The sequence below is a fragment of the Pseudomonas sp. DCB_BI genome (genome assembly GCF_026240995.1).
Lineage (GTDB): Bacteria > Pseudomonadota > Gammaproteobacteria > Pseudomonadales > Pseudomonadaceae > Aquipseudomonas.
In genome coordinates this window covers 55,449-158,552 of the sequence record NZ_JAPFCG010000018.1, presented here as the reverse complement: position 1 = coordinate 158,552, position 103,104 = coordinate 55,449, and the positions used below count along the sequence as shown (strand labels likewise).

Below are 103,104 nucleotides of genomic sequence, written 5' to 3'. Positions count from 1 at the left end.
CGGGGCCCCCCGGTGGGGGGCGACGTGGGGGGGCCCCGGGGGGGGGGGGACCCTGGTGAGCGGGTGGGGGGGGTGGTACTCCCGATTGTTCACTTGTACCCTTTGTTTTTGGGGCGGCCGCCCTTTTGGTTGGTGGGTTTTGGTCGACGGGGCGCGGGGGGGGGGGCGCTGGATCTCACAGACGCCACAAACCTCAAGGCAGGCGCGTGCTAGCCCTGACCGCATTGACCTGCCTTACGCCACAATCCACCCATGCTCGACCATCGACAACGGCTCCCCGTCGCCGATGATGATGTGGTCCAGCACCCGCACGTCAATCAACGCCAGCCCCCGCTTCAGCGACAAGGTCAAATGCACATCGTCCTGGCTCGGCTCGTTGTTGCCTGAAGGGTGGTTGTGGCACAGGATCAACGCCGCCGCGTTGTGCAGCAGTGCCCGCCGCACGACCTCCCGCGGGTAGACACTGGCCCGGTCTATCGTGCCCCTGAACAGGATCTCAAACGCCAATGGGCGGTGCTTGGTATCCAGAAACAGGCAACCGAATACCTCACTGATCTCATGACGCAACATAGCCTTGAGATAGCGCCGCACCGCCGCAGGGCCCTCGAGCGCCGATGCGCGCTCGAGGTTCTCATCCAGATAACGCCGGCCAATCTCCAACAGCGCCTGTAACTGTGCGTATTTTACGGTGCCAATGCCCGGCTCACGCAGCACCGCTTCGCGTTCGGCCTCAAGAAACTGCCTGAGCCCGCCAAAACGCACCAGCAGCCCTCGCGCAAGGTCCAGCACATTGCGCCCGGCAACCCCGGAGCCCAGCAGTACGGCAAGCAACTCTGCATCCGACAGCGCAGCAGCCCCTCGCTGCAACAACTTCTCCCTCGGCCGTTCTTCAGCCGGCCACTCCCTGATATTCATCCCTGCCCCTTGCTGCGGCCCATTTCGGCCCTGTGGTAATCTATTTCGCCTCGTACATGCGACGTTCTGCCGCAGGCATTTTCAAACGTCGCCGCCCGCTCTCACTGGAAAAAGGCAAGCCTATGCAGCGGCTGTATCGCAAGCGCATCGTTCTCGGCGTAGGTGGTGGCATTGCCGCCTACAAAAGCGCCGAGCTGATTCGCCGACTCCTGGAGCACGGCGCGCAGGTGCGCGTCGTCATGACCCGTGGTGGTGCCGAATTCATCACCCCGCTGACCCTGCAGGCGCTGTCGGGCCATCCGGTGCACATGGACCTGCTCGACCCGGCTGCCGAAGCGGCCATGGGCCATATCGAACTGGCCAAGTGGGCCGACCTGGTGCTGATCGCCCCAGCCACCGCCGACCTGATGGCGCGCATGGCCCAAGGGATGGCCGACGACCTGCTGACCACCCTGGTACTGGCCACCGATGCCACCGTTGCCGTGGCGCCTGCGATGAACCAGGCCATGTGGCGCGACCCGGCCACCCAGTCCAACCTCGAACTGCTCAAGAGCCGTGGCATCCAGGTGTTCGGCCCGGCCTCCGGCAGCCAGGCCTGTGGCGACGTCGGCCTGGGGCGCATGCTTGAAGCCACCGACCTGGCCTGGTGTGCCGCAGAAAGCTTCAAGCGCCAGGCACTGACCGGCAAGCACGTGCTGATCACCGCCGGGCCGACCCAGGAAAACATCGACCCGGTGCGTTACATCACCAATCATAGCTCCGGCAAGATGGGCTTCGCGCTGGCCGAAGCGGCCGCTGAAGCCGGGGCTCGGGTAACCCTCGTCACCGGTCCGGTGCACCTGCCAACCCCAGACCGTGTCAGCCGCATCGACGTGGTCAGCGCGCGGGACATGCTCTCGGCCTGTGAAGCGGCCATGCCGTGCGACCTGTTCATTGCCTCGGCAGCGGTTGCGGACTACCGCCCCGAAGTGGTTGCCACACAAAAACTGAAGAAAGATCCTACGACCGGCGACGGCATGCTGCTGCAGATGGTGCGCAATCCCGATATCCTTGCCACCATTGCTGGCCGCGCCGATCGCCCGTTCAGCGTCGGCTTTGCCGCCGAAACCGAGCACCTGCTCGATTACGCCACGCGCAAGCTCAAGGACAAGAACCTCGACCTGATCGTCGCCAATGATGTGGCCAACCCCAGCATCGGCTTCAACAGCGAAGAAAACGCCTTGACCGTGATCGACCGCCAGCAGCACCAGACTCTCTTCGCGCAGACCAGCAAGGGCAAGATTGCCCGGCAACTGGTCGCCTTCATCGCCGAACGGCTCAATCAGGTTCAATAAGTTACATGCACGCTCTTCAAGCCAAGATCCTCGACCCACGCCTGGGCAGCGAATTCCCGCTGCCGACCTACGCCACCCCCGGCTCCGCCGGCCTCGACCTGCGCGCCCTGCTGAAGGAGGACACGGTCCTCGAGCCTGGCCAGACCCTGCTGATCCCTACCGGCCTGTCGATCTATATCGGCGACCCAGGCCTGGCTGCGGTCATCCTGCCGCGCTCGGGCCTGGGCCATAAGCACGGCGTCGTGCTGGGCAACCTGGTCGGGCTGATCGACTCGGACTACCAGGGCGAACTGATGGTGTCGTGCTGGAACCGAGGCAACACCCCGTTCACCATCGCGGTTGGCGAACGTATCGCCCAGTTGGTGCTGGTACCGGTGGTACAGGCCCACTTCGACATCGTCGAGGCATTCGATGAAAGCCAGCGGGGCGCTGGCGGCTTCGGTCACTCCGGCAGCCACTGAGCCGGCAAATGACCGTTCGGGCCAAGGATGGCGAACTCTCTGGCGAAACCACCGTCCAAGCGTTCAGTTTGCGCCTGCCCAGAAAGCCTTTGACTAATGGAGCTTCCAGAGATGAACGACATGGCCCGCCTGGTCCCCGCCGCATTGCCAGACAGCATTTTCCGCGCTTATGACATCCGCGGCGTGGTCGGCAAAACCCTCCACGCCGAAACCGCCTACTGGATCGGCCGCGCCATCGGCGCACAGAGCCTGGCCCAAGGCGAACCGCAGGTTTCGGTAGGTCGTGATGGCCGCCTGTCCGGGCCGATGCTGGTCGAACAGCTGATCAAGGGCCTGGTTGACGCCGGCTGCCAGGTCAGCGACGTCGGCCTGGTTCCTACCCCGGCGCTGTACTACGCAGCCAACGTACTGGCCGGCAAGTCTGGCGTGATGCTGACTGGCAGCCACAACCCGTCGGACTACAACGGTTTCAAGATCGTCATCGCCGGCGACACCTTGGCCAATGAACAGATCCAGGCCCTGCTGACCCGCCTGAAAACCAACGACCTGACCCTGGCCGAAGGCCGCGTGGAAAAGGTCAAGATTCTTGACCGCTACTTCAAGCAGATTGTCGGCGACGTGAAGCTGGCGAAAAAGCTCAAGGTAGTGGTGGACTGCGGCAACGGTGCCGCCGGCGTGATTGCGCCACAACTGATCGAAGCCCTGGGCTGCGAGGTGATCCCGCTGTTCTGCGAGGTCGATGGCAACTTCCCCAACCACCACCCGGACCCGGGCAAGCCGGAAAACCTCGAAGACCTGATCGCCAAGGTCAAGGAAACCGGTGCCGACATCGGCCTGGCCTTCGACGGTGACGGCGACCGGGTCGGCGTGGTGACCAACACCGGCAGCATCGTCTACCCAGACCGCCTTCTGATGCTGTTTGCCCAGGACGTACTGGGGCGCAACCCGGGCGCCGAGATCATCTTCGACGTCAAATGCACCCGTCGCCTGACCCCGCTGATCGAACAGCACGGCGGCCGCGCACTGATGTGGAAAACCGGCCACTCGCTGATCAAGAAGAAGATGAAACAGACCGGTTCGCTGCTGGCTGGCGAGATGAGCGGTCACATCTTCATCAAGGAACGCTGGTACGGTTTTGACGACGGTATCTACAGCGCCGCACGCCTGTTGGAGATCCTCAGCAAGACCAAGCAGAGCGCCGAAAACCTGTTTGCCGCCTTCCCGAATGATATTTCCACGCCGGAAATCAATATTGATGTGACCGACGAGGGTAAATTCAGCATCATTGATGCACTGCAACGCGACGCCGACTGGGGCGAAGCCAACCTGACCACCATCGACGGTGTGCGGGTCGACTACGACCACGGCTGGGGCCTGGTTCGCGCCTCCAACACCACGCCGGTGCTGGTGCTGCGCTTCGAGGCCGACAGTGACGCCGAGTTGCAACGTATCAAGGATGTTTTCCGTACCCAGTTGCTGCGGGTTGAGCCTGAGCTGCAACTGCCGTTCTGACCGACTATCTGTTCCTTACAGGAGCCCTGCATGACCCTCGATCGCGATGCCGCTTCCCATGTAGCCGAGGTTTTGTCCGAAGCACTGCCTTACATCCGCCGCTTTGTCGGCAAGACCCTGGTGATCAAGTACGGCGGCAACGCGATGGAGAGCGAGGAGCTCAAGACCGGCTTCGCCCGTGACATCGTGCTGATGAAGGCTGTGGGCATCAACCCGGTGGTGGTCCACGGTGGTGGCCCGCAGATCGGCGACCTGCTCAAGCGCCTGTCGATCGAAAGCCACTTCATCGACGGCATGCGCGTCACCGACTCGGCGACCATGGACGTGGTGGAGATGGTGCTGGGTGGCCAGGTCAACAAGGACATCGTCAACCTGATCAACCGCCACGGCGGTAGCGCCATCGGCCTGACCGGCAAGGACGCGGAGCTGATCCGCGCACGCAAGCTGACCGTCAGCCGCCAGACGCCAGAGATGACCACCCCGGAAATCATCGACATCGGTCACGTCGGTGAAGTGGTGAGCGTGAACACCGACCTGTTGAACATGCTGGTGAAGGGCGACTTCATCCCGGTCATCGCGCCAATCGGCGTGGGTGCCAACGGTGAGTCGTACAACATCAACGCCGACCTGGTGGCGGGCAAGGTGGCCGAGGCGCTGAAGGCCGAGAAGCTGATGCTGCTGACCAACATCGCCGGCCTGATGGACAAGCAGGGCCAGGTCCTGACCGGCCTGACCACCGAGCAGGTCAACGAACTGATCGCTGACGGCACCATCTACGGCGGCATGCTGCCGAAGATCAAATGTGCGCTGGATGCGGTGCAGGGCGGCGTGAACAGCTCGCACATCATCGACGGTCGAGTGCCGAATGCAGTGCTGCTGGAGATCTTCACCGACAGCGGCGTGGGTACCCTGATTACCAATCGCAAGCCACGCTGAGTGATTGGCTAGCCTGCATCGGCCTCTTCGCGGGTAAACCCGCTCCCACAGGGGATAGCACCGCCTTTGAGGGCTGTGGAGATCCGGTGGGAGCGGGTTAACCCGCGAAAGGGTCTGAACAGGTGACACAAAAAAGGCGACCTTCATGTGAAGGTCGCCTTTTTCATTTCCAGGCCAGGATCAGATCCCGTACTGCGCCCGGTAGGCCTCGACAGCCGGCAGGTGCTGCTTCAGCTGCGGATCGTCAGCCAGGAACTCCAGCACCTGGGTCAGCGAAACAATGCTGACCACCGGGATTCCGAAGTCGCGCTCCACTTCCTGAATCGCCGACAACTCGCCATTGCCACGCTCTTCGCGGTTCAGCGCGATCAGCACGCCGGCGGCCTTGGCCTGCTGGGCGTTGATGATCTGCATGACCTCACGGATGGCGGTACCGGCAGTGATCACGTCGTCGATGATCAGCACTTCGCCGGCCAGTGGTGCGCCGACCAGGCTACCGCCTTCGCCGTGGTCCTTGGCTTCCTTGCGGTTGAAGCACCATGGCACGTCGAGCTGATGCTGGTCAGCCAGCGCTACGGCGGTGGTCGCCGCCAGCGGGATACCCTTGTAGGCCGGGCCGAACAGCACATCGAAGGGGATCTTGCTGTCGACGATGGCGGCGGCGTAGCAACGGCCCAGTTCGGCCAGGGCGGAACCGGTGTTGAACAGGCCGGCATTGAAGAAATACGGGCTGGTACGCCCCGATTTCAGGGTGAATTCACCGAAACGCAGTACCCCGCGATCGATGGCAAAACGGATAAAGTCGCGCTGATACGGCTGCATGAATAGTCCCGGACACCACGGATTTAGCTAAATGGGTTGAGCTCGGGTATCATACACGCACGAGATTTATGGGGCCATTTATGCGGATCATCAGTGTGAACGTAAATGGCATTCAGGCTGCAGCCGAGCGTGGTTTGCTCAGCTGGCTGCAAGCCCAGAATGCCGACGTCATCTGCCTTCAGGATACCCGCGCCTCGGCCTTTGAACTCGATGACCCAGCTTTCCAGCTCGATGGCTATTTCCTTTATGCCTGCGACGCGGAGGTGCCAGCCCAAGGTGGTGTGGCCCTTTACTCGCGCATGCAGCCCAAGGCAGTCATCACCGGCCTGGGCTTCGAGACAGCCGACCGCTACGGGCGTTACCTGCAAGCAGATTTCGACAAAGTCAGTATTGCCAGCCTGCTACTGCCTTCGGGCATGAACGGCGACGAAGACTTGAACCAGAAGTTCAAGTTGATGGACGACTTCGCCAAGTACCTGGACAAGCAGCGCCGCAAGCGTCGCGAGTACATCTACTGCGGCTCGTTCTATGTGGCGCAGCAGAAGCTCGACATCAAGAACTGGCGTGACAGCCAGCAGTCGCCGGGTTTCCTGGCGCCTGAACGGGCCTGGATGGATGCGATAACTGGCGAAATGGGCTACGTCGATGCCCTGCGCGAAGTCAGCCGTGAAGGCGACCAGTACAGCTGGTGGCCGGACAACGAACAGGCCGAGATGCTCAACCTGGGCTACCGGTTCGACTACCAGATCCTCACGCCGGGCCTGCGCCGCTTCGTGCGCAATGCCCGCCTGCCGCGTCAGCCGCGCTTCTCCCAGCATGCGCCGCTGATTGTCGACTATGACTGGACGTTGACCATCTGAGTGCTAGGGCTGCTGCGCAGCCCGTTCGCGGGACAAGCCCGCTCCCACAGGATTCATGTATGGCTGAAAAGCTGTACAAATCTTGGACTGCCCCCAAGAAGCTGGACACCAATCCAACCCTTGGGGGCAGTCCATCTTGTGGGAGCGGGCTTGTCCCGCGAAGGGGCCGCGCAGCGGCCCCAAACAGTCAGTCAGCCAGAGCCGCCTGCTGCAGCTCGAAGATATCGTTCATGCCCTTCTGCGCCAGCGCCAGCATGGCGTTGAAGTCTTCCGGCTGGAACGGCGCGCCTTCGGCGGTACCCTGTACCTCGATGAAACCACCGGCACTGGTCATGACCACGTTCAGGTCGGTTTCGGCGGCGGAATCTTCCAGGTAGTCCAGATCGAGCACCGCTTCGCCCTGGTACATGCCGACAGATACGGCTGCGATCATGTGCTTGAGCGGGTTGCCGCCCTTGAGGCCGCCGCGCTTCTTGATCACTGCCAGGGCGTCGCACAGGGCGACCATGGCACCGGTAATGGACGCGGTGCGGGTACCGCCATCGGCCTGGATCACATCGCAGTCGACGTACAGGGTGATGTCACCGAGCTTGCTCATGTCCAGCGCAGCACGCAGCGAGCGGCCAATCAGGCGCTGGATTTCCAGGGTGCGGCCACCCTGCTTGCCACGGCTGGCTTCGCGCTGGTTACGCTCGCCGGTAGAGCGCGGCAGCATGCCATATTCGGCGGTCAGCCAACCTTGGCCCTGGCCTTTGAGGAAGCGCGGTACACCGTTCTCCACGCTGACCGTGCAGATGACCTTGGTGTCACCGAACTCGACCAGTACCGACCCTTCGGCGTGCTTGGTGTAGTTGCGGGTGATGCGGATCGAGCGGAGCTGATCGGCGGCGCGACCACTTGGACGTTTCATCTGGGATACCTGTACTGGGACTTTGAATCTGCCGAGCATTATAGAGCCCGCAGCCCGGCGAGGACATGCCTATTGTCGTACGCGGGGCTGCCCGTCGCCTTTTCCTACCACTGCAGCCACCCCTCGGTAACATAGGCGGATTGGGCGCCACGGCCCCACTGCGCTACAATCCTGCGCCTTGCAGCCGAGAGGCTCCCACCGTTCATTCAACTACGCGAGGTACTCCCCATGGTGCACAGCATGACCGCTTTTGCTCGTGTCGAGCGCGCCGGCAGCCAAGGCACCCTGGTCTGGGAGCTGCGTTCGGTCAACCACCGTTACCTGGAACCGCACCTGCGCCTGCCCGAGGCCCTGCGCGACCTTGAAGGCGGCGTGCGTGAAGGCCTGCGCCAAGGCCTGTCGCGGGGCAAGGTGGAATGCACCTTGCGCCTGAACGAAGACAGCAATGGCAAACCCCTGAAGGTAGACCGCGAGCGTGCCGCGCAACTGGTGGCCGCCGCCGAAGAAGTGGCCGGCCTGATCAAACAGCCGGCCCCGCTGAATCCGCTGGAAGTGCTGTCGTGGCCGGGCGTGCTGGTGGCCGACACCAGCGACCCGCAGGCGCTGAACGCCGAAGCCATGGCGCTGTTCGACGAAGCCTTGGCCGAACTCAAGGCCGGGCGCCAGCGCGAAGGCCAGGAACTGGCCCGGTTGATCAACGAGCGCCTGGACAACATGGCCGGCGAAGTCACCACTCTGCGCGCACTGGTGCCGCAGATGCTGGCGGCGCAGCGGCAGAAGATCCTCGACCGCTTCGGCGACATGCAGGCCGAACTCGACCCGCAGCGCCTGGAGCAGGAGATGGTACTGCTGGCACAGAAAAGCGACGTGGCCGAGGAACTCGACCGCCTCAGCACCCACGTTACCGAAGTACGCCGGGTGCTCAAAGGAGGTGGCGCCGCCGGCCGGCGCCTGGACTTCCTGATGCAGGAACTCAACCGCGAGGCCAATACCCTCGGCTCCAAGGCCTTCGACCCACGCAGCACGCAAGCGGCGGTCAACCTGAAGGTATTGATCGAACAGATGCGTGAACAAGTACAGAACATCGAGTAAGGCCACCCCGACCATGAACCACAGCAGCGGCACCCTCTACATCGTTTCGGCCCCTTCCGGCGCCGGCAAGACCAGCCTGGTCACCGCCCTGACCAAGGACGACCAGCAGATTCGCGTCTCGGTCTCGCACACTACCCGCGCCATGCGTCCGGGCGAGCAGCACGGGGTGAACTACCACTTCGTCGTCCACGAGGAATTCAAGGCACTGATCGCGCAAGGTGACTTCCTGGAACATGCCGAAGTGTTCGGTAACTTCTATGGCACTTCGCGCAGCGCATTGCAGCACACCCTGGACCAGGGCTATGACCTGATCCTGGAAATCGACTGGCAAGGCGCCCAGCAGGTGCGCAAGCTGATGCCGCAGGCACTGTCGGTGTTCATCCTGCCGCCAAGCCAGGAAGCGCTGCGCCAGCGTCTGGACGGCCGCGGGCAGGACAGCGAAGAGATCATTGCCGGGCGCATGAAGGAAGCGGTCAGCGAGATGGTGCACTACGACGAATATGACTACGTGATCATCAACGATGATTTCGACGTGGCGCTGGCAGACTTGAAAGCAGTGTTCCGTTCGAATCGCCTGCTGCTGAAGAAGCAGCAACAGCGCCACGGCGCATTGCTGAAACAGTTGGTTGGCTGAAAACGAAGGGGCCGCTTTGCGGCCCATTCGCGGGGCAAGCCCGCTCACACAAATGCTGCGCCGGCATTGAAGGCAGCGGTTGTCCTGTGGGAGCGGGCTTGGCCCGCGAATGGGCTGCAGAGCAGCCCCTTCCAATTATTCCTGCAGGGGCAAGGTAGCCTGCTGACGCAGGGTAGCCCCCAGGAAGTACGCCGGCGCGCGCATGCGCGACAGCATCATCAAGCCAATGCCAAGCGCCGAGATGATCGCGGCGATGACGAACACCAGCCCCAGCCCACCTACATGCGAGCCGCTGCCGAAATCCGGCGAAGCACTGTCGATGGCGGTACGCGCAAAGATCACCGACAGGATCACCCCTCCCACGAGCGGGCAAAGGCCGCGCATGACGAAGTGGCGCACGCTGTCGAACAGGCTGTCACGGAAATACCAGACGCAGGCAAACGCGGTCAGCGAATAGTAGAAGCAGATCATCATGCCAAGCGCGGTGATGGTATCTGCCAGCACGTTCTCGCTCAGGGTCCGCATCGTCACGTAGAACAGGCCTGCCGCCAGGCCGGCGCAGATGGTGGCATAGCGTGGTGTCTGCGAACGTGGGCAGACGCTGGCGAACTTCGGTGGTACCGCGCCGTAGTAACCCATGGCCAACAGCGTGCGCGCCGGCGCCACGAAGGTTGACTGCAGCGACGCTGCCGTACTGGCCAGCACGGCAATGGACATCAGGATCGCCAACGGCCCCATGACCGGGCCTGCCAGATGGGCGAACACGTTCTCCTGGATGCGTGGGTTGTTCAGCCCCAGGCCGGTTTCGCTGATACCGGCAAACTGCAGCGTGGCGATGGCGGTGAACAGGTACAGGCCGAGGATCAACATCACGGTCCAGGTGGCGGCCTTGCCCGGCACCTCTTCACTGCCTACCGACTCTTCGCTCACGGTCAGGCACGTGTCCCAACCCCAGAAGATGAAGATCGACAGCGACAGGCCGGCGGCAAAGGCCGAGAAGGATTCGACGCCGAACGGGTTGAACCAGGCGAAATCGAATTCCAGCGGTGCCGGCGCGGTGGTGCCACCGAAGGCGGCGAAGGCAAAGCCGATCAACACCAGCAACTGCAAGGCCACCAGGCCGTACTGCACGGTCATGGTGGTGGCAATGCCGCGACAGCAGATCCACACCGCCAGGGCGATGAACACGCAACAGGTCGTGATGTTGATCAACAGATTGTCGGCCAACGCAGCCAGCTCATGCTTGCCGGTGATCTGGCCGAGGAACAGGTAGAAGAAGTCGACCGCCACCCCGGCCAGATTGGACAGCACGATAGTGGTGGCAACGACCAGCCCCCAGCCGCCGATCCAACCGATCATCGGCCCGAAGGCACGCGCCGACCAGGTAAACGACGTGCCGCTGTCCGGCTCTGCCGAATTCAGCTCGCGGTAGCCCAGGGCCACCAGCAGCATCGGCAGGAAGCCGACGATGAACACGGCCGGCAGGTGGGCCCCCACCTCGCGCACGGTCGGGCCAAGGGCGCCGGTCAAGGTGTAAACCGGGGCGATGGTGGAAATGCCCAGCACCACGCTGGCCAGCAAGCCCAGGCGGCCTTGGGCCAGGCCCTTGCTGCGCTGAGTGTTTCCCGCGTCGGCCACTACATCGGGTGGGCGGCCGGCTTCTGTGTAATTGCTCATGAGTATTTGCCGTAAATTTTGGAATTGTTTTCACAGGCCTTGCGTACAAGGCCCGCTTTCACTCATTGAAAGCTTGCTGTCGGGAACCAGTCATCCGAGACCTTCGGCTGACGCCAGAATCACTCCTGCCGTGCACCCTCCCGTGCTGCATAAGCAATGCAGGCCTCGCGAAACGCCTGAAACAGACGCAGCGAAACCGGGTTTTCATTGAAGCGCCACTCCGGGTGCCACTGCACACCAAGCACAAAGCCAGGGGCATCGGGCATGGACACTGCTTCGATCAGGCCATCCGGGGCCCGTGCCTCGACGCGCAGCCCGGGGGCCAAGCGATCGATGCCCTGGCTGTGCAGCGAGTTGACCTCGAACTGCGCTGCCAGGCCCAGGCGCTCGAACAACCCGCCAGGCTCGAGGGCGACGGGGTGACGAGGGCCATATTGCACCTCCAGGGGTGCGTCCTCAGGTTCGCGGTGATCAAGGTAACCGGGCAGTTCCTGCACACGCTGATGCAGGCTGCCGCCAAGGGCCACGTTCAGTTCCTGATACCCACGGCAGATGCAGAACACCGGCACGCCGGCAGCGATGGCCGCCTGCAGCAGCGGCAGGGTCAGGCGATCACGCGCCAGGTCATGACGGGTACCGGCCGCACTGGGGGCGCCATTGTAATGATGCGGTTCGATATTTGAAGGCGAGCCGGTAAAAACAATGCCGTGCAGCCGGGCCAGCAAAGCGTGCGTGTCGCTGCCGCCGTCACGGGCCGGCAAGATCAGCGGCAGGCCGGCAAAGCCGGCCGCCTCGACATACTTGTCGCCTACCGTGTGCGACGAGTTCTTCCCCACCTGCTGGCGGCAGGCGCTGACACCGATCAAGGGGACCGCAATTGCGCTCATGGGCTTACACCGTGTGCAGGTACCAGTTGTACTCAAGGTCGGAAATCGACACCTCGAACTCGGCCAGTTCGCTTTCCTTGCAGGCCACGAAGATATCGATGTAGTCCGGGCTGATGTATTGGTTGAGGACTTCGCTGTCGTCCAGCGCACGCAGGGCGTCGCGCAGGTTGTTCGGCAGGCTCTGCTCCAGCTGTTCGTAAGAGTTGCCTTCGATCGGCGCCTCGGGCTCGACCTTGTTGGTCAGACCGTGATGCACACCGGCCAGGATTGCCGCCAGCATCAGGTACGGGTTGGCGTCGGCGCCCGCCACGCGGTGCTCAAGGCGCACGTTGTCGCTGCTGTCGGTCGGTACGCGTACGGCGACGGTGCGGTTGTCCAGGCCCCAGCTTGGCGCATTGGGCACGTAGAACTGCGCACCGAAGCGGCGGTAGGAGTTGATGTTCGGGCAGAGGAAGGCCATCGACGCCGGCATGGTTTCCAGCACGCCGCCGATCGCGTGGCGCAGCGTGTCGCTTTGCAACGGGTCGTCGCTGGCGAAGATGTTCTTGCCGGTCTTCTTGTCCAGCAGCGAGATGTGCACGTGCAGCCCATTGCCGGCCTGGCCCGGGTAGGGTTTGGCCATGAAGGTGGTGTCCATTTCATGGTCGTAGGCAACGTTCTTGATAAGGCGCTTGAGCAGAATCGCGTAGTCGCAGGCCTTCAGCGGGTCGGCCACGTGGTGCAGGTTCACTTCGAACTGCGCCGGGGCGCTCTCCTTGACGATGGCATCGGCTGGCAGCCCCTGCTCCTTGGCCGCTTCGAGCATGTCTTGCAGGCAGTCGGCATACTCGTCGAGGTCGTCGATCAGGTATACCTGGGTCGACTGCGGGCGCTTGCCGGAGATGGGCGAACGCGGCGGTTGCGGGCGGCCGTTGAGGTTGTCCTGGTCGATCAGGTAGAACTCCAGCTCGAACGCGGCGCAGATATCCAGGCCCAGGTCATCGAACTTGCTCACGATCTGGCGCAGCACTTCACGCGGGTCGGCAAAGAACGGCTGGCCATCCAGCTCGTGCATGGTCATCAGCAGCTGGGCGGTCGGGCGCTTCTGCCACGGCTCGTCCGACAGCGTGCCGGGGATCGGGAAACAGATACGGTCGGCATCGCCGATGTCCAGGCCAAGGCCGGTGCTTTCAACGGTAGAGCCGTTGATGTCCAGGGCGAACAGCGATGCCGGCAGGTTGATACCCTTTTCGTACACCTTGTGCAGGCTGGCCCGCTCGATGCGCTTGCCACGCACCACGCCGTTCATGTCGGAGATCAGCAGATCGACGTACTGCGTGTCCGGATGGGCCTGGAGGAAGTCATTCATCTCGCTGGAAGAACTGGCGCACGGGGTTACCGACGTCATGGCTGTACATCCTTTGATTTGCTGCGGCGATGTGGGGATACGGCTGGCGCCTCACGGGCGACGATGGTTGCAGCTGTTGTTCTTTTCACTTTCCCATCGTGGGGACTGGTTACCCGACCGGACGCATTGATTCCGGGGGGCCGTTTCACTATAAAATGGCCCTGACGCAACAGACATTGGCAATTCGGCAAGCAGAGCGTGCACCAATGCAATATCAGATTACCCACGCCGACCTCTCCCTGGTCCTGGCACTGGAGCGCGGCCGCTCGCTGGCCAAGGCCGCCGAGCTGCTGAAAGTCGATGTTTCGACCGTGTTCCGCTCAATCCGCAGGCTGGAATCGGCACTGGGCACCGCGCTGTTCGTAAAAAGCCGCAAAGGCTACCTGCCGACCGACACTGCCCAGGCCCTGGCTGAGCAGGCCGAACGCGCCGAACAGGCGCTGGAAGCCGCACGCATCGCCATGACCAGCGGCGAGCAGGTGGTTAGCGGTACAGTGCGCCTGACCTGCACCGAGGCGGTGATGCACAGCCTGTTGTTGCCGGCGCTGGCCGAGTTCATGCCCAACTACCCGGCCTTGTCGCTGGAGATGGGCACCTCCAATACGTTCGCCAACCTCAGCCGGCGCGATGCCGACATTGCCCTGCGCCTGACCAACACGCCCCCGGAGCATCTGGTGGGCCGCAACCTGGGTTCTACGTCCTATGTGGTTTGCGGCCAGCCGCAGTGGCGCGAGCGCCTGGCCGAATCGCCCGCCGGCACGCCGTGGATCGCTCCTGACGACTCGATGCAGGACCACCCCACCGTGGTCTGGCGCAACCAGCAATACCCAGGGCTGAGCCCGCGCTACCAGTGCAGCAGCATGTCCACCATCGCCCAGCTGGTGACCGCCGGGCTAGGCGTGGCGGCGCTGCCGGACTATATGGTGCATGCGCTGCCGGGTGTGGATGCGCTGAGCGGACCGTTGGCCGGCTGCGACACCCAGCTGTGGCTGCTGACCCGGCCGGATTGCCGGGCACTGCGCTCGGTGCAGACCTTGTTCGAAGAACTGACCCCCCGGTTGCGCGGCGCGATGCTCTGAGGTTATCGTCAGGCTCATCCATTGACGGCGTCTGTTCCGGCCGTTTCGCGGCGAAAGCCGCTCTCACTGGGTGCGGTCCTGGGCCTGAGGTTAACGTGGCCCGACAAAACAGCGCTTCCCTATTGGCTGGTGAATTTTTATACTATCGAGTCCGCCTGCCCATTATCGGGCTGCACGCCCACCGCATTTGCTACTGAGGAAGACCATGGCCCGCGTAACTGTTGAAGACTGCCTGGAACACGTGGATAACCGCTTCGAGCTGGTCATGCTCTCGACCAAGCGCGCTCGCCAGCTGGCGACCGGCGGCAAAGAGCCACGCGTTGCGTGGGAAAACGACAAGCCGACCGTTGTTGCCCTGCGTGAAATCGCCGAAGGCATCGTCACCAACGAGTTCATCGCCGCTGAAGAGATCGTCACCGAGGATCCGGTGTTCGCCGCGTTCGAGGACGAGAACAACGAGGCTGTCTGATTGATGCCAGGTCGACGTCGCACGGCGCAAGGCCCTCTTCCTCGGCAGGAGGTAAACCCATGCCGGGTATAGAAGCCTTGGCCGAACGGCTGTCGACCTATCTTGGCCCCGAACAGGTCAACTTGGTCCGGCGTGCCTATTTCTACGCCGAACAGGCTCACGATGGGCAGCGCCGCCGCAGCGGCGAGCCCTACGTGACCCACCCGCTGGCCGTGGCCAGCATCCTCGCTGACATGCACATGGACCATCAAAGCCTGATGGCGGCCATGCTGCACGACGTGATCGAAGACACCGGTATCGCCAAGGAAGCCCTCAGCCAACAGTTTGGCGAGACCGTGGCCGAGCTGGTCGATGGGGTCAGCAAGCTGACCCAGATGAACTTCGAGACCAAGGCCGAGGCACAGGCCGAAAACTTCCAGAAAATGGCCATGGCCATGGCCCGCGATATCCGCGTGATCCTGGTCAAGCTGGCCGACCGCCTGCACAACATGCGCACCCTGGAAGTGCTGTCCGGCGAAAAACGCCGGCGCATCGCCAAGGAAACCCTCGAAATCTACGCCCCCATCGCCAATCGCCTGGGCATGCACAACGTGCGCGTGGAGTTCGAGGACCTCGGCTTCAAAGCCATGCACCCAATGCGCTCCTCACTGATTCACCGGGCAGTGAAAAGCGCACGCGGCAACCGTAAAGAAATTGTCGCCAAGATCGAGCACTCGCTGGCCAACTGCCTGGCTGCCGATGGCATCGAAGGCGAGGTAAGCGGCCGACAGAAGCACCTCTATGGCATCTACAAGAAGATGCGCGGCAAGCGCCGTGCCTTCAACGAGATCATGGACGTGTATGCGTTCCGCATCATCGTCGACAAGGTAGACACTTGCTACCGTGTGCTCGGCGCCGTACACAACCTGTACAAGCCACTGCCCGGTCGCTTCAAGGATTACATCGCGATCCCCAAGGCCAACGGCTACCAGTCGTTGCACACCACCTTGTTCGGCATGCACGGCGTGCCCATCGAAATCCAGATTCGCACCCGCGAAATGGAAGAGATGGCCAACAACGGCATCGCCGCGCACTGGTTGTACAAATCCAACGACGACGAGCAGCCCAAGGGTAACCACGCCCGCGCCCGCCAATGGGTCAAGGGCATCCTCGAACTGCAGCAACGGGCCGGTAACTCGCTGGAATTCATCGAGAGCGTGAAGATCGACCTGTTCCCGGACGAGGTCTACGTATTCACGCCCAAAGGCCGGATCATGGAGCTGCCCAAAGGCTCCACGGCTGTCGACTTCGCCTATGCAGTGCATACCGACGTTGGCAACAGCTGCATCGCCTGCCGCATCAACCGCCGCCTGGCGCCGCTTTCCGAACCGCTGCAAAGTGGCTCGACGGTGGAAATCGTCAGCGCCCCGGGCGCCCGGCCAAACCCGGCCTGGCTCAACTTCGTGGTTACCGGCAAAGCGCGCACGCACATACGCCACGCGCTCAAGCAGCAGCGCCGCTCCGAGTCCATCAGCCTGGGCGAACGCCTGCTGAACAAGGTACTCACCGGCTTCGACAGCAGCCTGGAGCAAATCCCCCAGGAACGCACCCAGGCAATTCTCGCCGAATACCGCCTGGAGCTCATCGAAGACCTGCTCGAAGACATCGGTCTGGGCAACCGCATGGCCTACGTGGTCGCGCGCCGCCTGCTGTCGGCCGATGGCGAGCAGCTGCCGGCACCGGAAGGCCCGCTGGCGATCCGCGGAACCGAAGGCCTGGTGCTGAGCTACGCCAAGTGCTGTACGCCGATCCCGGGCGACCCGATCGTCGGCCACCTGTCGGCGGGCAAAGGCATGGTCGTGCACCTGGAAAACTGTCGCAACATCAGTGAAATCCGCCACAACCCGGAAAAGTGCGTGCAACTCTCCTGGGCCAAAGACATCGCCGGTGAATTCAATGTCGAACTGCGCGTCGAACTGGAACACCAGCGCGGCCTGATCGCCCTGCTGGCCAGCAGCGTCAACGCCGCCGACGGCAACATCGAGAAGATCAGCATGGACGAACGCGACGGCCGTATCAGCGTGGTCCAACTGGTGGTCAGCGTGCACGACCGCGTGCACCTGGCGCGTGTGATCAAGAAGCTTCGTACCCTGACCGGTGTGGTCCGCATCACCCGCATGCGTACGTAGTCCGCCAACCGCAAGGAGTCATCATGAGCAAGACCGTCATCAACAGCGACAAAGCCCCAGCTGCTATCGGTACCTACTCGCAGGCGATCAAGGCCGGCAACACCGTGTACATGTCCGGCCAGATTCCGCTGGACCCTAAAACCATGGAGCTGGTCGAAGGCTTCGAAGCCCAGACCGTGCAGGTTTTCGAGAACCTCAAGGCCGTTGCTGAAGCTGCTGGCGGCTCGTTCAAGGACATCGTCAAGCTGAACATCTTCCTCACCGACCTGAGCCACTTCGCCAAGGTCAACGAGGTGATGGGCCGCTACTTTGAGCAGCCCTACCCGGCCCGCGCCGCGATCGGCGTTGCCGCACTGCCAAAAGGCGCTCAAGTCGAAATGGACGCCATCCTGGTCATCGAATGATGCCCTTGGTGACGGGCGCCTCGCCCGTCACCTCCCCTTCCCTGCAAGGTTATCCCGTCATGCGTCAAGCACTGTCCCTCGCGCTGGCAGCCCTGCTACTGGGCGGCTGCGCCAGCCACAAACCTGAAGATTTCAACGGTACCTGGATCAACCAGGACGCCATCACTGCTGCGGTCAAGGGCGGCAGCCTGCGCCAGGCGCTTAACGAGCACGGCCCGGTGTTCGAATGGAAGCTCGACGTTGCCAACCAACAGGCTAGCTACAGCAATGGTTTCGAGGCCGCTGACGGCCAGCTGAGCGCCAAAGACAAGCAATGGCAGGCCAGCTTCGAGGGCGGCCAGACCGAGCAGCTGTCACTCGATGGTGACGAGCTGCAAGCCGTCGACCAGCGCGGCACCAAGCAGACCTTCGTCCGCGCCAAGGCACCGGCTACTGCCAATGTGCCGCTGGGCAGCAGCTTCGAGAAAGCGCTGTACCAGGCCTACCTGGGCGGCAATTGGAAGGTGGTCGAAGGCGAAGGAAAAGGTGCCAGCGTGCGCTTCAGCGACACCGGGAACGTCACCGGCCTGCCGGGGCCGGACCGTTTTGCCCTGTGCCTGGCAGGTGACTGCGCGACCATGGGCGGTAGCAATGACAGCTTGTGGCTGGAGCGTAACCAGCGCGGCGCACCGTTCATCATCAAGCGTGATGGCGACAAGCTGGAGATTTTCCAGGCAGTGAACCGTGCCCAGCCAGATGAAATGCCGGAGCTGGCCGCAGGCAAGCGTCAGTGGGTGCTGGAGCGCAGCTGAGTCCTGCTGCATTTGCACTGAATGCACAGGCCTCTTCGCGGGTAAACCCGCTCCCACAGGATCTTCACTGCCCTTCAGCGCTGTGCAGTACCAGTGGGAGCGGGTTGACCCGCGAAGAGGCCAGCAGACTCAGCGCCCTCCTTTCAGGATGGCTGCATACCCTTCCTTGTAACTCGGGTACACCGGCGCCCAGCCCAGCGCCCGGGCCCGGGCATTGCTGCAGCGCTTGCTGCCCGTACGCCGCACCCGCTGCTCATCGGACCATTCGGTAACCCCCATGTACGCGCGTAGCCAGGCCACTACATCGGCCAGCGGCGCCGGGTCATCGTCCACGCCAATGTAGCAGTCGTCCAGCACCTTGCCATCCGCATCGGCCTGCAGCAGAAACGCCAACAGGCTGGCGGCATCCTCGGCATGAATGCGGTTGCCATACAGGGGCGGGTCCTGGGCCACACGGTAACCCTGGCGCACCTGGCTCAATAGCCATTCGCGGCCCGGGCCATAGATGCCGGTCAGGCGCACCACGCTCGCCGGAACACCACTGGCCAGCGCCAGTCGTTCAGCCTCCAGCATAACCCGCCCGGAATAACCTTCAGGCTCGGTGGCCGCCCCCTCCTCGACCCACTCGCCATTCTTTTGTGCATACACGCTGCTGCTGGAGACGAACAACAGGCGACGCGGGCGCTGACCACGCTCGGCCAGCCACGCCAACACATGGCGCAAGCCATCAACATAGGCCGCCTGGTAACCCGCTTCGTCGTGCTGGCTGGCCGCCACGCAGTACACCAGGTAATCCAGCGGCCCCTGTGGCCAGGCTGGCGGGATTGACGGATCGGCCAAGTCCGCGGCAACTGGCTGGACGCCCGCAGGCAGCTGCCCGACAGAGCGGCGCAGGCCGCTCACCTGCCAGCCTTTGGCAATCATTTGCTGGGCCAGACGCCCACCCACATCACCACAACCCACCACCATCACGGAAAGGTCTGACATCTCTAAACTCCCTAGACCAATTGATCAGCCCGGCCACGCTACACGATGGGTGGCTAGACCATAGGCGAAAAAAGCAACAAGATTACTTTTGTTAACAAGAATTACTTGCAATAATGGCCGCCAATTTGTTCTCGGCCTACCTCGAGGCCTTGGAGAACGCTCACTCAATTTCTTCATCAGGTCCGGCCAGCATGACACGTATTCAACCTTCCGCTTCGCCAACCCCGTCGCGCGCCTGGCGCGCCATCGCCGCGCTGATGCTCAGCCTGGTGCTGGCCCCGGTGGCCATGGCCGATGAGCCGACCACCAACGCCGCCGCGCCTGCCGCAGCCACTGCCCCGGCCGCACCTGCTGCAGCCCCGGCTGCCGATGCGCAGGCGCCTGCTGCCAACGCTACTGCTGCCACCCCGGCCGATGCACAGACCCCAGCAGAGCCGAGCGCTCAAGCCCTGGTGGAGGACACCTCGTTGGGCATGGCCCACGACCTGTCCCCATGGGGCATGTACAAGAACGCCGACATCGTGGTGAAGATCGTCATGATCGGCCTGGCCATCGCCTCCATCATCACCTGGACCATCTGGATTGCCAAAGGCTTCGAGCTGATGGGCGCCAAGCGTCGCCTGCGTGGTGAGATCGCCCAGCTGAAGAAGTCCACCACCCTGAAAGAAGCCAGTGAAGCCACCAACAAGGAAGGCACACTGGCTCACACCCTGGTCCACGACGCCCTCGAAGAAATGCGCCTGTCGGCCAACGCCCGCGAGAAAGAGGGCATCAAGGAGCGCGTCAGCTTCCGCCTGGAGCGCCTGGTGCACGCCAGCGGCCGCACCATGAGCAGCGGTACCGGCGTACTCGCCACCATCGGTTCTACCGCCCCGTTCGTCGGCCTGTTCGGTACCGTGTGGGGCATCATGAACAGCTTCATCGGCATCGCCAAGACGCAGACCACCAACCTGGCTGTGGTTGCCCCAGGTATCGCCGAGGCGCTGCTGGCCACGGCCCTGGGCCTGGTCGCGGCAATCCCGGCAGTGGTCATCTACAACGTCTTCGCCCGCTCCATCGCTGGCTACAAGGCCCAAGTGTCCGACGCCTCCGCCCAGGTACTGCTGCTGGTCAGCCGTGACCTGGACCACCAGGGCAGCGAGCGCGCCGCCCCGCACATGGTGAAAGTGGGGTAATCCATGGGCCTGCATCTCAACGAAGGTGGCGATGACCTCGCCGAAAACCACGAAATCAACGTTACGCCGTTCATCGACGTGATGCTGGTGCTGCTGATCATCTTCATGGTCGCAGCTCCTCTGGCCACGGTCGACATCAAGGTCGACCTGCCGGCCTCGACCGCCAAGCCGGCGCCGAGGCCCGAGAAGCCGGTGTTCGTCAGCGTCAAGGCCGACCAGAAGCTGTACGTCGGCGACGATCAGGTTGCAGCACCCGACCAGCTTGGCCCGATGCTCGACGCCAAGACCAAGGGTGACAAGGAAACCACCATCTTCTTCCAGGCCGACAAAGGCGTGGATTACGGTGACCTGATGGAAGTGATGAACAACATGCGCGCGGCCGGCTACCTGAAAGTCGGTCTGGTAGGTCTCGAGACGGCAGCCAAGAAATGACAAAACCGCGCTCTAACATGGCGCGCTACGGTGGCAGCCTGGCGATCGTGCTGGGCGTGCACGTGGTCGCCGTGCTGCTGACGCTCAACTGGTCGGTGCCACAGGCCATCGAGCTGCCGCCGGCAGCGATGATGGTCGAACTGGCGCCGTTGCCAGAGCCTGCGCCACCACCACCTCCAAAGGCGGCGCCGCAGCCACCGGCACCGGTCGAGGAACCGCCGCTGCCGAAGCTGGTGGAAGCGCCCAAGCCGAAGATTGCCATCCCCAAGCCGCCCAAGCCGAAGGCCAAGCCACAGCCGCCGAAGCCCGAGAAAAAGCCTGAGCCGCCGAAGGAAACACCGCCAACCGAGCAGACGGTAGACGCACCGCCGAGCAACACGCCACCGCAAAAGTCTGCGGCACCGGCACCGAGCATTGCGTCCAACAGCAACGCCCTGCCCACCTGGCAGAGTGATCTGCTGCGCCATCTGGCCAAGTACAAGCGCTACCCGGAAGACGCGCGCCGTCGCGGCCTGCAGGGCATCAACCGCCTGCGCTTCGTGGTCGACGCCGAAGGCAAGGTGGTGTCGTACTCCATGGCGGGTGGTTCGGGCAGTGCAGCACTGGACCGAGCGACCCTGGAAATGATCCGTCGAGCCGGCACGGTACCCAAGCCGCCACCCGAGTTGCTGAACAATGGCACGATCGAAGTCGTGGCGCCGTTCGTCTACTCTCTGGACCGCCGCTGAGACTTTTGTTTCTGTCACAAATCGGTAAGTCTGATAACGTGCGTCTATCGATTGCAGCCGCTATGCTGGGCCCGCAACTTCATGGACGCACGTTATGACCCTCACAGAACTACGCTACATCGTCACACTCGCCCAGGAACAGCACTTCGGCCATGCCGCCGAGCGTTGCCACGTGAGCCAGCCGACCCTGTCGGTCGGTGTGAAGAAGCTTGAGGATGAGCTTGGCGTTCTGATCTTTGAGCGCAGCAAAAGCGCAGTACGCCTGACCCCCGTCGGCGAAAGCATCGTCGCCCAGGCACAGAAGGTACTGGAGCAGGCCCAGGGCATTCGCGAACTGGCCCAGGCCGGCAAGAACCAACTGACTGCCCCGCTCAAGGTGGGCGCCATCTACACCGTGGGCCCCTACCTGTTCCCGCACCTGATCCCGCAGTTGCACCGCGTTGCCCCGCAGATGCCGCTGTACATCGAAGAAAACTTCACCCACGTACTGCGCGAAAAGCTGCGTAACGGCGAACTGGACGCGGTGATCATCGCCCTGCCGTTCAACGAAGCCGATGTGCTGACCTTGCCGCTGTACGACGAACCGTTCTGCGCCCTGATGCCTGCCGACCATCCGTGGACGGCGAAGAAAACCATCGACACCGCCATGCTCAACGACAAGAGCCTGCTGCTGCTCGGTGAGGGCCATTGCTTCCGCGACCAGGTACTCGAAGCCTGTCCGACCCTGAACAAGGGTGGTGACGGCGCCCGGCACACAACGGTCGAATCCAGCTCGCTGGAAACCATTCGCCACATGGTGGCCTCAGGCCTCGGCGTGTCGATCCTGCCGCTGTCGGCAGTGCACAGCCATCATTACGCTCCCGGCGTGATAGAGGTGCGCCCGCTGACTGCACCGGCACCGTTCCGCACCGTGGCCATCGCCTGGCGCGCCAGCTTCCCTCGGCCCAAGGCCATCGAGATCCTCGCCGACTCGATCCGCCTGTGCTCGGTCGCCAAAGCCACTGCGGAACAACCGGCCTGAGTCATGAGTGAGCTGTCGAACGTCCCGGTCACCGTCCTCAAGGGTGTTGGCGAGGCCATGGCGGAAAAACTCGCCAAGGTCGGCCTGGAAAATCTGCAGGACGTCCTGTTTCACTTGCCCCTGCGCTACCAGGACCGCACCCGTGTAGTGCCAATCGGCCAGCTGCGCCCCGGCCAGGACGCGGTGATCGAGGGCGTGGTCAGCGGTACTGACGTGACCATGGGCAAGCGACGCAGCCTCGTGGTGCGCCTGGGCGATGGTAGCGGCGTGCTGACGCTGCGCTTCTACCACTTCAGCAACGCGCAAAAGGAAGGCCTCAAGCGGGGCACCCATCTACGCTGCTATGGCGAAGCCCGCCCCGGTGCTTCGGGCCTGGAAATCTACCATCCAGAATACCGTGCACTGAACGGCGACGAGCCGCCACCACCGGTCGAGCAGACGCTGACGCCGATCTATCCGTCCACTGAAGGCCTTACCCAGCAACGCTTGCGCCTGCTGTGCCAGCAAAGCCTTGGCATGCTCGGCCCCCGCAGCCTGCCCGACTGGCTGCCTGACGAACTGGCCCGCGATTACCAGCTGGCGCCGTTGGACGATGCCATCCGCTACCTGCACAACCCACCAGCCGACGCAGACCTCGAAGAGCTAGCCTTGGGCCACCACTGGGCGCAGCACCGCCTGGCCTTCGAAGAGTTGCTGACCCACCAGCTGTCACAGCAGCGCCTGCGCGAAAGCCTGCGCAGCCTGCGCGCGCCAGTGCTGCCCAAGCCAACCCGCCTGCAGGCGCAATACCTGGCCAACCTGGGGTTCCAGCCGACCGGCGCGCAGCAGCGGGTCGCCAACGAGATTGCCTACGACCTCAGCCAGCACGAGCCGATGATGCGCCTGGTGCAAGGCGACGTTGGCGCCGGCAAGACCGTGGTCGCGGCGCTGGCCGCACTGCAGGCACTGGAGGCCGGTTATCAGGTGGCGCTGATGGCGCCGACCGAAATCCTCGCCGAACAGCATTACATCACCTTCAAACGCTGGCTGGAGCCGTTGGGCATCGAAGTGGCCTGGCTGGCCGGCAAACTCAAGGGCAAGGCCCGGGCTGCGTCTCTGGAGCAGATCGCCAACGGCGCGCCGATGGTAGTCGGCACCCATGCGCTGTTCCAGGAAGAGGTGAAATTCAAGCACCTGGCGCTGGCGATCATCGACGAACAGCACCGTTTTGGCGTGCAGCAGCGCTTGGCCCTGCGCAAAAAGGGCGTGGCTGGCGAACTGTGCCCGCATCAGCTGATCATGACTGCCACACCAATACCGCGCACCCTGGCGATGAGCGCCTATGCCGACCTGGACACCTCGGTGCTCGACGAACTGCCGCCCGGTCGTACCCCGGTGAACACCGTGCTGGTGGCCGACAGCCGCCGCTTCGAAGTGGTCGAGCGGGTACGCGCCGCCTGCGCCGAAGGGCGCCAGGCCTATTGGGTATGCACCCTGATCGAAGAGTCCGAAGAGCTGACCTGCCAGGCCGCCGAAAGCACCTACGAGGAGCTTGGCAGCGCCTTGGGCGAGCTACGGGTGGGGCTGATCCACGGCCGCATGAAGCCAGCGGAAAAAGCCGAAATCATGGCGCAGTTCAAGGCCGGCGAGCTGCAGCTGCTGGTCGCCACCACGGTGATCGAGGTAGGCGTGGACGTCCCCAATGCCAGCCTGATGATCATCGAGAACCCCGAGCGCCTGGGCCTGGCCCAGTTGCACCAGTTGCGCGGCCGGGTGGGCCGGGGCAGCGCCGTCAGCCATTGCGTGCTGTTGTATCACCCGCCGCTGTCGCAGATCGGCCGCGAACGGCTGGGGATCATGCGCGAAACCAATGACGGCTTCATCATCGCCGAAAAGGACCTGGAGCTACGCGGCCCTGGTGAGATGCTCGGCACCCGCCAGACCGGCCTGTTGCAGTTCAAGGTCGCCGACCTGATGCGCGACGCCGATCTGCTCCCGGCTGTGCGCGACGCCGCCCAAGCCCTGATCGCTCGCTGGCCGGATCACGTCAGCCCGTTGCTGGATCGCTGGCTACGTCATGGCCAGCAATATGGCCAAGTGTGACGTCAGTCCCATCATGGATCCAGATTTGGCCCGAGGGTGGTTATACTTCGCATTTAAAAGAATCAGTGGATACGGACCATGACTGAAGTTGCCCTGGACACCGCAACCCCACACGCACCCCCCGTCATCAAGCAACTGCTCGACAAGCTCGGCGTGGCCTACAGCGAGGTGGTAGAACACCCGCACCTGCCGCCAGCCTCGCGAGTGCAGGCCGTGCTGCTCGACGACGAGGTCGGCGCCCTGATGGTGCTGTTCCCGCAGAGCCAGTTGCTGGACCTGAACCGCCTGGCCGAACTGACTGGGCGCAAACTCACGGCCGTGTCGGTGCCGCGCCTGAAGCATATGCTCGATAAGCACCAGCTCAAGGCACTGCCGGGCATCCCGGCGCTGACCAGCTCGCCGTGCCAGTACGAAAAGAGCCTGCTCGACGTCGACACCGTGTTTATCGAGTCAGGCGAAGCCGGCCTGCTGCTGGAAATCGAACGCGCACACTTCAAGCGCATGCTGGCCAAGGCCAGCGCCAGCAGTTTCGGCCAGCAAGTCGAGGCGATCACCCCCAACCTCGACCGCCCCGATGACGACACCCGGGAAATCACCAATGCCGTGCAGGCTTTCACTGCCCGACGCATCCAGAAGCGCCTTGAAGAAACCATCGAAATCCCGCCGCTGGCCGATACCGCGCAAAAAATCATCAAGCTGCGGGTAGACCCCAACGCCAGCATCGATGACATCACCGGCGTGGTCGAAACCGATCCGGCACTGGCCGCGCAGGTGGTGAGCTGGGCCGCGTCGCCCTACTATGCCTCGCCGGGCAAGATCCGTTCGGTGGAAGATGCCATCGTGCGCGTGCTGGGCTTCGACCTGGTAATCAACCTGGCCTTGGGCCTGGCGCTTGGCAAGACCTTGAGCCTGCCCAAAGATCAGCCACAACAGGCTACGCCTTACTGGCAACAATCCATCTACACCGCCGCCATCATCGAAGGCCTGACCCGTGCCATGCCGCGTGCCGAACGCCCGGAGGCGGGCCTGACCTACCTGGCCGGGTTGCTGCACAACTTTGGCTACCTGTTGCTGGCGCACGTGTTCCCACCGCACTTCTCACTGATATGCCGCCACCTGGAGGTTAACCCGCACCTGAACCACACCTACGTGGAGCAGCACCTGCTGGGCATCAGCCGCGAGCAGATTGGCGCGTGGCTGATGAAGCTGTGGGACATGCCGGAAGAGCTGTCGACAGCGCTGCGCTTCCAGCACGACCCGGCCTACGACGGCGAGTTATCGGTATTCCCCAACCTGGTCTGCCTGGCGACTCGCCTGCTGCGCTCGCGGGGAATTGGCTCGGGGCCGTCGGAAGAGATTCCTGACGAACTGCTGGAGCGTCTGGGGGTTACCCGGGACAAGGCCGAGGATGTGGTGAGCAAGGTGCTGGAGGCCGAGAGCCTGTTGCGGGAACTAGCTTCGCAGTTTCACGCACCGCATTGAGCACGTGACCTGTGGGTGCGGGCGTGGCCGCGCCCACAGGTACAGCTGTCAGCAACCCTATTGGCTTCAGCCTTTCTTCTTCGGCTTCAGGTACTTCATCAAGCCCTGGAACCACATCACCAACGCCGGATTGCCCTTGATCTGGATGTTCTTGTCTTGAATCCCCTGCATGAACGCCAACTGCTTGTTGCCCGCCTGCATCGTGGCAAAGCCGTAAGCCGCGTCCTTGAAAGCGATGGCGAAGGCCGGCTGTGGGTGCGCGCCGCCCTTGCTGGTGATGCGCTCGTTGTTGACGGTGAAGTGCCGAGCGACCTTGCCATCCAGGGTTTGCATCTGGAACACCAAGTCTTTGCCCTTGAGCTGCTGCTGGAACGCTGGGTTGTTGCGGCTGGCCCTGGCCATCAACAGCCCCATGGCCCAGAGAAGAAAGCGGAACTTCATCAACGCGCCTCGAATAAAAAGTGACTGAGGCGCGCAGTCTATCCTTTTCCAGAACTTTTTATGCAGGCTCGAAACATTTTGCCTGCAGAAAGCACAACGGGCGCCCTGAGGCGCCCGCTTGGCTGTTACCGCGGTTGTCAGGAAGCGATCACTTGCCTTTCTTGGCCGGTTTTGCCGGCGCATTGACGCTGTCGCGCAGGTTCTTGCCTGGCTTGAAGGCCACGGTATTGCTGGCCTTGATCTTGACCGGCTCGCCGGTTTGCGGGTTCTTGCCGGTACGCGCGCCGCGATGACGTTTTTCGAAAGTGCCGAAACCGACCAGGGTCACGGTGTCCTTGTCCAGGGCACCGGTAATGCTGTCGAGAATCGCGTTCAAAACCTGATTGGCCTTTTCCTTGGTCAGGTCAGCCTTATCGGCGATGACGGCGGCGAGTTCTGGTTTGCGCATAGTGAAGCCTCTTTGACGGAATTCTTGTTGTTATGCCGTGCTGCCTCTGGGAGCAGCGCTCAAGGCACCGCAGGCTCTAATCTGCGGCAGACGGGAGTGAGAATGGCACGAGCTCAGGGGCCGCGCCAGTATCTGGGCGGCCATTGTGCAGTCAACAACAGGATAAATCCGACAGAACGCGCGCTATTTACGCCATTACCGGTGGTAACTGGCGATTAAGTGCCAGCTTTTCCATGACAGCTGCCCCGGTCAGGGCGTAGCCCAGCAATTCGCCGTCGGCGCCGTAGCAGAGCACTTTGAGGTCACTGCCCTGCCCCTCTACCTGCCAAGTACCTTCTTGGCCCGGCGGCGGCGGCGAGACCACCAGCGGACAAGCCGGGGTCTTGACGGTAATCGGCATCGGCCCGTAGGCCACCGCCGTCGGTTTGCCGGCCAGGGTTTGCGCCAACGCCCGGGCGCAGCTCATCAGCGGCATCACATACAGCAGGTTGATACCCTCGACCTCGGCACAGTCGCCGAGGGCGAAGATGTTGGCGTGGGATGTACGCAGCTCGCGGTCTACGCTGACGCCACGATGGGTCTGCAAGCCGGCCGCGGCGGCCAGGTCGATGCGCGGGCGCAGGCCGATGGCCGACACCACCAGGTCGCAGGCAATCACGCGGCCATCCGACAGGTGCGCCTCCAGCCCTTGGGCCACCTGCTGCAGGCGGGTCAGCACAGGCCCCAGGTGGAAGCGTACACCCAGGCCTTCGAGACCGCCCTGCACCGCCACCGCAGCGGCCGGGTGCAGCAGGGTCGGCATGATCTGTTCGCAGGGCGCCACCACGTCTACCTGGAAGCCGCCCAGGCTCATGTCGTTGGCGAATTCGCAGCCGATCAGGCCGGCACCGAGAATGAGCACGCGTTGTTTGCCGACAGCGGCGGCGCGAAAGCGAGCGTAGTCCTCCAGATCGTTGATCGGGAACACCAGATGGCTGCCATCGCCCTCGATTGGCACCTGTACGGTCTGCGCCCCCCAGGCCAACACCAGGTCGCGGTACTCCACAGCCTCTTCGCCGATCCATAGGCGCTTATGGCCTGGGTCGATGCCGCTTATGCGGGTATGGGTGCGGATCTCGGCGTTCAGTTGCTCGGCCATGACGCCCGGCTCGGCTATGCACAGGCCATCGGCGTCCTTCTGCTTGGCATAGCCCATCGAAAGCATGGGCTTGGAATAGGACCGCCCGTCGTCAGCGGTGATCAGCAGCAGCGGCGTTTGTGCATCGAGCTTGCGAAACTCACGAGCCAGGTTGTAGCCCGCAAGGCCGGTACCGATGATTACCACAGGGGACGTCATGTCGTGCTTGCCTCGCTTAGCCGATGGAGATCATTTCAAAGTCGCTTTTGCCGACGCCGCAGTCGGGGCACAGCCAGTCGGCTGGCACATCTTCCCAACGGGTGCCGGGGGCGATGCCGTCGTCGGGCCAGCCTTCGGCTTCGTCGTAGATCAGGCCACAGACAATACATTGCCACTTTTTCATCGGGTCTTTTTCCTCGGTTGGGGGCTGAAGCTTGGCTTTGTAGCGGCCCTGTCCCTAGTATGCAAGCAGTCGGGGCAATCATGCTAAGCTCGCCGCCTCTCTGGTTGTAACAAGCAGACTGACGTGTCGTACGAATCCCCGCAAGCAGCCGCTGTCGCGTGGCTGCCGTATTCGCAGCTGGCGACCGACATCGACCAGCCCACCCTTGACTGGCTGTTCGACGAAGGCTCGCTGACCCGCCGCCTGACTCGCCTGTCCCTTGACCACTTCTCGGTCACCCCGTTGTTCGAGGGCTGGCAGCCGTTGCGCGATGACGAGTGCCAGGCGCTGGGTATCGTTACCGGCGCCGAAGGCTGGGTGCGTGAGGTGTACCTTCGCGGCCACGGCCAGCCTTGGGTATTCGCCCGCAGCGTGGCCAGCCGCAGGGCGCTGGAGCGCGGCGGGCTGGACCTCGAAACCCTCGGCAGCCGCTCGCTGGGCGAGTTGTTGTTCTGCGACCAGGCGTTCATCCGCCACCCGCTCGAAGTATGCAGTTATCCACAGGCCTGGCTGCCGCCCGAAGCTGCGCATCCAGCACTGTGGGGCCGTCGCTCGCGCTTCGAGCGTGAAGGCCTGGACCTGTTGGTGGCTGAGGTGTTCCTGCCGGCATTGTGGCAAGCGGCCAAGGAGGATAACCGCTGATGTACCTGCACCTGCTCAAGTCGCTCAACCGCCTGCACCCGCGGGCCTGGGACTTCGTTCAGCTAAGCCGCATGGACCGCCCGATTGGCATCTACCTGCTGCTGTGGCCCACCCTGTCGGCGGTGTGGATTGCCGGCAACGGCTCCCCCACCCTGGCCAACGTGCTGATTTTCGGCCTAGGCGTGGTACTGATGCGCGCCGCCGGCTGCTGTATCAATGACTTTGCCGACCGCAAGGTGGACGGCCACGTCAAGCGCACCGCCGACCGCCCCCTGGCCAGTGGCCGGGTGCGGCCACGCGAGGCGCTGGCGCTGTTCGCGATCCTGGTCGGGGTGAGCTTCCTGCTGGTGCTGTGCACCAACAGCCGCACGGTGTGGCTGTCGTTCGGCGCGGTGGCCCTGGCGTTCTGCTACCCGTTCATGAAGCGCTACACCTATTACCCGCAGGTGGTGCTTGGGGCGGCGTATTCCTGGGGCATCCCCATGGCCTTCACGGCTGCCGGCGGCGAGCTGCCGGCCAGTGCGTGGCTGCTGTACATCGCCAACCTGCTGTGGACAGTGGGCTACGACACCTACTACGCCATGGTCGACCGGGATGACGACCTGAAGATTGGTGTGAAATCGACCGCCATTCTGTTCGGCGATGCCGACCGCACCATCATCCTGACCTTGCAGTTGCTGTCGCTGGGCTGCCTGTTGCTGGCGGGTAGCCGCTTCGACCTCGGGGGCTGGTTCCACCTGGGGTTGCTGGGTGCGGTGGTGTGTTTTGCCTGGGAATACTGGTCGACGCGCAAGCTGGATAGAGAGTCGTGCTTCAAGGCGTTTCTGCACAACCACTGGGCCGGGATGCTGGTGTTCATCGGGGTGGTGCTGGACTACGCGTTGCGCTGACAGATCAACCTTGTGGAAGCGGCTTCACCCGCTCCCACAAGGTTACGCGGGGATGTTCAAGGCTTGGCGACGTGCCAGACGTCCTTCATGCCGTCACCGGTCATGTCGCCGGCCTTCTTGTCCTTGATGAAGGTGTACAGCGGCTTGCCGTCGTAGGCCCACTGCATCGAGCCGTCGTCGCGTTCGATCTGTGTCCACTTACCCTCGGCCTTTTCGCCAGCCGTCACCTTCAATGGCGGCCAGTTGGTAGCGCAATCGCCATTGCACATCGACTTGCCGCCCGCATCCTTGTCAAAGGTGTACAGCGTCATGCCGGCAGAATCGACCCACATGCCGTCCTTCTCCATGGCATGGTGGGCCGAGGCCACCCCCGGGAGCGCCAGCGCAGTGAAAAGGGCCATCCAGCTCAGCGTATGTCGTGTCATTGGATTCACCATTGTTTCGGGGGGAAATGAGTTCGAGTTGCCACAACTGCGGCCTTCTGTAGCCTAGTCCAGTCACGGAATGTCGCCAGAACGGCCAACACCCTGTCACACAGCTGCAATAATTCCGTTATCTAATGCGGGCCAAGACACCGAATCCAGGAGAGGTTTTGAGCATGGTTGGCAGGAACATTCTGATCGTCGACGACGAAGCGCCTATTCGCGAGATGATCGCCGTTGCCCTGGAAATGGCCGGCTATGACTGCCTGGAAGCGGAAAACTCCCAACAGGCCCACGCGATCATCGTCGACCGCAAGCCGGACCTGATCCTGCTCGACTGGATGCTGCCGGGCACCTCTGGCATCGAGCTGGCCCGCCGTCTCAAGCGCGACGAGCTGACGGGCGACATTCCTATCATCATGCTCACCGCCAAAGGTGAGGAAGACAACAAGATCCAGGGCCTGGAAGTGGGCGCCGACGATTACATCACCAAGCCGTTCTCACCGCGCGAGCTGGTCGCACGCCTGAAAGCCGTGCTGCGCCGCACCGGCCCGAGCGACAGCGAAGCACCGATCGAAGTCGGCGGCCTGCTGCTCGACCCAATCAGCCATCGCGTGACCATCGACGGCAAGCCGGCCGAGATGGGCCCCACCGAATATCGCCTGCTGCAGTTCTTCATGACCCACCAAGAGCGTGCTTACACCCGTGGCCAGCTGCTCGATCAGGTGTGGGGCGGGAACGTGTATGTCGAGGAACGTACGGTCGACGTGCACATCCGACGCCTGCGCAAGGCGTTGGGTGAAGCCTACGAAAATCTGGTACAAACCGTCCGGGGCACTGGCTACCGCTTCTCGACCAAGAGCTGATCCGGCTCAAGAGCGCCAAGCTGCACGTCGTTGTACAAGGACCGTCAATTGAACCAGAACTGGCATGCGACCCTGATTCGCCACCTGCTGCTGCTGATTACCGTCTGCCTGATTGGCGGGCTGGTCAGCGGCTACTATGGTTGGAGCCTGGCCATAGGCCTGGCGCTCTACCTGGGCTGGACCCTCAAGCAACTGCTGCGCCTGCATGACTGGCTGCGCAACCACCAGCCCGATGAGGCGCCGCCCGACGGCTACGGCCTGTGGGGCGAGGTTTTCGACAGCATCTACCACCTGCAACGCCGGGATCAGCGCGTGCGCGGCCGCCTGCAGGCAGTGATCGACCGGGTGCAGGAGTCCACCGCCGCGCTGCGTGATGCAGTGATCATGCTCGACAGCGACGGCAACCTGGAATGGTGGAACCGCGCCGCCGAAACCCTGCTGGGCTTCAAGACCCCGCAGGACGGCGGCCAGCAAGTGACCAACCTGGTGCGCCACCCGCGCTTCAAGGAATACTTCGAGGCAGAGAACTACCTTGAACCGCTGGAAATCCCTTCGCCGATCAACGACCGCATGCGGGTGCAGCTGCACATCACCCGGTACGGCAACAACGAGCACCTGATGCTGGTGCGCGATGTCACCCGCATCCACCAGCTGGAACAGATGCGCAAGGACTTCGTCGCCAACGTGTCGCACGAGCTGCGCACGCCGCTGACGGTGATCACCGGCTACCTGGAAACCCTGCTCGACAACGTCGAAGACGTGAACCCGCGCTGGGGCCGCGCCCTGCAGCAGATGAGCCAGCAAGGCTCGCGCATGCAAACGCTGCTCAACGACCTGTTGCTGCTGGCCAAGCTGGAGGCCACCGATTACCCGTCGGACAACCAGCCGGTGGCGGTCGACACTCTGCTCGCCTCGATAATGAATGACGCCCAGGCCCTGTCCGGGCCGCGCAACCAGCGCATCACCCTGGAGGCCGCCCCCGGGATAAAACTCAAGGGCAGCGAGTCGGAGCTGCGCAGCGCCTTTTCCAACCTGGTGTTCAACGCAGTCAAGTACACCCAGGACGAAGGCAATATCCGTATCCGCTGGTGGGCCGATGCCCAGGGCGCGCACCTGTCGGTACAGGATTCGGGGGTTGGCATCGATGCCAAGCACCTGCCTCGCCTGACCGAGCGCTTCTACCGGGTGGATTCCAGCCGTGCTTCGAATACCGGCGGGACCGGGCTGGGATTGGCGATCGTAAAGCATGTGCTGATGCGCCACCGTGGCAAGCTGGAAATCAGCAGTGTTCCAGGGCATGGCAGCACCTTCACCTGTCACTTTGCGCCAGCACAATTGGCCAACGGCAAGGCTTGAGATCGGCGCTGCTGCGCAGCCCTTCGCGGGCATGCCCACTCTCGCAGAGGCGGCAACAAAGCCATCACCCTTTGCTTTTGCGGCCCCAGCCGCTACATTGAACCCCCTGTGCCAGCTTGAGCTGGCACTTTTTTTCTCCCTATATCAAAGACGGACCCCGTAAAAACTCCATCATGGACCCTTCCCCTGGTATCAGCCTCACCTCGTTATTCGCCGATTTCGGCATGATCATCTTTGCCTTCCTGCTGGTGCTGCTCAACGGTTTCTTCGTTGCCGCCGAGTTCGCCATGGTCAAGCTGCGCGCCACGCGTGTAGAGGCCATCGCCGAGCAGCATGGCTGGCGCGGCAACATCCTGCGCAAGGTACACAACCAGCTGGACGCCTACCTCTCAGCTTGCCAGCTGGGTATCACCCTCGCCTCGCTGGGCCTGGGCTGGGTCGGTGAACCGGCGTTCGCCCACCTGCTCGAGCCGCTACTGGCGTACTTCGGTGTCGACTCGCCCGAGCTGATCAAAGGCGTCTCGTTCTTCGTCGCCTTCTTCGTCATTTCGTACCTGCACATCGTGGTCGGCGAGCTGGCGCCCAAGTCCTGGGCCATTCGCAAGCCAGAGCTGCTGTCGCTGTGGACCGCTGTGCCGCTCTACCTGTTCTACTGGGCAATGTACCCGGCCATCTACCTGCTCAACGCCAGCGCCAACACCATCCTGCGCATTGCCGGCCAGGGCGAGCCTGGCCCGCACCACGAGCACCACTACAGCCGCGAAGAACTGAAGCTGATCCTGCATTCCAGCCGTGGCCAGGACCCAAGCGACCAAGGTATGCGTGTGCTGGCTTCGGCCGTGGAAATGGGCGAGCTGGAAGTGGTCGACTGGGCCAACTCGCGCGAGGACATGGTCACTATCGATGCCCAAGCGCCGCTGAAGCAGATCCTGGCCTTGGTGCGCCGCCACAAGTTCAGCCGCTACCCGGTGTACGACGCCGAACGTGAGGAATTCACCGGCCTGCTGCACATCAAGGACCTGCTGCTGGAACTGGCAGAACTCGAGCACTTGCCCGAAACCATCGACCTGGATGACCTCGCCCGGCCACTGGAGCGTGTATCGCGGCACATGCCGCTGGCCCAGCTGCTGGAGCAGTTCCGCAAGGGCGGCGCGCACTTCGTGCTGGTGGAGGAAGCCGACGGCAAGGTGATCGGCTACCTGACCATGGAAGACGTGCTGGAAGTGCTGGTGGGCGACATTCAGGACGAGCACCGCAAGACCGAACGCGGCATCCTCGCCTACCAGCCGGGCAAGCTGCTGGTGCGCGGCGACACGCCATTGTTCAAGGTCGAGCGCCTGCTGGGGGTCGACCTGGACCACATCGAAGCGGAAACTCTGGCGGGGCTGGTCTACGAGACCCTCAAGCGCGTGCCTGAGGAAGAGGAAGTGCTGGAGGTCGAAGGGCTGCGCATCATCATCAAGAAGATGAAGGGGCCGAAGATCGTGCTGGCCAAGGTACTCAAGCTGGATTGACGGTCAGGGGCTGCTATGCAGCCCCAAAACCTCAAGGGTTGCCCGCAGTAAAGTCCGGCAAGCCGCTGATCGGCCTGTCGAACCGGTAAGGTATCGACTCCAGCGCCAACCCCACGTTGCGCTGCACCACGAAATGCAAGTGCGGACCGGTGCTGTTGCCGGTATTGCCCGATTTGGCCAGCGTCTGCCCCTGCCGCACCCGCTGCCCCTCCGTCACCACCACCGATCCACGCATCAGGTGCAGGTACACGCCCATGGTGCCGTCCGCGTGCAGGATTCGCACAAAGTTGCCCGACGGATTGGGCTCACGCCCGCTCTGGCTATTTTGCGTCTTCACCACCACGCCTTCCCGCGCCGCGATAATCGGCGTGCCTTCCGGCATTGCAATATCCATGGCATAGCGCCCTTTGGGCCCAAAATGGCTGACACGGCCATTAGGGCCCTGGGTGACACGGAATGGCCCGCCCACCCACGGAAACGCATAGCGGAAGCCCTGGGGCCGCCTGCCGGGGTCACCCATGGCCTGCAGCAGAGTCGAACGGTAGTTCAGCAGCAGCCCGGGCCGGCCCCTGAGCACACTGAGCAGCTGCGTGGTGCGTGGCGGCAGCAGCCTACGCACGATCCGTGGGGCATCGCCGCCCTGGGCATTCACCAGGTTGTCCAGGCGCAACTCGACCTCCACCGGCACATGCAGCTCATTACGGGCCGAGAAGCTGACACCACCTTGAAAGGTTTTCGCGTTCAGCAGCACCTGGCCCTCCAGCGTCTCGGTCATGGGCTCGAGCAGGACCAATGGCTTGGCGCCCGGGCCGGGCCGGTCGGAATAGGAGATCACACCGGATTCGTCAGTGATCTTGTAAAGCGTCACACCCAGGCTCGACGCCGAGGCCATGAGCAATGCACAGAACAGCAGCAGGCGCGCGGGCATGATAGTGGCTTTTTGACAGTTATGATCTGTCGAAGCCTAGCAGCGGGTTTTGTGGCAGGTATTGCAGTTGGTCGGATGGCAGCGGCGCGAGCTTCCAACCCACTGCAATAGCGGCCACAAAACGCGGCGTGAAGCTGGGGTCAGGCGCCGGGGGTGAAATGCTTCTGCGCAGTGCCACGGGCAATCAGCCGCGACAGGTAGTCGAGCTTTTGCGCATCCTGGTCGACGAATTTGAACGTCAGCTGCAGCCAGTCGCTGTCCGGCTTGGGCTCCAGCGCTGCAACGGCATGCAGGTAACCGTTCAGGCGGGCAACTTCAGCGCTTTCACCTTGCTCCAGGTCCAGTACCGCGCCTTCCAGCACCTGTGGCAGCACTTCACCACGACGCACCACCAGCAGCGCCTCCTTCAAGCTCAGCGCCTTGATCACGCATGGCTGGGTGCCACTTGCCAGGCGCAACTGGCCTTGGCCACGGCCGCTCGGCGCAGCGGCAGCAGGTGCCGGCGCACTGACGGGGGGCCTGGCAGGCGCCGCTGCTGGTGCAGGCGCTGCAACCTTGACCGCTTGCGGTTTGCCGGCAGTCAGTGCATTCAGCGAATCGTTGGCGAACGCCGGGTTGGCCCGCGCCGGACCGATGGCCATCAGGCTGTCGAGCTTGCCAATCTTGCTCAAGGCCTTTTTCACCTTGGTCAGCAACTGCTCGTTGGTGAACGGCTTGCCGACAAAGTCGGAAACACCCGCCTGAATCGCCTGGATGACGTTTTCCTTGTCGCCACGGCTGGTCACCATGATGAACTGCAGGTTCTTCAGCTCAGGCTGCTGGCGGCACCAGGTGAGCAGTTCCAGGCCGGACATCTCCGGCATTTCCCAATCGCACAGGACCAGGTCAAACGCTTCCTTGCCGAGCAGGGCCATGGCCTTGCGGCCGTTGACCGCATCGTCGATCGCCATGCCCGGGAAGGCATTGCGCAGGCACTTGCGGACCAGGTCACGGATAAACGGGGCGTCATCCACGACCAGCACATTCACTTTACTCATCGATACTCCTTCTGAACCCGACTAGCCTACTGCCAAATACTGGCCATTTGCTACAACCTGGTCACGCCGGGACTTCATCACATTGTTCGCGGGTGCCTGCCAGCTCTCGACCGCAAACGAAAACGCCCGGCCAAGGCCGGGCGTCGATGCTCGGGAGCAACCTTACTTATCGTCAGATTCACCGGAAACATTAGCCTTTTCGCCGTCGGCGATCGCAGTACCCTGCACCTCGGCAGTCATCCGCTTAAGCCCCATGTGGCGCACGTCGGTGCCGCGCACCAGGTAGATCACCAGTTCGGAGATATTGCGCGCATGGTCGCCAATCCGCTCCAGCGAGCGCAGCACCCAGATTACGCTGAGTACCCGCGAGATCGAACGCGGGTCTTCCATCATGTAGGTCACCAGCTCGCGCAGCGCGGTCTTGTACTCGCGGTCGATGGTCTTGTCGTACTGAGCCACCGACAATGCCAGGTCGGCGTCGAAGCGGGCAAAGGCGTCCAGCGCATCACGGACCATGTTGCGCACCTGGTCGCCAATGTGGCGGACCTCGACGTAGCCGCGCGGCGACTCGCCTTCTTCGCACAACTGGATGGCGCGACGGGCGATCTTGGTCGATTCGTCACCGATGCGCTCAAGGTCGATCACCGACTTGGAAATGCTGATGATCAGGCGCAAGTCAGAGGCCGCCGGCTGGCGACGGGCGAGGATGCGCAGGCATTCTTCGTCGATGTTGCGCTCCATCTGGTTGATCTGCTCGTCAACCTCGCGCACCTGCTGGGCCAAACCCGAATCAGCTTCGATCAGCGCGGTAACCGCGTCGTTGACCTGTTTTTCCACCAGCCCGCCCATGGCCAGCAGGTGGCTGCGCACTTCTTCCAGCTCGGCGTTGAACTGCTGGGAAATATGATGGGTAAGGCTTTCTTTGTTGATCATCGTTTCGCTCCGCGAACAAGCTGCAAGCTTCAAATAATTCGTCTTGTACCCTGTGGGTGCGGGCATGCCCCACCCACCGGGGCCGCAGGGCTGCTAGCCGTAGCGACCGGTAATGTAGTCTTCGGTCTGCTTCTTCGCCGGGTTGGTGAACAGGGTGTCGGTATCACCGAATTCGACCAGTTTGCCCATGTACATGAATGCGGTGTAGTCCGAAACACGGGCCGCCTGCTGCATGTTGTGGGTAACGATGACGATGGTGTACTTGGATTTCAGTTCGTAGATCAGCTCTTCAACCTTCAGGGTCGAGATCGGGTCCAGCGCCGAGCACGGCTCGTCGAGTAGCAGTACTTCCGGCTCAACGGCAATGGTGCGGGCGATGACCAGACGCTGCTGCTGGCCACCAGAAAGGCCCAGCGCCGATTCGTGCAGGCGATCCTTGACCTCGTCCCACAAGGCCGCGCCCTTCAGCGCCCACTCGACCGCTTCGTCAAGCACGCGCTTCTTGTTGATGCCCTGGATACGCAGACCGTAGACCACGTTCTCGTAAATGGTCTTGGGGAACGGGTTGGGCTTCTGGAACACCATGCCCACGCGGCGACGCAATTCGGCCACGTCCTCACCCTTGCGGTAGATGTTGTTGCCGTACAGGTTGATGGCGCCTTCCACGCGGCAGCCGTCAACCAGGTCGTTCATGCGGTTGAAGGTGCGCAGCAGGGTCGACTTGCCGCAGCCGGACGGCCCGATGAAGGCGGTCACGCGTTGCTTGGGAATGTTCAGGCTGACGTCGAACAGGGCTTGCTTGTCGCCATAGAACAGGCTCAGGCCCGGCACTTCGATGGCCACGGTTTCTTCGGCCAGGCGCAGGCCCTGCTTGTTGCGGCCCAGGGCAGACATGTCGATGCCATGGGTGTTGGAATCTTGCTGCATGGTCAACTCCATACGCTATCAAGTCGTTTCAAAGGGCCGCCCGGCCTGCGGGCGGCACGCATGCAATCAGGGTCAGCTGTCCAGCGCCTTGTACTTCTCGCGCAGGTGGTTCCGGATCCACACCGCCGAGAGGTTGAGGGCTGCAATCACCAGTACCAGCAATAGCGCCGTGGCATAGACCAGCGGCCGCGCGGCTTCGACGTTGGGGCTCTGGAAGCCGACGTCATAAATGTGGAAGCCCAGGTGCATGATCTTCTGGTCCAGGTGCAGATACGGATAATTACCGTCCACCGGCAGCGACGGCGCCAGCTTCACTACACCCACCAGCATCAGCGGCGCCACTTCACCGGCGGCGCGGGCCACGGCGAGGATCATGCCGGTCATCATCGCCGGGCTGGCCATGGGCAAGACAATCTTCCACAGCGTCTCGGCCTTGGTTGCACCCAGCGCCAGCGAGCCTTCACGCACGGTGCGTGGAATACGCGCCAGGCCTTCTTCGGTGGCGACGATCACCACCGGCACCGCCAGCAGTGCCAGGGTCAGCGATGCCCACAGCAGGCCCGGGGTACCCAGGGTCGGCGCCGGCAGCGCTTCGGGGAAGAACAGCCGGTCAATCGAGCCGCCCAGCACATAGACGAAGAAGCCCAGGCCGAACACGCCGTAGACGATCGCCGGCACACCGGCCAGGTTGTTCACGGCAATACGGATCAGCCGGGTTACCGGCCCTTGCCTTGCGTACTCACGCAAGTAAACGGCAGCCAGCACACCGAACGGGGTGACGATTACGGCCATGATCAGGGTCATCATCACGGTCCCGAAGATGGCCGGGAAAATACCGCCCTCGGTGTTGGCTTCACGCGGGTCGTCGCTGAGGAATTCCCAGACCTTGCCGAAGTAGGTGCCCAACTTGGAGAACGCCGACATGCCGTTCGGCTGAATAGCATGCACCACCTTGCTCAGGTTGATTTCCACTTCACGGCCATTGCCATCCCGGGCCACCAGGCTGTCGCGGGCAAACGCCTGGTGCAGGTCGGTCAGGCGGTCTTCGATAGCCTTGTAGCGGCTGTTCAATTCGGCACGGTCGGCGTCCATATCGGCCTGGGCGGCGGCGTCCAGCTTGCCGTCCAGCTCCAGCTTGCGCGCTTGCAGGCGTAGGCGCTCAAGGCCATGGTTGATGGCACCGATGTCCTGCTTCTCCAGCTGCTGCAGCTCGCTGTTGAGCTGGTTGGCACGCTTGAGGCGGGCCTGCAGTTCGTTCCAGGCAGCGGGGCCTTCGGCAACCACACGGCCTTGTTCCTTGACGCTGACCAGGTAGCCATAGAAGTTGCCCCACTCACGGCGCTCGAGGGCCATCAGGTCGGCAGGGCGCTGTTCGTCCACCAGCCAGTCGCCGACCACCCAAGTGAAATCGCTGCCGTTGAGGTCGCGGTTACCTACCTTGATCAGCTCGCGGGTCATGAACTCCGGGCCCTGGTCCGGTACCGGCAGGCCGGCGCCTTTCAGACGGGCACGGGGTACATCTTCCTTTTGCACTACTTCGCCGATGACGACGTGGTCAGCCTGGCCTGGCACCTTGTAGGTGGCCTGGACCAGGTCAGCTGGCCAGAAGTGGCCCAGGCCGCGCACGGCGATGACCGCCAGCAGGCCGACGGTCATGATCACCGCCATCGCCACCGCGCCGCCGCTCATCCAGACGCCTGGGGCGCCGCTCTTGAACCAGCCTTTGAGGGAAGCCTTTTTCACGGATCGCTACCTTTCTATCAAAGCGACGAGTATTTCTTGCGCAGACGCTGGCGAATCAGCTCGGCCAAGGTGTTCATGATGAAGGTGAACATCAGCAGCACCAGCGCGGCCAGGAACAGCACGCGATAGTGGCTGCCGCCAACTTCCGATTCGGGCATTTCCACGGCCACGTTGGCGGCCAGGGTGCGCATGCCCTCGAACAGGTTCATCTCCATCACCGGGGTGTTGCCGGTGGCCATCAGTACGATCATGGTCTCGCCCACCGCACGGCCCATGCCGATCATCAGCGCCGAGAAGATCCCCGGGCTGGCGGTGAGGATGACCACGCGGGTCAGGGTCTGCCAGGGCGTCGCACCCAGCGCCAGCGAGCCCAGGGTGAGGCTGCGCGGCACGCTGAACACGGCGTCTTCGGCGATGGAGTAGATGTTGGGAATAACCGCAAAGCCCATGGCGATACCCACCACCAGGGCGTTTCGCTGGTCGTAGGTGATCCCCAGGTCATTGGTAATCCACAGACGCATGTCGCCACCGAAGAACCAGCTTTCCAGATGCGGGCTCATGGTCAGGGCGAACCAGCCGGTGAACAGGATGACCGGGATCAGGATCGCCGCTTCCCAGCCGTCCGGCACGCGCAGGCGAATCGATTCTGGCAGGCGGGTCCAGGTGAAGCCGGCCAGCAGAATGCCGAACGGCATCAGCAGGAACAGGCTGAACACACCTGGCAGGTGGCCTTCCAGGTAGGGGGCCAGGAACAGGCCGGCAAAGAAGCCAAGGATCACCGTTGGCATCGCCTCCATCAGCTCGATCACCGGCTTGACCTTGCGACGCATGCCGGGGGCCATGAAGTAGGCGGTGTAGATAGCGGCAGCGATGGCCAGCGGAGCCGCGAGGATCATCGCGTAGAACGCGGCCTTGAGGGTACCGAAGGTCAGGGGCGACAGGCTCAGCTTGGGCTCGAAGTCGGTGTTGGAAGCGGTCGATTGCCAGACGTATTTAGGCTCGTCGTAGTTCTCGTACCAGACCTTGCCCCAAAGCGCGCTGAAGGAGATTTCCGGGTGCGGGTTACGCAAGCTCAGCGGCAGCAGCTTGCCGCCTTGTTCGATGATGATGCGGTTGGCGCGTGGCGACAGGGCAAGGATGCCAGGGCCCTCGGCAACCGGTTCGACCAGCAGGGTACGGTGCGCAGTGCTGTGGAACACGCCCAGCTTGCCCTCGGCGTCGAGGGCGATGAAGCCCTTGCGGCGCTCTTCGGCGTCGATCTGCACGACTGGCGCCTTGCCCAGCTGGAAGGTACGGATCTGTTTGAAGCGCGATTCGCCATCCGGGTCGCGGGCCATGAACCACTGGGCCAGGCCACCTTTGGAGTCACCGATGATCAGCGAGATACTACCCACCAACTGGCCGGTGGCGGTGACTTCGGTGTCTGCACTTTCGGACAGTTTGTAGCGGCCGTTAAGGCTCTTGTCGCGCAGGCTGAATACATCGGCCGTGGCACGGCCGTTGATCACGTAAAGCCACTGCTGCCGCGGGTCGATGAAGATGTTCTTCACCACTTCGGTCATCTGCGGCAGGACGATGCGGTTCTGCTCGGTGGTGACCTCTTCGGTCATCATGTTTTCGCTACGGGTCAGTTCCAACACCTGCAATTGCGCACCAGTGGAGCCGGCCAGCACCAGGGTGTCGCCATTGACGTTGACGCTGACGTGTTCCAACGCACGCCCCTGCTCGTCGAGCACGAACGGCTGCTCGCCGTACGGGTAGTCGATGTTGGCGGTGATGGTCTTCTTGTTGTCCGGGTAGGTGATCTTGTAGGTGTGGTGGAACACCAGCGCCTGACCATTGGACATGCCCAGCACCACCAGAGGGCTGCCGGGCTGGTCGGCACTGATCGAGGTGACCTGGGTGCCCGTTGGTACCGGCAGGTCAACACGCTTGAGCTCGTTACCGGTCTTGGTATCGAAGAACAATGCCTGGCCCTTGTCCGAAACCCGCATGCCCACCAGGTTCTGCTCTTCGAGCGCGATCATCAGCGGCTTGCCAGCGTCCTGCTGCAGCCAGGTCGGCTCCAGGGCTTTCTTGCTGGTCAGCTCGGCACCCTGGAACAGTGGCAGCACCACATAGGCCAGGTAGAAGAAGATCAGGGTGATGGCCGCCAATACGGCAAGCCCGCCCACCAGCACATACCAGCGGGTCAGGCGATCCTTGAGCGCACGCATGCGGCGCTTGCGTTGCAACTCGGGCGTATTGAAATCAATGCGCACGGGCTGGGAGTTTTGGGTCATGTTGGAATTGGCCAGATCATTCATGCGCACACCCTAGCGGTCCCGTGTGACAAAAACATTACAAAGTGGTGACGCGCGAAAGCCCGCCGCACAGGATACCTGGCTTCGGACCGGAACATCGTGGAAGAGGCCGGGCAGCGGCGCCGGCCTCCTCTTCAGTTACTTACTTCTTTGCAACGTTACCGGCATGCGACAGGCCCAGGTCAGCCAGGGTCTTCTCGACAACTTTAGCCGGCAGCGGGATGTAGCCATCCTTCACCACGACCTGCTGGCCAGCTTGCGACAGCACCAGCTTGACGAACTCGGCTTCCAGCGGGGCCAGAGGCTTGTTCGGGGCCTTGTTGACGTACACGTAGAGGAACCGCGACAGCGGGTAAGAGCCATTCAGGGCGTTGGTTTCGTTGTCTTCGACGAACTCGCCGCCTTCTTTCTTGGCCAGGGCTACGGTCTTGACGCTGGCAGTCTTGTAACCGATGCCCGAGTAGCCAATGCCGTTCAGCGAGGAGCTGATCGACTGCACGACCGAAGCCGAGCCAGGCTGTTCGTTGACGTTAGGCTTGAAGTCGCCTTTGCACAGGGCTTCTTCCTTGAAGTAGCCGTAGGTACCCGATACCGAGTTGCGGCCGAACAGCTGGATTGGCTTGTTGGCCAGGTCGCCGGTCACACCGGCATCACCCCAGGTCTTGATCTCGGCCTTGCCACCGCACAGGCGGGTGGAGGAGAAGATGGCGTCTACCTGAGCCATGGTGAGGCCCTTGATTGGGTTGTCCTTGTGCACGAACACGGCCAGGGCGTCGACGGCAACCGGGATGGCGGTCGGCTTGTAGCCGTACTTCTGCTCGAAAGCCTGCAGCTCGACGTCCTTCATCTTGCGGCTCATCGGGCCGAGGTTGGCAGTGCCTTCGGTCAACGCAGGTGGCGCGGTCGAGGAGCCGGCAGCCTGGATCTGGATGTTTACGTTCGGATATTCCTTCTTGTAGGCCTCGGCCCACAGAGTCATGAGGTTCGCGAGGGTGTCGGAACCGACGCTGGAGAGGTTGCCCGAAACACCGGTGGTCTTGGTGTAGGTCGGGATCGCAGGATCGACAGCGGCTACCGCGTTGGCGGTTGCAACGCCAGCGGCGGCAAATGTGAGGGCCGCCATCAAACGCTTCAGTTTCATGCCTTGCTCCTAGCAGGAATTTGGGGGTGCTGGATGGAACGGGCCCAAGTATCGGCAGGCCGCATGAATACAATATGACCTGATTGTGACAAATGGATGAAAGGCCATCACTGAAGGCAGGTCTGCCCTCTTCGCGGCTTTAGCCGCGAAGAGTAGCCGTAACGCAGATCAGCGCTTGTTGGCGAGCAGGTACAGGCCCACGGCCAGACCAACGGCACACAGGCCTGCCACGTAGTAGGCAGGCGCCATCGGGCTTACTTTCAGCAGCGCGGTCACCACCATCGGCGTCAAACCACCGAAGATTGCGTAGGCCACGTTGTACGAGAACGAGAGCCCGCTGAAGCGTACCGCCGCGGGGAATGCCTTGACCATTACATAAGGCACCGCGCCGATCACGCCGACGCACAGGCCGGTCAGCGCGTACAGCGGGAACAGCAGCTCGGGCCGGGTCGGCAGGCTGTGGTAGAAGGTCCAGGAGCTGGCCAGCAACAACAGGCTGCCGATCACGAACACTCGGCCCGCACCAAAGCGGTCGGCCAGGCTGCCGGCACCAATACAACCGAAGCTGAGCAACACGATGGCCAGGCTGTTGGCCTTGAGCGAGTCGGTCGCGCTGATGTGGTAGAAGCTCTGCAGCAGCGCCGGGGTCATCAGGATGACCACCACGATGCCGGCTGAAAGCAGCCAGGTCAGCAACATCGACAGGATGATCGGGCCACGGTGGTCGCGCAGCACAGCGCGCAGCGGCAGCTCCTCGGCCAGTGCCTTGCGTTGCTGCATTTCGGCGAACACCGGGGTTTCGTGCAGCCAACGGCGCAGGTACACCGAGAACAGGCCGAACACACCGCCAAGCAGGAACGGAATACGCCAGGCGTAGTCAGCCACTTCTTCCGCGCTGTACACGCTGTTGATCAGGGTCGCTACCAGCGAGCCCAGCAGGATGCCGGCAGTCAGGCCAGCGGTCAGAGTGCCGCAGGCATAGCCGGTGTTGCGAGCCGGCACGTGCTCGGAGACGAACACCCATGCACCCGGTACTTCACCGCCGATTGCCGCGCCCTGGATGACGCGCATCAACAACAGCAGGATCGGTGCCCACATGCCGATCTGCGCATACGTCGGCAGCAACCCCATGATCAGGGTCGGCAGGGCCATCATGAATATGCTCAAGGTGAACATCTTCTTGCGACCAAGCAAATCACCGAAGTGGGCCATGATGATGCCCCCCAGCGGCCGCGCCAGGTAACCGGCGGCGAAGATCCCGAACGTTTGCATCAGCCGCAGCCACTCCGGCATGTCGGCCGGGAAGAACAACTTGCCCACCACCGTGGCAAAGAACACGAAGATGATGAAGTCGTAGAACTCCAGCGCGCCGCCCAGGGCGGACAGTGAGAGGGTCTTGTAGTCGCTGCGGGTCAGCGGCCGCGAGGGCTGCTCGATACTGCTCGGCACGGAAGTCATCGCTCGTTGTTCTCTTTGTAGGGCATGCAGGCCGCTTGGCGCGCGGCTTCTGAATTGGTAGACAGGCGAAGATAGCAAATTGCCGAGCCGCGCTGAAAGCGATACAAAATCCCTCCAGATATTCATGAATGTGCGGTCGTCGCTGGCCGTTATGCTCTATATACTGGGGATTCGTAGGAAAAAGGTTGCTGCTAGTGTGGGATGTTGTGCGAAAACGTCGGTCTTGATGTCAGACGGTTTCGCAGAGTTTCCCTACGGCCGCCCAGTGAAACGAAATCGGCGTAGTATGTTTCAAGCTGAATCGTTTACCCGGCCTTTGCGCCACACCAACGAAAGCGTCACGGGTCAGAGGCCCCATCGCATGATTGAGCTCGAACAAGAAGATCCTATCCCGCAAGGCGACCTGGCCTTGCAGATTACCGCGCTGCCGCGCGAGACCAACGGCTTTGGCGACATCTTCGGCGGCTGGCTGGTTGCCCAGATGGACCTGGCCGGCACTGCCATGGCCAGCCGCGTCGCCGGCGGCCGCGTGGCGACCGTGGCCATCGACCGCATGGCCTTTCTGGTACCGGTTGCGGTAGGCGCGCAGCTGTCGTTCTATACCCAGACGCTGGAAATCGGCCGCAGCTCGATCCAGATGATGGTCGAGGTGTGGAGCGACGACCCACTGTCCAGCGAATGGCGCAAGGTCACCGAAGCGGTATTCGTCTTCGTCGCCATCGACGGCAGTGGCCGCACCCGCTCCGTGCCTCGTCGCTGAGCCACGCCGGCGGTAAACTCATTGGATGAGCCAGGGTCCAAGGCCTTCTGGCAATACAATGAGACGAATGCAATGGCTACCTTCCAGGTCGTAACCGAGCAACATGGCGAACTGAACTGCTGGCGTATCAGCAGCGACCGCGCCGAACTCCTGATCGCCCAGCAGGGCGCGCAGATCCTCAGCTACCAGCGGGTCGGCGAGCCGCCGCTGCTGTGGCTGAGTGACCAGGCGATCTTCCGCGAGGGCAAGTCGGTCCGTGCCGGTGTGCCGGTGTGCTGGCCGTGGTTCGGCAACCTGCAGCGCAACCCCCAGGCCGTTCAGGCTATGTACCACGGCGAACAGGCGCCTGCTCACGGGCTGGCGCGCTCACGTGACTGGCAGCTGCTGGGTATCGAGGAAGCGGGCGAAAACCTTCGCATCGAATTCAACCTCCCAGAAGCCCAAAGCCACCTGCCCGGCTGGCCGCACAATGTGGAGCTCACGCTGGTAGTGGAGCTGGGCGAAGCGTTGGCGCTGAAACTCACAAGCCGCAACATGGGCGATAGCCCGGTGACCATCAGCCAGGCCCTGCACAGCTACTTTGCCGTCAGCGATGTGCGCCAGACGCGTATCGAAGGGGTCGAGGGGCTGGACTACATCGAGACTTTGGCCGACTGGGAGCAGCGCCAGCAACAGGGGGCACTCGAGTTCGCCGGGGAGACGGACCGGATCTACCTCGACACCCCGCAAACGCTGAGCATTGTCGACCCGCATTGGAGCCGCCGTATTACCTTGACCAGCAGTGGCTCGCGCTCGGCGGTGATCTGGAACCCTTGGACCGATCGGGCCAGGGCATTGGCGGACATGGCTGATGATGGCTGGCAGCGGATGCTGTGCATCGAGACGGCGAATGTGTGGAATGACCTGGTGGACTTGAAGCCTGGGGCGAGTCATTCGCTGGGCGTCCAGATCGGTTGTGAAAATATCTGAGCCCTGCACTTTGCCGGCCTCTTCGCGAGCAAGCCCGCGAAGAGGCCGGGCCAATTATCAGAGGTCTGCGTCTTCCACCACCCTCACTTTCCCCGCATCGAGTGCATAGGCCGCGTCGGCCAGGTCATTGCTTACTTTTTCCACCTTCAGCTTGCCGCTGACCCATAGCGGGGTGTAGATGTCATCGATCTTCAGGCCTTTCGGGTAGCGCACCAGTACCAATTGGTTGGGCGGCGGTGGCGGCACATGGATGCACGCACCCGGATACGGCACCAGGAAGAACAATGTGCTGTTGCCCTTGGCGTCACTCTCCAGCGGCACAGGGTAGCCACCCAGACGGATGTCCTTGCCATTCATGGCCGGAACGGTCTTGGTCGAGTACATCACCGCGGGCAGGCCCTTGCTCTGCTTGAGCCCACCCTTGGCGGTGAAGGTGCCCATGGTTTCCGGCGAGTTGTGATCGATTTCGGGCATTTGCTCGAGCGCCTTCTGGTCCGACTTCGGCATCAACTCCAGCCAGTCGGTTTCGGGCAGTTCGGCATGGGCCAGGGTACTGGCCAACAGCAGGGGGATAAGAAAAAAGGCACGCATGGCAATGCTCGGCAACTCGGGTGAATTGCCGGGCATTCTAACCAGTATTCAGCGTTTCTTGATGAATCCGTAGATCACCAGAAGGACAACGGCACCGACCAGCGCGCCAAAGAAGCCCGCCGCCTGCCCGGCCTGGTAAATGCCCAAGGCCTGGCCGCCATAGGTGGCCAACAGGGAGCCGGCGATACCCAGCAGGATGGTCATGATCCAGCCCATGCTGTCGTCGCCCGGCTTGATGAAACGGGCCAGCAGGCCGACGATGAGGCCGATGAAAATGGTTCCAATGATGCCCATGGCAATCCCTCTGCAGTGAATATGAAACAAGCCGAAGCCTAGACAGCACTTCGGCTTGTTGCCATTTCAGAGGGCATGGCGCATGTAGAAGTTCGATCAGTTGCTGATCAGGGCCTCTACTTCGGCAATCTTGCGCTCGAGGGTGGCCATGTCACGGCAGCGCAGGGTGGCGTGGCCAACCTTGCGGCCGACCTTGAAGGCCTTGCCGTAGTGGTGCAGGTGGCAGTCATCGATGGCGACAACCTGCTCCACCGCCGGCACTTCGCCGATGAAGTTCAGCATCGCGCTCTCGCCCACCTTGGCAGTCGAGCCCAGCGGCAAGCCGGCAACGGCGCGCAGGTGGTTCTCGAACTGGCTGCACTCGGCGCCTTCGATGGTCCAGTGCCCGGAGTTATGTACACGCGGGGCGATCTCGTTGGCCTTCAGGCCGCCGTCGACTTCGAAGAACTCGAAAGCCATCACGCCCACATAATCCAGCTTCTGCAGCACACGGCCGACGTAGTCTTCGGCCAGGGCCTGCAGCGGGTGTGCCTGGCTGGCCACCGACAGGCGCAGGATGCCGCTCTCGTGGGTGTTGTGCACCAGCGGGTAGAAGCGGGTTTCGCCATCACGGGCACGCACGGCCACCAGCGATACTTCGCCAGTGAACGGCACGAAGCCTTCCAGCAGGCACGGGACGCTGCCCAGTTCGGCGAAGGTGCCTACCACGTCTTCTGGCGTGCGCAGCACCTTCTGGCCCTTGCCGTCATAGCCCAGGGTGCGGGTTTTCAGCACGGCCGGCAGGCCGATGCTGGCCACCGCAGCGTCCAGGTCTGCCTGGGAGAGGATGTCCGCAAAGGCTGGGGTGGGGATACCCAGGTCGCGGAACATGCTCTTTTCGAACAGGCGGTCGCGGGCAATGCGCAACGCTTCGGCGCTGGGGTACACCGGCACGAACTGCGAGAGGAAGGCCACGGTCTCGGCCGGGACGCTTTCGAACTCGAAGGTGACCAGGTCGACCTCGTCGGCCAACTGGCGCAGGTGGTCCTGATCGCCATAGTCGGCACGCAGGTGCTCGCCCAGGGGCGCCGCGCAGGCGTCCGGTGCCGGGTCGAGGAAGGCGAAGTTCATGCCCAGCGGAGTACCCGCCAGGGCCAGCATGCGGCCCAGCTGGCCGCCACCGATTACACCGATCTTCATGGGTTGAGCCTCAAGCCTGGCGCGGGTCTGGATTATCCAGCACGGTGTCGGTCTGTTCCGTGCGGAACTGCTTCAGTGCCGCGTGGTACTGCGGATACTTGGCGCCAAGGATGCTGGCCGACAGCAGCGCTGCGTTGACCGCGCCGGCACGACCGATGGCCAGGGTGGCAACTGGCACACCGGCGGGCATCTGCACGATCGACAACAGCGAATCGACGCCCGACAGCATCGACGACTGCACCGGCACACCCAGCACCGGCAGGTGGGTCTTGGCGGCGCACATGCCTGGCAGGTGGGCTGCGCCACCGGCACCGGCGATGATCACCTCAATGCCACGGCCCTCGGCCTCCTCGGCATACTGGAACAGCAGATCCGGGGTGCGGTGGGCAGAAACCACCTTCACTTCGTAGGGAATGCCGAGTTTTTCCAGCATATCGGCGGTGTGGCTAAGGGTGGACCAATCGGACTTGGAGCCCATGATCACGCCAACCAGTGCACTCATCGTCGAGCCTCTTCGCTTGTGCGCCCTTGGGCGCGTCAAAAAACAACAAGCCACGCGGGACGACCGGCGTGGCTTGTTTGCTGATCAGAACCGGACACATCCGGTCGAAAGGCCGCGCAGTATACCGTAAGGTGGTGCGTTTAAGGCACCCCGGCGACCAACTGTCGCCCCTTATTTTTCGGGGCTTTGACTGACTTTTGGGTCAACCGCTGCGGCACCCTCGAGCTTGCGCCACAACAGCCTGACGTTGGCCTTGCGCACCAGCGCGCAGCGGTACAGGCGGATTTCCAGCGGCACGTGCCACTGGCTGCCGCCACAGATCGCCAGTTCGCCCCGCTCAAGTTCGCCCCGCATAGACAGGCGCGGCACCCAGGCGATACCCATGCCTTCCAGCGCCATGCTCTTGAGACTGTCGGCCATGGCGGTTTCATAAACGGTGGTATAGCGCAGGTTGCGCTGGCGCAGCAGCAAGTTGACCGAACGGCCGAGGAAGGCGCCAGCGGAATAGGCCAGCAGCGGCACGCTGCCCTCACCTTCCAGGTCGAACAATGGCTTGCAGTCATCATCCACGGCGCACACCGGCAGCATCTCGGTGTTGCCCATGTGCAGCGAGGGGAAGATCTCGGCGTCCATCTGCAAGGCTGCATCCGGGTCGTAGAACGCCAGCATCAGGTCGCAGCCCCCTTCGCGTAATGCATGCACGGCATCTCCTACGTTGGTCGCAACCAGGCGGGTGGCGATGTTCAGCCCGTCGTGGCGCAACTGAGCCACCCATCGCGGGAAAAAGCCCGATGCCAGGGAGTGTGCCGCGGCGACCTGCACCACTTCGCCTTGGCCACCTTCAAGGTGATGCAAATGACGCAGAATTTCGCCCAACTGGTCGACAACGGTACGTGCTGTGACCAGAAACAGCTGCCCGGCCTCGGTCAGTTCGATCGGCGTGCGGGAACGATTCACCAGTTGCAGGCCCAAGGCCGCTTCAAGGCTGCGAATACGCCGGCTGAAGGCCGGTTGGGTGACGAAACGCCGCTCTGCCGCCTGGGAAAAACTGCGGGTAGCGGCCAGCGCGCTGAAGTCTTCCAGCCATTTGCTTTCGAGGTTCACAAAGCACATCTCCCGGCGTGCACCAAAATGGAACACGCTCGAATGTCAATTGGCGTCACATGAAACACTATGCCGTTTGTGCATAGGTTAGCGTGCAACAGCATTGGCCGCAAAATCACCTTCAGGCCTAGGATTGGCGCCATTCCGGCATGTGCCGGGTCAAAATCGAGATGATATACATCATGTCCTCCGCTGCATCGTTCCGCGTCGAAAAAGATTTGTTGGGCACCCTTGAAGTTCCTGCTGATGCTTACTACGGCATCCAGACACTGCGCGCTGCCAACAACTTCCACCTCTCCGGTGTTCCGCTGTCGCACTACCCGAAACTGGTAGTCGGCCTGGCGATGGTCAAGCAGGCCGCTGCTGACGCCAACCGAGAGCTGGGGCACCTGAGCGATGCCAAGCATGCTGCCATCAGCGCTGCTTGCGGTCGACTGATCAAAGGCGACTATCACGAGCAGTTCGTGGTCGACATGATCCAGGGTGGTGCAGGTACTTCCACCAACATGAACGCCAACGAAGTCATTGCCAACATCGCGCTGGAGGCCATGGGCCACCAGAAGGGTGAGTACCAGTACCTGCACCCGAACAACGATGTGAACATGGCGCAGTCGACCAACGACGCCTACCCGACTGCTATCCGTCTGGGCCTGCTGCTGGGTCACGACGCCCTGCTGGCCAGCCTCGACAGCCTGATCCAGGCCTTCGCTGCCAAGGGTAAAGAGTTCGACCACGTACTGAAAATGGGCCGTACCCAGCTGCAGGACGCGGTGCCAATGACCCTGGGCCAGGAATTTCGTGCCTTCGCCACCACCATGACCGAAGACCTGCAGCGCCTGCGCTCGCTGGCTCCGGAACTGCTGACCGAAATCAACCTGGGCGGTACCGCCATCGGCACCGGCATCAACGCCGACCCTGGCTACCAAGCCCTGGCCGTACAGCGCCTGGCAATCATCAGCGGCCAGCCGCTGGTACCGGCTGCCGACCTGATCGAAGCCACCTCCGACATGGGCGCTTTCGTGCTGTTCTCGGGCATGCTCAAGCGTACTGCGGTCAAGCTGTCGAAGATCTGCAACGACCTGCGCCTGCTGTCCAGCGGCCCGCGTACCGGCATCAACGAGATCAACCTGCCAGCGCGTCAGCCAGGCAGCTCGATCATGCCAGGCAAGGTCAACCCGGTTATCCCGGAAGCCGTGAACCAAGTGGCCTTCGCCATCATGGGCAACGACCTGGCCCTGACCGTCGCCGCCGAAGGTGGCCAGCTGCAGCTGAACGTGATGGAGCCGCTGATCGCCTACAAGATCTTCGACTCGATCCGCCTGCTGCAACGCGCCATGGACATGCTGCGCGAACACTGCATCGTCGGCATCACTGCCAACGAACAGCGCTGCCGTGAACTGGTCGAGCACTCGATCGGCCTGGTCACCGCACTGAACCCGTACATCGGCTACGAAAACGCCACCCGTATCGCCCGCGTTGCCTTGGAAAGCGGCCGCGGTGTGCTGGAACTGGTACGCGAAGAGAAGCTGCTGGATGAAGAGATGCTTAACGACATCCTGCGTCCCGAAAACATGATCGCTCCACGTCTGGTTCCGCTGAAGGCGTAACCCGGCTGCTGCACACTGTCTCACCAGGTTAAGGGACTAGACACCTCTCAACCTTTCAAGGCCCGAGCCAATGCTTCGGGCCTTTTTTTTGCCTGATGGATTGTCGGCCCGGTTAGCGACCGGAATTACGGCACACTACTTGCTCCGTAATGCATCCCAAGCAAAGGGATTACCCAGCATGCTGCACAGCCACCTGACCACCCTCAACGCGGTTTCGCTGATCCTCAACGTCTTCCAGGCAGACGGTTGCGAGGCTTCGGCGCTGTTGGCCGGCAGCGGCATCGGCCCGGCAGACCTGGGGCTTGCCGATGCGCGCATCACTACCCAGCAGGAACTGCAGGTGTGCGCCAATGCCGTGGCCCGGCGCGAGGACATCGGCCTGGAACTGGGCCAACGTATGCATGTGTCGTGCTACGGCATGCTCGGTTACGCCTTGCTCTCCAGTGCCACTTTGGGTGACGCCCTGAGCCTGGCGTTGCAGTATCCGGCACTGCTGGGAACAGTCTTCAAGCTGCGCTTGCGCGACGATGGGCAGCGCGTGTGGTTCAGCGCCAGCGATTATCACGACAGCCCGGCGCTGAGCGCTTTCAACGCCGAATTCTGCCTGGTGTCGTTGAAGGTTATCTGCGACGACCTGCTCGGCCGCCCACTACCACTGCTGGGGGCCCGCTTCGAACACCCTCGCCCGGGTTACCATATGCGCTATGCCGGTGCTTTCCAGTGCCCCGTAAGTTTCGCTGCCGAGGACAACGCCTTCGCTTTCGAAAGGCGCTGGCTAGAGACGCCGTTGCCGCTGGCCGACCCGATCACCCACAAGGCCATGAGCGAACGCTGCCGACGCCTGAACCTGGAGTTCACCGGCCGGCAGGCCTGGCTGGGGAAAATTCGCCAACTACTGGCGCAACAACTGGACGCGGCCCCGGGGCTGGAAGGGCTGGCGCGGCAGATGAACTGCTCGTCGCGCACCCTGCGCCGGCATTTGCAGGCGCAGGGCTGCAGTTATCAACAGTTGCTGGATGAACTGAGGTTCGAGCGGGCCAAGCAGTTGCTGGCAGACGAGCAGATGCCGATCTACCGGATTGCCGAGACCTTGGGGTTCAGTGAAACAGCCAGTTTTCGGCATGCCTTCCAGCGCTGGAGCGGCGTGGCGCCCAGCCATTTTCGCGGTTGACCTGTTGCGCTCCCTTCGCGTGCGAGCCCGCGAAGGGGCCGGCACAAACAATGCGGCCAAACAGCTTGGCCATATCGATCCCCTTTTGGCCGTTTGCGTCGTTCTCCGTTACTGACCCGCCCATGACAATGGACCCACGCCAGTACCCACCGGAGAACAACAATGCTGACGATCTATTCCGATGACCACCGCCTGCACCATGGCCGCTGCGAGCTGATCGACGGCAAGCTGATGCCCTGCTTCGAAATGCCTTCGCGCGCTGACCATGTGCTCGATCAGGTGAAAAAGCGCAACCTGGGTGACATCCAGGGCCCCACCGACTTCGGCCGTGCGCCGCTTCTGCGTATCCACAGTGCCGACTACCTGGACTTCTTCGAAGGCGCCTGGGCGCGCTGGGCCGCCATGGGCCAGGAAGGCGACCTGCTGCCGTTCACCTGGCCTGCACGTACCCTACGCCAGGTAAAACCCACGGGCCTGCACGGCGAACTGGGCTACTACAGCTTCGATGCCGGCGCGCCGATTACCGCCGGTACCTGGCAGGCCGCCTACAGCGCCGCCCAGGTCGCCCTTACCGCTCAGGCAGCCATCCAGCAAGGCGCGCATTCCGCCTTTGCCCTGTGCCGCCCACCAGGGCATCACGCGGCTGGCGAAGTAATGGGTGGCTACTGCTACCTGAACAACGCCGCCATCGCCGCCCAGGCCTTCCTTGACCAGGGCCGGCGCAAGGTCGCCATCCTCGATGTCGACTACCACCATGGCAACGGCACCCAGGACATCTTCTACAGCCGCGACGACGTGTTTTTCGCCTCGATCCACGGCGACCCGCAGGACGAGTTCCCGTTCTTCCTCGGCTATGCCGATGAAACCGGTGAGGGTGCCGGCGAGGGCTGCAACATCAACTACCCCCTACCGGCCGGCAGCGACTGGGCAGCCTGGAGCGCCGCCCTGGAAGATGCCTGCCAGCGCATCGCCCGCTATGACGCCGACGTGCTGGTGATATCGCTGGGCGTGGACACCTTCAAGGACGACCCGATCTCGCAGTTCAAGCTGGACAGCCCTGACTATCTGGAAATGGGCAAGCGCATCGGCCAGCTCGGCAAGCCCACCCTGTTCGTGATGGAAGGCGGCTACGCTGTGGAAGAAATCGGTATCAACGCAGTCAATGTGCTGGAAGGCTTCCAGCGCGCCCAGCCAGGAGCCCGATAATGGTCCGACTCAAGCGCCTGCTCGCCCCGTTCATCGCTGCCACCCTGCTCACCGGAGCCCTGCAGGCCCAAGCCGAGCAGCGCACCCTGCGTGTGTATAACTGGTTCGATTACATCACCCCGCAGACCTTGACCGACTTCCAGAAGGACAGCGGCGTCAAGCTGGTATACGACATCTTCGATACCAACGAGGCCTTGGAGGCCAAGCTGCTAACCGGCAATTCCGGCTATGACGTGGTGGTACCGTCCAACGTGTTCCTCGCCAAGCAGATCGAAGCCGGGGTATTCCAGCCGCTGGACCGCAGCAAGTTGCCGAACTGGCAGCACCTGGACCCGTCGCTGATGAAGTTGATAGAAGCCAACGACCCAGGCAACAAGTTTGCTGTCCCGTACATGTACGGCACCGTGCTGATCGGCTTCAACCCGGCCAAGGTCAAGGCTGCGCTGGGCGACAACGCACCGGTAGACAGCTGGGACCTGATTTTCAAGGAAGAGAACATCGCCAAGCTCAAGCAGTGCGGTGTGGCCCTGCTCGACTCGCCGTCCGAGATTCTGCCGCTGGCCCTGCAGTATCTCGGCCTGCCACCGAACAGCGATAAACCGGCCGACTACAAGAAGGCCGAGGAGCTGATGCTGAAGATTCGTCCGCACATCACGTACTTCCACTCCTCGAAGTACATGGCTGACATGGCCAACGGCGATATCTGCGTGGCGGTGGGCTACAGCGGCAGCTTCTCGCAGGCCGCCAACCGCGCCAAGGAGGCAAAAAACGGCGTGGTGGTGGACATGCGCCTGCCCAAGGAGGGTGCGCCAATCTGGTTTGACATGCTGGCGATCCCTAAAAACGCGGCCAACCCGGATGATGCCCACGCGTTCATCAACTATCTGCTGCGCCCAGAGGTGATTGCGCCGATCAGCGATTTTGTCGGCTACCCGAACCCGAACAAGGATGCCACCGACAAGGTGAACCCGGCGATTCGCAACAACCCCAACCTGTACCCAACGCCAGAGGCAATGGCCAAGTTGTATACGCTCAAGCCGTTGGCCAGGGATGCCGAGCGGGCCAGGACTCGGGCCTGGACGCGGATCAAATCCGGAACCTGAGTTTGCTTCTTCGCGGGTGAACCCACAGGGCGTGCGCCGACCTCAGATGCGGCGCAGATCCTGTGAGAGCGGGTTCACCCGCGAAACGGCCGCCAAACCTTGCGCAATTTAATCAAGGCCTCGGCAATCTCCCCTTCCGGCACCGCAGCAAACCCCAGCACCAGCCCCGCGCGCTTATCCACAGGCACCTCGCTGTCCGCCAACCAGAAATTGCTCAGCGGCGTCACCTCCACCCCTACGGCCTCGGACTTGGCCACCAGCGCCTGCTCCAGCGCAAAGTTATCCACATCCACTTTGACATGCAGACCCGCCGCCACCTCGGGCATGGCTCCCAAGCCCGGAACATCCACAGGCCAGCCGGCGCTGAGCACATTGCGCCGGCACAACGCCGCTTTACGCATACGCCGTATATGCCGCTGAAAATGCCCACGGGCCATGAACTCGGCCATCACGCACTGGCTGCTGACCTCCGAATGTCGCACCGCCAGCGCCCTGCCTTGGCTAAAGGCCTGCGCCAACTGCGGTGGCAGTACCAGGTAGCCCAGGCGCAGCGCCGGGAAGGCGATCTTGCCAAAGGTGCCGACGTACAGTACCCGACCATGCTGGTCTAGAGCCGCCAGCGGGGCGAGGGGCGCACCGCTGTAGCGGTACTCGCCATCGTAGTCATCCTCTATGACCCAGCCATCGTTGCGCTCAGCCCAGGCCAGCAACTCCAGACGACGTGCCAGGCTCATGGTCACTCCGGTCGGGTACTGGTGCGCAGGTGTGACATAGACCAGTCGGCAATCAGCCACTTGCCCCAGCCGATTGCAGTCCATTCCCTCTTCATCCACCGGCACACCGGACACCCTGGCACCGGCCAATGCAAAGGCGTGACCAGCCGCCCGATAGCCTGGGTTTTCCACAGCCACCGTGTCGCCAGGCTGCAACAGCAACTGTGCACAAAGGCTGATTGCCTGCTGCGCGCCACTGGTGATCACAATTTGTTCAGCCGTGCAGCTCAACCCTCTTGACCGTCGCAGGTAGGCGGCGACCAGCTCGCGCAATGCAGGCTCGCCTGCGGGGTCACCATAGCCCAAATGCGCAGGAGATGGATTGCGCCAGAAACCCGCCTGCAGCTTGGCCCAAACGTCAAATGGGAACAAATCGAACGCAGGTATGCCGACGCGAAATGCACGTGGCTCGCCACTTCTCGGCGGCGGCAAGTGGTTATTTTTCAGGCGCTGCAAAGGCTCGCTGATAGGACGCTTGCTGGATAAATCCTCAGTATCATCAGAGCAAAATGTGGATAAACCTGTTGATAACCCCCGGGATAACCCTGTGGATACTTGTGTGGATAATTTCGGCAGCCGACTGACGTATGTGCCATCGCCGACCCGGCTCTCGATGTAGCCCTCGGCATAGAGTTGATCGTAAGCACGCACTACGCTGTTGCGTGACAACGCCAGCATAGCGGCCAGATCACGACTGGCCGGCAACCGCGTGCCACTGCTCAGGCGCCCGTCCAGTACGCGTGCGCGCAGCGCCTGGTAGAGCTGCTGGCTCAGCCCGCGGCGACGATCCAAGGCGATCCCGGCGGGGTCGAAAGGCAGGATGAGGGGGCGTTCGCTCATGGCATTGGACCTATGAAAACAGCTAGGAATGGCTCTTACCCAGAGCCAATAGCCTGCCTAGGATGAAGCCATTCCACAAGGACCCCAGCCATGTACAACAGCAAGCCCCACCAGGAACACGACCTCGCTCGCCTGCATCAGCATATGCTCGACACCCGCCTGGCCGTGCTGGTCAGCCACGGCGAACAAGGCCTGCTGGCCACGCACCTTCCGGTTCTGGTGGATACCGCCGAAGGCGAATTCGGTACCGTCTATGCTCACCTGGCACGCGCCAATCGCCAATGGCAGGACCTGGCGCTGGGGGCTGAAGCGATGCTGGTGTTCCCTGGGGCCGATGCCTATGTCAGCCCCAGCTACTACCCGAGCAAGGCCGATAACCCCAAAGTCGTGCCGACCTGGAACTACCTGGCCGTGCACGCCTATGGCGCGGCTGAAGTGATCCACGACGCGGAGCCACTGCTGGCGATTGTCAGCCGCCTGACCGACCGGCATGAGCGCGGCCGCAGTGAACCGTGGAAAGTCACCGATGCCCCCGCCGACTACCTCGACGGCATGCTGCGCGCCATCGTCGGTATTCGCCTGCCGATCACCCGCCTGCAAGGCGCGCGCAAGCTCAGCCAGAACCGCTCCGAACAGGACATCATCGGCGTGCGCGAAGGCCTGAGCGCCAGCCCCGATCAAATGGACAACCAACTCGCCGCGCACATGCGCCAACTGTAAGGGAATAACCCCATGCCCAGCGTTACCCTGCGCCCCGTCACCGCTCAAGATCACGCCGCCTGGCATGCCCTGTGGCAAGCCTACCTGCACTTCTACGAAACCGAGCTCGCCGATGACGTCAGCCTCAGCACCTGGCAGCGCCTGCTCGATCCCAGCGAACCCACCCATTCGGCGCTAGCCTGGATCGATGGCAAGGCCGTGGGAATGGTCAACTTCATCTACCATCGCTCCAACTGGAGCATCGAGAATTCCTGCTACCTGCAGGACCTATTTGTGGATAGCACGCAGCGCGGACTGGGTATTGGCCGCCAGCTGATCGAGCACGTCTACACCACTGCCAAGGCCGACAACTGCATCAAGGTGCACTGGCTGACCCACGAAACCAACGCCACCGCCATCAGCCTGTACCAACAGGTTGCCGAGCGCTCGGGCTTCATTCAATTCCGCAAAGGCTTGTAGGTTGAACATGACAGATGCACTGAACTGGAAACCCGCCGCAACGCCCCAGGCCGAGCCGATAGAGGGCCGCTTCATTCGCCTGGAAAAGCTTGAGCCCGCACGCCATGGCGATGACCTCTGGGAGGCACTGCAAGGTCCGGGCTCAGACCCCGTGCTATGGGACTACCTACCCTATGGCCCATTCAGCGAACGTGCCGCTTTCGACCGCTGGCTGGAAGGTAACGCCGCAGGCCGCGACCCGCTGTACTACACCATCATCGACCGCCCCAGCGGCCAGGCCCAGGGAATTCTCAGCCTGATGTCGATCGTGCCCGACCACGGCCGCATCGAAATCGGCCACATCGCCTTCGGCGCTGCCATGCAACGCACGCCAAGGGGCACCGAGGCGGTGTACCTGCTGGGCAAACTGGGCTTCGAGCTGGGCAACCGCCGGCTGGAGTGGAAGTGCAACAACGCCAACGCCCGCTCCAAGCGCGCGGCGGAGCGCTTTGGTTTTGTGTTCGAAGGGGTGTTCCGCAAGCACCTGGTCGTGAAAGACCACAACCGCGATACGGCGTGGTATTCGATTACCGATGATGAGTGGCCGCAAGTGGCTGCTGGGTTTGAGCGGTGGTTGAGCGAAACGAATCAGCAACCGGGTGGGCAGGTTGAAACCCTTGAGGTGTGCCGCAAAGGCTGAAAAAAAGGGGAGCATCCGCTCCCCAGAGGTAAACCGCTTGTAGATGAAGGGGGCTGAATCAGCCCTCGATCTCGATCAGGATCTCACCCGGCGTCACACGGTCGCCCTTGGCCACATGGATGGCCACGACCTTGCCAGCGATGGCGGCCTGCACTTCGGTCTCCATCTTCATGGCTTCGGTGATCAGCACCGCTTGGCCGGCCTTGACCATGTCGCCTTCCTTGACCAGCACATCGACGATGTTGCCTGGCATGTTGGTGCTGACGTGGCCCGGCGCGCTCGCTTGCTTGCGCTTGCTGCCGCCACCGCCGACAAACTCGTTGAGCGGCTCGAACACCACTTCTTCGGGCATGCCGTCGATCGACAGGTAGAAGTGACGCTTGCCTTCGGCCTTCACACCCACGCCAGTAATGTCGACGCGGTAGGTTTCGCCATGCACGTCAATGACGAACTCGGTCGGTACGCCTTCCCCGCCAGGGGCCGCCACGGCACCGGCTTCCGGAATCGGCAGCAGGGCTTCAGGGGTCAGCGTGCCGGCTTCGCGCTCTTCAAGGAACTTGCGGCCGATGTCCGGGAACATGGCAAAGGTCAGCACGTCTTCTTCGCAACGCGCCAGGGCGCCGATGTCGCCACGCAGCTTGGCCATTTCCGGCTTCAGCAGGTCGGCTGGGCGCACGTCGATCACTTCCTCGCTGCCGATGGCCTGGCGGCGCAGTTGCTCGTTGACCACGCCCGGGGCCTTGCCGTAACCGCCTTGCAGGTACAGCTTCACCTCGTTGGTGATGGTCTTGTAGCGCTCGCCGGCCAGCACGTTGAAGAACGCCTGGGTACCAACGATCTGCGAAGTCGGGGTTACCAACGGCGGGAAACCAAGGTCTTCACGCACACGCGGGATCTCGGCCAGTACTTCGTTCATGCGGTTGAGCGCGCCCTGCTCCTTGAGCTGGTTGGCGAGGTTGGAAATCATGCCGCCCGGCACTTGGTTGACCTGAACACGCGTGTCCACGGCGGTGAACTCGCTCTCGAACTGGTGGTACTTCTTGCGCACGGCATAGAAGTACAGGCCGATTTCCTGCAGCAGTTCCAGGTCCAGGCCGGTGTCGAACTCGCTGCCTTTGAGCGCAGCAACCATCGACTCGGTACCCGGGTGGCTGGTGCCCCAGGCGAAGCTGGAGATGGCGGTGTCGATGTGGTCGGCGCCGTTTTCCACAGCCTTGAGCTGGCACATGGCAGCCAGGCCGGCGGTGTCGTGCGAGTGGATGAACACCGGCAGCGACTGCTCGGCCTTCAGCGCCCGGACGAGTTCGCCGGTAGCGAACGGCGTCAGCAGGCCGGCCATGTCCTTGATCGCGATCGAGTCACAACCCATGGCTTCCATCTGCTTGGCCTGGTTCACGAAGGCTTCGATGGTATGCACCGGGCTGACGGTGTAGGCGATGGTGCCCTGAGCGTGTTTGCCAGCAGCCTTGACCGCCTCGATGGCCACACGCAGGTTACGCACGTCGTTCATGGCGTCGAAAATGCGGAACACGTCAATGCCGTTGACCGCCGCCTTGGCAACGAAGGCCTTGACCACGTCGTCGCTGTAGTGGCGGTAGCCCAGCAGGTTCTGGCCGCGCAGCAGCATTTGCAGGCGGGTGTTGGGCAGCGCTGCACGCAGCTTGCGCAGTCGCTCCCACGGGTCTTCCTTGAGGAAGCGCACACAGGCGTCGAAAGTGGCGCCGCCCCACATTTCCAGCGACCAGTAGCCAACCTTGTCGAGCTTGTCGCAGATCGGCAGCATGTCTTCGGTACGCATGCGGGTAGCCAGCAGGGACTGGTGGGCGTCGCGCAGGATCGTGTCGGTTACGTGAATTTTCTTGGACATTATGGGGTTCCTCACAGGCCTGCGTGGGCGGCGATGGCGGCGGCGATGGCCAGGGCCAGCTCTTCGGGTTTGCGCTTGATCGAGTAGTTGGTCAGTTCCGGGTGGCTTTCAACGAAGCTGGTGTTGAACTGGCCGCTACGGAATTCCGGATTGCGCAGAATTTCCTGGTAGTACGCGGCGGTGGTCTTCACCCCTTGCACGCGCATGTCGTCCAGGGCCCGCAGGCCGCGGTCCATGGCTTCTTCCCAGGTCAACGCCCACACCACCAGTTTCAGGCACATGGAGTCGTAGAACGGTGGAATGGTGTAGCCGGTGTAGATCGCCGTATCGGTACGCACGCCCGGGCCACCGGGGGCGTAGTAACGGGTGATCTTGCCGAAGCTGGGCAGGAAGTTGTTTTTGGGGTCTTCCGCGTTGATACGGAACTGCAGCGCATAACCGCGGTGCTGGATATCTTCCTGCTTCACCGAAAGCGGCAGGCCAGACGCAATGCGGATCTGCTCACGGACAATGTCGATACCGGTAATTTCTTCGGTGATGGTGTGTTCCACCTGCACCCGGGTGTTCATTTCCATGAAGTACACCTCGCCATCGGCGAGCAGGAACTCCACGGTACCGGCGTTCTCGTAGTTCACCGCCTTGGCTGCACGCACCGCCAGGTCGCCGATGTAGGCGCGCTGCTCGGGGGTGAGCTGTGGGCTTGGGGCAATTTCGATGAGCTTCTGGTTACGGCGCTGGATCGAGCAGTCGCGCTCGAACAGGTGCACCACGTTGCCGAAGCTGTCACCGAGGATCTGCGCTTCGATGTGCTTGGGGTTGACGATGCACTTTTCCAGGAACACTTCGGCCGAACCAAAGGCCTTGGTCGCCTCGGAAATTACCCGTGGGAAGTTCTGTTCCAGTTCTTCACGGCTGTTGCAGCGACGAATGCCTCGGCCGCCACCACCGGAGGTAGCCTTGAGCATCACCGGGTAACCAATGCGCTCACCCTCACTCAGGGCTTCATGGATATCGGCCACGTTGCCTTCAGTGCCCGGGGTTACCGGCACACCAGCGGCGATCATGGTGCGGCGCGCTTCGGTCTTGTCGCCCATGCGGCGAATCACGTCGGCGGCCGGGCCGATGAACTTGATTCCGCGCTCGGCGCAGATCTCTGCCAGTTCGGCGTTTTCCGACAGGAAACCATAGCCCGGGTGCAGGGCATCGCAGCCTGTTTCCACAGCCAGGTTCACCAGCTTGCGCGGGTTCAGGTAACCGGCCAGTGGCTCGGCACCAATGCTGTGTGCTTCGTCGGCACGCTTGACATGCAAGGCGTGGCGGTCGGCGTCGGAATAGATCGCTACCGAGCGAATGCCCATCTCGGCGCAGGCACGCACGATCCGAACTGCGATTTCACCCCGGTTGGCGATCAGGATTTTTTTTATCACTGGAGTCTTCCCAAAGCCGTAGGAACAGTCGAGCCGGTTCTACCGGTCGGCGCGTGACCAGACGTTGCTGGCCAGTCGCACATTCACCCTAGCGCTGTAGGTCGATAAACAAAAATCAATATTTGTTAGGGGCTGTATTAGCAAAAGCTTATAGTTAGGTAACAAGGTATTGCCGAAGAGCCCCTATAAAATGCGTAAGTCCTTGATGCGTATGACTTTGCGTCAATTGCAGATCTTCAATGAGGTATGCGATTTGCGTTCTTATAGCCGGGCGGCCGAGGAGATGGCGCTGACGCAACCCGCCGTAAGTCTACAAATCCGCCAGCTTGAAGAGCTGATTGGCCAGCCGCTGTTCGAGTATGTGGGCAAAAAGCTGTACCTGACCGAAGCGGCCGAGGCCCTGCAGCGCGCCAGCCGTGACATCTTCGGGCGGCTGGAGAGCCTGGACATGCAGTTGTCGGACATGCAGGGCTCACTGCAGGGGCAGTTGAAGCTGGCGATCGAGTCCAGTGCCAAGTACTTCGTGCCACACCTGTTCGCCGCCTTCAAGCAGCGTCACCCGGAGGTCAACCTGACCCTCACGGTGGTCAACCGCGCTCAGGCCATCCGCCGCCTTTCCGACAACCGCGACGACCTGATCATCATGTCCATGGTGCCGCAGGACATGGGCCTGGAGTTTCTGCCGTTCCTCAACAACCCGATAATTGCCGTTGCTCCCCCCGAGCACCCGCTGTGCAAACTGGAAGAACTGCGCCTGCAGGATCTGGAGCCTCACACCCTGCTGGTGCGCGAGCAAGGCTCGGGCACGCGCAAGGCGTGTGAAGAGTACTTCAAGGACAAGCGCGTGCACTTCACCCAAACCCTCGAAGTGGCCTCGGCCGATGCCCAGCGCGAATGCGTGATCGCCGGGCTGGGCATCGCCCTGTTGACCCGCCATGCGGTGAACCTCGAGCTGGCTACGGGCGTACTGAAAGAGCTGCCCGTGGAGGAGCTGCCCCTGTACCGCAGTTGGTGCGTGGTTCAGGCCAAGGCCAAGCGGCAGTCACCGGTGGCCTTGGCCTTTCTGGCGTTCATCCGCGGCGAACGTGCGTTGATCAGCGCGCTGGTTGAGCGTTTTTCGGGGAAATTGCCGCCGACGCCTGCCACACCGTGAGTTCCTGCAGCTCGGGATAATCCGCCAAGTCGCGCAGCAGCTGCCGCTGGTCGCAATAGCTCTCGATCGCGCGGCGGTACTCCATGCGGCGCTGGTCCTTTTCCTGCTGCTTGCGAGCTTTGGCGTTGGGTTGGTACGTTCCGTCGAAGTCACGAGCCATTGCCTGTCTCCCAGATAGGATGCGGGAACTTCAGACTGGCCTTAGAGGTTTACGGTTTGGCTGAGGAATGGTGACAAAATCGTGAATCTTCACTGCCTGTGCCAACCATAAGGCCAGCACAGGCCATTCATCTCAATCGTCGGTAGCCTTGATCGACTTGGGCGACAAACGCAGGCTGCGCAAGCTGCGCTTCACACTCTTGAGGTGGTTGACCAGGCTCGGCCCGCGCGCCATGGCCACGCCCATGGCCAGCACGTCGATCACTACCAGGTGGGCGATCCGCGAGGTCAGCGGGGTATAGATTTCGGTGTCTTCATGCACGTCGATCGCCAGGTTGACGGTCGACAACTCGGCCAGAGGCGTCTGGCTGGGGCACAGGGTTATCAGGTTGGCACCGCTCTCACGCACCAGGTTGGCGGTGATCAGCAGGTCTTTGGAGCGGCCCGACTGGGAAATGCACACCGCCACATCGCCTGGTTTCAGGGTAACGGCCGACATTGCCTGCATGTGCGGGTCGGAATATGCCGCCGCGCTGAGCAGCAGGCGGAAGAACTTGTGCTGGGCATCGGCCGCCACCGCGCCGGAGGCACCAAACCCGTAGAACTCCACACGCTGCGCCTGGGCCATGGCACTCACCGCCTGTTGCAGCGCCTGCGGGTCGAGATGCTCGCGCACTTCCATCAGGGTGTGCAGGGTGGTGTCGAAAATCTTCAGGCTGTAGTCGGCGACCGAGTCGTCTTCATGGATGGCGAACTGGCCGAAACTGGCCCCGGCAGCCAGGCTTTGCGCCAGCTTCAGCTTCAGGTCCTGAAAGCCCGAGCAGCCGATGGCTCGGCAGAATCGCACGATGGTCGGCTCGCTGATACCCACGCTGTGCGCCAAGTCGGCCATTGAGCTGTGCATGACGGCAGCCGGGTCGAGCAGCACATGGTCGGCCACTTTCAATTCCGATTTGCGCAGCAGGTGGCGCGATTGGGCGATATGTTGCAACAGATTCACGGGCGGGACTCGGTTATGATCGGCTGGCCGGGTTGTAGCTTTCTTGTAGTTATACTACATGGACGCCAACCCGCCCAGTTAAACGAACGTGGAGAGTGGCGGTTTGACTATTCCTTGCGACATTCTGGTCTTCGGCGGCACCGGCGATCTGGCCCTGCACAAATTGCTTCCGGCGCTCTACCACCTGTTCCGCGAGGCCCGTCTGAACCCTGCCGTGCGGGTCATCGCGCTGGCCCGACGCAACTTGCCACGCAACGACTACCTGAAACTCGCCGAACGCCATTGCCGTGCACAGGTTGCCCGCAGCGACTTCGACGAAGAAGTCTGGCAGCGGTTTTCCGCGCGGCTCGACTATTTTCCCATGGATGCCTCGCAGAGCGCCGACTTTGGCCGCCTGGCACGCTACCTGGGCGAGCCAGGCGGGCTGACGCGCATCTTTTACCTGGCCACGGCACCCAACCTGTTCGTACCGATTGCCAACCACCTGCGCGTTGCCGGCCTGGCCGACAGCGAAGCGCGCATCGTGCTGGAAAAGCCCATCGGCCACTCGCTGGAATCGGCCACTGCCATCAACGAAGCGATTGGCGCGGTGTTCGAGGAAAACCAGGTGTTCCGCATCGACCACTACCTGGGCAAGGAAACCGTGCAGAACCTGATGGCGCTGCGCTTCGCCAACGCCCTGCTGGAGCCGGTGTGGCGCAACAGCCAGGTCGATCATGTGCAGATCAGCGTCTGCGAAACGCTGGGTGTAGAGAACCGCGGTGCCTACTACGACCGCGCCGGGGCAATCCGCGACATGCTGCAAAACCACCTTCTGCAGCTGCTGTGCCTGGTGGCCATGGAGCCACCGGCGCAGTTCGAGGCCGAGGCGGTACGCGACGAAAAGGTGAAGATCCTGCGCGCGCTCAAGCCGATCACCGGCCAGGACGTGCAGGACAAGACCGTGCGCGGCCAGTATGGGGCCGGGCGAATCGGCGGCCAGGAAGTGCCGGCCTACTACTTCGAAAAGGACGTCGACAACGACAGCGACACTGAAACCTTCGTCGCTATCGAGGCCCACATCGACAACTGGCGCTGGGCGGGCGTGCCGTTCTACTTGCGTACCGGAAAGCGCATGGCGCGGCGTTCGTCGCAGATCGTCATCCAGTTCAAACCGGTACCGCACGAGCTGTTCAGCGGGGGCCAAGTCAACCAGTTGCTGATTCAGCTGCAACCGGACGAACGCATCAGCCTGCGCATGATGACCAAGAGCCCGGGCAAAGGCATGCGCCTGGAGCCGGTGGACCTGGACTTGAACCTGGCTCAGGTATTCAGCCAGACTCGTCGCTGGGAAGCCTACGAGCGCCTGTTGCTGGATGTGCTGGAAGGCGATTCGACACTGTTCATGCGCCGCGACGAAGTGGAAGCAGCCTGGGCCTGGGTCGATTCCATGCTCAAGGGCTGGGAAGAGCACTTTCAGGCACCTCGTCCCTACGCTGCTGGCAGCAATGGCCCGGAGCAGGCCAATCAGTTGCTGGCACATACCGGCAGGGCATGGTTGCGCTGAGCACCCTGCACCCATCGTGAAAACCAGAACCGTCCTGGCCGATGGGTGGCAGCGCGAGAGGTGAACATTTATACAGTAGGCATTTGCCCCTGCCCTTGCCTCGCCCTAGAATGGCCCGATGCGCACAGACGACCTCTCCCTCCTGCTGAACTCCCTCAACGATGCCCAACGCCAGGCCGTAGCCGCCACGCTGGGGCGTCAACTGGTGCTTGCCGGCGCCGGTTCCGGTAAAACCCGCGTGCTGGTGCACCGCATCGCCTGGTTGATCCAGGTGGAGCAGGCCTCGCCGCACTCGATCCTGTCGGTGACCTTCACCAACAAGGCCGCAGCAGAAATGCGCCAGCGCATCGAGCAACTGCTGGGCATCAACCCGGCAGGCATGTGGGTCGGCACCTTCCACGGCCTCGCCCATCGCCTGCTTCGGGCTCACTGGCAGGAAGCGCGGCTGGTGCAGAACTTTCAGATCCTCGACAGCGACGACCAGCAGCGTCTGATCAAGCGGGTGATGCGCGAGCTGGGCCTGGACGAGCAGAAGTGGCCAGCACGCCAGGCCCAATGGTTCATCAACGGGCAGAAGGACGAGGGCCTGCGCCCGCAGCATATTCAGGCTGGCGGCGACCTGTTCCTGGCGACCATGCGCGAAGTCTATACCGCCTACGAGCAGGCCTGCGAACGTGCCGGTGTCATCGATTTCTCCGAACTGCTGCTCCGCGCCCTGGACCTGTGGCGCGACCACCCCGGCCTGCTGGAGCACTACCAGCGGCGCTTCCAACATGTGCTTGTAGACGAGTTCCAGGACACCAACGCCGTTCAGTACGCCTGGCTACGCTTGCTGGCGCGTGGTGGTGCCAGCCTGATGGCGGTGGGCGATGATGATCAGTCGATCTACGGCTGGCGTGGCGCCAAGATCGAGAACATTCACCAATACACCGCCGATTTCCCCGACGCCGAAATGATCCGCCTGGAGCAGAACTACCGCTCCACCGGCGGCATCCTCAAGGCGGCCAACGCACTGATCGCCAACAACAGCGGCCGCCTGGGCAAGGAGCTGTGGACCGACATGGGCGAAGGCGAACCGCTGACCCTGTACGCGGCCTACAACGAGCATGACGAAGCGCGCTACGTGGTCGAAACCATTGAAAGCCTGGTCAAGCAGGGGAATACGCGTAACGAAATCGCCATTCTGTACCGCTCCAACGCCCAGTCGCGGGTGCTGGAAGAAGCCTTGCTGCGCGAACGCATTCCCTACCGGATCTATGGCGGCCAGCGTTTCTTCGAACGCGCCGAAATCAAGAACGCCATGGCATACCTGCGGTTGATCGAGGGGCGTGGCAACGATGCCGCCCTGGAACGGGTAATCAATGTGCCGCCGCGCGGCATTGGCGAAAAAACCGTCGAGGCCATCCGCGAGCACGCCCGCCACAGCCAGCTCTCCATGTGGGAAGCCATGTGCCAGCTGCTGGCCGCCAAGGCCCTGAAAGGCCGCGCCGCCAGTGCCCTGGGCGCCTTCGTCGAGCTGATCGAGGGGCTGGCGACCAAGGTGGTGGACATGCCGCTGCATACCATGACCCAGACCACTATCGAGCAGTCCGGACTGATCACCTATCACCAGGAAGAAAAGGGTGAAAAAGGCCAGGCACGGGTAGAAAACCTTGAGGAACTGGTCAGCGCAGCGCGCAACTTCGAATCCACAGAAGAAGACGCCGACCTCTCGCCGCTTTCCGCCTTCCTTGGCCACGCCTCGCTGGAAGCCGGCGATACCCAAGCCGACGAGCATGAAGACAGTATCCAGCTGATGACCCTGCACAGCGCCAAGGGTCTGGAGTTCCCGTATGTGTTCCTGGTGGGTATGGAAGAAGGCCTGTTCCCGCACAAGATGAGCCTGGAAGAACCTGGCCGCCTGGAAGAGGAACGCCGCCTGGCCTATGTGGGCATCACCCGAGCCATGCGCCAACTGGTGATGACCTACGCCGAAACACGTCGCCTGTACGGCAGTGAGACCTACAACAAGGTGTCGCGTTTCGTACGCGAGATTCCGGCGGGTCTGGTTCAGGAAGTGCGCCTGTCCAACAGCGTCAGCCGCCCGTTCGGCGGCGCGAAAACGGCCTCCAACAGCAACTTGTTCGCCAACGCCAGCATTCCACAGACCGCCTTCAACCTCGGCCAGCGGGTGCAGCATGCGGTGTTTGGCGAGGGTGTAATCCTCAACTTCGAGGGCTCCGGCGCGCAGGCACGGGTGCAGGTGAATTTTGCCGAAGGCAGCAAGTGGCTGATGCTGGGGTACGCCAAGCTCGAGGCCCTCTGAACCTGCCACTGGCTGCACCTACAAGAGCCTGGACTGCCAGGTTTGCAACTTCAGGCAAAAGCTCGAAACATTATGTTGCTGGTCATGCGGCCACGAACCTGTGCAACATGATGCGCGTGCAATCCACAATAGGGGATATCCCACTTATGCAACGTTTTCTTAGCATCGCTCTGGCGCTCTGCGTCGGCCTGACGCTGAGCCTGGACGCCAACGCCAAGCGTTTCGGCGGCGGCAAGAGCTCGGGCTCCGCGCCTATCCACCAGACCCGCCAGGCCACGCCAACCACGCCTGCCGCCGCGCCGACCGCTCCTGGTCGTGCAGCTCCGGCGGCCAGCGGTGCTTCGCGCTGGTTGGGCCCACTCGCCGGCCTGGCCGCGGGTGGCCTGCTGGCGTCCATGTTCATGGGCGACGGTTTCGAAGGCTTCCAGATCATGGACTTCCTGATCATTGCGCTCATCGCCTTCCTGGTGTTCCGCTTCATCGCCGCACGCCGTCGCCAGCAGCAGCCGCAAATGGCCATGCCGGGCCACGCACCCATGCAGCGTGAAGCTCACGGTCAGCCTGCCCAGCCGTCGATCTTCGGTGGTTCGGCTGCGCCTGCCGCCGCCGCTGCCCCGGTGATCAACGCCCCAGCCTGGTTCAATGAGCAGAGCTTCCTGGCTGCCGCCCGTAACCACTTCCAGTCGCTGCAGCAGCACTGGGATGCCAATGAAATGGACAAGATCGCCGAGTTCGTCACCCCGCAAATGCTTGAGTTCCTCAAGCGCGAGCGTGCCGAACTGGGTGACGGCTTCCAGTCCACCTACATCGATAACCTCGAAGTGCAGCTGGACGGCGTCGACGATCGCGCCGACCGCACTGACGCTACCCTGACCTTCCGTGGCGTGTCGAAGAACTCGCGCTTCGACCAAGGCGAAGTGTTCAGCGAAAGCTGGCACATGGTTCGCGCCCCGGGCGAGAACCAGCCGTGGCTGGTTGCCGGTATCCGTCAAAACGGCTAACCGCTGAGTGCTGCACCAAAAACCCCGGACCTGCTCCGGGGTTTTTGCTTTTGCCAGAGTGGCCTACTAGGGTATAACGCGCAGCGTTGTCATCTAGGTCAGAGGAAGTGAACCGTGGAAGAAGTGATCGAACAACTCCGTGAAGCCAATGAGCCGGTACCGGTGCCTCTGGAGCTGCCCGATGAGGATCAGCTGGTAGAGATCGAAGAACAGCTGTTCATTAACATTCCATACGTGTTCAAGGAATTTCTGCTAACCGTGAGTGACGTGGTTTACGGCTCCCTTGAGCCCGTGACCTGTACTGACCCACATTCACACACGTACCTGCCAGAAGTTGCCGCTACCGCTTGGGATGCGGGCGTACCCCGTGAGCTGATCCCGTTGTGCCAGGACGGGGACGACTATTACTGCGTCGAAGAAGACGGAACCGTGGTGCTGTGGAGCGCCGAAGACGAAATCGTCGGCGAGGAAAGCTGGGAATCGGTGTGGCACTGGGCGCGGGATGTCTGGCTGGAGAGCTGATTCAACCTTGGATGAGGCCGAGACCGGGCCGTATGGCTTGGTGCCATCTATGTAGTAAAATCGCCAGGCTTTCTGCGTCTGGCGACATCGCTACCGCTCCATCCCCTCGGACGACGGTGAAAGCTTGCGCAGGGAGCGTGATCCCTTCTCAGTGCGAATTCTCGCGGCTGTTTTCCAGCGTCTCGAGCAAGGCAATCTGCATCCGCGTATGCACGCGGATGAACCAGCGCCACAACAGCGCCACCACCACCGCAGCCACTACGGCAATGACCAGCAGCAATTCATTGGTCGGCAGGATGCTCGCCGACAACGCTGATAGCAGCAAGAAAATCACCAGCAGCGACAAGAGCGGAATGACCTCGGCAATCACACGGCGCACACGCTGGGTATGCCGCCCGGCCATTTCCGGTTTCACACCCATCTCCGCCAGCAGCATCGACAGCGCCTTGAGTTTGCGGTACGCGGCGATCAAAAATGGCAGCGACAGCAACAACGCTGCGCCCCAGATCACTGCTTTCTGCTGGCTGGCATCGCTTACCCATTCACTGAGCCAGTTGCCGATACGCCCGGCGAAGTAACCCCCACTGAAGAAGATGGCAATGACCAGCGCCAGGTTAACCCCCACCTGCAACAGAATGCGCCGGATCATGGCCGCCACCATGGCGCTCTCGCCCTGCGGCTGAATGTTGCGCAGCCACTCGCCATATAACGACAATACCCGCGCCAGGCGGCGGGGCACCACATTGCCCAGCTTCTGCGACAGCGGGTCGGCAGCACGGATCAGGTACGGCGTCAGCAGCGTGGTGATTGCCGATACGGCGACCGCCACGGGGTAGAGGAAGTCGCTGGTTACCTGCAGGGTCATGCCCAGTGCAGCGATGATGAAAGAGAACTCCCCGATTTGCGAAAGGCCCATGCCCACGCGCAACGAGGTCCGTCCGTCATTGCCTGCGATGAACGCCCCCATGCCGCAGGACAGCATCTTGCCCAGCACTACGGCAAGGGTGATGACCACGATTGGCCAGGCGTAGTCGACCAGTACCTGCGGGTCGATCATCAGACCGATGGCAACGAAGAAGATGGCGCTGAACAGGTCGCGTACCGGCTCGATCAGACGCTCGATCTTCAGCAACTGGCGCGACTCGGCCATGATCGCGCCGATCAGGAAGGCGCCTAACACCATGCTGTACTCCAGTTTCACTACCAGCAGGCAGAAGCCGAAACACAGGCCCAGCACGGTAATCAGCAACATCTCGTTGCTTTCGAACTTGGCCACATAGGCCAACAGCCTTGGCACCAGCAGGATGCCGATGACCAAGGCAACGATCATGAACAGCGACAGCTTGCCGACGGTGGAGAACACCTCCCCCGAGCTGACCGTGCCGCTGACGGCGATGCCCGAGAGCAGGGCGATGATGCCGATGCCAAGGATGTCCTCGACGATCAACACACCGAAGATCAGCTGGGCAAAGCGCTCGTTTTTCATCTTCAGGTCGTTGAGCGCCTTGACGATGATGGTGGTCGAAGAAATGGCCAGGATGGCGCCAAGGAACAGTGAGTCCATGGTGTTCCAGCCGAACCAGCGGCCGATCTCGAAACCGATCCAGATCATCAGCACGATTTCCAGGAACGCCGCGATAAATGCAGTAGCCCCCACCTTGAACAGCTTGCGCAAGCTGAACTCAAGCCCCAGACAGAACATCAAGAAGATCACCCCCAGTTCGGCCAGGGTCTTGATGGTGTCTTCATCGTGGATCAGGCCGAACGGCGGGGTGTGCGGGCCGATGATGAAGCCGGCGACAATGTAGCCCAGCACCACCGGCTGCTTGAACCGGTGGAACAGAATGGTCACCACGCCAGCGACCAGCATGATGACTGCCAGGTCCTGGATGAAGCTGATGGCATGCATGGCGTGATACTCCTTTTCTCGTCTTTTTCTGGATGCCTGGGCAGACCGCTCCGCTGCCAAGGCGTCCTTGAGCGAGCAGCACGTACATACTGTATTGAATGCCGGAAGGCCCACATTGCGTGGGCGTACTCAGGGTAACATCGCGATACGCGGCAAAAAGCCGATGCAATATGCAGAAACAGATAGGCCGGAAAAGCACCGCTGATGGCATGATCAGCGTGACGATGGCGCGTCAGCCAACGTCCCGTATCCGCAAGGCATATTCAAAAGAGGGGAACAGAAGTGTCAGCAGATAACGCCCTCCACTCGCCCGATTCAGCGCAACCTAACCGTGAGCACACTATGGAACCTGGAAACGCCCAGCTGAGCATGACCGTCCTGATGACCCCGGACATGGCCAACTTTTCTGGCAACGTACATGGCGGCACCCTGCTCAAGTACCTCGACGAGGTGGCCTACGCGTGCGCCAGCCGCTATGCCGGCAGTTATGTGGTGACTTTGTCGGTAGACCAGGTGATCTTCCGCGAACCGGTACATGTAGGAGAGCTGGTGACCTTCCTGGCATCGGTCAACTACACCGGCAACACCTCGATGGAGGTGGGTATCAAGGTGGTGACCGAAAACATCCGCGAGCGCTCGGTGCGCCATTCGAACAGTTGCTTCTTCACCATGGTCGCGGTCGACGACAACCGCCGGCCGGTGCCGGTGCCACCGCGCCAGCCGCACACCAGCGAAGAAAAGCGCCGCTTCCTGCAAGGCCAGCAGCGCCGCCAGATCCGTCAAGAGCTGGAAAAGCGCTACCAGGACCTGAAAACCGACGCCAACTAGAACGCCAGCAACTGCGCCTCGAAGCGCACCCGTGGATGCGCGATACGGTCCTGGGCCCGAATTAGCTGCAGTTCGTAGCTGGCGCAGGCCTGGGTTTCCAGCAGTACTTCGTGCACCGCAGCGGCGGTGAACTCAAACGCCTGCACCCAGCTATCGCCGAGCAGCACGCGGGCCAGGAACAATCCGGAAGTCAGGTCCCCCACCCCCACCGGCTGACGTGGGAACGCCAGCATCGGGCGGCGCAAGTGCCAGCTGTGTTCGGCGGTGACCAGCAGCATTTCAAACTGGTCCTCGGCACGGCCGGGGTAAGCCAGGTGCTTGACCAGCACCACCTGCGGCCCGCGCTGCAGCAAGCTGCGCGCCATGTCTACGCAATCCTCAAGCGACTGCGCGCGGCGCCCACAGAAGCTATCCAGCTCCAGCTGGTTGGGGCACAGGATGTCGGCCCTGGCAGCAGCTTCATCGAGCAGGAACTCACTGACTTCCGGTGGCACTATGCAGCCCTTCTCCGGGTGCCCCATGACCGGGTCGCACAGGTACAAGGCTTTAGGGTTCACCGCCTTGATCCGCTCAACGCCGGCCAAAATCGCCCGGCCCTGTTCGGCACTGCCCAGGTAGCCCGACAGCACCGCATCGCAGTGGCCCAACTCGCCAATGTTGGAAATGCCTTGCACCAACGCAGGAATTTGCGCCGGGGCAAGCACTTCGCCCGACCACTGGCCATACTGTGTGTGATTGGAAAACTGCACGGTATTGAGCGGCCAGACATTGACCCCGATACGCTGCATGGGAAACACCGCGGCGCTGTTGCCGGCGTGGCCGAACACCACATGGGACTGGATGGCGAGCAGGTGCGGGGTACGTTTCATGCGGGAGGTTTCCAAAGCTGTTTCAAGAATTGTGCGCAGCGCAGTATGAACTCGATTGCCACCTGTACGACAGGCCAGGGACGCAGTTAAGCTGGATCTACCTGTTTGGAGCATATGCAAATGTTGACCCTGGAGAACCTCTTCGTCCTGATGCTGGTAGCCACGGCAGGCGCCTGGTTGTGGCACAACCACGGGTTGCGCGAAAAAGCCCTGGAACGGGTCAAACAGCATTGCGCCAAGCTCGACCTTGAGCTGCTCGATGACGCCGTTGCGCTCAAGCGCATAGCCTTCGTCCGCGATGCCAACGGCCGCAAGCGCCTGGCGCGCATCTACGCCTTCGAGTTCACCGTCACCGGCGAGCAGCGCCACCCCGGTACGGTGACCCAGTTTGGCGCGCACAGCGTGCATATCGAGCTTGCGCCCTACCCGTTCGAAATCAAGACCCCGCCACGTACCGGCAATGTCATCGAGATGCAGCAGTGGCGCCAGGAGCACAACCGCTGGCGTAATTGATCAACTGATATGGCATTCACGCAATCCGGCGTGCAATGCGGGTTGGTCTTGCGGCTGGTCGAAAATCAGCTCGATCCGGCTGTCTCTGCGCCAGTCACTGGGCTGCCAGGCGGGTAAGTTCCCGTCCAGCCCATTGAATGACTGCCAACCTTCCAAACTGTGGATAACTCCCTTGGCGCGACGCCAGGGCCAAGTGCGCAAGAACGCTTCCAGCCGCTGTGGATAAAACTGCTGGCTGGGGTGCCAGCGCCAGCCAATGCTCCACCCTCCCTCCCCGTCTTGGGCAAGACAGATCGGCTGACTGGCATCCGTCCATAGGACGGCTGGCGCACTCTCAGGATTGTCGACAATCTCGATATCGCGAAATGGGCTGTCAACAATCTGCAAGGGTGCTGTCGGCAAGCCTTCAAGCGGTAGCTCCCCTTGCACGGTCCAGCTGATTTTCTTATCTTTAAATTTATTAGTTATCAACAACTTAAATGATTCATCCACAGCCTCAGACTTGTTGAAAATCACATTATCCGAGGCGTTGAATGCCTGCTGCTGGGCGTCTGGAAGCGGCTCGTTCCGAACCATGGCCTGGGCATCCAGAACAGTCAAAAGCGGCTGAATTGTCAGCACTCCGGCCCAAGGCGCCGCTTGCAGTTTGGCCAATAACTGAAGCGGATGGCCCAAGCCAGAAGGCTCGATGAACAACCGATCAGGGCGGGATTTACGTAACAAACGGCCCAGCCCCACCTGGAATGGCATACCGTTGACGCAGCACAGGCAGCCGCCCGCGACTTCCCCGATGGCAATGCCGTCTTCATCACGGCTGAGCAAGGCCGCATCCAGGCCTACCAGGCCGAACTCGTTGATCAACACCGCCCAGCGTTCATTGGCAGGGCGTTGGGCCAGCAGGTGGCGGATCAGGGTGGTCTTGCCGGCACCTAACGGCCCGGCAATCACGTGGGTGGGAATGTTCTGCAGCATGGGTTGGCTTCAGGCGATTGTAATATCTAACTATGCGCTGTCAGGCCAGCCAGTCAAGGCTGAGCAACAGGCGCGCCTGCTGCCCCGAAGGCGAGCGGTGGACAAGGCCCGCGCCTTCGTTACCCTGCCATTTTTCGCCCTTGAGCACCGCCACTTCACCGGCCAGCAGTTGCTGAATGTTATCCACATACCGATCAGCTGTGGGTAACTCACTGCGCGTGCTTTGCTGCTCCTGCAACCATTCGCTACCGGGACCCACATAGGTGGTGAGCAGCCTTAATGGAACGTTATCCACATGGAAGCGCGGGCACATCGGGTTGTGCAGTACCCGCAGACGCAAACCAACCCGCCGTGCACCCACCAGGCACGTATAAGCCGCCACCAACCAGGTTACATCGGCAACGAAGGCCTCGTAGCCTTGCAACTCCGCAGCTTCGCGCAGCAGGTCAGGCAATATCGGCGTGTTTTGCTCGTCCACATCGATTACCCGCTGATCGGCGAGCGGCACGCCAAGGCTTATCACCAGGTCGGCAAAGTCTTCCAGCTGCGGCGGCAAGCGCCGGTGCCATACGGCTAAATTAACGCCATCCCGAAGTACTTCAGTCAGCACCTGTGGGTTTTCGCCCGACACCTGGAAAATATCCACAGGCCGGTGTGCCAGGTTCATGCCGCCACCTCCTCGTGCCAGGGGCCAAACGGGTCAGGCAGTCGCAACCACCCCATATGCCCCAGATCCATTTCTTCATCCGTCAACAAGCAGGCATCAAGGGCTGTGGATAGTTTTTCGAAGTCAATGTTTTGCCCTATGAACACCAGCTCCTGGCGGCAGTCACCCGTTTCGGGGATCCAGTGCTTGAGAATTGCACTGGTGTTATCCACATCTTGCGGCCACTGGTCGCGTGGCACGAACCGCCACCAGCGCCCGGCCAGGCCATAGCGCATCATCCCTCCAGCCTGCGACCAGCTTCCGGCTTCCTGATATTTACTGGCCAGCCAGAAAAAGCCTTTGGAACGCAACAGCCGACCGTTGCTCCAGTGCGTGTGGATAAAGTTGAAAAAGCGCTGTGGATGAAACGGTCGACGCGCCTGCCAGGTTGTTGCAGCGATCCCGTACTCTTCGGTTTCCGGCACATGCTCACCGCGCAGCTCCTGCAGCCAGCCTGGCGCCTGCGCAGCCTGGTCGAAGTCGAACAAACCGGTATCGAGGATGCGCGCCAGCGGCACCTGGCCCATGACCATGGGTATGATCTGCGCCCGGGCATTGAGGCTGCGCAAAATAGCAGTGAGCTCTTCCCGCTCATGGTGGCTGATCAGGTCGATCTTGCTCAGCAGCAGCACATCGGCAAACTCGACCTGCTCGATCAACAGATCAGTGATGGAGCGCTCGTCTTCTTCGCCCAGGGTTTCGCCGCGGCTGGCCAGGCTGTCAGCGGCCTGGTAGTCACGCAGAAAATTCAGGCCATCGACCACGGTAACCATGGTGTCTAGCCGCGCCATGTCTGAGAGGCTTCGGCCCTGCTCATCACGGAACGTGAAGGTTTCAGCCACCGGCAGAGGCTCGGAGATACCGGTGGATTCGATGAGCAGGTAATCGAAACGTCCTTCCTCTGCTAGCCGCGCTACCTCTTCGAGCAAGTCTTCACGCAGCGTGCAGCAGATGCAGCCGTTGCTCATCTCCACCAATTTTTCTTCGGCACGGTTGAGGCTGACATTGCGCTGCACCTCGCTGGCGTCGATGTTGATCTCACTCATGTCATTGACGATCACCGCAACCCGCAGGTTGTCGCGGTTACGCAGCACATGGTTGAGCAAGGTGCTTTTGCCGGCGCCAAGAAATCCGGACAGCACGGTGACGGGTAAACGGTTGGACATGGGCGAAACCTCTTCAGGCGAGCGCATTCGAAACGATGCATTGCACAATGTTATAAAGTAACAATACAATTTCGCCAAGTCGTAATCGACGGACGCGTGCTCACTGGGGATGAAACATGAAACTGCCTTGCATCATGGTGATGCTGATGCTTGCGATGCCCACCTCGCTGCTAGCCATGCCACAAAGCAGTGGCCTGGCGCTGTGTACCCGCAGTGCAATGCTGATCGCTTGCCAGGATGGCAAGGGCAGTTATTACAGCGTGCGCAGCGAAGGCAGCACGTTGTTCCTGCGCGGCTACGACTTCAATAGCCAACGCCTGTGGGCACAAACAAACAGCCGCTACGGCACGCTAACCTTTTTCACCGGCCTGGCCAGCGACGGAGAGGCCTGGGTGGGCTACAGCCGCCGCGTTGGCTGGACTACCCTGAACCGCGTGTCCAGTTCCAGCGGCCAACGCTTCAAGCTGCATTGCAGCTTGATCGGCGGTTGCCGTTGACGCCTTTTTTTTTGATTGGAAAGCCAGATGACCCAGCTCAAGCTCCCAGACATCGCCGCACAAACCCAGCAGTACACTTTGCCGTTGGACTGGGTGGGCATGTGTGGAATCGCCTTGCCGGTGCAATTCGAGGGACGCATCGCTGCCGCCAACATCGATGCCGGGGTCAGCTTGGTGGATGGTTGTTCTCGCGGTATCCATATGTCGCGGCTGTACCTTGCCTTGGAATCGCTGGAGAATCAGGCGCTGACTCCAATCGCAATCCACCGGCTTTTGCTGGATTTTCTGAGCAGCCATGAAGGGCTTTCGTCGGCAGCCTATCTACAAATCAGCTTCGAACACTTGCTAAAACGACCCGCCTTGGTCAGTCCGTTGGCGGGCTGGAAAAGCTACGCCGTGACGGTGGATGCCAGAATCGTTAATGGAATGTTCCACGTGGAACTATCCGTTTCCATCCCATACTCATCGACTTGCCCATGCTCGGCGGCACTGGCGCGGCAACTGATTCAGCAGCAGTTCCTAGCGGGCTTCAGCGAGCAGCAGGTCGACAAGTCTGCGGTGCTGCAATGGCTAGGCACTGCCGAAGGCATCGTGGCTACGCCCCACAGCCAGCGTAGTGCAGCGCATGTTCAGGTGCGGCTACGCCATCACCAGCCGGTATTGCCAGTTACCGAATTGATAGATGGCATCGAGAGGAGCTTGGGGACCGCGGTGCAAACCGCAGTGAAGCGAGCAGACGAACAAGCGTTTGCGTTGGCCAATGGGCAGAACCTGATGTTCTGCGAAGATGCAGCTCGGCGCCTGCACCAGGCACTGCGCCAAGTTGAATGGAGCACTGCCTTCAAGCTGCGCGTGGAACATGCAGAGAGCCTGCATGCCCACGACGCGGTTGCCACAAGCCAGTGGCAGTGGGGGCTCAACTGCGCGGCTTGACCGTACCGCAGTCATTGCCCAACCACACCGCCCGGGTGTTCATGCTGCCTTGCTGCTGCACACCCGAAGCGTTGAAAGTGCCACTCACCTGCGTAGTGAATTCGCGGTCACTGAGGAATGTGGCCTGGCCGGTGCCCTGTGCTTTCGGGCAGCTGAACTGGAACTTCCAGACATTGCCGGTACGGTCGGTAATTTTCTGAGTGCAGCCTGACTTGGGGTCCTGCAACGGGATGTCATTGGTCGCCACTTGCTCTGGTGTCAGGCACGACCGAACGCCCTTGCCACCGACAGTTACCCCCTGTTTTGCCAACACCCCTTCCATCATTGCGCGCTGCTCCGGCGGCAGGTTCTTAAGCTGGCCGAGCATGAACTCCATGTCGGGCAGCGGCTTGCCATCGACCTGCATGTTGCTGGTAGTCAGCTCCCACAAACCTGGTTGCAGCATCTGGGCATGCACCAATGGGCTGCTCAAACCTAGGGCCAACGCCAACAGTGGCAGACGAATCTTCATGGACGAACGCTCCTGGAAAAAAGCCGGCCAAGCGGGCCGGGCTGAGCCTTAGACGCCAAATCCACCTGCGGGTTGCAAGGTGGACCGGGAACGTGTTCTGTTACCTCAAGTGTACTCGGCAAGCAGGATGCAAATGGATTACCACAGCCCCTACTTCTTCGGTTACCTACTCGGCCTGATCCACCTGCTGGGTATCGTTGCCGCGCTTCACGCGCTGTTCACCGTGCGCACAGCCCAAGGCGCAATTGCCTGGGCCATGCCTTTGTTCTTCATCCCCTACCTGACCTTGATCCCCTACCTGGTTTTTGGCGCCCGCTCGTTCTATGCCTACATCAAGGCGCGACGGCAAGCCAATCAGGAAATGCACGTGGCCATGGCCAACCTCAACTGGCGCCCTTGGGTTGAAGAAGCCCTGACTGCCCGCGAATCACAAAGCTATGTGGCGTTGCGCGCCATGCCTAAGCTGGGGCGTATGCCTTGCCTGGCAAACAACCAAGTGAAGCTGCTGATCAATGGCGCAGCCACCTTCGATGCCATCTTTGCAGCCATCGAGAAAGCCCGGGACGTGGTGCTGGTGCAGTTCTTCATCATCCATGACGACACCCTTGGCAAGGCACTGCAGCAACTGCTGTTACGCAAAGCCGCGGAAGGGGTACAGGTTTTCGTGTTGTATGACCGCGTGGGCAGCCATGCCTTACCGGCCAGTTACAGCCAGGTACTGCGTGAGGGCGGAGTACAGATTCATGCGTTCGCTACCCGCCGTGGCTGGTTCAATCGCTTCCAGGTGAACTTCCGCAACCATCGCAAGATCGTGGTGGTGGATGGCCTGCTCGGTTTTATCGGGGGGCACAACGTGGGGGACGAGTACCTGGGTGCGCACCCGCATCTTTCCCCCTGGCGCGACACCCATGTGCAAATCGGCGGGCCAGTGCTTGCCTGCCTGCAAGAGTCGTTTGCCGAGGACTGGTATTGGGCCACGCGCCAGCTACCCCCGCTGATTCTTCCAGATACCTACCCGGACAACGGCGTGTTGTGCCAAGCGCTAGCCAGCGGCCCGGCCGACCCACAGGAAACCTGCTCGTTGTTCTTCCTCGAAGCGATTCATTCGGCCACCCGCAGGGTGTGGATTACCAGCCCGTATTTCATTCCTGACGAAGCGGTGTTTGCCGCATTGCGGCTGGCGGTATTGCGCGGGGTCGATGTACGGGTGCTGATTCCATCAAGGCCAGACCACCGTATCGTCTATGCCGCATCCAGCCTGTTCGCCTTCGAAGCAGTACGCGCGGGGGTACGCATGTTCCGTTACCAGCCGGGCTTCTTGCACCAGAAAGTGGTGCTGGTGGATGACGATGTCAGTGCCATTGGCAGTGCCAACCTGGACAACCGCTCGTTCCGCCTGAACTTCGAAATTACCCTGCTGACGGTCGACCGTGGGTTTGCAGATCAGGTCGAGCATATGCTGAACGATGACTTTGAGCAGTCGCGGGAGATAACCGCTGAGGACAGCCGCGATACTCATCGGCTGCAGCAATTGGGGATGCGTATTGCACGGTTGATCTCGCCGATTCTCTAACGCTGGAGGCAGGACCTCGCGACACCCGCTTGCGTTGCATAGGGGCCGGTCAAGCTGAGCGAACCTTTCAGCTTGACCGACCCCTATGCAACGCAAAGCTGTTAACGCAAGTCGAAGGTGATCTAGCGGTACAGATCCTCGCGGGTCCATGGCAGATCATGGTGCCCATCGGCATACGGCTTCACAGCCAGAATCTGGTGCAGATTGATCCAGCCTTTCTGGAACGCATAAGCACACCCGGCCAGGTACAAGCGCCAGATCCGCAGGGTTTTCTCGGGCACCAGCGCCGCCGCTTTGTGCAGCTGGTTCTCCAGGTTCTCACTCCAGTGATGCAGCGTCTTGGCGTAATGCAAGCGCAGGCTTTCCACGTCCACCACCTCCAGCCCCGCTTCGCAGATACTGGCGCTGATCATCGACAAATGCGGCAGCTCCCCATGAGGAAACACGTAGCGGTCGATAAACTCGCCAGCGCCCCGCCCGACCGGCCGGCCATCGACGTGCTTGGCGGTGATGCCGTGGTTCATCACCAGCCCGCCCTCCCTCACCGCGCCAAACAGCTTCTGGCAATACAGCGCCAGGTTGGCGTGCCCAACGTGCTCAAACATGCCCACGCTGACGACTTTGTCGAAGCGACCATCCTGGGGCAAGTCGCGGTAGTCCAGGATCTGCAGGTCGACCTTGTCGGCAAGGCCCTCTGCTTTGACGCGTTGGCGACCAAGCTTGAGCTGCTCTTTGCTCAGGGTGATGCCAAACACCTTGGCGCCATACTCACGGGCAGCGAAACGCGCCAGCCCACCCCAGCCACAGCCCACATCCAACAGGTAGTCGCCCGCATCCAGGCGTAGCTTGCGGCACAAGTGATCGAACTTGTCCTGCTGGCCTTGATCCAGGGTGTTGTCCGGTTCGCGGAAGTAGGCACACGAATAGGCCATGTCCTTATCCAGCCACAGCTGGTAAAACTCGTTGGACACATCATAGTGATAAGAGATGGCTTCGGCGTCCGTGCTCTTGTCGTGAGACAGCCGTTGCGGTGGCGTTTCATCCTCGTCCTTCAGCAATGCGTCACTCAGTTCATCGCATACGCGGATGGCCTCACCAATATCGCCTTCCAGCTCAAGCTTGCCTTCAACGAACGCAGTGCCCAGCTGGTCCATGCTTGGGTGAGTCAGCTGGCTGATCAGTTGCGGTTCCTTGACCAGGATAGTGACCTGCGGGCTGGGCCCCAGATCGAACTGATTGCCGTCCCAAAGTTTCAGCCGCAGCGGCAGATGCAAGCTCTGCAGTGCCGGTGGAAGTTGCGCAAGCATGAACGACCCTCCAAATCCGTATATGGCCACGACGCCTTATATTTCGAACGTTGCCGGATCAGAGTAGTTCATTCGTGGGATGTTTCCTCTAAACACGACCATGGTCTAGAACCAACTGGTCTTATTCGCACAGCAGATTGTATACAATTTCTGCGTCTCAGCTTAACCTTGTGCCCCTCTCGCGCTTCTACATCCTGGAGTTGAACCCATGAAATCCTATGACGTGGTGATCATCGGCGGTGGCCCTGGTGGCTACAATGCGGCCATCCGCGCTGGCCAGCTGGGCCTGAGCGTAGCCTGCGTGGAAGGCCGCTCGACCTTGGGCGGCACCTGCCTGAATGTCGGCTGCATGCCGTCCAAGGCACTGTTGCATGCTTCTGAATTGTACGAAGCGGCTAGCGGCGACGAATTCGCCCACCTCGGTATCGAAGTAAAGCCTACCCTCAACCTCGCCCAAATGATGAAACAGAAGGACGAGAGCGTGACCGGCCTGACCAAGGGCATCGAATATTTGTTTCGCAAGAACAAGGTCGACTGGATCAAGGGCTGGGGCCGCCTGGACGGTGTCGGCAAGGTCGTGGTCAAAGCTGAAGACGGTAGCGAGACAGCGCTGCAGGCCAAGGACATCGTCATTGCGACCGGCTCCGAGCCCACCCCGCTGCCAGGCGTGACCATCGACAACCAGCGCATCATTGACTCGACCGGCGCACTGTCCCTGCCACAAGTGCCCAAACACCTGGTCGTCATCGGCGCCGGCGTGATCGGCCTTGAACTGGGTTCGGTCTGGCGACGCCTGGGTAGCCAGGTTACGGTCATCGAATACCTCGACCGGATCTGCCCAGGCACCGACACCGAAACCGCCAAAACCCTGCAGAAGGCCCTGGCCAAGCAAGGCATGGCATTCAAGCTGGGCAGCAAAGTGACCCAAGCCACGGCCAGCGCCGATGGCGTGAGCCTGACACTGGAGCCTGCCGCTGGCGGTACTGCAGAGTCACTGCAAGCCGACTACGTGCTGGTGGCTATCGGTCGCCGCCCCTACACCAAAGGCCTGAACCTTGAAAGCGTGGGCCTGGAAACCGACCAGCGCGGCATGCTCGGCAACCAGCACCACCGCACCTCTGTGCCGGGCGTGTGGGTGATTGGTGACGTCACATCCGGCCCGATGCTGGCGCACAAGGCCGAAGATGAAGCAGTAGCCTGCATCGAGCGCATCGCTGGCAAGCCCCACGAGGTCAACTACAACCTGATCCCTGGTGTGATTTACACACGCCCGGAGCTGGCTACCGTGGGCAAGACCGAAGAGCAGCTCAAGGCCGAAGGGCGCGCCTATAAAGTAGGCAAGTTCCCCTTCACCGCCAACAGCCGCGCCAAGATCAACCACGAAACCGAAGGCTTCGCCAAGGTCATCGCTGACGCCGCAACCGATGAAGTGCTGGGTGTACACCTGGTGGGCCCAAGCGTCAGCGAAATGATTGGGGAGTTCTGCGTGGCCATGGAGTTCTCGGCCTCTGCAGAAGACATCGCCCTCACCTGCCACCCGCACCCGACCCGCTCCGAGGCGTTGCGCCAGGCAGCGATGAATGTGGATGGCATGGCCATGCAAATCTGATGGGGCACATTCGCAGCGTCAGTTACTCTCTCTTGCACTTGGCGCTGCGGAACACTGCCCTCCAGCAGATCGCGCGCCGGCTGGCATGAACGTGCTTGTCTCCGGGAAGTGCTGCTGAAGTCGAAGTCTTTGTTCCGGGTGGCGCTACCAATCAGGGTTTCGCGATCTGAAAGTAAAATGCCCTCCGGATGGAGGGCATTTTAGCAACGTGCAGCTACCTGTTACTCGACAGTAACGGACTTGGCCAGATTCCGAGGCTGGTCAACGTCAGTCCCCTTGAGTACGGCCACGTAATACGAAAGCAGCTGCAGTGGAATGGTGTACAGGATCGGCGCCAGGGCGTCCGCGATGTGCGGCACCTTGATCACGTGGGTGCCTTCGCCATTGGTCATGCCAGCTTGCTCGTCGGCGAATACCACCAGCTCGCCGCCACGGGCACGCACTTCCTGCAGGTTGGACTTCAGCTTTTCCAGCAGTTCGTTGTTCGGTGCAACGGTAACCACCGGCATGTCGTTGTCTACCAGCGCCAGCGGGCCGTGCTTCAGCTCGCCTGCCGGGTAGGCTTCAGCGTGGATGTAGGAGATTTCCTTGAGCTTGAGTGCACCTTCCATCGCCACCGGGTACTGCGCACCGCGGCCGAGGAACAGGGTGTGGTGCTTGTCGGCAAACAGCTCGGCGATCTTCTCGACGGTCGCGTCCATGGCCAGTGCCTCGCCCAGGCGGGTAGGCAGACGGCGCAGTTCTTCCACCAGCTCGGCTTCGACACCGGCTTCCAAGGTACCGCGCACCTGGCCCAGCGCCAAGGTCAGCAGCATCAACGATACCAGCTGTGTAGTGAAGGCCTTGGTCGAAGCAACGCCGATCTCCGGGCCGGCGAGGGTCAACAGGGTCAGGTCCGATTCACGTACCAGCGAGCTGATGCCGACGTTGCAGATTGCCAGGCTGCCAAGGAAACCCAGTTCCTTGGCGTTGCGCAGCGCGGCCAGGGTGTCGGCAGTTTCACCGGACTGCGAGATGGAGACGAACAGGGTATCCGGCTGCACCACCACCTTGCGGTAACGGAACTCGCTGGCCACTTCAACCTGGCATGGGATGCCGGCCAGGCTTTCCAGCCAGTAGCGGGCGACCATACCAGCGTGGTAGCTGGTGCCGCAGGCAACGATCTGCACGTTGCGCACCTTGGCGAACAACTCCGCAGCGTTCGGGCCGAAGGCTTGGACCAGCACATTATCCTTGCCCAGGCGACCTTCCAGGGTGCGCTGGACAACGCTTGGCTGCTCGTGGATTTCCTTGAGCATGAAGTGGCGGTAGTTACCCTTGTCCGCAGCTTCGGCGCCTTCATGGTACTGCACGGTTTCGCGCTGGACCTTGTGGCCGGCCTGGTCCCAGATGGTGACCTGCTCACGGCGGATCTCAGCGATATCGCCTTCTTCCAGGTACATGAAGCGGTCCGTGACCTGGCGCAAGGCCAATTGGTCAGACGCCAGGAAGTTCTCACCCAAGCCCAAGCCGATAACCAGGGGGCTGCCGCTGCGTGCGGCTACCAGGCGGTCAGGCTGCTTGGCGCTGATCAGTGCCAGGCCGTAAGCACCATGCAGGCGCTTCACTGCGGCCTTGAGGGCATCGGCCAGGTCCGGAATGCTCTTCAGGGTGTGCTGGATCAAGTGCACGATGACTTCGGTGTCAGTCTGCGAAGTGAAGACATAGCCGAGGCCCTTCAACTCTTCGCGCAGCTCTTCATGGTTCTCGATGATGCCATTGTGCACAACGGCCACTTCGTTGCCAGAGAAGTGCGGGTGGGCGTTGCCTTCGGTTGGCGCGCCGTGGGTAGCCCAACGCGTGTGGGCGATGCCCAACTGGCCAGCCAGCGGGTCTGCAGCGACAGCAGCTTCCAGCTCGCTGACCTTGCCGATGCGGCGGCGGCGATGCAGCTCACCATTCTGGGATAGCACGGCCAGGCCAGCGCTGTCGTAACCGCGGTACTCAAGACGCTTGAGGCCTTCGATCAGGATGGCGGTGATATTACGTTCGGCGACGGCACCAACGATTCCACACATAGTTATTGCTCCTGGCTGATCGCGGCGCAGATCAGGTTGATGCCGCGGGCTTGAATTTGTTCGCGTGCCGCTGCGGGCAGGCGCTCATCTGTAATAAGGGTGTGCACGCTGCCCCAGGGCAGCTCAAGGTTGGGGATCTTGCGCCCCACCTTGTCCGACTCGACCATGACGATCACTTCACGGGCCACTTCGGCCATGACCCGGCTCAGGCCGAGCAACTCGTTGAAGGTGGTGGTACCCCTGCCGAGATCGATGCCATCGGCACCGATGAACAACTGGTCGAAATCGTAGGAACGCAGGACATGCTCGGCGACCTGACCCTGAAACGACTCGGAATGCGGGTCCCAGGTGCCACCGGTCATCAACAGCACCGGCTCGTGTTCAAGGTCGCAAATGGCACGGGCCACATTAAGCGAGTTGGTCATCACCACCAGGCCAGGCTGGCGCCCCAGCTCGGGGATCATCGCCGCCGTGGTGCTGCCACTGTCGATGATGATGCGCGCATGCTCGCGGATACGCCCTACTGCTGCCCGGGCGATGGCCTTCTTGTAGGAAGACACGGGCTGGGCGGGCTCACCCAGCAGTTCTTGCGGCACCGGTACCGCACCACCGTAGCGGCGCAGCAACAGGCCGTTGGTTTCCAGCGCGGCGAGGTCTTTGCGTATGGTCACTTCCGATGTTTCGAAACGCTTGGCCAAGGCGTCCACGCTCACCTCGCCCTGCTCACTGAGCAAAGCGAGGATATTGTGCCGACGTTGTGGGGTGTTTCGTTTCGACATGGGCGGTTAAGTTTCGATTCGAAAGATAATGATGCCAATCAAAACTCAAGATGAGCGGCTCGTCAAGTTCCGCCTGCCCTGTGGATAATGTTTGGGCACTGGCCGGGCGCTTTGAGGGAGTGCCGCAAATGGCAGAGAAGCGGTCTTTGAAATCGGGGGGAGGCAGTAACTGGAGCGCTGGTTTGAAGCCGATCGCGCTATCAGCGCCGCTGAAGGAGCCCCCGCAAGACGCTCAAAAAAAACCGACTTATTCACACAAGTCGGCTTTCGATCGAAACATCTGTGGACAACTCAACTCTTCTTGAGTTTTTCCGGCCGCTTCCAGCCCGAAATATTGCGCTGGCGTGCACGGCCCACCGCCAGATCGCCGGCTTCGACAGTTTGGGTAATGGTCGAACCGGCAGCAGTGGTGGCCCCAGCCTGGATTTCCACAGGCGCGACCAGGGAATTATTCGAACCGATGAACACGTCCTCGCCCATTACGGTCTTGAACTTATTGGCGCCATCGTAGTTACAGGTGATGGTACCCGCGCCGATATTAGTGCGCGCGCCGATCTCGGCGTCACCCAGGTAAGTGAGGTGGCCAGCCTTGGCGCCTTCACCCAGGTGGGCATTTTTCAGTTCGACGAAGTTACCCACATGGGCCTTGGCCTCCAGCACGCTGCCCGGGCGCAGGCGGGCGAACGGACCAGCATCGCTGCCCTCGCCCATCACGGCACCTTCCAGGTGGCTGTTGGCCTTCACCACCGCACCTTTGCGCAGGGTGGTGTTCTTGATCACACAGTTAGGGCCAATCTGCACATCGTCCTCGATGACCACCTTGCCTTCGAGAATCACGTTGATGTCGATGAGTACATCACGACCAACGGTCACTTCACCGCGCACATCGAAGCGGGCTGGATCACGCAGTGTCACCCCCTTGGCCATCAGCCGACGGCCTTCACGCAGCTGGTAGTGGCGTTCAAGCTCGGACAGCTGGCGGCGGTCGTTGGCGCCCTGCACTTCCATCGGGTCGTGGGGCTGTTCGGTTGCCACCACCAGGCCATCGGCCACGGCCATGGCAATGACGTCGGTCAGGTAGTACTCGCCCTGGGCGTTGTTGTTCGACAGGCGGCCCATCCAGTCGGCGAGGCGCGCGGCCGGCAGGGCCAGAATGCCGGTGTTGCCTTCCTTGATTGCTCTCTGCGCGTCGTCGGCGTCCTTGTGCTCAACGATGGCAGTGACCTGGCCTTGCTCGTCACGAACGATACGGCCATAGCCAGTCGGGTCGTCGAGCGTGACGGTAAGCAGGCCCAATTGCTGGTCGTTGGCTTTGGCCAACAGACGCTGCAGGGTTTCCACTTCGATCAGCGGCACATCGCCGTACAGTACCAGCACGGTGTCGGCGGTGAGCGCCGGGAGGGCTTGGGCAACCGCATGGCCGGTACCCAGCTGCTTGTCCTGCATGACGAAATTCAGGTCGTCAGAAGCCAGGCGCTCTCGCACCAACTCGGCCCCATGACCAATGACCACATGAATCCCCTGCGGCTGCAACTGGCGTGCACTGTGGATAACATGGCCAAGCATGGAGTTGCCGGCTACCGGGTGCAGTACCTTGGGCAGGGCCGAGCGCATGCGGGTGCCTTGGCCGGCGGCGAGAATAACGATATCGAGTGACATTACTGGCTACCAATCCTGGGCGGTCAGTGAAATGACCGGTTCTATGAGTTTCACAAAAGAAAAAGGGTAGCCGATGGCTACCCTTTAACTCAATCGCAACGCAAGTACGCGGCCAAAGCCGGATTACTTGCCTCTGCGCATTTGCTGGACAGTACGCAGCTGAGCTGCAGCCTCGGCCAGACGTGCGGCAGCTGCGCCGTAGTCGAAATCCGAGCCTTTAGTGTTCAGCGCGTTCTCGGCAGCCTTGAGGGCTTCCTGAGCCTGAGCTTCGTCCAGGTCGGCAGCACGTTGTACGGTGTCGGCAAGAACCTTCACCATGTTCGGCTGCACTTCGAGGAAGCCACCGGAGATGTAGAACACCTCTTGAGTGCCACCCTGCTTGGTCAGCGTGATCGGACCTGGCTTGAGATTGGTGATCAGCGGCGCGTGGCCTGGAGCGATACCCAGATCGCCCAGGTTGCCGTGCGCTACTACCATCTCGACCAGGCCGGAGAAGATTTCTCCTTCCGCGCTGACGATGTCGCAATGGACTGTCATAGCCATCTGCTTGCCTCAACCTGATTAGCGCCCCTTGCGGGGCGCCGGGATTACAGTTTCTTGGCTTTCTCGATCGCTTCGTCGATGCTGCCGACCATGTAGAACGCTTGTTCTGGCAGGTGGTCGTAGTCACCTTTGAGGATGCCGCTGAAGCCAGCGATGGTGTCTTTCAGGGAAACGTACTTGCCTGGCGAACCGGTGAAGACTTCGGCCACGAAGAACGGCTGCGACAGGAAGCGCTGGATCTTACGAGCGCGGGCTACCAGTTGCTTGTCGCTTTCGGACAGTTCGTCCATACCCAGGATCGCGATGATGTCCTTCAGCTCTTTGTAGCGCTGCAGAACATACTGAACGCCACGAGCGGTCTCGTAGTGCTCGTTGCCGATCACGTTCGGGTCCAGCTGGCGCGAAGTCGAGTCCAGTGGATCAACCGCTGGGTAGATACCCAGGGAGGCGATGTCACGGGACAGAACGACGGTGGCGTCCAAGTGGGCGAAGGTGGTCGCTGGCGACGGGTCGGTCAAGTCGTCCGCAGGTACGTATACGGCCTGAACGGAGGTGATCGAACCTTCCTTGGTGGAGGTGATGCGCTCTTGCAGAACGCCCATCTCTTCAGCCAGGGTCGGCTGGTAACCTACTGCCGAAGGCATACGGCCCAGCAGTGCGGATACTTCGGTACCGGCCAGGGTGTAACGATAGATGTTGTCGACGAACAGCAGAACGTCGTTACCTTCGTCACGGAACTTCTCAGCCATGGTCAGGCCGGTCAGCGCCACGCGCAGACGGTTTCCTGGTGGCTCGTTCATCTGACCGTAGACCAGCGCTACCTTGTCGAGAACGTTGGAGTCCTTCATCTCGTGGTAGAAGTCGTTACCCTCACGAGTACGCTCACCCACACCAGCGAACACGGAATAACCGCTGTGTTCCATGGCGATGTTACGGATCAGTTCCATCATGTTTACGGTCTTGCCTACACCGGCACCACCGAACAGACCAACTTTACCACCCTTGGCGAACGGGCAAACCAGGTCGATAACCTTGATGCCAGTTTCCAGCAGGTCGTTGCCACCAGCCTGGTCAGCGAACGAAGGCGCTGGCTGGTGGATACCGCGACGCTCTTCTTCGCCGATCGGGCCGGCTTCGTCGATCGGGTTGCCCAGTACGTCCATGATGCGGCCCAGAGTGGCCTTACCAACAGGAACGGAAATGGCAGCGCCGGTGTCGACGACATCCAGACCGCGCTTCAGGCCTTCGGTCGAGCCCATCGCAATGGTACGAACCACGCCGTCGCCCAGCTGCTGCTGAACTTCCAGGGTGGTTTCCGCGCCTTGTACTTTCAGCGCGTTGTAAACACTCGGTACGCTGTCACGTGGGAATTCCACGTCGATGACGGCGCCGATGATTTGAACGATACGTCCGCTACTCATAGCTGGATCCTCTGAATTTTTGAACCGTTAAACCGCGGCAGCGCCGCCGACGATTTCCGAGATCTCCTGGGTGATCGCAGCCTGACGCGCCTTGTTGTAGATCAATTGCAGCTCTTTGATCAAATCACCGGCGTTGTCTGTGGCGTTCTTCATGGCGATCATCCGGGCCGCTTGTTCAGCAGCGTTGTTCTCGACCACCGCCTGGTAGACCTGCGACTCCACGTAACGCACCATCAAGCCGTCCAGCAGCTCTTTTGCGTCGGGTTCGTACAGGTAGTCCCAGTGGTGCTTGAGTTCCTGATCCGGGGTTGCCACCAACGGTACCAATTGCTCGACCGTCGGTTTTTGGGTCATGGTGTTGATGAACTTGTTCGAAACCACCGAAAGGCGATCGATACGGCCATCCATGTAGGCGTCCAGCATCACTTTGACGGAGCCGATCAGATCATTGATCGATGGCTCTTCGCCCAGGTGGCTGATCGCGGCTACAACGTTGCCGCCAAAGATGCGGAAGAAAGTCGCACCCTTGCTGCCGATCACGCACAGGTCGATTTCAACGCCCTGTTCGCGGTTTTCGCTCATGTCCTTGACCAGGGCCTTGAACAGGTTGGTGTTCAAGCCACCGCACAGACCACGGTCACTGCTCACCACGATATAACCGGCGCGCTTTACAGGGCGCTCGATCATGAACGGGTGGCGGTATTCCGGGTTGGCGTTGGCCAGATGACCGATCACCTGGCGGATACGCTCCGCGTAAGGACGGCTAGCAGCCATGCGCATTTGTGCCTTGCGCATTTTGCTGACCGCCACTTTCTCCATGGCGCTGGTAATTTTTTGCGTGCTTTTGATGCTCGCAATCTTACTGCGAATCTCTTTTGCGCCTGCCATGTATCACCTATCAGGTTAGCAAGCGGGGGCCGGAGCCCCCGCTGCGGCTTACCAGGTCTGGGTGGCCTTGAACTTCTCGATACCGGCTTTCAGGCCAGCGTCGATTTCGTCGTTGAAGTCACCCTTCACGTTGATCTTCGCCATCAGGTCGGCGTGATCACGGTTGAAGAAGGCGATCAGCGCTTGCTCGAAGCTACCGACCTTGGAGACTTCCACGTCAGTCAGGAAACCACGCTCAGCGGCATACAGCGACAGGGCCATGTCCGCGATGGACATCGGCGCGTACTGCTTCTGCTTCATCAGCTCGGTTACGCGCTGACCATGCTCCAGCTGCTTGCGGGTCGCTTCGTCCAGATCGGAAGCGAACTGGGCGAATGCAGCCAGTTCACGGTACTGAGCCAGAGCGGTACGAATACCACCGGACAGCTTCTTGATGATCTTGGTCTGAGCGGCACCACCTACGCGGGATACCGAAACACCGGCGTTCACTGCAGGGCGGATGCCCGAGTTGAACATGGCCGATTCCAGGAAGATCTGACCGTCGGTGATGGAAATCACGTTGGTCGGAACGAACGCAGAAACGTCGCCAGCCTGGGTTTCGATGATCGGCAGGGCGGTCAGGGAACCGGTCTTGCCAGTGACTGCGCCATTGGTGAACTTCTCGACGTACTCTTCGGAAACGCGCGATGCACGCTCCAGCAGACGGGAGTGGAGATAGAACACGTCACCTGGGTACGCTTCACGTCCTGGTGGACGGCGCAGCAGCAGGGAGATCTGACGGTAGGCAACGGCCTGCTTGGACAGGTCATCGTAAACGATCAGGGCGTCTTCACCGCGGTCACGGAAGAACTCGCCCATGGTGCAGCCGGCGTATGGCGCCAGGAACTGCAGTGCGGCGGATTCCGAAGCACTGGCAACGACCACGATGGTGTTGGCCAGGGCGCCGGTTTCTTCCAGCTTGCGAACGATGTTGGCAACGGTGGAACGCTTCTGGCCGACTGCAACATAAACACAGAAAATACCGGAGTCTTTCTGGTTGATGATGGCGTCGATGGCCATGGCGGTCTTGCCGATCTGACGGTCACCGATGATCAGCTCGCGCTGGCCACGGCCGACAGGGATCATGGCGTCGACGGACTTGTAGCCAGTCTGTACAGGCTGGTCTACCGACTTACGCCAGATCACGCCTGGAGCCACTTTCTCGACGGCGTCGGTCTGGGTGTTGCCCAGAGGACCTTTGCCGTCGATCGGGTTACCCAGTGCGTCAACGACGCGACCCAGCAGTTCCTTACCAACTGGAACTTCCAGGATGCGGCCGGTGCACTTGGCGCTCATGCCTTCGGCGAGGGTGTCATAGGCACCCAGGATCACTGCACCTACGGAGTCTTGCTCCAGGTTCAGGGCCATGCCGTAGACGCTGCCAGGGAACTCGATCATTTCGCCGTACATGACGTCGGCCAGACCGTGGATCCGCACGATACCGTCGGATACCGAAACAACGGTACCTTCGTTACGGGCTTGGGAGCTCACATCGAGGTTATCGATGCGGCCCTTGATGATTTCACTAATTTCGGAAGGATTGAGTTGCTGCATTGCTCTGCTGCCCCTTCAAACTCAAGATTTCAATGCTTCGGCCAGTTTCGCGATTTTGCCGCGAACAGAGCCATCGATTACCAGGTCACCAGCGCGGATGACGACGCCGCCAATCAGGCTGGCATCCTCCGACGCGTGCAGGCGCACTTCCTGGCCTAACCGTGCACTGAGAACCTTGGCGAGTTTGTCTTGCTGTTCTTGGTTCAACGCGAAGGCACTGGTGACTTCCACGTCCACGGATTTCTCTTGCTCGGCCTTGTACAGGTCGAACAGGGCGGCAATCTCCGGCAGGAGCAGGAGACGGTCGTTTTCCGCGGCAACATGAATGAAATTCTGTGCCTGTGCATTGAACTTGTCACCGCACACGTCAATGAACGTGGCGGCCTTTTCTGCGCTCGTCAGTCGCGGGGCCTTGAGCAGGCGCTGCATGGTGTCGTCTTGCGACACCGCAGCAGCCAGGCCGAGCATGGCTGACCAATTGGCCAGTTGCTGATGGGCCTGGGCATGCTCAAAGGCAGCCTTAGCGTAAGGTCGGGCCAACGTGGTCAGTTCTGCCATGATCGCCCTCGCTTAAATTTCAGCGGCCAGTTTGTTAACCAGCTCCGCATGCGCGTTTTGATCGATTGTGGCGCCAAGGATCTTTTCAGCACCACCAACGGCCAGGGCACCCACTTGGGCACGCAGGGCGTCTTTGGCGCTGTTCAGTTCCTGTTCGATCTCGGCCAGAGCCTGAGCCTTCACACGGTCAGCTTCGACGCGGGCCTGTTCACGGGCTTCCTCGACAAGCTGAGCAGCGCGTTTCTTGCTTTGCTCAATGATTTCGGCTGCCTGTGCTTTAGCTTCACGCAGTTGCTGACCCGCTTTTTCTTGGGCCAGCTCCAGGTCGCGAGCTGCGCGGTTGGCAGCGTCCAAGCCGTCGGCAATCTTCTTTTGACGCTCTTGCAGGGCAGTGATGACCGGAGGCCATACGTACTTCATGCAGAAGAGTACAAAAATCAGGAAGGCAACGGATTGGCCAATCAGGGTTGCATTAATATTCACGCCAACACCTCGCTCGGTCTTTGGTTCATCACAGCTATCAACTCGTGGTTAACGAGTGATTAGCCGGCGATTTGACCAACGAACGGATTCGCGAAGGTGAAGAACAGAGCGATACCAACACCGATCATGGTTACGGCGTCGAGCAGACCGGCAACGATGAACATTTTAACCTGCAGCATTGGAACCATTTCTGGCTGGCGAGCAGCGCCTTCCAGGAATTTGCCGCCCAGCAGGCCGAAACCAATGGCGGTACCCAGAGCACCCAGGCCGATCAGCAGAGCAACAGCGATAGCGGTCAGACCAACTACAGTTTCCATCTTTCCTCCCGACTTTTACGTCGTATTGGTTAGGTTTTTAAGTTGAAGCGGTAAAACAAATCGTTTGGTACAGCATGCCCTTGCGGACTTTTTAAGCCCTCCCCCCAAACGAGCGGGGAAGGCTATCAGACACGCCAGGCGGTCTTAATGGTTATCTTCGTGCGCCATCGACAGGTAGACGATGGTCAGCATCATGAAGATGAAAGCTTGCAGGGTGATGATCAGGATGTGGAACACGGCCCACGCCCATTGCAGCACCACACCCAGGCCGCTCAGCCAGAGCAGGCCGGAGCCGAACATGACGGCGATCAGGATGAACACCAGTTCGCCGGCGTACATGTTGCCGAACAGACGCAGTGCCAGCGAGATCGGCTTGGCGATCAGGGTGACGAATTCCAGCAGGAAGTTGACCGGAATCAGCAGGATCTGCACGAAGATGTTCTTGCTGCCGAACGGGTGCAGGGTCAGCTCACCGATGAAACCGCCCAGGCCCTTTACCTTGATGCTGTAGAAGATGATCAAGGCGAACACGCAGAAGGCCATGGCCAGGGTCGCGTTCGGGTCGGTGGTCGACACGGCGCGGAACGGAATGTGCGGATCACCGGAAATCAGGATGGCCAGCTGAGGAATCCAGTCGACCGGTACCAGGTCGACGGCGTTCATCAGGAATACCCAGACGAAGATGGTCAGCGCCAGCGGTGCAATCACCGGGCTACGGCCGTGGAAGGAGTCCTTCACGCTGCCGTTGACGAAGTCGACCATCACTTCCACGAAGTTCTGCAGGCCGCCAGGCTGGCCGGAAGTCGCCTTCTTGGCCGCCATGCGGAAGATGAACAGGAAGATCAGACCCAGCGCGACGGACCAACCCAGGGTGTCCAGGTGGAACGCCCAGAAGCCCATTGCCTTGGCTTCTGCAGCCGAATGGGCAAAGCCCCAGCTGCCGTCTGGTAGTTGACCGTAGGTCAGGTTCTGCAAGTGGTGCTGGATATAGCCCGAAGCGGTTTCTGCTGCCATGGTTGCCTCAAACGCCCTAAGGTCTCGAAAGTCTTTTATTCATCAGCAGGGGCGCGAACCAGCTGACCAAAAGGGTCAACACGAAGACGCCGAAGACTGCTAACGGCGCCAGTGGCTTCACTCCTGCGAAGGTCAGTGCAAAAAGCACTGCCGTCAAAATCATCTTGCCTGCCTCGCCAGCGTAGAACGACTTGACGATGGCTTGTGCCGCCCGAGCTCCGCTGAAGCGAAAAGCCTTCCAGGCGAAATACACATTAGGCAGCCAGGCAATCAAACCTCCGCAAAGGCCTGAATATCCACTGACCGCCCCTTTCCACTGCCACAACACCAAGGTTGCCAGCAGGAATACGACGAATTGAGCCAGCAGTACCGGAAAAACCGCCCAGCGATGGAAAGGCAGGCGGTTTGGCGTGCGGATTTCCATCACAACTGCTCCTCGGAAGTCGACCAGCAAGTCAGTTATGACTTGGCATAATTTGTGCCGACAAAATGCGCGCAGAGTATAGGGGTGGATTAACCCCTATTCAACTATTCGGTAGTGATTTCCGACTGCGCGCTACAACAGGAATTGTTTCAGCGGATGTGAGCAAGCACGCCTTGCAACTCGTCAAGCGAGTTGTAGCGAATAACCAACTGGCCTTTGCCCTTGTTGCCATGACGGATCTGCACGGCCGAGCCCAGGCGCTCTGCGAGCCGCTGTTCAAGGCGTGCGATATCCGGATCAGGTTTGCTCGGTTCGACCGGTTCAGGCTTGTCGCTGAGCCACTGGCGAACCAGTGCTTCAGTTTGGCGCACAGTGAGGCCGCGTGCGACAACATGACGCGCCCCCTCCTCCTGACGGCTCTCGTCCAGACCGAGCAATGCGCGGGCGTGACCCATTTCCAGATCGCCATGGGCGAGCATGGTCTTGATCGCCTCGGGCAGGCTAATCAGGCGCAGCAGGTTGGCCACGGTCACCCGCGACTTGCCCACGGCATCCGCAACCTGTTGCTGGGTCAGCTCAAACTCTTGCTGCAGGCGCTGCAGGGCCAGAGCCTCTTCCAGTGGGTTGAGGTCTTCGCGCTGGATGTTCTCGATCAGCGCCATGGCAATGGCAGCTTCGTCAGCCACTTCACGGACCATGGCCGGGATGGTGTCCAGGCCGGCCTGCTGGGTGGCGCGCCAACGGCGCTCACCGGCAATGATCTCGTAACGGTTGTCGCCGATCGGACGAACCACGATCGGTTGCATCACGCCATGGCTGCGAATCGAGTGCGCAAGCTCTTCCAGCGCCTGAGGGTCCATGTCCCGGCGTGGCTGGTACTTGCCACGCTGGATCAGTTCGACCGGCAGGTGTTGCAGTTCTTTCTGGTCGATCTTCACAGCCTGCTCTTCGAGCGCGCTGACGGAGGGACCACTGAGCAGTGCATCCAACCCACGTCCGAGACCCCGTTTCTTGACGGCCATACGGATTCCTTAAGTTGTTTGTGCAGTGCGTGATTGACGGCGCTGACGGCGAACCAGTTCCCCCGCCAGGGCCAGATACGCCAGCGCGCCGCGCGATTGCTTGTCGTAAGCCAAGGCCGGCATGCCGAAGCTAGGGGCCTCGGCCAGGCGAATGTTGCGTGGAATGACGGTGTCGTACAGCTGTGGGCCGAAGTGCTCTTTCAACTGCGCCGAAACATCGTTGTTCAGGCTCAGGCGTGGGTCGTACATGGTCCGCAGCAAGCCTTCGATCTTCAGCTCCGGGTTCAGCCGGGCGGCGATGCGTTTGATGTTATCCACAAGGTCGCTGAGACCTTCCAGCGCGTAATACTCACACTGCATGGGGATAATCACGCCATCGGAAGCGACCAGCGCATTGAGCGTCAGCATCGACAGCGACGGCGGGCAGTCGATGAGGATGTAGTCGTAGTTTTCGCGGATCGGCGCCAGCGCGTTGCGCAGGCGGCTTTCCTTGACCTGCATTTCCAGCAGCACCACTTCGGCGGCGGTCAGGTCACGGTTGGCCGGAAGCAGCTGGAAACCACCATGCTCGGAGTAATGCATGGCCTGAGCCAAGTCACATTCCCCGATAAGCAGGTCGTAGACCGAGTGCTCGAGCTCATGTTTGTCCACACCGCTGCCCATGGTGGCGTTGCCCTGCGGATCGAGGTCGATCAGCAGCACACGACGCTTGGTCGCGGCCAGCGAGGCGGCGAGATTGATACAGGTGGTGGTCTTGCCTACACCACCTTTCTGGTTCGCGATTGCGAATACCTTAGCCATTGATGCGCGTGTTCCCAGTCATGCCTTGCGGCGCAGTATCAGCAGATGGCGCTGGCCCTGGCAACCCGGAACGGTCAGGGCCTGTTCGCTTTCCACTGTGAAGTCTGCGGGCAATGCTACCAGTTCATCGGCAGGATGCAGCCCCTTCATTGCAAGCCATTGCGTCCCGGTGTCGCCCAGGTGGCGGGTCCAGTTGGTGAAGTTCTCCATGCTGCTGAAAGCACGAGAAATGATTCCGTCGAACGCTTGTGCTGGCTGAAAGGCCTCTACCCGGCTGTGGATAACCGCGAGGTTGTCCAGCTTGAGCTCCATTTTCACTTGGGTCAGGAAGCGGGTTTTCTTGCCATTGGCGTCCAGCACAGTGACACGCTTGTGTGGATGCAGGATAGCCAGCGGGATGCCGGGCATGCCACCGCCGCTGCCAACATCCAACCAGTTGTCACGGTCGTTGTGGATAAACGACATGACGCTAAGACTGTCGAGCAGGTGACGCGAGACCATCTCGTCTGGGTCGCGCACGGCAGTCAGGTTGTAGGCTTTGTTCCATTTGATCAACAGAGCCAGGTAGCCAAGCAGCTTCTCGTGCTGCTCGGCAGTCAGCTCGACACCAAGCTGTCGTGCACCTGTGGACAACTCTTCAGCGTGTTGCGGGGTGACCAGGGAACTCAAGCGCTTTGCTCCAATTCGCGGCCAGCGCCGCGTTTTTTCAAGTGAATCAGCAACAGGGAAATTGCCGCAGGGGTCACGCCCGGGATACGCGAAGCCTGGCCCAGCGTCTCCGGACGGGTCTGGCTCAGCTTGCCCTGTATCTCCTTGGACAGGCCGGAAATCGTCGTGTAGTCGATATCCACAGGCAGGCGCGTGTCTTCGCTGGCGCGCAGTCGGGCAATTTCATCCTGCTGGCGGTCGATGTAACCGGCGTACTTGGTGCGGATTTCTACCTGCTCGGCAACCTGTGGATCGATCGCTTCACCGCCAGTCGCTTCGATCAGGCCGGCGTAGTCGATTTCTGGGCGTGCCAGCAGGTTGAGCAGGCTGTACTCGTGGCTCAGCGGAGTGCCGAATTTATCCACAACCGCCTGGCCTTGCTCGGTATTCGGGCGAACCCAAGTCGATTTCAGGCGCTGTTCCTCACGCTCGATACCGTCGCGCTTGGCGCAGAACGCAGCCCAGCGCTGGTCATCGATCAGGCCCAGTTCACGGCCCTTTTCGGTCAGGCGCAAGTCGGCGTTGTCTTCGCGCAGTATCAGCCGGTACTCGGCTCGCGAGGTAAACATGCGGTACGGCTCCTGGGTACCCAAGGTAATCAGGTCGTCCACCAGTACACCGATGTAAGCCTCGTCACGGCGCGGGCACCAGCTGTCACGGCCCTGCGCCCGCAGTGCGGCGTTGGTCCCGGCCAGCAGGCCTTGGGCACCGGCTTCTTCGTACCCGGTGGTGCCGTTGATCTGCCCGGCGAAGAACAGGCCGCCGATGACTTTTGTCTCGAGGCTGTACTTGAGATCACGCGGGTCGAAGTAGTCGTACTCGATGGCGTAGCCGGGGCGCACGATGTGGGCGTTTTCCATGCCACGGATGGAACGCACGAGCTCCAACTGCACGTCGAATGGCAGCGAAGTGGATATTCCGTTGGGGTACAGCTCATGGGTGGTCAGGCCTTCCGGCTCAATGAACACCTGGTGGCTTTCCTTGTCGGCGAAGCGGTGGATCTTGTCTTCGATCGACGGGCAGTAGCGTGGACCGACCCCTTCGATCACGCCCGAGTACATCGGCGAACGGTCGAGGTTCGAGGCAATGATCTCGTGAGTGCGTGCGTTCGTATGGGTAATCCAGCAACTCACCTGGCGCGGGTGCATGTCGGCATTGCCCATGAACGACATCACCGGGATCGGGGTATCGCCTGGCTGCTCGGTCATGACCGAGAAGTCCACCGAACGCCCATCAATGCGTGGCGGGGTCCCGGTTTTCAGGCGGCCAACGCGCAGCGGCAGTTCACGCATGCGGTGGGCCAGGGCAATCGAAGGCGGGTCACCGGCGCGACCGCCGGAATGGTTTTGCAAACCGATGTGGATAAGGCCGCCGAGGAAGGTGCCGGTGGTAAGTACCACTGATTCTGCGAAGAAACGCAGGCCCATCTGGGTCACTACGCCTTTGACCTGATCCTGCTCGACGATGAGGTCGTCGCAGGATTGCTGGAATATCCACAGGTTCGGCTGGTTTTCCAGGATTTCACGCACCACTGCCTTGTAGATGGCGCGGTCGGCCTGCGCACGGGTGGCGCGTACGGCCGGGCCCTTGCGGTTGTTCAGAACGCGGAACTGGATGCCGCTCTTGTCGGTGGCCAGCGCCATGGCGCCGCCGAGGGCATCGATCTCTTTGACCAGATGGCTTTTGCCAATACCGCCAATAGCGGGGTTGCAGCTCATGTGACCGAGGGTTTCCACGTTATGGGTCAACAGCAGGGTTTTCACACCCATGCGTGCAGACGCAAGCGCAGCCTCGGTACCGGCATGGCCGCCGCCGATGACGATCACTTCAAAACGGGAAGGGAAATCCACCACGCACCTCGTGCCTGTTTTTGCGAATAGAGAAGGTAAGCGGACAAGTATAGGGACTTAGCCCCCCTTAAAGAAACCGTCTGAGCAAATTTTGACCAGTCTGTGGATGAGTGGCAAACAACAGAAATCAAAGAGGAAAAATTTAAAAAAGCTTTGTTTTTATGTTTATTCTTATGCACACCCATATCTGTGGATAAAGCTCTACAGCCCATATCTCACGCTGTGTATAGAGAAATTAAACCCTGTGTCTGGAGTGCCATGAGGGCTATGGATAACCCATTTTAGCCTGTGGATTAAATGCCTATTTACCCACAGGGCGCTTTGTCCTCAGAAAAAAAGCCTGCTTATCAACGGAGCTGAAGCCGGGTTTTCCACAGGGCTCCTGACGGCGAATCGGCGCCTGTGATCAAATTTTTTTCTTCCGTCATTGGCTTTTTGGCGAGTAATCCCCTCCCACAGAAGGACCTACTCACAAAAAAATGGATGGCTTTAACCCTGGGAGCCGCTTTTCGAGCATGAGGTCAGCGTGACAACTGCATAAATGCGAGGCAAAAAAAAGCCGCTCCAGAGGGAGCGGCGTTTGGCTTTGGATGGCTGTGGATTACTTTCCGATGCAGAAGCTGGAGAAAATCCGCCCCAGCAGGTCATCGGAGCTGAATGCTCCGGTGATCTCACCCAGGGCGTGCTGGGCCTGCCGCAGGTCTTCCGCCAACAGCTCTCCCGCGCCCGCCAGCGTCAGTTGTGCGCGGCCGTGTTCCAGGTGCTCACTGGCCTGGCGCAAAGCATCCAGATGGCGCCTGCGAGCGCTGAAACCGCTCTCGGCGGTCTGCTCATAACCCATACAAGCTTTCAGGTGATCGCGCAGCAACTGCAGGCCCGCATCGTCACCTTTGGCGCTGAGAGTGATTGTGACATGGCCGTCATCGCACTGTTCCAGCGCCACCCGCTCACCACTCAGGTCAGACTTGTTACGAATCAGCGTGACCTTGGCCGGGTCCGGGCGCTGGTCGAGAAACTCTGGCCACAGGGCGAACGGGTCGCTGGCCTCGGGGGCAGTGGAGTCGACGACCAGCAGCACCCGGTCCGCTTCGCCGATGGCCTTGAGCGCGCGTTCTACGCCGATCTTTTCCACATGGTCATCAGTAGTGCGCAAACCAGCTGTATCGACCACATGAAGCGGCATCCCGTCGATGTGGATATGTTCGCGCAGGATGTCCCGGGTGGTGCCAGCGATATCAGTGACGATGGCAGCTTCGCGCCCGGCCAACTGGTTCAGCAGGCTCGATTTGCCGGCATTGGGCCGCCCAGCGATGACTACGGTCATGCCGTCACGCAGCAGCGCACCCTGCCCGGCTTCGCGCTGCACGGTGGATAACTCGCCGCGCACTGCATCGAGCATCGACAACACGTGGCCATCGGCGAGGAAATCGATTTCCTCCTCTGGGAAGTCGATCGCTGCTTCAACGTAGATACGCAGGGCAATCAACGCCTCGGTCAGGCTGTGCACACGTTTGGAGAATTCACCTTGCAGCGAGCGCAGGGCATTGCGCGCGGCCTGGCTGGAACTGGCCTCGATCAGGTCGGCAATGGCTTCGGCCTGGGCCAGGTCAAGCTTGTCGTTGAGGAATGCGCGCTCGCTGAACTCGCCCGGCCGGGCCAGCCGGCAGCCGACTTGTACACAGCGCTGCAGCAGCATGTCCAGAACCACCGGGCCACCGTGGCCCTGAAGTTCAAGCACATCCTCGCCAGTGAACGAATTCGGCCCGGGAAAATACAACGCGATGCCTTCGTCCAGTACCAGCCCTTCCTCGTCGCGGAATGGGCCGTAGTGGGCGTGGCGAGGGGTAAGTGTACGACCGGTGATCAACTGGCCGGCCTTGGCAGCCAGCGGGCCGGACAACCTGACAATCCCCACACCACCGCGGCCCTGGGCGGTAGCAATGGCGGCGATGGTTTCACGCACAATGTTCATGCTCGAAAGCCTCTACGACAAAAACGACAGATAGCAAAAACGCCCCACTAGGGGGCGTTTTTTATTCACAGGCTAGCGCAGTAGCCCGTCAAGCAGCAGCTTTTTTCGTTGCTGCTTCAATGCGGCGGGTAATGTACCACTGCTGCGAAATCGACAGGCAGTTGTTCACAACCCAGTACAGCACCAGACCAGCCGGGAACCACAGGAAGAAGAAGGTGAAGATGATTGGCATCATTTTCATCACCTTGGCCTGCATCGGATCCGGCGGCGTCGGGTTCAGGCGCTGTTGGATGAACATGGTGGCGCCCATGATGATCGGCAGGATGAAGAACGGATCCTTGATCGACAGGTCGGTAATCCACAGCATCCATGGGGCCTGGCGCATTTCCACGCTTTCCAGCAGCACCCAGTACAGGGCCAGGAACACCGGCATCTGGACCAGGATCGGCAGGCAGCCGCCCAACGGGTTGATCTTCTCTTTCTTGTACAGCTCCATCATTGCCTGGGACATCTTCTGGCGGTCATCACCGAAGCGTTCCTTCAGAGCGGCAAGTTTTGGAGCAACGGCACGCATACGCGCCATGGAGCGGTAGCTGGCAGCCGACAGTGGGAAGAACAGGCCTTTGATCAGCATGGTCAGCACGATGATCGACCAGCCCCAGTTGCCCAGCAGGCTGTGGATATGTTGCAGCAGCCAGAAGATCGGCTGGGCGATGAACCACAGGAAGCCGTAGTCGACGGTCAATTCCAGGCCTGGGGACAACTCTTTCAGCTTGGACTGGATCTTCGGGCCAGCGTACAGCATGGCACTGGTTTCGACCTTACCACCTGCAGGTACGTTAAGCGCCGGACCGGTGTAGCCGATGATGTAGTTGCCCTGGCTGTCCTTACGGGTCTGGACAACGTTGTTGTCCGACTTGGCCGGAATCCAGGCAGTCACGAAGTAGTGCTGAAGCCAGGCCACCCAGCCGCCAGACACATTTTCTTTCAAACTACCTTTGTCGATGTCCTTCATCGAGACCTTTTTGTAAGGCTCGGCAGCTGTCCACAGGGCTGCACCCAGGTAGGTTGCGGTACCGGTGGCAGTGCTGGAAGAAGGATCGCCGCTGGCGTCACGCTTGAGCTGGGCAAACATGTTGCCGCTCCAGGCCTGGCCGCTTTGGTTGTCGATCAGGTAGCTGACATTCAGGTCGTACTCACCGCGCTTGAAGCTGAAGCGCTTGATGTAGTTGACGCCGTTGTCGCTGAACTTCAGGTCAACCACCAGTTGCTGCTGGCCGTCAGCCAGTTGGTAGCTCTTCTGTTCTGCGGCATACAGCGGGCGGCCGCTGGCGCGGGCATCCGGGCCGTTGGCACCGGTAAGGCCGCTTTGTGCCAGGTAGACACGCTCGCCACCATTGTCGAACAACTGGAATGGAATGTCCGGATGGTCCTGACGGCGTGGGTACTTGGGCAGGTTCAACTGGACGATGTCACCACCGACCGGATCGATAGCCAGTTCCAGAACGTCGGTCTTGACTCGGATCAGGTCCTTGCTGAGTGCGACCGGTGCCAGTTCGGCAGGGCTCGATTCGGCGTTGGCGCTCGGTACATCGGCGCTGGCACCGTTGTTACCGGCCGGCACGCCATCGGGCAAGCCCGGAGCAACAGTGCTGGCAGCAGTATTCTGAGTCGGCAGGGCAGCCTGGCCGTAGTCATCGTTCCACTTCAGGACCATGACGTAGGACACGACTGCCAGCGCGGCGATCAGGATCGTGCGTTTAATATCCATGATTACTCGGCTATCGAAGAAGTTCGGGAGGAAGGAGCGGGTGGAACGGGGTCGAAACCGC

98 protein-coding genes and 1 pseudogene (1 of these 99 cut by a window edge) are annotated in these 103,104 nt (G+C 61.4%); 43 read left to right on the top strand and 56 right to left on the bottom strand.

The window, feature by feature from the left end:
* Nucleotides 1-234: 234 nt before the first annotated feature.
* Nucleotides 235-915, bottom strand: a complete 681-nt coding sequence (gene radC / locus OO258_RS20015) for a RadC family protein (RefSeq protein ID WP_266032156.1) — start codon at nt 913-915, stop codon at nt 235-237.
* Between the two features lie 122 nt (nt 916-1,037).
* On the opposite strand from radC, the gene coaBC reads away from it, so the two are divergent.
* From coaBC to argB, 4 genes and pseudogenes are all read left to right on the top strand, one after another.
* Nucleotides 1,038-2,249, top strand: coding sequence for a bifunctional phosphopantothenoylcysteine decarboxylase/phosphopantothenate--cysteine ligase CoaBC (coaBC, locus tag OO258_RS20010; protein WP_266032160.1), 1,212 nt, complete (start codon nt 1,038-1,040; stop codon nt 2,247-2,249).
* A gap of 5 nt (nt 2,250-2,254) precedes the next feature.
* On the top strand, nt 2,255-2,710 hold the full coding sequence (gene dut / locus OO258_RS20005; protein ID WP_110743413.1) for a dUTP diphosphatase: 456 nt from the start codon (nt 2,255-2,257) through the stop codon (nt 2,708-2,710).
* Nucleotides 2,711-2,854: 144 nt separating this feature from the next.
* Nucleotides 2,855-4,222, top strand: a pseudogene (locus OO258_RS20000) (phosphomannomutase/phosphoglucomutase); the annotation flags it as partial.
* Between the two features lie 30 nt (nt 4,223-4,252).
* Nucleotides 4,253-5,158, top strand: coding sequence for an acetylglutamate kinase (argB, locus tag OO258_RS19995; protein ID WP_004575216.1), 906 nt, complete (start codon nt 4,253-4,255; stop codon nt 5,156-5,158).
* 180 nt (nt 5,159-5,338) lie between these two features.
* Here the strand turns inward: argB and pyrE are convergent, their stop codons facing one another.
* On the bottom strand, nt 5,339-5,980 hold the full coding sequence (pyrE, locus tag OO258_RS19990; protein WP_014861506.1) for an orotate phosphoribosyltransferase: 642 nt from the start codon (nt 5,978-5,980) through the stop codon (nt 5,339-5,341).
* A gap of 80 nt (nt 5,981-6,060) precedes the next feature.
* Between pyrE and OO258_RS19985 the strand changes: the two genes are divergently transcribed.
* Nucleotides 6,061-6,840 carry an exodeoxyribonuclease III gene (locus tag OO258_RS19985; protein WP_003253401.1) on the top strand — a complete coding sequence of 260 codons (780 nt, stop codon included), beginning with the start codon at nt 6,061-6,063 and terminating at the stop codon, nt 6,838-6,840.
* 187 nt (nt 6,841-7,027) lie between these two features.
* Here the strand turns inward: OO258_RS19985 and rph are convergent, their stop codons facing one another.
* The gene (rph, locus tag OO258_RS19980) at nt 7,028-7,750 is read right to left on the bottom strand and encodes a ribonuclease PH (protein ID WP_266032154.1); all 723 of its coding nucleotides are present in this window, start codon (nt 7,748-7,750) and stop codon (nt 7,028-7,030) included.
* Nucleotides 7,751-7,978: 228 nt separating this feature from the next.
* Between rph and OO258_RS19975 the strand changes: the two genes are divergently transcribed.
* Both OO258_RS19975 and gmk read left to right on the top strand, forming a co-directional pair.
* A complete protein-coding gene (locus tag OO258_RS19975) occupies nt 7,979-8,842 on the top strand; it encodes a YicC/YloC family endoribonuclease (protein WP_110743416.1) in 864 nt (287 codons plus the stop codon).
* Between the two features lie 13 nt (nt 8,843-8,855).
* Nucleotides 8,856-9,476, top strand: coding sequence for a guanylate kinase (gene gmk, locus OO258_RS19970; RefSeq protein WP_266032153.1), 621 nt, complete (start codon nt 8,856-8,858; stop codon nt 9,474-9,476).
* Between the two features lie 135 nt (nt 9,477-9,611).
* Here gmk and OO258_RS19965 read toward each other — a convergent pair whose 3' ends face one another.
* The 3 genes from OO258_RS19965 to OO258_RS19955 all read right to left on the bottom strand — a co-directional run bounded on the left by OO258_RS19965 (nt 9,612) and on the right by OO258_RS19955 (nt 13,427).
* Complete coding sequence (locus tag OO258_RS19965; protein WP_266032152.1) at nt 9,612-11,153, bottom strand: APC family permease; 1,542 nt, start codon at nt 11,151-11,153, stop codon at nt 9,612-9,614.
* Nucleotides 11,154-11,272: 119 nt separating this feature from the next.
* Nucleotides 11,273-12,040 carry a gamma-glutamyl-gamma-aminobutyrate hydrolase family protein gene (locus tag OO258_RS19960; protein WP_266032151.1) on the bottom strand — a complete coding sequence of 256 codons (768 nt, stop codon included), beginning with the start codon at nt 12,038-12,040 and terminating at the stop codon, nt 11,273-11,275.
* 4 nt (nt 12,041-12,044) lie between these two features.
* Complete coding sequence (locus OO258_RS19955) at nt 12,045-13,427, bottom strand: glutamine synthetase family protein (RefSeq protein WP_110743420.1); 1,383 nt, start codon at nt 13,425-13,427, stop codon at nt 12,045-12,047.
* Between the two features lie 206 nt (nt 13,428-13,633).
* On the opposite strand from OO258_RS19955, the gene OO258_RS19950 reads away from it, so the two are divergent.
* The 5 genes from OO258_RS19950 (at nt 13,634) to OO258_RS19930 (ending at nt 18,338) form a co-directional block, all read left to right on the top strand.
* Nucleotides 13,634-14,506, top strand: a complete 873-nt coding sequence (locus tag OO258_RS19950; protein WP_110743421.1) for a LysR family transcriptional regulator — start codon at nt 13,634-13,636, stop codon at nt 14,504-14,506.
* 205 nt (nt 14,507-14,711) lie between these two features.
* Nucleotides 14,712-14,975 carry a DNA-directed RNA polymerase subunit omega gene (gene rpoZ, locus OO258_RS19945; RefSeq protein ID WP_003253383.1) on the top strand — a complete coding sequence of 88 codons (264 nt, stop codon included), beginning with the start codon at nt 14,712-14,714 and terminating at the stop codon, nt 14,973-14,975.
* Between the two features lie 59 nt (nt 14,976-15,034).
* Nucleotides 15,035-17,143 carry a bifunctional GTP diphosphokinase/guanosine-3',5'-bis pyrophosphate 3'-pyrophosphohydrolase gene (gene spoT / locus OO258_RS19940; RefSeq protein ID WP_110743422.1) on the top strand — a complete coding sequence of 703 codons (2,109 nt, stop codon included), beginning with the start codon at nt 15,035-15,037 and terminating at the stop codon, nt 17,141-17,143.
* 23 nt (nt 17,144-17,166) lie between these two features.
* The gene (locus OO258_RS19935; RefSeq protein WP_009684531.1) at nt 17,167-17,547 is read left to right on the top strand and encodes a RidA family protein; all 381 of its coding nucleotides are present in this window, start codon (nt 17,167-17,169) and stop codon (nt 17,545-17,547) included.
* 59 nt (nt 17,548-17,606) lie between these two features.
* Nucleotides 17,607-18,338 (top strand): hypothetical protein, encoded by a 732-nt coding sequence (locus tag OO258_RS19930; protein WP_266032150.1) that lies wholly within the window; start codon nt 17,607-17,609, stop codon nt 18,336-18,338.
* A gap of 129 nt (nt 18,339-18,467) precedes the next feature.
* Here the strand turns inward: OO258_RS19930 and OO258_RS19925 are convergent, their stop codons facing one another.
* Nucleotides 18,468-19,325 carry an SDR family oxidoreductase gene (locus tag OO258_RS19925; protein ID WP_266032149.1) on the bottom strand — a complete coding sequence of 286 codons (858 nt, stop codon included), beginning with the start codon at nt 19,323-19,325 and terminating at the stop codon, nt 18,468-18,470.
* A 191-nt stretch (nt 19,326-19,516) separates the two neighbouring features.
* On the opposite strand from OO258_RS19925, the gene exbB reads away from it, so the two are divergent.
* The 6 genes from exbB to OO258_RS19895 all read left to right on the top strand — a co-directional run bounded on the left by exbB (nt 19,517) and on the right by OO258_RS19895 (nt 26,245).
* Entirely contained in the window at nt 19,517-20,500 is a 984-nt protein-coding gene (exbB, locus tag OO258_RS19920; RefSeq protein WP_266032148.1) for a tonB-system energizer ExbB, read from the top strand.
* 3 nt (nt 20,501-20,503) lie between these two features.
* Complete coding sequence (gene exbD, locus OO258_RS19915) at nt 20,504-20,932, top strand: TonB system transport protein ExbD (protein ID WP_003253367.1); 429 nt, start codon at nt 20,504-20,506, stop codon at nt 20,930-20,932.
* Nucleotides 20,929-21,660 carry an energy transducer TonB gene (locus tag OO258_RS19910; protein WP_110743425.1) on the top strand — a complete coding sequence of 244 codons (732 nt, stop codon included), beginning with the start codon at nt 20,929-20,931 and terminating at the stop codon, nt 21,658-21,660. The genes exbD and OO258_RS19910 overlap by 4 nt, the downstream gene beginning before the upstream one ends.
* Nucleotides 21,661-21,754: 94 nt before the next feature.
* Nucleotides 21,755-22,681 (top strand): hydrogen peroxide-inducible genes activator, encoded by a 927-nt coding sequence (locus tag OO258_RS19905; RefSeq protein ID WP_266032147.1) that lies wholly within the window; start codon nt 21,755-21,757, stop codon nt 22,679-22,681.
* 3 nt (nt 22,682-22,684) lie between these two features.
* A complete protein-coding gene (recG, locus tag OO258_RS19900; protein ID WP_266032146.1) occupies nt 22,685-24,763 on the top strand; it encodes an ATP-dependent DNA helicase RecG in 2,079 nt (692 codons plus the stop codon).
* 78 nt (nt 24,764-24,841) lie between these two features.
* A complete protein-coding gene (locus tag OO258_RS19895; RefSeq protein WP_266032145.1) occupies nt 24,842-26,245 on the top strand; it encodes an aminoacyl-tRNA deacylase and HDOD domain-containing protein in 1,404 nt (467 codons plus the stop codon).
* 66 nt (nt 26,246-26,311) lie between these two features.
* Here OO258_RS19895 and OO258_RS19890 read toward each other — a convergent pair whose 3' ends face one another.
* The 4 genes from OO258_RS19890 to OO258_RS19875 form a co-directional block, all read right to left on the bottom strand.
* Nucleotides 26,312-26,686 (bottom strand): helicase, encoded by a 375-nt coding sequence (locus OO258_RS19890; RefSeq protein ID WP_266032144.1) that lies wholly within the window; start codon nt 26,684-26,686, stop codon nt 26,312-26,314.
* A 148-nt stretch (nt 26,687-26,834) separates the two neighbouring features.
* Nucleotides 26,835-27,134: an HU family DNA-binding protein gene (locus tag OO258_RS19885; RefSeq protein WP_003253355.1), complete on the bottom strand. Its 300-nt coding sequence runs from the start codon at nt 27,132-27,134 to the stop codon at nt 26,835-26,837.
* 187 nt (nt 27,135-27,321) lie between these two features.
* Nucleotides 27,322-28,470, bottom strand: coding sequence for an NAD(P)/FAD-dependent oxidoreductase (locus OO258_RS19880; protein WP_266032143.1), 1,149 nt, complete (start codon nt 28,468-28,470; stop codon nt 27,322-27,324).
* Nucleotides 28,471-28,486: 16 nt separating this feature from the next.
* Nucleotides 28,487-28,654 (bottom strand): rubredoxin, encoded by a 168-nt coding sequence (locus OO258_RS19875; RefSeq protein ID WP_110743431.1) that lies wholly within the window; start codon nt 28,652-28,654, stop codon nt 28,487-28,489.
* 123 nt (nt 28,655-28,777) lie between these two features.
* Between OO258_RS19875 and OO258_RS19870 the strand changes: the two genes are divergently transcribed.
* Entirely contained in the window at nt 28,778-29,335 is a 558-nt protein-coding gene (locus tag OO258_RS19870; RefSeq protein WP_266032142.1) for a chorismate--pyruvate lyase family protein, read from the top strand.
* Nucleotides 29,335-30,225, top strand: coding sequence for a 4-hydroxybenzoate octaprenyltransferase (gene ubiA / locus OO258_RS19865; protein WP_110743433.1), 891 nt, complete (start codon nt 29,335-29,337; stop codon nt 30,223-30,225). Before OO258_RS19870 ends, ubiA begins: the two co-directional genes overlap by 1 nt.
* Before the next feature lie 56 nt (nt 30,226-30,281).
* On the opposite strand, the gene OO258_RS19860 is transcribed toward ubiA, so the two are convergent.
* Complete coding sequence (locus OO258_RS19860; protein WP_110743434.1) at nt 30,282-30,650, bottom strand: hypothetical protein; 369 nt, start codon at nt 30,648-30,650, stop codon at nt 30,282-30,284.
* Between the two features lie 173 nt (nt 30,651-30,823).
* Here OO258_RS19860 and phoB point away from each other — a divergent pair, with 173 nt between their 5' ends.
* The 3 genes from phoB (at nt 30,824) to OO258_RS19845 (ending at nt 34,383) form a co-directional block, all read left to right on the top strand.
* Complete coding sequence (gene phoB, locus OO258_RS19855) at nt 30,824-31,513, top strand: phosphate regulon transcriptional regulator PhoB (protein WP_003253341.1); 690 nt, start codon at nt 30,824-30,826, stop codon at nt 31,511-31,513.
* 48 nt (nt 31,514-31,561) lie between these two features.
* Nucleotides 31,562-32,869 (top strand): phosphate regulon sensor histidine kinase PhoR, encoded by a 1,308-nt coding sequence (gene phoR, locus OO258_RS19850; protein ID WP_266032141.1) that lies wholly within the window; start codon nt 31,562-31,564, stop codon nt 32,867-32,869.
* 173 nt (nt 32,870-33,042) lie between these two features.
* A complete protein-coding gene (locus OO258_RS19845) occupies nt 33,043-34,383 on the top strand; it encodes a hemolysin family protein (protein WP_110743436.1) in 1,341 nt (446 codons plus the stop codon).
* 31 nt (nt 34,384-34,414) lie between these two features.
* Here the strand turns inward: OO258_RS19845 and OO258_RS19840 are convergent, their stop codons facing one another.
* The 8 genes from OO258_RS19840 to OO258_RS19805 form a co-directional block, all read right to left on the bottom strand.
* The gene (locus OO258_RS19840) at nt 34,415-35,311 is read right to left on the bottom strand and encodes a peptidoglycan DD-metalloendopeptidase family protein (protein WP_266032140.1); all 897 of its coding nucleotides are present in this window, start codon (nt 35,309-35,311) and stop codon (nt 34,415-34,417) included.
* Between the two features lie 140 nt (nt 35,312-35,451).
* The gene (locus tag OO258_RS19835; RefSeq protein WP_266032139.1) at nt 35,452-36,348 is read right to left on the bottom strand and encodes a response regulator; all 897 of its coding nucleotides are present in this window, start codon (nt 36,346-36,348) and stop codon (nt 35,452-35,454) included.
* A 162-nt stretch (nt 36,349-36,510) separates the two neighbouring features.
* A complete protein-coding gene (gene phoU, locus OO258_RS19830) occupies nt 36,511-37,281 on the bottom strand; it encodes a phosphate signaling complex protein PhoU (protein WP_110743438.1) in 771 nt (256 codons plus the stop codon).
* A gap of 93 nt (nt 37,282-37,374) precedes the next feature.
* On the bottom strand, nt 37,375-38,208 hold the full coding sequence (pstB, locus tag OO258_RS19825) for a phosphate ABC transporter ATP-binding protein PstB (RefSeq protein ID WP_110743439.1): 834 nt from the start codon (nt 38,206-38,208) through the stop codon (nt 37,375-37,377).
* Nucleotides 38,209-38,280: 72 nt separating this feature from the next.
* A complete protein-coding gene (pstA, locus tag OO258_RS19820) occupies nt 38,281-39,897 on the bottom strand; it encodes a phosphate ABC transporter permease PstA (protein ID WP_266032159.1) in 1,617 nt (538 codons plus the stop codon).
* 71 nt (nt 39,898-39,968) lie between these two features.
* Complete coding sequence (locus OO258_RS19815) at nt 39,969-42,257, bottom strand: ABC transporter permease subunit (protein ID WP_266032138.1); 2,289 nt, start codon at nt 42,255-42,257, stop codon at nt 39,969-39,971.
* Nucleotides 42,258-42,396: 139 nt separating this feature from the next.
* A complete protein-coding gene (locus OO258_RS19810; RefSeq protein WP_266032137.1) occupies nt 42,397-43,395 on the bottom strand; it encodes a phosphate ABC transporter substrate-binding protein PstS in 999 nt (332 codons plus the stop codon).
* A 168-nt stretch (nt 43,396-43,563) separates the two neighbouring features.
* A complete protein-coding gene (locus OO258_RS19805) occupies nt 43,564-44,853 on the bottom strand; it encodes an MFS transporter (RefSeq protein WP_266032136.1) in 1,290 nt (429 codons plus the stop codon).
* Between the two features lie 361 nt (nt 44,854-45,214).
* On the opposite strand from OO258_RS19805, the gene OO258_RS19800 reads away from it, so the two are divergent.
* Together OO258_RS19800 and OO258_RS19795 are read left to right on the top strand one after the other, a co-directional pair.
* Complete coding sequence (locus OO258_RS19800) at nt 45,215-45,613, top strand: acyl-CoA thioesterase (protein WP_003253317.1); 399 nt, start codon at nt 45,215-45,217, stop codon at nt 45,611-45,613.
* A gap of 72 nt (nt 45,614-45,685) precedes the next feature.
* Nucleotides 45,686-46,582, top strand: a complete 897-nt coding sequence (locus tag OO258_RS19795; protein WP_266032135.1) for a D-hexose-6-phosphate mutarotase — start codon at nt 45,686-45,688, stop codon at nt 46,580-46,582.
* Between the two features lie 57 nt (nt 46,583-46,639).
* On the opposite strand, the gene OO258_RS19790 is transcribed toward OO258_RS19795, so the two are convergent.
* The 5 genes from OO258_RS19790 to OO258_RS19770 form a co-directional block, all read right to left on the bottom strand.
* Complete coding sequence (locus tag OO258_RS19790; protein ID WP_266032134.1) at nt 46,640-47,173, bottom strand: DUF3299 domain-containing protein; 534 nt, start codon at nt 47,171-47,173, stop codon at nt 46,640-46,642.
* A gap of 48 nt (nt 47,174-47,221) precedes the next feature.
* A complete protein-coding gene (locus OO258_RS19785) occupies nt 47,222-47,467 on the bottom strand; it encodes a GlsB/YeaQ/YmgE family stress response membrane protein (protein WP_010955824.1) in 246 nt (81 codons plus the stop codon).
* A gap of 96 nt (nt 47,468-47,563) precedes the next feature.
* Entirely contained in the window at nt 47,564-48,646 is a 1,083-nt protein-coding gene (locus tag OO258_RS19780; protein ID WP_266032133.1) for a 5-(carboxyamino)imidazole ribonucleotide synthase, read from the bottom strand.
* A gap of 10 nt (nt 48,647-48,656) precedes the next feature.
* The gene (gene purE / locus OO258_RS19775; protein ID WP_003253304.1) at nt 48,657-49,148 is read right to left on the bottom strand and encodes a 5-(carboxyamino)imidazole ribonucleotide mutase; all 492 of its coding nucleotides are present in this window, start codon (nt 49,146-49,148) and stop codon (nt 48,657-48,659) included.
* A gap of 171 nt (nt 49,149-49,319) precedes the next feature.
* Nucleotides 49,320-50,252, bottom strand: a complete 933-nt coding sequence (locus OO258_RS19770) for a LysR substrate-binding domain-containing protein (protein WP_266032132.1) — start codon at nt 50,250-50,252, stop codon at nt 49,320-49,322.
* 182 nt (nt 50,253-50,434) lie between these two features.
* Here OO258_RS19770 and aspA point away from each other — a divergent pair, with 182 nt between their 5' ends.
* From aspA to OO258_RS19750, 4 genes are all read left to right on the top strand, one after another.
* A complete protein-coding gene (aspA, locus tag OO258_RS19765; RefSeq protein ID WP_110743606.1) occupies nt 50,435-51,859 on the top strand; it encodes an aspartate ammonia-lyase in 1,425 nt (474 codons plus the stop codon).
* Between the two features lie 178 nt (nt 51,860-52,037).
* On the top strand, nt 52,038-53,030 hold the full coding sequence (locus OO258_RS19760; protein ID WP_266032131.1) for an AraC family transcriptional regulator: 993 nt from the start codon (nt 52,038-52,040) through the stop codon (nt 53,028-53,030).
* A gap of 162 nt (nt 53,031-53,192) precedes the next feature.
* Complete coding sequence (locus OO258_RS19755) at nt 53,193-54,236, top strand: histone deacetylase family protein (RefSeq protein WP_266032130.1); 1,044 nt, start codon at nt 53,193-53,195, stop codon at nt 54,234-54,236.
* Nucleotides 54,236-55,339, top strand: coding sequence for a polyamine ABC transporter substrate-binding protein (locus tag OO258_RS19750; protein WP_266032129.1), 1,104 nt, complete (start codon nt 54,236-54,238; stop codon nt 55,337-55,339). Before OO258_RS19755 ends, OO258_RS19750 begins: the two co-directional genes overlap by 1 nt.
* A gap of 74 nt (nt 55,340-55,413) precedes the next feature.
* Here OO258_RS19750 and OO258_RS19745 read toward each other — a convergent pair whose 3' ends face one another.
* The gene (locus tag OO258_RS19745; RefSeq protein ID WP_266032128.1) at nt 55,414-56,952 is read right to left on the bottom strand and encodes a PLP-dependent aminotransferase family protein; all 1,539 of its coding nucleotides are present in this window, start codon (nt 56,950-56,952) and stop codon (nt 55,414-55,416) included.
* Nucleotides 56,953-57,042: 90 nt separating this feature from the next.
* Between OO258_RS19745 and OO258_RS19740 the strand changes: the two genes are divergently transcribed.
* The 3 genes from OO258_RS19740 to OO258_RS19730 are packed head-to-tail and all read left to right on the top strand — an operon-like array spanning nt 57,043 to nt 58,810.
* On the top strand, nt 57,043-57,672 hold the full coding sequence (locus OO258_RS19740; RefSeq protein WP_266032127.1) for an FMN-binding negative transcriptional regulator: 630 nt from the start codon (nt 57,043-57,045) through the stop codon (nt 57,670-57,672).
* Nucleotides 57,673-57,684: 12 nt separating this feature from the next.
* The gene (locus OO258_RS19735) at nt 57,685-58,131 is read left to right on the top strand and encodes a GNAT family N-acetyltransferase (protein WP_266032126.1); all 447 of its coding nucleotides are present in this window, start codon (nt 57,685-57,687) and stop codon (nt 58,129-58,131) included.
* Nucleotides 58,132-58,138: 7 nt separating this feature from the next.
* Nucleotides 58,139-58,810 (top strand): GNAT family N-acetyltransferase, encoded by a 672-nt coding sequence (locus OO258_RS19730; protein WP_266032125.1) that lies wholly within the window; start codon nt 58,139-58,141, stop codon nt 58,808-58,810.
* A gap of 58 nt (nt 58,811-58,868) precedes the next feature.
* Here the strand turns inward: OO258_RS19730 and oadA are convergent, their stop codons facing one another.
* The gene (gene oadA / locus OO258_RS19725) at nt 58,869-60,677 is read right to left on the bottom strand and encodes a sodium-extruding oxaloacetate decarboxylase subunit alpha (protein ID WP_110743457.1); all 1,809 of its coding nucleotides are present in this window, start codon (nt 60,675-60,677) and stop codon (nt 58,869-58,871) included.
* 11 nt (nt 60,678-60,688) lie between these two features.
* The gene (locus OO258_RS19720; protein WP_016489867.1) at nt 60,689-62,104 is read right to left on the bottom strand and encodes an acetyl-CoA carboxylase biotin carboxylase subunit; all 1,416 of its coding nucleotides are present in this window, start codon (nt 62,102-62,104) and stop codon (nt 60,689-60,691) included.
* A gap of 205 nt (nt 62,105-62,309) precedes the next feature.
* Here OO258_RS19720 and OO258_RS19715 point away from each other — a divergent pair, with 205 nt between their 5' ends.
* Nucleotides 62,310-63,257, top strand: coding sequence for a LysR family transcriptional regulator (locus tag OO258_RS19715; RefSeq protein ID WP_266032158.1), 948 nt, complete (start codon nt 62,310-62,312; stop codon nt 63,255-63,257).
* Here the strand turns inward: OO258_RS19715 and OO258_RS19710 are convergent.
* Together OO258_RS19710 and hexR are read right to left on the bottom strand one after the other, a co-directional pair.
* On the bottom strand, nt 63,199-63,417 hold the full coding sequence (locus OO258_RS19710) for a PA3496 family putative envelope integrity protein (protein ID WP_110743460.1): 219 nt from the start codon (nt 63,415-63,417) through the stop codon (nt 63,199-63,201). The two genes, OO258_RS19715 and OO258_RS19710, sit on opposite strands and share 59 nt — an antisense overlap.
* 132 nt (nt 63,418-63,549) lie before the next feature.
* Nucleotides 63,550-64,416, bottom strand: coding sequence for a transcriptional regulator HexR (gene hexR, locus OO258_RS19705; protein WP_003253273.1), 867 nt, complete (start codon nt 64,414-64,416; stop codon nt 63,550-63,552).
* 103 nt (nt 64,417-64,519) lie between these two features.
* Between hexR and zwf the strand changes: the two genes are divergently transcribed.
* The 4 genes from zwf to OO258_RS19685 all read left to right on the top strand — a co-directional run bounded on the left by zwf (nt 64,520) and on the right by OO258_RS19685 (nt 69,790).
* The gene (gene zwf / locus OO258_RS19700; protein ID WP_266032124.1) at nt 64,520-65,962 is read left to right on the top strand and encodes a glucose-6-phosphate dehydrogenase; all 1,443 of its coding nucleotides are present in this window, start codon (nt 64,520-64,522) and stop codon (nt 65,960-65,962) included.
* A gap of 118 nt (nt 65,963-66,080) precedes the next feature.
* A complete protein-coding gene (gene uvrD, locus OO258_RS19695) occupies nt 66,081-68,267 on the top strand; it encodes a DNA helicase II (protein WP_266032123.1) in 2,187 nt (728 codons plus the stop codon).
* A 146-nt stretch (nt 68,268-68,413) separates the two neighbouring features.
* Nucleotides 68,414-69,268 (top strand): Tim44 domain-containing protein, encoded by an 855-nt coding sequence (locus OO258_RS19690; protein WP_110743463.1) that lies wholly within the window; start codon nt 68,414-68,416, stop codon nt 69,266-69,268.
* A 114-nt stretch (nt 69,269-69,382) separates the two neighbouring features.
* Nucleotides 69,383-69,790: an SMI1/KNR4 family protein gene (locus OO258_RS19685; protein WP_110743464.1), complete on the top strand. Its 408-nt coding sequence runs from the start codon at nt 69,383-69,385 to the stop codon at nt 69,788-69,790.
* A 148-nt stretch (nt 69,791-69,938) separates the two neighbouring features.
* Here the strand turns inward: OO258_RS19685 and OO258_RS19680 are convergent, their stop codons facing one another.
* Nucleotides 69,939-71,699 carry a cation:proton antiporter gene (locus OO258_RS19680; RefSeq protein WP_266032122.1) on the bottom strand — a complete coding sequence of 587 codons (1,761 nt, stop codon included), beginning with the start codon at nt 71,697-71,699 and terminating at the stop codon, nt 69,939-69,941.
* A 342-nt stretch (nt 71,700-72,041) separates the two neighbouring features.
* On the opposite strand from OO258_RS19680, the gene OO258_RS19675 reads away from it, so the two are divergent.
* The gene (locus OO258_RS19675) at nt 72,042-72,527 is read left to right on the top strand and encodes an acyl-CoA thioesterase (RefSeq protein WP_110743466.1); all 486 of its coding nucleotides are present in this window, start codon (nt 72,042-72,044) and stop codon (nt 72,525-72,527) included.
* Here OO258_RS19675 and pdxY read toward each other — a convergent pair.
* Nucleotides 72,524-73,396: a pyridoxal kinase PdxY gene (pdxY, locus tag OO258_RS19670; RefSeq protein ID WP_266032121.1), complete on the bottom strand. Its 873-nt coding sequence runs from the start codon at nt 73,394-73,396 to the stop codon at nt 72,524-72,526. The genes OO258_RS19675 and pdxY overlap by 4 nt on opposite strands.
* A 120-nt stretch (nt 73,397-73,516) precedes the next feature.
* On the opposite strand from pdxY, the gene OO258_RS19665 reads away from it, so the two are divergent.
* Nucleotides 73,517-73,909 (top strand): DUF3301 domain-containing protein, encoded by a 393-nt coding sequence (locus tag OO258_RS19665; RefSeq protein WP_266032120.1) that lies wholly within the window; start codon nt 73,517-73,519, stop codon nt 73,907-73,909.
* Here the strand turns inward: OO258_RS19665 and OO258_RS19660 are convergent, their stop codons facing one another.
* Genes OO258_RS19660 through zigA form a run of 3 tightly spaced genes read right to left on the bottom strand, consistent with a single transcriptional unit; the run spans nt 73,910 to nt 76,753 of the window.
* The gene (locus OO258_RS19660) at nt 73,910-74,881 is read right to left on the bottom strand and encodes a CobW family GTP-binding protein (protein WP_266032119.1); all 972 of its coding nucleotides are present in this window, start codon (nt 74,879-74,881) and stop codon (nt 73,910-73,912) included. It abuts the gene before it with no gap.
* 40 nt (nt 74,882-74,921) lie between these two features.
* Nucleotides 74,922-75,548: a DUF1826 domain-containing protein gene (locus tag OO258_RS19655; protein WP_266032118.1), complete on the bottom strand. Its 627-nt coding sequence runs from the start codon at nt 75,546-75,548 to the stop codon at nt 74,922-74,924.
* Nucleotides 75,545-76,753, bottom strand: coding sequence for a zinc metallochaperone GTPase ZigA (zigA, locus tag OO258_RS19650; RefSeq protein WP_266032117.1), 1,209 nt, complete (start codon nt 76,751-76,753; stop codon nt 75,545-75,547). The genes OO258_RS19655 and zigA overlap by 4 nt, the downstream gene beginning before the upstream one ends.
* A gap of 116 nt (nt 76,754-76,869) precedes the next feature.
* On the opposite strand from zigA, the gene OO258_RS19645 reads away from it, so the two are divergent.
* Together OO258_RS19645 and folE2 are read left to right on the top strand one after the other, a co-directional pair.
* Nucleotides 76,870-77,250 carry a glutamine synthetase gene (locus OO258_RS19645; protein ID WP_266032116.1) on the top strand — a complete coding sequence of 127 codons (381 nt, stop codon included), beginning with the start codon at nt 76,870-76,872 and terminating at the stop codon, nt 77,248-77,250.
* Between the two features lie 27 nt (nt 77,251-77,277).
* Nucleotides 77,278-78,183 carry a GTP cyclohydrolase FolE2 gene (gene folE2 / locus OO258_RS19640; RefSeq protein ID WP_266032115.1) on the top strand — a complete coding sequence of 302 codons (906 nt, stop codon included), beginning with the start codon at nt 77,278-77,280 and terminating at the stop codon, nt 78,181-78,183.
* Here the strand turns inward: folE2 and OO258_RS19635 are convergent.
* Nucleotides 78,167-78,694 (bottom strand): DUF3617 domain-containing protein, encoded by a 528-nt coding sequence (locus tag OO258_RS19635; RefSeq protein WP_266032114.1) that lies wholly within the window; start codon nt 78,692-78,694, stop codon nt 78,167-78,169. The genes folE2 and OO258_RS19635 overlap by 17 nt on opposite strands.
* A 133-nt stretch (nt 78,695-78,827) precedes the next feature.
* On the opposite strand from OO258_RS19635, the gene cls reads away from it, so the two are divergent.
* Nucleotides 78,828-80,267: a cardiolipin synthase gene (gene cls / locus OO258_RS19630; RefSeq protein ID WP_266032113.1), complete on the top strand. Its 1,440-nt coding sequence runs from the start codon at nt 78,828-78,830 to the stop codon at nt 80,265-80,267.
* 122 nt (nt 80,268-80,389) lie between these two features.
* Here cls and cfaB read toward each other — a convergent pair whose 3' ends face one another.
* Nucleotides 80,390-81,574, bottom strand: a complete 1,185-nt coding sequence (cfaB, locus tag OO258_RS19625; protein WP_110743476.1) for a C17 cyclopropane fatty acid synthase CfaB — start codon at nt 81,572-81,574, stop codon at nt 80,390-80,392.
* Between the two features lie 208 nt (nt 81,575-81,782).
* On the opposite strand from cfaB, the gene lpdA reads away from it, so the two are divergent.
* Nucleotides 81,783-83,183: a dihydrolipoyl dehydrogenase gene (lpdA, locus tag OO258_RS19620; protein ID WP_266032112.1), complete on the top strand. Its 1,401-nt coding sequence runs from the start codon at nt 81,783-81,785 to the stop codon at nt 83,181-83,183.
* Nucleotides 83,184-83,404: 221 nt separating this feature from the next.
* On the opposite strand, the gene glmS is transcribed toward lpdA, so the two are convergent.
* The 19 genes from glmS to yidD all read right to left on the bottom strand — a co-directional run.
* A complete protein-coding gene (gene glmS / locus OO258_RS19615) occupies nt 83,405-85,240 on the bottom strand; it encodes a glutamine--fructose-6-phosphate transaminase (isomerizing) (RefSeq protein WP_266032111.1) in 1,836 nt (611 codons plus the stop codon).
* 2 nt (nt 85,241-85,242) lie between these two features.
* Nucleotides 85,243-86,019, bottom strand: a complete 777-nt coding sequence (locus OO258_RS19610; RefSeq protein ID WP_266032110.1) for a DeoR/GlpR family DNA-binding transcription regulator — start codon at nt 86,017-86,019, stop codon at nt 85,243-85,245.
* A gap of 291 nt (nt 86,020-86,310) precedes the next feature.
* Nucleotides 86,311-87,678 (bottom strand): bifunctional UDP-N-acetylglucosamine diphosphorylase/glucosamine-1-phosphate N-acetyltransferase GlmU, encoded by a 1,368-nt coding sequence (glmU, locus tag OO258_RS19605; protein ID WP_266032109.1) that lies wholly within the window; start codon nt 87,676-87,678, stop codon nt 86,311-86,313.
* A gap of 123 nt (nt 87,679-87,801) precedes the next feature.
* Entirely contained in the window at nt 87,802-88,221 is a 420-nt protein-coding gene (locus OO258_RS19600) for a F0F1 ATP synthase subunit epsilon (protein WP_029886844.1), read from the bottom strand.
* Between the two features lie 44 nt (nt 88,222-88,265).
* Nucleotides 88,266-89,642 carry a F0F1 ATP synthase subunit beta gene (gene atpD / locus OO258_RS19595; protein ID WP_110743485.1) on the bottom strand — a complete coding sequence of 459 codons (1,377 nt, stop codon included), beginning with the start codon at nt 89,640-89,642 and terminating at the stop codon, nt 88,266-88,268.
* Between the two features lie 27 nt (nt 89,643-89,669).
* On the bottom strand, nt 89,670-90,530 hold the full coding sequence (atpG, locus tag OO258_RS19590) for a F0F1 ATP synthase subunit gamma (protein ID WP_009684663.1): 861 nt from the start codon (nt 90,528-90,530) through the stop codon (nt 89,670-89,672).
* Between the two features lie 48 nt (nt 90,531-90,578).
* Nucleotides 90,579-92,123: a F0F1 ATP synthase subunit alpha gene (gene atpA, locus OO258_RS19585; protein ID WP_110743486.1), complete on the bottom strand. Its 1,545-nt coding sequence runs from the start codon at nt 92,121-92,123 to the stop codon at nt 90,579-90,581.
* A gap of 21 nt (nt 92,124-92,144) precedes the next feature.
* The gene (locus OO258_RS19580; protein ID WP_003253191.1) at nt 92,145-92,681 is read right to left on the bottom strand and encodes a F0F1 ATP synthase subunit delta; all 537 of its coding nucleotides are present in this window, start codon (nt 92,679-92,681) and stop codon (nt 92,145-92,147) included.
* A 12-nt stretch (nt 92,682-92,693) separates the two neighbouring features.
* The gene (locus OO258_RS19575) at nt 92,694-93,164 is read right to left on the bottom strand and encodes a F0F1 ATP synthase subunit B (protein WP_003253189.1); all 471 of its coding nucleotides are present in this window, start codon (nt 93,162-93,164) and stop codon (nt 92,694-92,696) included.
* Between the two features lie 59 nt (nt 93,165-93,223).
* Nucleotides 93,224-93,481 (bottom strand): F0F1 ATP synthase subunit C, encoded by a 258-nt coding sequence (atpE, locus tag OO258_RS19570; RefSeq protein ID WP_003097235.1) that lies wholly within the window; start codon nt 93,479-93,481, stop codon nt 93,224-93,226.
* Between the two features lie 144 nt (nt 93,482-93,625).
* Nucleotides 93,626-94,495, bottom strand: coding sequence for a F0F1 ATP synthase subunit A (gene atpB, locus OO258_RS19565; protein WP_003260030.1), 870 nt, complete (start codon nt 94,493-94,495; stop codon nt 93,626-93,628).
* 16 nt (nt 94,496-94,511) lie between these two features.
* On the bottom strand, nt 94,512-94,919 hold the full coding sequence (locus OO258_RS19560) for a F0F1 ATP synthase subunit I (protein ID WP_009684665.1): 408 nt from the start codon (nt 94,917-94,919) through the stop codon (nt 94,512-94,514).
* A gap of 149 nt (nt 94,920-95,068) precedes the next feature.
* Complete coding sequence (locus OO258_RS19555) at nt 95,069-95,941, bottom strand: ParB/RepB/Spo0J family partition protein (protein WP_266032108.1); 873 nt, start codon at nt 95,939-95,941, stop codon at nt 95,069-95,071.
* 9 nt (nt 95,942-95,950) lie between these two features.
* Entirely contained in the window at nt 95,951-96,742 is a 792-nt protein-coding gene (locus tag OO258_RS19550) for a ParA family protein (RefSeq protein WP_012274913.1), read from the bottom strand.
* Nucleotides 96,743-96,760: 18 nt separating this feature from the next.
* Nucleotides 96,761-97,411 (bottom strand): 16S rRNA (guanine(527)-N(7))-methyltransferase RsmG, encoded by a 651-nt coding sequence (gene rsmG / locus OO258_RS19545; RefSeq protein WP_266032107.1) that lies wholly within the window; start codon nt 97,409-97,411, stop codon nt 96,761-96,763.
* A complete protein-coding gene (gene mnmG / locus OO258_RS19540; RefSeq protein WP_266032106.1) occupies nt 97,408-99,300 on the bottom strand; it encodes a tRNA uridine-5-carboxymethylaminomethyl(34) synthesis enzyme MnmG in 1,893 nt (630 codons plus the stop codon). The genes rsmG and mnmG overlap by 4 nt, the downstream gene beginning before the upstream one ends.
* A gap of 601 nt (nt 99,301-99,901) precedes the next feature.
* Nucleotides 99,902-101,272 (bottom strand): tRNA uridine-5-carboxymethylaminomethyl(34) synthesis GTPase MnmE, encoded by a 1,371-nt coding sequence (gene mnmE, locus OO258_RS19535; protein ID WP_266032105.1) that lies wholly within the window; start codon nt 101,270-101,272, stop codon nt 99,902-99,904.
* Between the two features lie 88 nt (nt 101,273-101,360).
* Nucleotides 101,361-103,043, bottom strand: a complete 1,683-nt coding sequence (yidC, locus tag OO258_RS19530) for a membrane protein insertase YidC (RefSeq protein ID WP_266032104.1) — start codon at nt 103,041-103,043, stop codon at nt 101,361-101,363.
* 2 nt (nt 103,044-103,045) lie between these two features.
* Nucleotides 103,046-103,104 carry the end of a membrane protein insertion efficiency factor YidD gene (gene yidD, locus OO258_RS19525; protein ID WP_003253169.1) on the bottom strand. 187 nt of this gene lie beyond the right edge of the window, so only the last 59 of its 246 coding nucleotides appear in the window; the start codon falls outside the window, past its right edge — the gene reads right to left on this strand; its stop codon occupies nt 103,046-103,048.

Excerpts from the sequence above, each read along its gene's own strand:
- pstB (WP_110743439.1), bottom strand. The coding sequence starts at position 38,208 with ATGCAGCAAGATTCCAACACCCATGGCATCGACATGTCTGCCCTGGGC.
- OO258_RS19815 (WP_266032138.1), bottom strand. The coding sequence starts at position 42,257 with ATGAATGATCTGGCCAATTCCAACATGACCCAAAACTCCCAGCCCGTG.
- atpA (WP_110743486.1), bottom strand. The coding sequence starts at position 92,123 with ATGCAGCAACTCAATCCTTCCGAAATTAGTGAAATCATCAAGGGCCGC.
- atpG (WP_009684663.1), bottom strand. The coding sequence starts at position 90,530 with ATGGCAGGCGCAAAAGAGATTCGCAGTAAGATTGCGAGCATCAAAAGC.
- OO258_RS19955 (WP_110743420.1), bottom strand. The coding sequence starts at position 13,427 with ATGACGTCGGTAACCCCGTGCGCCAGTTCTTCCAGCGAGATGAATGAC.
- coaBC (WP_266032160.1), top strand. The coding sequence starts at position 1,038 with ATGCAGCGGCTGTATCGCAAGCGCATCGTTCTCGGCGTAGGTGGTGGC.
- yidC (WP_266032104.1), bottom strand. The coding sequence starts at position 103,043 with ATGGATATTAAACGCACGATCCTGATCGCCGCGCTGGCAGTCGTGTCC.
- aspA (WP_110743606.1), top strand. The coding sequence starts at position 50,435 with ATGTCCTCCGCTGCATCGTTCCGCGTCGAAAAAGATTTGTTGGGCACC.
- OO258_RS19875 (WP_110743431.1), bottom strand. The coding sequence starts at position 28,654 with ATGAAAAAGTGGCAATGTATTGTCTGTGGCCTGATCTACGACGAAGCC.
- OO258_RS19660 (WP_266032119.1), bottom strand. The coding sequence starts at position 74,881 with ATGCTGCAGAACATTCCCACCCACGTGATTGCCGGGCCGTTAGGTGCC.
- gmk (WP_266032153.1), top strand. The coding sequence starts at position 8,856 with ATGAACCACAGCAGCGGCACCCTCTACATCGTTTCGGCCCCTTCCGGC.
- OO258_RS19805 (WP_266032136.1), bottom strand. The coding sequence starts at position 44,853 with ATGACTTCCGTGCCGAGCAGTATCGAGCAGCCCTCGCGGCCGCTGACC.
- pyrE (WP_014861506.1), bottom strand. The coding sequence starts at position 5,980 with ATGCAGCCGTATCAGCGCGACTTTATCCGTTTTGCCATCGATCGCGGG.
- OO258_RS19910 (WP_110743425.1), top strand. The coding sequence starts at position 20,929 with ATGACAAAACCGCGCTCTAACATGGCGCGCTACGGTGGCAGCCTGGCG.
- OO258_RS19895 (WP_266032145.1), top strand. The coding sequence starts at position 24,842 with ATGACTGAAGTTGCCCTGGACACCGCAACCCCACACGCACCCCCCGTC.
- OO258_RS19600 (WP_029886844.1), bottom strand. The coding sequence starts at position 88,221 with ATGGCTATGACAGTCCATTGCGACATCGTCAGCGCGGAAGGAGAAATC.
- rph (WP_266032154.1), bottom strand. The coding sequence starts at position 7,750 with ATGAAACGTCCAAGTGGTCGCGCCGCCGATCAGCTCCGCTCGATCCGC.
- rpoZ (WP_003253383.1), top strand. The coding sequence starts at position 14,712 with ATGGCCCGCGTAACTGTTGAAGACTGCCTGGAACACGTGGATAACCGC.
- dut (WP_110743413.1), top strand. The coding sequence starts at position 2,255 with ATGCACGCTCTTCAAGCCAAGATCCTCGACCCACGCCTGGGCAGCGAA.
- OO258_RS19715 (WP_266032158.1), top strand. The coding sequence starts at position 62,310 with ATGCGTATGACTTTGCGTCAATTGCAGATCTTCAATGAGGTATGCGAT.
- OO258_RS19665 (WP_266032120.1), top strand. The coding sequence starts at position 73,517 with ATGTTGACCCTGGAGAACCTCTTCGTCCTGATGCTGGTAGCCACGGCA.
- atpD (WP_110743485.1), bottom strand. The coding sequence starts at position 89,642 with ATGAGTAGCGGACGTATCGTTCAAATCATCGGCGCCGTCATCGACGTG.
- OO258_RS19845 (WP_110743436.1), top strand. The coding sequence starts at position 33,043 with ATGGACCCTTCCCCTGGTATCAGCCTCACCTCGTTATTCGCCGATTTC.
- lpdA (WP_266032112.1), top strand. The coding sequence starts at position 81,783 with ATGAAATCCTATGACGTGGTGATCATCGGCGGTGGCCCTGGTGGCTAC.
- zigA (WP_266032117.1), bottom strand. The coding sequence starts at position 76,753 with ATGTCCAACCGTTTACCCGTCACCGTGCTGTCCGGATTTCTTGGCGCC.
- OO258_RS19890 (WP_266032144.1), bottom strand. The coding sequence starts at position 26,686 with ATGAAGTTCCGCTTTCTTCTCTGGGCCATGGGGCTGTTGATGGCCAGG.
- OO258_RS19800 (WP_003253317.1), top strand. The coding sequence starts at position 45,215 with ATGATTGAGCTCGAACAAGAAGATCCTATCCCGCAAGGCGACCTGGCC.
- OO258_RS19965 (WP_266032152.1), bottom strand. The coding sequence starts at position 11,153 with ATGAGCAATTACACAGAAGCCGGCCGCCCACCCGATGTAGTGGCCGAC.
- atpB (WP_003260030.1), bottom strand. The coding sequence starts at position 94,495 with ATGGCAGCAGAAACCGCTTCGGGCTATATCCAGCACCACTTGCAGAAC.
- folE2 (WP_266032115.1), top strand. The coding sequence starts at position 77,278 with ATGACCCAGCTCAAGCTCCCAGACATCGCCGCACAAACCCAGCAGTAC.
- OO258_RS19730 (WP_266032125.1), top strand. The coding sequence starts at position 58,139 with ATGACAGATGCACTGAACTGGAAACCCGCCGCAACGCCCCAGGCCGAG.
- recG (WP_266032146.1), top strand. The coding sequence starts at position 22,685 with ATGAGTGAGCTGTCGAACGTCCCGGTCACCGTCCTCAAGGGTGTTGGC.
- OO258_RS19975 (WP_110743416.1), top strand. The coding sequence starts at position 7,979 with ATGGTGCACAGCATGACCGCTTTTGCTCGTGTCGAGCGCGCCGGCAGC.
- pstA (WP_266032159.1), bottom strand. The coding sequence starts at position 39,897 with ATGAGCGGCGGCGCGGTGGCGATGGCGGTGATCATGACCGTCGGCCTG.
- OO258_RS19760 (WP_266032131.1), top strand. The coding sequence starts at position 52,038 with ATGCTGCACAGCCACCTGACCACCCTCAACGCGGTTTCGCTGATCCTC.
- OO258_RS19780 (WP_266032133.1), bottom strand. The coding sequence starts at position 48,646 with ATGAAGATCGGTGTAATCGGTGGCGGCCAGCTGGGCCGCATGCTGGCC.
- OO258_RS19885 (WP_003253355.1), bottom strand. The coding sequence starts at position 27,134 with ATGCGCAAACCAGAACTCGCCGCCGTCATCGCCGATAAGGCTGACCTG.
- OO258_RS19835 (WP_266032139.1), bottom strand. The coding sequence starts at position 36,348 with ATGAGTAAAGTGAATGTGCTGGTCGTGGATGACGCCCCGTTTATCCGT.
- OO258_RS19930 (WP_266032150.1), top strand. The coding sequence starts at position 17,607 with ATGCGTCAAGCACTGTCCCTCGCGCTGGCAGCCCTGCTACTGGGCGGC.
- cfaB (WP_110743476.1), bottom strand. The coding sequence starts at position 81,574 with ATGCTTGCGCAACTTCCACCGGCACTGCAGAGCTTGCATCTGCCGCTG.
- exbB (WP_266032148.1), top strand. The coding sequence starts at position 19,517 with ATGACACGTATTCAACCTTCCGCTTCGCCAACCCCGTCGCGCGCCTGG.
- OO258_RS19680 (WP_266032122.1), bottom strand. The coding sequence starts at position 71,699 with ATGCATGCCATCAGCTTCATCCAGGACCTGGCAGTCATCATGCTGGTC.
- OO258_RS19810 (WP_266032137.1), bottom strand. The coding sequence starts at position 43,395 with ATGAAACTGAAGCGTTTGATGGCGGCCCTCACATTTGCCGCCGCTGGC.
- OO258_RS19795 (WP_266032135.1), top strand. The coding sequence starts at position 45,686 with ATGGCTACCTTCCAGGTCGTAACCGAGCAACATGGCGAACTGAACTGC.
- OO258_RS19960 (WP_266032151.1), bottom strand. The coding sequence starts at position 12,040 with ATGAGCGCAATTGCGGTCCCCTTGATCGGTGTCAGCGCCTGCCGCCAG.
- OO258_RS19745 (WP_266032128.1), bottom strand. The coding sequence starts at position 56,952 with ATGAGCGAACGCCCCCTCATCCTGCCTTTCGACCCCGCCGGGATCGCC.
- OO258_RS19935 (WP_009684531.1), top strand. The coding sequence starts at position 17,167 with ATGAGCAAGACCGTCATCAACAGCGACAAAGCCCCAGCTGCTATCGGT.
- OO258_RS19840 (WP_266032140.1), bottom strand. The coding sequence starts at position 35,311 with ATGCCCGCGCGCCTGCTGCTGTTCTGTGCATTGCTCATGGCCTCGGCG.
- argB (WP_004575216.1), top strand. The coding sequence starts at position 4,253 with ATGACCCTCGATCGCGATGCCGCTTCCCATGTAGCCGAGGTTTTGTCC.
- OO258_RS19755 (WP_266032130.1), top strand. The coding sequence starts at position 53,193 with ATGCTGACGATCTATTCCGATGACCACCGCCTGCACCATGGCCGCTGC.
- OO258_RS19740 (WP_266032127.1), top strand. The coding sequence starts at position 57,043 with ATGTACAACAGCAAGCCCCACCAGGAACACGACCTCGCTCGCCTGCAT.
- phoU (WP_110743438.1), bottom strand. The coding sequence starts at position 37,281 with ATGATCAACAAAGAAAGCCTTACCCATCATATTTCCCAGCAGTTCAAC.
- purE (WP_003253304.1), bottom strand. The coding sequence starts at position 49,148 with ATGAGTGCACTGGTTGGCGTGATCATGGGCTCCAAGTCCGATTGGTCC.
- spoT (WP_110743422.1), top strand. The coding sequence starts at position 15,035 with ATGCCGGGTATAGAAGCCTTGGCCGAACGGCTGTCGACCTATCTTGGC.
- uvrD (WP_266032123.1), top strand. The coding sequence starts at position 66,081 with ATGCGCACAGACGACCTCTCCCTCCTGCTGAACTCCCTCAACGATGCC.
- OO258_RS19785 (WP_010955824.1), bottom strand. The coding sequence starts at position 47,467 with ATGGGCATCATTGGAACCATTTTCATCGGCCTCATCGTCGGCCTGCTG.
- OO258_RS19675 (WP_110743466.1), top strand. The coding sequence starts at position 72,042 with ATGGAACCTGGAAACGCCCAGCTGAGCATGACCGTCCTGATGACCCCG.
- OO258_RS19905 (WP_266032147.1), top strand. The coding sequence starts at position 21,755 with ATGACCCTCACAGAACTACGCTACATCGTCACACTCGCCCAGGAACAG.
- OO258_RS19860 (WP_110743434.1), bottom strand. The coding sequence starts at position 30,650 with ATGACACGACATACGCTGAGCTGGATGGCCCTTTTCACTGCGCTGGCG.
- OO258_RS19645 (WP_266032116.1), top strand. The coding sequence starts at position 76,870 with ATGAAACTGCCTTGCATCATGGTGATGCTGATGCTTGCGATGCCCACC.
- OO258_RS19555 (WP_266032108.1), bottom strand. The coding sequence starts at position 95,941 with ATGGCCGTCAAGAAACGGGGTCTCGGACGTGGGTTGGATGCACTGCTC.
- radC (WP_266032156.1), bottom strand. The coding sequence starts at position 915 with ATGAATATCAGGGAGTGGCCGGCTGAAGAACGGCCGAGGGAGAAGTTG.
- exbD (WP_003253367.1), top strand. The coding sequence starts at position 20,504 with ATGGGCCTGCATCTCAACGAAGGTGGCGATGACCTCGCCGAAAACCAC.
- glmU (WP_266032109.1), bottom strand. The coding sequence starts at position 87,678 with ATGTCACTCGATATCGTTATTCTCGCCGCCGGCCAAGGCACCCGCATG.
- oadA (WP_110743457.1), bottom strand. The coding sequence starts at position 60,677 with ATGTCCAAGAAAATTCACGTAACCGACACGATCCTGCGCGACGCCCAC.
- OO258_RS19790 (WP_266032134.1), bottom strand. The coding sequence starts at position 47,173 with ATGCGTGCCTTTTTTCTTATCCCCCTGCTGTTGGCCAGTACCCTGGCC.
- OO258_RS19710 (WP_110743460.1), bottom strand. The coding sequence starts at position 63,417 with ATGGCTCGTGACTTCGACGGAACGTACCAACCCAACGCCAAAGCTCGC.
- OO258_RS19950 (WP_110743421.1), top strand. The coding sequence starts at position 13,634 with ATGCAATATCAGATTACCCACGCCGACCTCTCCCTGGTCCTGGCACTG.
- OO258_RS19560 (WP_009684665.1), bottom strand. The coding sequence starts at position 94,919 with ATGGAAATCCGCACGCCAAACCGCCTGCCTTTCCATCGCTGGGCGGTT.
- OO258_RS19925 (WP_266032149.1), bottom strand. The coding sequence starts at position 19,325 with ATGTCAGACCTTTCCGTGATGGTGGTGGGTTGTGGTGATGTGGGTGGG.
- OO258_RS19655 (WP_266032118.1), bottom strand. The coding sequence starts at position 75,548 with ATGAACCTGGCACACCGGCCTGTGGATATTTTCCAGGTGTCGGGCGAA.
- phoB (WP_003253341.1), top strand. The coding sequence starts at position 30,824 with ATGGTTGGCAGGAACATTCTGATCGTCGACGACGAAGCGCCTATTCGC.
- ubiA (WP_110743433.1), top strand. The coding sequence starts at position 29,335 with ATGTACCTGCACCTGCTCAAGTCGCTCAACCGCCTGCACCCGCGGGCC.
- glmS (WP_266032111.1), bottom strand. The coding sequence starts at position 85,240 with ATGTGTGGAATCGTTGGTGCCGTCGCCGAACGTAATATCACCGCCATC.
- pdxY (WP_266032121.1), bottom strand. The coding sequence starts at position 73,396 with ATGAAACGTACCCCGCACCTGCTCGCCATCCAGTCCCATGTGGTGTTC.
- atpE (WP_003097235.1), bottom strand. The coding sequence starts at position 93,481 with ATGGAAACTGTAGTTGGTCTGACCGCTATCGCTGTTGCTCTGCTGATC.
- cls (WP_266032113.1), top strand. The coding sequence starts at position 78,828 with ATGGATTACCACAGCCCCTACTTCTTCGGTTACCTACTCGGCCTGATC.
- OO258_RS19750 (WP_266032129.1), top strand. The coding sequence starts at position 54,236 with ATGGTCCGACTCAAGCGCCTGCTCGCCCCGTTCATCGCTGCCACCCTG.
- OO258_RS19610 (WP_266032110.1), bottom strand. The coding sequence starts at position 86,019 with ATGTCGAAACGAAACACCCCACAACGTCGGCACAATATCCTCGCTTTG.
- OO258_RS19985 (WP_003253401.1), top strand. The coding sequence starts at position 6,061 with ATGCGGATCATCAGTGTGAACGTAAATGGCATTCAGGCTGCAGCCGAG.
- OO258_RS19735 (WP_266032126.1), top strand. The coding sequence starts at position 57,685 with ATGCCCAGCGTTACCCTGCGCCCCGTCACCGCTCAAGATCACGCCGCC.
- OO258_RS19880 (WP_266032143.1), bottom strand. The coding sequence starts at position 28,470 with ATGACGTCCCCTGTGGTAATCATCGGTACCGGCCTTGCGGGCTACAAC.
- mnmE (WP_266032105.1), bottom strand. The coding sequence starts at position 101,272 with ATGAACATTGTGCGTGAAACCATCGCCGCCATTGCTACCGCCCAGGGC.
- OO258_RS19690 (WP_110743463.1), top strand. The coding sequence starts at position 68,414 with ATGCAACGTTTTCTTAGCATCGCTCTGGCGCTCTGCGTCGGCCTGACG.
- OO258_RS19635 (WP_266032114.1), bottom strand. The coding sequence starts at position 78,694 with ATGAAGATTCGTCTGCCACTGTTGGCGTTGGCCCTAGGTTTGAGCAGC.
- OO258_RS19580 (WP_003253191.1), bottom strand. The coding sequence starts at position 92,681 with ATGGCAGAACTGACCACGTTGGCCCGACCTTACGCTAAGGCTGCCTTT.
- OO258_RS19550 (WP_012274913.1), bottom strand. The coding sequence starts at position 96,742 with ATGGCTAAGGTATTCGCAATCGCGAACCAGAAAGGTGGTGTAGGCAAG.